This window comes from bacterium (assembly GCA_035505375.1).
In the GTDB taxonomy this organism is placed as follows: Bacteria; Hydrothermota; Tepidihabitantia; order Tepidihabitantales; family Tepidihabitantaceae; genus UBA2258.
This window is the reverse complement of record DATJQV010000081.1, coordinates 1-115343: the sequence shown is the minus strand read 5'-3', so window position 1 is coordinate 115343 and position 115343 is coordinate 1. Positions and strand designations below refer to the sequence as shown.

General features: G+C 61.5%; 100 protein-coding genes, 1 tRNA gene, 1 rRNA gene and 3 pseudogenes (1 of these 105 running past the window's edge). 45 read left to right on the top strand and 60 right to left on the bottom strand.

The features are described from left to right. The 4 genes from VMH22_13575 to VMH22_13560 all read right to left on the bottom strand — a co-directional run. A protein-coding gene (locus VMH22_13575; protein ID HTW92717.1) for a GDP-mannose 4,6-dehydratase crosses the window boundary here: on the bottom strand, positions 1-185 show its start. Its footprint begins 745 nt before the window's first position; 185 of the gene's 930 nt are visible here — the first part of the coding sequence; its start codon is at positions 183-185; the stop codon falls past the left edge of the window. Positions 186-299: 114 nt separating this feature from the next. After that, the gene (locus VMH22_13570) at positions 300-1250 is read right to left on the bottom strand and encodes a GDP-mannose 4,6-dehydratase (protein ID HTW92716.1); all 951 of its coding nucleotides are present in this window, start codon (positions 1248-1250) and stop codon (positions 300-302) included. A gap of 46 nt (positions 1251-1296) precedes the next feature. Then, entirely contained in the window at positions 1297-1485 is a 189-nt protein-coding gene (gene rpmB, locus VMH22_13565; protein ID HTW92715.1) for a 50S ribosomal protein L28, read from the bottom strand. A gap of 190 nt (positions 1486-1675) precedes the next feature. After that, positions 1676-3238, bottom strand: a complete 1563-nt coding sequence (locus tag VMH22_13560; protein HTW92714.1) for a T9SS type A sorting domain-containing protein — start codon at positions 3236-3238, stop codon at positions 1676-1678. A gap of 203 nt (positions 3239-3441) precedes the next feature. On the opposite strand from VMH22_13560, the gene VMH22_13555 reads away from it, so the two are divergent. From VMH22_13555 to serS, 4 genes are all read left to right on the top strand, one after another. Then, positions 3442-3735, top strand: a complete 294-nt coding sequence (locus tag VMH22_13555; protein ID HTW92713.1) for an acylphosphatase — start codon at positions 3442-3444, stop codon at positions 3733-3735. Positions 3736-3876: 141 nt separating this feature from the next. Beyond that, positions 3877-4962: a bifunctional diaminohydroxyphosphoribosylaminopyrimidine deaminase/5-amino-6-(5-phosphoribosylamino)uracil reductase RibD gene (ribD, locus tag VMH22_13550; GenBank protein ID HTW92712.1), complete on the top strand. Its 1086-nt coding sequence runs from the start codon at positions 3877-3879 to the stop codon at positions 4960-4962. Next, positions 4955-5551: a riboflavin synthase gene (locus VMH22_13545; GenBank protein ID HTW92711.1), complete on the top strand. Its 597-nt coding sequence runs from the start codon at positions 4955-4957 to the stop codon at positions 5549-5551. The genes ribD and VMH22_13545 overlap by 8 nt, the downstream gene beginning before the upstream one ends. Beyond that, positions 5536-6783: a serine--tRNA ligase gene (serS, locus tag VMH22_13540; protein HTW92710.1), complete on the top strand. Its 1248-nt coding sequence runs from the start codon at positions 5536-5538 to the stop codon at positions 6781-6783. Before VMH22_13545 ends, serS begins: the two co-directional genes overlap by 16 nt. A gap of 155 nt (positions 6784-6938) precedes the next feature. Here serS and cdd read toward each other — a convergent pair whose 3' ends face one another. The 6 genes from cdd to VMH22_13510 all read right to left on the bottom strand — a co-directional run bounded on the left by cdd (position 6939) and on the right by VMH22_13510 (position 9836). After that, entirely contained in the window at positions 6939-7361 is a 423-nt protein-coding gene (cdd, locus tag VMH22_13535; protein ID HTW92709.1) for a cytidine deaminase, read from the bottom strand. Further along, positions 7354-8526, bottom strand: a complete 1173-nt coding sequence (locus VMH22_13530) for a phosphopentomutase (protein ID HTW92708.1) — start codon at positions 8524-8526, stop codon at positions 7354-7356. Before VMH22_13530 ends, cdd begins: the two co-directional genes overlap by 8 nt. Positions 8527-8578: 52 nt before the next feature. After that, on the bottom strand, positions 8579-8959 hold the full coding sequence (locus VMH22_13525) for a GxxExxY protein (protein ID HTW92707.1): 381 nt from the start codon (positions 8957-8959) through the stop codon (positions 8579-8581). A 74-nt stretch (positions 8960-9033) separates the two neighbouring features. Continuing rightward, positions 9034-9115: transfer RNA gene (locus VMH22_13520), tRNA-Leu, on the bottom strand. Between the two features lie 146 nt (positions 9116-9261). Continuing rightward, a complete protein-coding gene (locus VMH22_13515; protein ID HTW92706.1) occupies positions 9262-9603 on the bottom strand; it encodes a type II toxin-antitoxin system PemK/MazF family toxin in 342 nt (113 codons plus the stop codon). Continuing rightward, on the bottom strand, positions 9600-9836 hold the full coding sequence (locus VMH22_13510; protein HTW92705.1) for a ribbon-helix-helix protein, CopG family: 237 nt from the start codon (positions 9834-9836) through the stop codon (positions 9600-9602). The genes VMH22_13515 and VMH22_13510 overlap by 4 nt, the downstream gene beginning before the upstream one ends. 334 nt (positions 9837-10170) lie before the next feature. Between VMH22_13510 and VMH22_13505 the strand changes: the two genes are divergently transcribed. Then, positions 10171-10398 (top strand): hypothetical protein, encoded by a 228-nt coding sequence (locus tag VMH22_13505; protein ID HTW92704.1) that lies wholly within the window; start codon positions 10171-10173, stop codon positions 10396-10398. A 122-nt stretch (positions 10399-10520) separates the two neighbouring features. Here the strand turns inward: VMH22_13505 and VMH22_13500 are convergent, their stop codons facing one another. Beyond that, positions 10521-10763: a DUF433 domain-containing protein gene (locus VMH22_13500; protein HTW92703.1), complete on the bottom strand. Its 243-nt coding sequence runs from the start codon at positions 10761-10763 to the stop codon at positions 10521-10523. 516 nt (positions 10764-11279) lie between these two features. Then, positions 11280-11444, bottom strand: a pseudogene (locus VMH22_13495) (AbrB/MazE/SpoVT family DNA-binding domain-containing protein). Positions 11445-11827: 383 nt separating this feature from the next. Between VMH22_13495 and VMH22_13490 the strand changes: the two are divergent. Continuing rightward, the gene (locus tag VMH22_13490) at positions 11828-12427 is read left to right on the top strand and encodes a hypothetical protein (GenBank protein ID HTW92702.1); all 600 of its coding nucleotides are present in this window, start codon (positions 11828-11830) and stop codon (positions 12425-12427) included. 111 nt (positions 12428-12538) lie between these two features. Beyond that, positions 12539-13372, top strand: a complete 834-nt coding sequence (locus tag VMH22_13485; protein ID HTW92701.1) for a hypothetical protein — start codon at positions 12539-12541, stop codon at positions 13370-13372. A 196-nt stretch (positions 13373-13568) separates the two neighbouring features. Here VMH22_13485 and VMH22_13480 read toward each other — a convergent pair whose 3' ends face one another. The 11 genes from VMH22_13480 to rplM all read right to left on the bottom strand — a co-directional run bounded on the left by VMH22_13480 (position 13569) and on the right by rplM (position 21614). Then, positions 13569-13940, bottom strand: coding sequence for a hypothetical protein (locus VMH22_13480; protein HTW92700.1), 372 nt, complete (start codon positions 13938-13940; stop codon positions 13569-13571). A 644-nt stretch (positions 13941-14584) separates the two neighbouring features. Then, positions 14585-15397: a pectinesterase family protein gene (locus VMH22_13475; protein ID HTW92699.1), complete on the bottom strand. Its 813-nt coding sequence runs from the start codon at positions 15395-15397 to the stop codon at positions 14585-14587. A gap of 71 nt (positions 15398-15468) precedes the next feature. Then, on the bottom strand, positions 15469-16506 hold the full coding sequence (locus tag VMH22_13470) for a hypothetical protein (GenBank protein HTW92698.1): 1038 nt from the start codon (positions 16504-16506) through the stop codon (positions 15469-15471). An 83-nt stretch (positions 16507-16589) separates the two neighbouring features. Further along, positions 16590-17390, bottom strand: coding sequence for a phosphatidate cytidylyltransferase (locus VMH22_13465; GenBank protein HTW92697.1), 801 nt, complete (start codon positions 17388-17390; stop codon positions 16590-16592). Positions 17391-17426: 36 nt separating this feature from the next. Further along, positions 17427-18119 carry a polyprenyl diphosphate synthase gene (gene uppS / locus VMH22_13460; GenBank protein ID HTW92696.1) on the bottom strand — a complete coding sequence of 231 codons (693 nt, stop codon included), beginning with the start codon at positions 18117-18119 and terminating at the stop codon, positions 17427-17429. Between the two features lie 91 nt (positions 18120-18210). After that, on the bottom strand, positions 18211-18768 hold the full coding sequence (gene frr / locus VMH22_13455; protein HTW92695.1) for a ribosome recycling factor: 558 nt from the start codon (positions 18766-18768) through the stop codon (positions 18211-18213). Continuing rightward, a complete protein-coding gene (locus tag VMH22_13450) occupies positions 18762-19445 on the bottom strand; it encodes a uridine monophosphate kinase (GenBank protein ID HTW92694.1) in 684 nt (227 codons plus the stop codon). Before VMH22_13450 ends, frr begins: the two co-directional genes overlap by 7 nt. After that, positions 19438-20031 (bottom strand): translation elongation factor Ts, encoded by a 594-nt coding sequence (gene tsf / locus VMH22_13445; GenBank protein ID HTW92693.1) that lies wholly within the window; start codon positions 20029-20031, stop codon positions 19438-19440. Before tsf ends, VMH22_13450 begins: the two co-directional genes overlap by 8 nt. Next, positions 20028-20735 (bottom strand): 30S ribosomal protein S2, encoded by a 708-nt coding sequence (rpsB, locus tag VMH22_13440; protein ID HTW92692.1) that lies wholly within the window; start codon positions 20733-20735, stop codon positions 20028-20030. The genes tsf and rpsB overlap by 4 nt, the downstream gene beginning before the upstream one ends. Then, on the bottom strand, positions 20720-21106 hold the full coding sequence (rpsI, locus tag VMH22_13435) for a 30S ribosomal protein S9 (protein HTW92691.1): 387 nt from the start codon (positions 21104-21106) through the stop codon (positions 20720-20722). The genes rpsB and rpsI overlap by 16 nt, the downstream gene beginning before the upstream one ends. A gap of 73 nt (positions 21107-21179) precedes the next feature. Then, on the bottom strand, positions 21180-21614 hold the full coding sequence (rplM, locus tag VMH22_13430) for a 50S ribosomal protein L13 (protein ID HTW92690.1): 435 nt from the start codon (positions 21612-21614) through the stop codon (positions 21180-21182). Positions 21615-21893: 279 nt separating this feature from the next. Between rplM and VMH22_13425 the strand changes: the two genes are divergently transcribed. The 5 genes from VMH22_13425 (at position 21894) to VMH22_13405 (ending at position 26444) form a co-directional block, all read left to right on the top strand. Continuing rightward, positions 21894-23135, top strand: coding sequence for a bifunctional 3,4-dihydroxy-2-butanone-4-phosphate synthase/GTP cyclohydrolase II (locus VMH22_13425; GenBank protein HTW92689.1), 1242 nt, complete (start codon positions 21894-21896; stop codon positions 23133-23135). After that, a complete protein-coding gene (ribH, locus tag VMH22_13420; GenBank protein HTW92688.1) occupies positions 23116-23583 on the top strand; it encodes a 6,7-dimethyl-8-ribityllumazine synthase in 468 nt (155 codons plus the stop codon). Before VMH22_13425 ends, ribH begins: the two co-directional genes overlap by 20 nt. A gap of 157 nt (positions 23584-23740) precedes the next feature. Next, the gene (nusB, locus tag VMH22_13415) at positions 23741-24217 is read left to right on the top strand and encodes a transcription antitermination factor NusB (protein ID HTW92687.1); all 477 of its coding nucleotides are present in this window, start codon (positions 23741-23743) and stop codon (positions 24215-24217) included. Then, positions 24214-24942 carry a metallophosphoesterase family protein gene (locus VMH22_13410; GenBank protein HTW92686.1) on the top strand — a complete coding sequence of 243 codons (729 nt, stop codon included), beginning with the start codon at positions 24214-24216 and terminating at the stop codon, positions 24940-24942. The genes nusB and VMH22_13410 overlap by 4 nt, the downstream gene beginning before the upstream one ends. An 866-nt stretch (positions 24943-25808) precedes the next feature. Then, positions 25809-26444 carry a flavodoxin family protein gene (locus VMH22_13405; protein HTW92685.1) on the top strand — a complete coding sequence of 212 codons (636 nt, stop codon included), beginning with the start codon at positions 25809-25811 and terminating at the stop codon, positions 26442-26444. 67 nt (positions 26445-26511) lie between these two features. Here VMH22_13405 and VMH22_13400 read toward each other — a convergent pair whose 3' ends face one another. Then, positions 26512-28326, bottom strand: a complete 1815-nt coding sequence (locus tag VMH22_13400) for a T9SS type A sorting domain-containing protein (protein ID HTW92684.1) — start codon at positions 28324-28326, stop codon at positions 26512-26514. Between the two features lie 323 nt (positions 28327-28649). On the opposite strand from VMH22_13400, the gene VMH22_13395 reads away from it, so the two are divergent. Next, complete coding sequence (locus tag VMH22_13395; GenBank protein ID HTW92683.1) at positions 28650-29654, top strand: YncE family protein; 1005 nt, start codon at positions 28650-28652, stop codon at positions 29652-29654. A gap of 135 nt (positions 29655-29789) precedes the next feature. On the opposite strand, the gene VMH22_13390 is transcribed toward VMH22_13395, so the two are convergent. Beyond that, positions 29790-32504 carry a S8 family serine peptidase gene (locus VMH22_13390; protein ID HTW92682.1) on the bottom strand — a complete coding sequence of 905 codons (2715 nt, stop codon included), beginning with the start codon at positions 32502-32504 and terminating at the stop codon, positions 29790-29792. Between the two features lie 228 nt (positions 32505-32732). Between VMH22_13390 and VMH22_13385 the strand changes: the two genes are divergently transcribed. Then, a complete protein-coding gene (locus tag VMH22_13385; GenBank protein ID HTW92681.1) occupies positions 32733-33050 on the top strand; it encodes a hypothetical protein in 318 nt (105 codons plus the stop codon). A gap of 94 nt (positions 33051-33144) precedes the next feature. Here the strand turns inward: VMH22_13385 and VMH22_13380 are convergent, their stop codons facing one another. From VMH22_13380 to VMH22_13305, 16 genes are all read right to left on the bottom strand, one after another. Then, on the bottom strand, positions 33145-35553 hold the full coding sequence (locus VMH22_13380) for a YncE family protein (protein ID HTW92680.1): 2409 nt from the start codon (positions 35551-35553) through the stop codon (positions 33145-33147). 221 nt (positions 35554-35774) lie between these two features. Next, positions 35775-36548, bottom strand: coding sequence for a class I SAM-dependent methyltransferase (locus VMH22_13375; protein ID HTW92679.1), 774 nt, complete (start codon positions 36546-36548; stop codon positions 35775-35777). A gap of 5 nt (positions 36549-36553) precedes the next feature. Next, entirely contained in the window at positions 36554-37216 is a 663-nt protein-coding gene (locus VMH22_13370) for a hypothetical protein (protein HTW92678.1), read from the bottom strand. Next, positions 37206-37739 carry a hypothetical protein gene (locus VMH22_13365; GenBank protein HTW92677.1) on the bottom strand — a complete coding sequence of 178 codons (534 nt, stop codon included), beginning with the start codon at positions 37737-37739 and terminating at the stop codon, positions 37206-37208. The genes VMH22_13370 and VMH22_13365 overlap by 11 nt, the downstream gene beginning before the upstream one ends. A gap of 54 nt (positions 37740-37793) precedes the next feature. Further along, positions 37794-38756, bottom strand: a complete 963-nt coding sequence (gene nadA, locus VMH22_13360) for a quinolinate synthase NadA (protein HTW92676.1) — start codon at positions 38754-38756, stop codon at positions 37794-37796. Continuing rightward, positions 38753-39262, bottom strand: a complete 510-nt coding sequence (locus tag VMH22_13355; protein ID HTW92675.1) for a DUF488 domain-containing protein — start codon at positions 39260-39262, stop codon at positions 38753-38755. The genes nadA and VMH22_13355 overlap by 4 nt, the downstream gene beginning before the upstream one ends. A 67-nt stretch (positions 39263-39329) precedes the next feature. Further along, on the bottom strand, positions 39330-39989 hold the full coding sequence (locus VMH22_13350) for a segregation/condensation protein A (protein HTW92674.1): 660 nt from the start codon (positions 39987-39989) through the stop codon (positions 39330-39332). 158 nt (positions 39990-40147) lie between these two features. Further along, on the bottom strand, positions 40148-41185 hold the full coding sequence (locus VMH22_13345) for a DUF362 domain-containing protein (protein HTW92673.1): 1038 nt from the start codon (positions 41183-41185) through the stop codon (positions 40148-40150). Then, on the bottom strand, positions 41176-42399 hold the full coding sequence (gene amrS, locus VMH22_13340) for an AmmeMemoRadiSam system radical SAM enzyme (GenBank protein ID HTW92672.1): 1224 nt from the start codon (positions 42397-42399) through the stop codon (positions 41176-41178). Before amrS ends, VMH22_13345 begins: the two co-directional genes overlap by 10 nt. A gap of 28 nt (positions 42400-42427) precedes the next feature. After that, entirely contained in the window at positions 42428-42874 is a 447-nt protein-coding gene (locus VMH22_13335) for a PEGA domain-containing protein (GenBank protein ID HTW92671.1), read from the bottom strand. Between the two features lie 255 nt (positions 42875-43129). Next, the gene (locus VMH22_13330) at positions 43130-44533 is read right to left on the bottom strand and encodes an alpha/beta fold hydrolase (GenBank protein ID HTW92670.1); all 1404 of its coding nucleotides are present in this window, start codon (positions 44531-44533) and stop codon (positions 43130-43132) included. A gap of 123 nt (positions 44534-44656) precedes the next feature. Next, a complete protein-coding gene (locus VMH22_13325; GenBank protein HTW92669.1) occupies positions 44657-46987 on the bottom strand; it encodes an ATP-dependent Clp protease ATP-binding subunit in 2331 nt (776 codons plus the stop codon). A 97-nt stretch (positions 46988-47084) separates the two neighbouring features. Beyond that, the gene (locus VMH22_13320) at positions 47085-49394 is read right to left on the bottom strand and encodes a tetratricopeptide repeat protein (GenBank protein HTW92668.1); all 2310 of its coding nucleotides are present in this window, start codon (positions 49392-49394) and stop codon (positions 47085-47087) included. A 119-nt stretch (positions 49395-49513) separates the two neighbouring features. After that, a complete protein-coding gene (locus tag VMH22_13315; GenBank protein ID HTW92667.1) occupies positions 49514-50308 on the bottom strand; it encodes a hypothetical protein in 795 nt (264 codons plus the stop codon). 200 nt (positions 50309-50508) lie between these two features. Beyond that, positions 50509-51711 carry an ATP-binding protein gene (locus VMH22_13310; protein ID HTW92666.1) on the bottom strand — a complete coding sequence of 401 codons (1203 nt, stop codon included), beginning with the start codon at positions 51709-51711 and terminating at the stop codon, positions 50509-50511. Then, complete coding sequence (locus tag VMH22_13305) at positions 51708-51938, bottom strand: hypothetical protein (protein ID HTW92665.1); 231 nt, start codon at positions 51936-51938, stop codon at positions 51708-51710. The genes VMH22_13310 and VMH22_13305 overlap by 4 nt, the downstream gene beginning before the upstream one ends. A 392-nt stretch (positions 51939-52330) precedes the next feature. Between VMH22_13305 and VMH22_13300 the strand changes: the two genes are divergently transcribed. The 5 genes from VMH22_13300 to VMH22_13280 all read left to right on the top strand — a co-directional run bounded on the left by VMH22_13300 (position 52331) and on the right by VMH22_13280 (position 56603). Continuing rightward, positions 52331-52486: a hypothetical protein gene (locus VMH22_13300; GenBank protein HTW92664.1), complete on the top strand. Its 156-nt coding sequence runs from the start codon at positions 52331-52333 to the stop codon at positions 52484-52486. 955 nt (positions 52487-53441) lie between these two features. Next, complete coding sequence (locus VMH22_13295; protein HTW92663.1) at positions 53442-53654, top strand: 2-oxoisovalerate dehydrogenase; 213 nt, start codon at positions 53442-53444, stop codon at positions 53652-53654. Next, positions 53651-53899 (top strand): type II toxin-antitoxin system HicA family toxin, encoded by a 249-nt coding sequence (locus VMH22_13290; GenBank protein ID HTW92662.1) that lies wholly within the window; start codon positions 53651-53653, stop codon positions 53897-53899. Before VMH22_13295 ends, VMH22_13290 begins: the two co-directional genes overlap by 4 nt. Before the next feature lie 374 nt (positions 53900-54273). Further along, positions 54274-55638 (top strand): MATE family efflux transporter, encoded by a 1365-nt coding sequence (locus VMH22_13285; GenBank protein ID HTW92661.1) that lies wholly within the window; start codon positions 54274-54276, stop codon positions 55636-55638. A gap of 140 nt (positions 55639-55778) precedes the next feature. Continuing rightward, positions 55779-56603 (top strand): GNAT family N-acetyltransferase, encoded by an 825-nt coding sequence (locus VMH22_13280; GenBank protein HTW92660.1) that lies wholly within the window; start codon positions 55779-55781, stop codon positions 56601-56603. Positions 56604-56781: 178 nt separating this feature from the next. Here VMH22_13280 and VMH22_13275 read toward each other — a convergent pair whose 3' ends face one another. The 10 genes and pseudogenes from VMH22_13275 to VMH22_13230 form a co-directional block, all read right to left on the bottom strand. Then, positions 56782-57360, bottom strand: a complete 579-nt coding sequence (locus VMH22_13275) for a hypothetical protein (protein ID HTW92659.1) — start codon at positions 57358-57360, stop codon at positions 56782-56784. Positions 57361-57683: 323 nt separating this feature from the next. Further along, positions 57684-59054, bottom strand: a complete 1371-nt coding sequence (radA, locus tag VMH22_13270; GenBank protein HTW92658.1) for a DNA repair protein RadA — start codon at positions 59052-59054, stop codon at positions 57684-57686. 100 nt (positions 59055-59154) lie between these two features. Further along, a complete protein-coding gene (dnaB, locus tag VMH22_13265) occupies positions 59155-60576 on the bottom strand; it encodes a replicative DNA helicase (protein HTW92657.1) in 1422 nt (473 codons plus the stop codon). Further along, the gene (gene coaBC / locus VMH22_13260) at positions 60573-61865 is read right to left on the bottom strand and encodes a bifunctional phosphopantothenoylcysteine decarboxylase/phosphopantothenate--cysteine ligase CoaBC (protein HTW92656.1); all 1293 of its coding nucleotides are present in this window, start codon (positions 61863-61865) and stop codon (positions 60573-60575) included. The genes dnaB and coaBC overlap by 4 nt, the downstream gene beginning before the upstream one ends. A gap of 21 nt (positions 61866-61886) precedes the next feature. Next, positions 61887-62165: a hypothetical protein gene (locus tag VMH22_13255; GenBank protein HTW92655.1), complete on the bottom strand. Its 279-nt coding sequence runs from the start codon at positions 62163-62165 to the stop codon at positions 61887-61889. After that, positions 62162-62782, bottom strand: a complete 621-nt coding sequence (gmk, locus tag VMH22_13250; GenBank protein ID HTW92654.1) for a guanylate kinase — start codon at positions 62780-62782, stop codon at positions 62162-62164. The genes VMH22_13255 and gmk overlap by 4 nt, the downstream gene beginning before the upstream one ends. Before the next feature lie 85 nt (positions 62783-62867). Further along, positions 62868-63743, bottom strand: coding sequence for a YicC/YloC family endoribonuclease (locus tag VMH22_13245; GenBank protein HTW92653.1), 876 nt, complete (start codon positions 63741-63743; stop codon positions 62868-62870). 112 nt (positions 63744-63855) lie between these two features. After that, positions 63856-64287 (bottom strand): annotated as a pseudogene (gene dtd / locus VMH22_13240) (D-aminoacyl-tRNA deacylase). Position 64288: 1 nt separating this feature from the next. Next, positions 64289-64921 (bottom strand): DJ-1/PfpI family protein, encoded by a 633-nt coding sequence (locus tag VMH22_13235; protein HTW92652.1) that lies wholly within the window; start codon positions 64919-64921, stop codon positions 64289-64291. Positions 64922-65367: 446 nt separating this feature from the next. Continuing rightward, positions 65368-65562 (bottom strand): hypothetical protein, encoded by a 195-nt coding sequence (locus tag VMH22_13230; GenBank protein ID HTW92651.1) that lies wholly within the window; start codon positions 65560-65562, stop codon positions 65368-65370. A gap of 919 nt (positions 65563-66481) precedes the next feature. Between VMH22_13230 and VMH22_13225 the strand changes: the two genes are divergently transcribed. Continuing rightward, the gene (locus tag VMH22_13225; GenBank protein ID HTW92650.1) at positions 66482-68983 is read left to right on the top strand and encodes a FlgD immunoglobulin-like domain containing protein; all 2502 of its coding nucleotides are present in this window, start codon (positions 66482-66484) and stop codon (positions 68981-68983) included. 130 nt (positions 68984-69113) lie between these two features. Here VMH22_13225 and VMH22_13220 read toward each other — a convergent pair whose 3' ends face one another. Beyond that, positions 69114-70451 (bottom strand): TlpA disulfide reductase family protein, encoded by a 1338-nt coding sequence (locus tag VMH22_13220; GenBank protein ID HTW92649.1) that lies wholly within the window; start codon positions 70449-70451, stop codon positions 69114-69116. Positions 70452-70817: 366 nt separating this feature from the next. Here VMH22_13220 and VMH22_13215 point away from each other — a divergent pair, with 366 nt between their 5' ends. The 4 genes from VMH22_13215 (at position 70818) to VMH22_13200 (ending at position 76327) form a co-directional block, all read left to right on the top strand. After that, on the top strand, positions 70818-72362 hold the full coding sequence (locus VMH22_13215) for an RtcB family protein (protein ID HTW92648.1): 1545 nt from the start codon (positions 70818-70820) through the stop codon (positions 72360-72362). Between the two features lie 65 nt (positions 72363-72427). Then, on the top strand, positions 72428-74290 hold the full coding sequence (gene uvrC / locus VMH22_13210; GenBank protein HTW92647.1) for an excinuclease ABC subunit UvrC: 1863 nt from the start codon (positions 72428-72430) through the stop codon (positions 74288-74290). A gap of 73 nt (positions 74291-74363) precedes the next feature. Beyond that, positions 74364-75155 (top strand): 4,5-DOPA dioxygenase extradiol, encoded by a 792-nt coding sequence (gene ygiD / locus VMH22_13205; GenBank protein HTW92646.1) that lies wholly within the window; start codon positions 74364-74366, stop codon positions 75153-75155. A 98-nt stretch (positions 75156-75253) separates the two neighbouring features. Then, complete coding sequence (locus tag VMH22_13200; GenBank protein HTW92645.1) at positions 75254-76327, top strand: hypothetical protein; 1074 nt, start codon at positions 75254-75256, stop codon at positions 76325-76327. Positions 76328-76338: 11 nt separating this feature from the next. Here VMH22_13200 and VMH22_13195 read toward each other — a convergent pair whose 3' ends face one another. Beyond that, the gene (locus VMH22_13195) at positions 76339-78948 is read right to left on the bottom strand and encodes a PEP/pyruvate-binding domain-containing protein (GenBank protein ID HTW92644.1); all 2610 of its coding nucleotides are present in this window, start codon (positions 78946-78948) and stop codon (positions 76339-76341) included. A gap of 88 nt (positions 78949-79036) precedes the next feature. Here VMH22_13195 and VMH22_13190 point away from each other — a divergent pair, with 88 nt between their 5' ends. The 11 genes and pseudogenes from VMH22_13190 (at position 79037) to VMH22_13140 (ending at position 93134) form a co-directional block, all read left to right on the top strand. Further along, positions 79037-81721 (top strand): S8 family serine peptidase, encoded by a 2685-nt coding sequence (locus VMH22_13190; protein ID HTW92643.1) that lies wholly within the window; start codon positions 79037-79039, stop codon positions 81719-81721. 191 nt (positions 81722-81912) lie between these two features. Next, complete coding sequence (locus tag VMH22_13185) at positions 81913-82305, top strand: DUF192 domain-containing protein (protein HTW92642.1); 393 nt, start codon at positions 81913-81915, stop codon at positions 82303-82305. 159 nt (positions 82306-82464) lie between these two features. Beyond that, complete coding sequence (locus VMH22_13180) at positions 82465-82683, top strand: hypothetical protein (protein ID HTW92641.1); 219 nt, start codon at positions 82465-82467, stop codon at positions 82681-82683. 240 nt (positions 82684-82923) lie between these two features. Continuing rightward, positions 82924-83181: pseudogene (locus tag VMH22_13175) on the top strand (TM1266 family iron-only hydrogenase system putative regulator). A 122-nt stretch (positions 83182-83303) separates the two neighbouring features. Beyond that, positions 83304-84761, top strand: a complete 1458-nt coding sequence (gene hydG / locus VMH22_13170) for a [FeFe] hydrogenase H-cluster radical SAM maturase HydG (protein ID HTW92640.1) — start codon at positions 83304-83306, stop codon at positions 84759-84761. Beyond that, positions 84739-86265 carry an aspartate ammonia-lyase gene (locus VMH22_13165; protein HTW92639.1) on the top strand — a complete coding sequence of 509 codons (1527 nt, stop codon included), beginning with the start codon at positions 84739-84741 and terminating at the stop codon, positions 86263-86265. Before hydG ends, VMH22_13165 begins: the two co-directional genes overlap by 23 nt. Then, positions 86262-87569, top strand: a complete 1308-nt coding sequence (hydF, locus tag VMH22_13160) for a [FeFe] hydrogenase H-cluster maturation GTPase HydF (protein HTW92638.1) — start codon at positions 86262-86264, stop codon at positions 87567-87569. The genes VMH22_13165 and hydF overlap by 4 nt, the downstream gene beginning before the upstream one ends. Before the next feature lie 188 nt (positions 87570-87757). Continuing rightward, complete coding sequence (gene hydE / locus VMH22_13155) at positions 87758-88864, top strand: [FeFe] hydrogenase H-cluster radical SAM maturase HydE (GenBank protein ID HTW92637.1); 1107 nt, start codon at positions 87758-87760, stop codon at positions 88862-88864. A gap of 221 nt (positions 88865-89085) precedes the next feature. Further along, positions 89086-91056, top strand: coding sequence for a glycosyltransferase family 39 protein (locus VMH22_13150; GenBank protein ID HTW92636.1), 1971 nt, complete (start codon positions 89086-89088; stop codon positions 91054-91056). 31 nt (positions 91057-91087) lie between these two features. Continuing rightward, a complete protein-coding gene (locus tag VMH22_13145; GenBank protein ID HTW92635.1) occupies positions 91088-92116 on the top strand; it encodes an ABC transporter ATP-binding protein in 1029 nt (342 codons plus the stop codon). Between the two features lie 196 nt (positions 92117-92312). After that, positions 92313-93134, top strand: a complete 822-nt coding sequence (locus VMH22_13140) for an ABC transporter permease (protein HTW92634.1) — start codon at positions 92313-92315, stop codon at positions 93132-93134. A 107-nt stretch (positions 93135-93241) separates the two neighbouring features. On the opposite strand, the gene VMH22_13135 is transcribed toward VMH22_13140, so the two are convergent. Continuing rightward, the gene (locus tag VMH22_13135; protein ID HTW92633.1) at positions 93242-93880 is read right to left on the bottom strand and encodes a hypothetical protein; all 639 of its coding nucleotides are present in this window, start codon (positions 93878-93880) and stop codon (positions 93242-93244) included. A gap of 954 nt (positions 93881-94834) precedes the next feature. Between VMH22_13135 and VMH22_13130 the strand changes: the two genes are divergently transcribed. The 4 genes from VMH22_13130 (at position 94835) to VMH22_13115 (ending at position 100323) form a co-directional block, all read left to right on the top strand. Then, the gene (locus VMH22_13130) at positions 94835-97174 is read left to right on the top strand and encodes a hypothetical protein (protein HTW92632.1); all 2340 of its coding nucleotides are present in this window, start codon (positions 94835-94837) and stop codon (positions 97172-97174) included. Between the two features lie 215 nt (positions 97175-97389). Then, positions 97390-98649, top strand: coding sequence for a hypothetical protein (locus VMH22_13125; GenBank protein HTW92631.1), 1260 nt, complete (start codon positions 97390-97392; stop codon positions 98647-98649). 292 nt (positions 98650-98941) lie between these two features. Continuing rightward, positions 98942-99502 carry an isoprenylcysteine carboxylmethyltransferase family protein gene (locus VMH22_13120; GenBank protein ID HTW92630.1) on the top strand — a complete coding sequence of 187 codons (561 nt, stop codon included), beginning with the start codon at positions 98942-98944 and terminating at the stop codon, positions 99500-99502. 92 nt (positions 99503-99594) lie between these two features. Then, positions 99595-100323 (top strand): DUF5777 family beta-barrel protein, encoded by a 729-nt coding sequence (locus tag VMH22_13115; protein ID HTW92629.1) that lies wholly within the window; start codon positions 99595-99597, stop codon positions 100321-100323. 106 nt (positions 100324-100429) lie between these two features. Here VMH22_13115 and VMH22_13110 read toward each other — a convergent pair whose 3' ends face one another. Together VMH22_13110 and VMH22_13105 are read right to left on the bottom strand one after the other, a co-directional pair. Then, the gene (locus VMH22_13110; protein ID HTW92628.1) at positions 100430-100951 is read right to left on the bottom strand and encodes a flavodoxin domain-containing protein; all 522 of its coding nucleotides are present in this window, start codon (positions 100949-100951) and stop codon (positions 100430-100432) included. A 123-nt stretch (positions 100952-101074) separates the two neighbouring features. Next, positions 101075-102085 carry a hypothetical protein gene (locus VMH22_13105; protein HTW92627.1) on the bottom strand — a complete coding sequence of 337 codons (1011 nt, stop codon included), beginning with the start codon at positions 102083-102085 and terminating at the stop codon, positions 101075-101077. Between the two features lie 388 nt (positions 102086-102473). On the opposite strand from VMH22_13105, the gene VMH22_13100 reads away from it, so the two are divergent. Both VMH22_13100 and VMH22_13095 read left to right on the top strand, forming a co-directional pair. After that, positions 102474-104675, top strand: a complete 2202-nt coding sequence (locus VMH22_13100) for a carboxypeptidase regulatory-like domain-containing protein (GenBank protein HTW92626.1) — start codon at positions 102474-102476, stop codon at positions 104673-104675. Positions 104676-104927: 252 nt separating this feature from the next. Next, complete coding sequence (locus VMH22_13095) at positions 104928-105188, top strand: SWIB/MDM2 domain-containing protein (GenBank protein HTW92625.1); 261 nt, start codon at positions 104928-104930, stop codon at positions 105186-105188. Positions 105189-105541: 353 nt separating this feature from the next. On the opposite strand, the gene VMH22_13090 is transcribed toward VMH22_13095, so the two are convergent. The 3 genes from VMH22_13090 to VMH22_13080 all read right to left on the bottom strand — a co-directional run bounded on the left by VMH22_13090 (position 105542) and on the right by VMH22_13080 (position 109275). After that, positions 105542-107281 carry a hypothetical protein gene (locus VMH22_13090; GenBank protein HTW92624.1) on the bottom strand — a complete coding sequence of 580 codons (1740 nt, stop codon included), beginning with the start codon at positions 107279-107281 and terminating at the stop codon, positions 105542-105544. A gap of 263 nt (positions 107282-107544) precedes the next feature. Beyond that, positions 107545-108924 (bottom strand): class I SAM-dependent methyltransferase, encoded by a 1380-nt coding sequence (locus tag VMH22_13085; GenBank protein ID HTW92623.1) that lies wholly within the window; start codon positions 108922-108924, stop codon positions 107545-107547. A 126-nt stretch (positions 108925-109050) separates the two neighbouring features. Then, a complete protein-coding gene (locus VMH22_13080; protein HTW92622.1) occupies positions 109051-109275 on the bottom strand; it encodes a hypothetical protein in 225 nt (74 codons plus the stop codon). 240 nt (positions 109276-109515) lie between these two features. On the opposite strand from VMH22_13080, the gene VMH22_13075 reads away from it, so the two are divergent. The 3 genes from VMH22_13075 (at position 109516) to VMH22_13065 (ending at position 111901) form a co-directional block, all read left to right on the top strand. Further along, on the top strand, positions 109516-109992 hold the full coding sequence (locus tag VMH22_13075; GenBank protein ID HTW92621.1) for a PIN domain-containing protein: 477 nt from the start codon (positions 109516-109518) through the stop codon (positions 109990-109992). Beyond that, on the top strand, positions 109976-110185 hold the full coding sequence (locus tag VMH22_13070) for a hypothetical protein (protein HTW92620.1): 210 nt from the start codon (positions 109976-109978) through the stop codon (positions 110183-110185). Before VMH22_13075 ends, VMH22_13070 begins: the two co-directional genes overlap by 17 nt. A 291-nt stretch (positions 110186-110476) precedes the next feature. Further along, positions 110477-111901: a hypothetical protein gene (locus VMH22_13065; GenBank protein ID HTW92619.1), complete on the top strand. Its 1425-nt coding sequence runs from the start codon at positions 110477-110479 to the stop codon at positions 111899-111901. 70 nt (positions 111902-111971) lie between these two features. Here the strand turns inward: VMH22_13065 and VMH22_13060 are convergent, their stop codons facing one another. Next, positions 111972-112343, bottom strand: coding sequence for a hypothetical protein (locus VMH22_13060; GenBank protein ID HTW92618.1), 372 nt, complete (start codon positions 112341-112343; stop codon positions 111972-111974). A gap of 887 nt (positions 112344-113230) precedes the next feature. On the opposite strand from VMH22_13060, the gene VMH22_13055 reads away from it, so the two are divergent. Beyond that, positions 113231-115343, top strand: a 23S ribosomal RNA gene (locus VMH22_13055); the annotation flags it as partial.

The window sequence follows — 115343 nt, the reverse complement described above, 5'->3', positions numbered from 1 at the left end:
GTTGCCTCAAGCAGGGATCGGGTGCCGTCAAAGTCGCAGATGTCTCCGCGGTGAAGCTCAGCCGGGAGGCCGGGCTGCGTATCGGCCCAGTGGAGACCGATGACCGTGTGACCGGCTGAGGTGAGGTGACGGGCCAGGTGTCCGCCCACGAAACCTTCGATGCCGGTGACCAGTATGCGGCTCATGCAGAGGAGACAGACAAACCAGGAATCAGAATGCAGAAACTAGAATGCAGGGTTTTCGGACTTTCTGACTTCTGGTTTCTGATTTCTGACTTCTGCACTATCCGGACTTCTGGGCTAGCGGCTTCGCCAATAGTCGAGCAGGTCTTTCATGGTCTGCTCGAACTTGTACTTTGGCTCCCATCCGGTCTCTGTGCGGAGCTTGGTCGCGTCGCCGAGCAGGAGTTCGACGTCGCTCGGCCTCATTCGCTTGGGATCGGGCCGGGTCTCAATCTTGACCTTGGAGAAGCTAAGCAGGATATCGAGCATCTCGCGTATCTTGTAGCCTTTGCCGGTCGCCACGTTGTAGACGTCGCCGGGCTTGCCCTTTTCCAGTGCGAGGTAGTAACCGACTACCGTATCGCGGACATCGGTGAAGTCGCGGACCGCGTTCAGGTTGCCGACGTGAATCACCGGCTCTTGTTTGCCGCGCTCGATGTCGACAATCTGCTTGGCGAAGTTGGAAGTGACAAAGACGTCGCCGCGACGCGGGCCGGTGTGGTTGAATCCTCGCGTGCGGATAATGTGCATGCCGTAGCTCTGGTGGTACTGGTAGCCCATCAGGTCCTGGGCGACTTTGCTGACAGCGTACGGCGACAGGGGGCGAAGCGGGTTGGATTCCTTTATCGGCGTCTCTTCAGGCAGGACCAAGCCGTATTCTTCGCTGGAACAGGCAATCTGCACGCGGGTCGGGCAGCCGACCGCGCGGATCGCCTCGAAGATGTTGGTCTGGCCGATGACATTCGTGGTCATCGTTTCGGCCGGCGCCACCCAGGACATGGGCACGAAGCTCTGCGCCGCGAGGTGGTAGATCCGATCCGGCCTCACGTCGCGCACGAGTTCGTACATCGATGTCGCGTCGCGCATGTCGCAGACATGGTTCGTAATCCGGTTGCCGAGATGGACGACGTTCTCGGTCCGGGAGCGCCAGCGCATAGTGCCGTGCACTTCGCAGTCGCCCCGGGAGAGGAGATACTCAGCCAGGTGGCTGCCGGCAAAGCCGGTAATCCCGGTTATGAGACACTTCAAGAAACCTCCTCAGAAGAGGGGTTAGGGGTTGGGTGCCCCTCGTCCCTCATGCCTTTGCGACCTTGCCAGAGCGCAAGCAGCGCGTGCAGACCCAGATGCGCTTGTTTTCGTTCTCGACCTTGGCCCGTACGCGTTGCAGGTTGGGTTCCCAGGTCCGCTTGGTCACGTTATGGGCATGGCTGATGTTCGAGCCGACCATGCCGACTTTACCACAAATCTCGCAATGTCTAGCCAATTGTCCTCCTTGGCGGTGTTAGATGCGCACAGAGGATAGCAGGAATAGCCGGACAGTCAATCCGCGGCTCAGGCGAAGTGAGGTGTCAGAAGCTGGATGTCAGAAGTCAGAAGTGCCGAGCAGGAAGGTAAAGCGGAAAGTGGAAAGTCCCAATTCCGGACCTTGCCATGGCTCCTTTCCCCTCGGCTTCTCATGGTGTTTTCACGATGCGGCAGGACCGGACGTCGGGACCTGCTCCAGCCGTTACGAAGTAGACGCCAGCCGGCATTGACCGCAGGTCAAGCGCGAATGGCGAATGGCGATTGGCGATTGGCGATTCCAGGACTGCGCCGCCAGCGGCGTCGAAGACGCGCAGGACAAGCGATGAGTGATGAGCGATGAATGATGAGTCGGAGAGGCGGATGGTCACGGTTCCCCGGAACGGGTTGGGGTAGGCACCGAGCCCGAGCCGGCGCACGGTCATCGGCCTGTTCTCCGATACTCCGGAAGGCAACAGGTTGACCGGCACGCGAAGGTAGATGACGGGATTCACAGTCTGCGGGCCCTGGCCCAGTTCTGAGAACCCGGCAACCCGGTCGGCGAAGTAGATGATGTGCAGCGTGTCGTTGACGACCTCACTCAGGAAAGGGAAGCGTTTGCTGGTGCTGTCCGGTACTGTCAGACGCACGGGCGGGCCCCAGTTGTAGTCGCCCGCATTCGTGCGCGTCGCCGCGATGTCGGTGCGGGCGGCCCAGATGTCGGCGCGGCAGAGCCCGGTCAAAGGGTCAACGTTGTCCGGGTTGAACTGCTCCCACACGGCACAGAGCTCGTCCAGGGCCCGGTTCATCCCGATGCTGGGCCGGTCGGCGGCGAGTGCGTCATCGCCGATCCGAGCGCCGGGCGGACACGCGTATTCGTGGACAAGGCGCCAGGTAGGCGTGGGATACTTGGTGTAGTGCCAGATCTGCGAATGGAGGACGTCGCTGCCGTCGTACAGGTCGGCCAGTAAGTGGATATTGGTCGAGTCATACGTGCCGCATCCTGAGAGCAGGGAGCGCGACAGCGGCGAAGGGACCGAGTCGGACAGGCGCGACGGCGCGTACCAGTTCTGGCCGTTGTTCGGCGTCTCACAGAGGAAAAGCGTTCCACGGTCCGGGTCCTCGGTTTCAGCCCAGATGTAACCGTAGCGGCCGATCTGCTTCGACCCGGCCAGGTTGAACGCCGGAAACGTACCGACGTGTCCGAGAAAGAAGGGCACGACCGATAGCATGGACAGAAAGGTGAGCGAGTCATTGCTCAGGGCCGCGAACTTCGGCGTGCCGTACTGGTTCGCGCCAATCAACGGATAGTGGCAGTCGACCCGGACTTCATCTTCGCTGAAAGTCCCGGCTCCCGGCGCTGAGTCGACCAGCCTGGTCAGGACATGCACGTTGGAGTCGAGGTGACTGGCGGCAATCATGGCGGTATGCCTGACCATGTTGACGTCCATTGAGCCCAGTGTGCGCGGCTCTGCATTGACGACGATTCCGTCAGGCCAGCGCCAGCCGCCGGTGCGCGGCCGGAAGTTGTACCTGACAAGGCCATAGCTGTCTTTCCAGACCGCATGCGTCCCTGAAAGGGAGTCGAAGCAGATGTAGCGGACCGCCGGTCCATACATTTGCCGGTCTCTGATGGTGAAGCCGACAGTCTCGGCAACTACCTGGGCTCTGCCGACAGCGCATAGCACGATCCACGCTGCGACGGCGTATACCAGCGGTCGGTTCTTCAGTTTCAAGGCCACATCACTATAGACCGGGGGCAGGGCGAGTCAAGTTGTCGGCAGAATCGTCACGGCTTGTTGACCGCTTGTCCACCAGGGCCGAACCGGAAATTCACGGCCTCGCCGCACAATGCCGGCGATTTGTACCCAGGTTACAAACCACTTATCCACACGGGCAGGCTTGCTTGACATCAGGCTGCGCGCGCCTATCTTCACTCGTGGCAGACCAATCGAACCCCGCGGCGCTGCATGCGACGGTTTCCGGCATGGTCCAAGGCGTGTTCTACCGGAGGTTTGTCCTTCAAGAGGCAACTGGACTTGGCTTGTGCGGACGCGTGCGGAACCTGTTCGATGGACGGGTTGAAGTCGAGGCCGAGGGTGATAGGCAGAAGTTGGAGCAGCTTGTCAGGCGGCTGCACAAGGGTCCGCATGGTGCGCAGGTAACCGAAGTGGCGACAGAGTGGAGTGAGCATCGGGGCGAACACAGAGATTTCCGGGTAGACTACAGCTAGCCGCGTGGGGTCAGGAATCCAGGACTCAAGGATTAGAGGATTCGAGTGTCCGGCACTGGACTCCGGGAATCCTCGACCCCTTGAATCCTGGCGGTGCACTCGGTTTCTTGACAACATCGGACACGCTTCTATGATAGGCGCGTGAGAGAAGCAGCGTTCATGGCCGAGGCGCTGGACCTTGCCAGGCGAGGGCGCGGCAGGGTCTCGCCCAACCCGATGGTCGGCGCCGTTCTCGTAAGGGATGGCCGGGTAGTAGGTCGCGGCTGGCACCGACGCTTCGGCGGTCCGCACGCCGAAGTCGAGGCTATTGCCGATGCCGGCAAGCGGGCCCAAGGAACGACCCTGTATGTAACAATGGAGCCGTGCTGCTTTCAGGGCAAGACCCCGGCCTGCACCAACGCAGTTCAACTGGCCGGAATCAGGCGCGTCGTTGCCGCCACCCTGGACCCGAACCCGCGGGTCAATGGCAAAGGCATGCGTTGCCTGCGTGATTGCGGCATCAGGACATCGGTCGGCCTCATGGCGAACGAGGCGCGGCGGTTGAACGAAGGCTATTTCACCTTTCTGCGTAAGCACCGGCCGTTCGTCATCTTGAAAGTCGCCGCCACATTGGACGGCATGGTCGCCGATTGCAGCGGTCGTTCGCAGTGGATTACCGGACCGCGGGCCCGCGCTTTCGGTCACGAGTTGCGGCTCGGCGCGGATGCGATAGTCGTCGGCCTCAACACCATCGTTGCGGACAACCCGCGCCTGACCTACCGCGTGAGCCCGCCCAAACAACTGGTGCGCGTGGTTCTGGACTCAAAGCTGGCCATCCCTCTGACGAGCCGGCTCTTCCGGGAGCCGGGGCCGGTTCTCGTCTTCACGTCCAGCCGTGATGCGCTGAGAGCCGAACGTTTCTGGGCGAGGGATGTCGACGTGATGCGCGTCGGCAAGGACAAGGACGGGTTGCTGAGATGGCCCGAAGTGCTGGCCGAGTTGCACCGCCGAGAATTGCAGACCGTGCTTGTTGAAGGCGGCGCTGCCGTGGCATCGTCGGCGTTGGATGCAGGTGTAGTGGACAAGATGTACTTGTTCCAGTCACCGAAGATACTGGGCCCGGGCAGATCATTCAGCCAGCGCGTTGCCCCGCGTCCACTCAAACGGGCCATCGAACTCGAGCGGGTCGAGCACCGTTGCATCGGCTCGGACTTCCTCACCGTAGGTTATGTTCACCGGGTTGGTTGAGACGGTTGGCCGGGTCGAGCAGGCCTTGGGCCATGGGAGTAACCGCGTGTTCAAGATTGAGGCCGCGTTCGCCGGCGAGCTGAAGCTGGGTGAAAGCGTGGCGGTCAACGGCTGCTGCCTGACAGTGACCAGGGCTGATAAGCAGAGCTTCGAGGTCGAGGCAGTGGCTACGACGCTCGCCGCGACCACACTGGGCAGACTGAAGACCGGAGATGAGGTGAACCTGGAACGAGCGCTGCAGGCAGGAGACAGAATCGGCGGCCACTTCGTGCAGGGGCACGTGGACGAGGTCGGGAAGGTCCGTCGCATCGAGCGGCATTCAGGCTACTGGACACTGGCCATAGAGACTGACCGTCGTGCCGCGCGTCCGCTGGTCGAGAAGGGCTCGGTCTGCCTTGATGGAATCAGCCTGACCGTTGCTTCCCTGCGGCTCGGCGAGTTTGCGGTCAACATCATCCCCCATACGTGGGAGAACACCAACCTGAAACAGCGCCGCCCCGGCGACAAGGTCAACATCGAATACGACCTGCTGGTCAAAGCCGTTCGACATAATGCAGGGACAGGGAGCAAGGAATGGACATCAGACTGATTCGCGAGAACCCGGACGAGGCGCGGCGGATCCTCGCTCTGCGTCGAAGCCCGCTCAGCATTGACCGGATACTCGAACTCGACACCGAGCGTCGCCGGTTGTCGCAGGACCGTGACGAGGCGCGACACCGGCAGAAGCAGGTCTCCGAGTCAGTGGGGCTGGCCAAGAAGGAGAAGCGCGAGTGCGCAGCCGAGATGGCAGAGGCGCGTGAATTGTCCGACCGGGTGAAGAAGCTGGACACAGACGTCGCTCGCATCGAGGCTGAGCAAACTGAGCTGGCCCGGCAGCTGCCGAATATCGTCCATCAGTCAGTCACGGCCGAAGAGGAGACCGTGGCGCAATGGGGTGAGTTGCCCAAGTTCGAGTTCAAGCCGCTTGCGCACTGGGACCTTGGCGAGGCCCTGGGTGTCATCGACCTTGAGGCGGCAACCCGGCTGGCCGGGTCCCGTTTCGTCGTTTTCAGGGGGCAGGGCGCGCTGCTCGAACGGGCGCTCATCAACTACTTCCTCGACACCAACACGAGACGGCACGGCTATCTTGAAGTCTCGCCGCCCGTGCTTGCCAATGCCGCCACGCTCGAGGCGACCGGGCAACTGCCGCACCTTGAGACTGAGATGTACAAGACCCAGGACGACCTGTACCTGGTACCGACTGCGGAGCCCCAACTCGTGAGCTACCATCGAGGGCAGACATTGCAGGAGTCGCAACTGCCCATCAAGTACGTGGCGTACACGACCAGTTTCCGGCGCGAAGCCGGCTCGTACGGCAAAGACGTGCGGGGCATGATTCGGATCCACCAGTTTGACAAGGTCGAGAACGTCAGACTGGTCCACCCTAGTGTCTGCTACGAGGCACTCGAAGAGATGCGAGGAGAGTCAGAGAGTCTGCTGCGCGACCTCGGATTACCCTATCGGGTGAAGCGGCTTGCATCATGGGATATGGCTTTCCAGTCGGCCAAAACCTATGACCTTGAAGCGTGGGCGGCAGGCCAGGAACGCTGGCTTGAGGTATCGTCGATTTCAGCCTGCGAGGACTACCAGACCAAACGTGGCGGCATCCGGGTGAAGGGCAGAGACGGCAAGACATTCTTTCCGCACGCGCTCAACGGTTCAGCACTCGCTCTGCCGCGTGTGTTCGTTGCGATACTGGAGAACAACCAGCAGGCCGACGGTACGGTTGTGGTTCCCGAGGTCTTGAGGCCGTACATGCACGGCCTCGAACGAATCAGCTAATGGCTAGGGAAGCCCCAATTACCAAGTCCCAATGACCAATCAACGAGGAAATGACCAAGCGGCATGCCGGCATTGGAGCATTCATGCATTGGCACTTGATTGGGGATTGGCGCTTGGTCATTGGTCATCATGTGCCCTGCCACTGTTGACGTCTGTCAGAGCCTGAAGACGACCGGCAGAAGTTCCCTCAATTGATACGTCTTGGTTGAGCGCCCGTTCGACAAGACGATTTCCGGATTCTCTGAGAACTCATTGATAACCTGCAGGCAGGCGCCGCAAGGAGGCGTCAACAAGGGCATTCTAGATTTGCGATTGACGATCTTAGATTGGGGAGAGGGGGCAAAGACTGCAACGGCCCGGATATCGCGCTGACCGGCGGACACGGCCTTGAAGAGGGCTACCCGTTCCGCGCAGATGGTGAGGCCGTAGGAGCTGTTCTCGATGTTGCAGCCGGAGAAGATGCGGCCATTCGCTGTCAGCACGGCAGCGCCGATCTTGAGCTTCGAGAACGGTGCGTAGGCGTTCTTCGCTGCGGCACGGGCCGCGCGCAGTAGGCGGGCTTGGGTGCTCTTAGTCATGGCGTATCTCCTTCAGACAGCTCGTGCCGTGTGCCGTCGGCTTCGCCTTCAGGAACTCGGCTGCGGTTTGGCCGAGGTCGGCGAAGGTCGGCCGCGTGCCGAGGTCGACTCCTTGCCTGAAGCCCGGTCCGAAAGCCAACAGAGGCACGTATTCGCGGGAGTGGTCGGTCGAAGACGTGGTCGGGTCGTTGCCGTGGTCCGCGGTGATGAAGAGCAGGTCGTAGCGTTTGAGGCCGTTCAGGATGTTGGGCAGGAAGTCGTCGAACTCCTTCAGCCCTGCTGCGAAGGCGACTGAGTTGTTGCGGTGTCCCCAGTCCATGTCGAACTGGACCAGGTTCGTGAAGACAAGTCCGGCCTTCGTCTTCTGCATCGCCTCGGCGGTCAATCGCAGGCAATCGGCGTTGACGACCGAGTGATGGGTTTCGGTGAATCCCCGACCGGCGAACAGGTCATCCACCTTACCAATTCCGACAACCGGCTGGCCGTCTTCCTTCACGTTGTCGAGCAAGGTCGGCTGCGGCGGCGAGCAGGAGAAGTCCTTGCGGTGGGCGGTCCGCGTGAACGAGCCCGGCTTGCCGGTGAACGGCCGGGCAATCACGCGGCCGACGCAGAATGGCCCGGCGCACAAGCCGCGGGCCTTCTTGCAGATAAGGTACAGCTCATCGGGCGGAATGACGTCCTCGTGGCAGGCTATCTGGAGGACGCTGTCGGCCGACGTATAGACAATCGGGCAGCCGGTCCGTAGATGTTCCTCGCCCAGTTCCTTGATAATTTCCGTACCCGATGCAGCCTTGTTGCCGATGGTCTTCAAGCCGATTGCCTCTTCGAGGCTGCGGATGAACTCAGGCGGGAACCCGTTCGGGAATAGTGGGAACGGGGTGCTTGTTACGAGGCCGGCGATTTCCCAATGCCCGGTGGTCGAGTCCTTTCCCACTGACTGCTCGGCCATCTTTCCGAAGCACGCCTGAGGCTTGTCCTGCGGCGGAACGCCCTGAATCGGGATGATGCTACCAAGGCCGAGCCGGGCGAGATTGGGGAGGCTGAGCCCGCCCACGGCCTTGGCGAGATTGGCAAGAGTGTTCGACCCTTGGTCGCCATAGTCAGCCGCGTCTGGGAGTTCGCCGCACCCGACACCGTCCAGCAGGAGGATAATGACCCGAGACACTAGTTAACCACGGATAAACACAGATGAACACAGATAGAACGGGCTCGGAGGGTCAAACGACGAGCCTTTCGAACTTGAGTTTGGGCCGAGCGAAGTTCAGTAGTAGACCGACTCTGATGCCAGAGATCCTAAGATAGTTGAGTAGTTGGGCCCGATGCACATCTTCCAGGGCAGAGACAGACTTCACTTCTACGACAACGCTATCGTCGACCACAAGGTCGGCGTAGTAGACTCCGACTTCCTTGTCCTTGTAGGTGACTGTGAATTCCTTCTGAGCACTGACTGCGTGTTTACGCAACGTCAGCTCCCACGCGAGCGCGTTCTCGTAGACCTTCTCGAGTAGCCCGCAGACCAACGCATTGTGGACATCGAATGCGGCTCCGATGATGTCCTGGGTTAGGTCCTCGTGGAGCACTTTCTTATCAGTGTCCATCCGTGTTCATCCGTGGTTTTGAAGTTGCTCCGGCCCCAATCTACAGTCTAGAATCTGCAATCTAAAATGGTCTATGCCGGGGACAGGATTTGAACCTGCATGCCGTTAAGCACATGGCCCTCAACCATGCGTGTCTGCCAATTCCACCACCCCGGCTCTGTCCGCTATCCGTCGCCGGCCGTTAGCTGTCAGCTGTCAGCGGCTAGCCGATACGCGGTCATTATAGAAGAGAGTGCCAGAGAGTCAAACAGAGGTCGGAAGAGAGAGACCGGGTGGTCCGGCGCTCCCGTGCGCGGTTTAGGCTATCGGCCCAGCACTATGTCAATGCCGGTCAGCACAAGCTCCAGCTTGCTCGCCGACAGTCTTCCCACGCGTTCGGTGAGCAACGTCTTATCAAGGGTCACAATCTGAGAGACGTTCGCCACCGAGTCTTTGGGCAAGCCCGTGTTTGCACCAGAAAGCAGCACGTTTCCGGGAGCATCTGCCCAGAACAAATTGCTTGTCAGCGGAACACAGACGACTGTGGCAAGGTGACTCCGGTTCAGGGCCTCGCCCTGCACGACGACGACCGGTCGTCGAAAGCCCGGGCCCGACCCCGTCGGCGGTGGAAGACTGGCCCACCAGACTTCCCCGCGCGAAATCACCACTCGGCGTGCTCCAAGACTCGGCTGCTTGCCGCAGCAACGAAAGCATCCTTCTCGTCTTTGATTCGCTCGCACACGCGGTTCATCGCCTCGGTTATCTCGTCGGGCGCGTGGCGGGCGACGTATTCCTTGAGCGCGGCGCTGTACACCTGGCTCCGAGACTTGCGCGCACGGCGAGCGAGCCGTTCGACGTCCTTGAAGATATCATCCGGAACCGAAACCGCTGTCTTCATACTCAGAGTATAACCAATGGCTCAAATCCGGTCAACAGCTCGTATTGGATCGGTCAGACTGCTCTTACCATGCGTAAGCAGAAGGCGTGGGATGTGGAGGACAGTGTTTCAGAGTCAAAAGCGGCAGGGGCAGGCCGGCGACGGATTGGCGCAGCCGATATTCCCATAAGCTCGCGGAGTTCGCGCGGCCATAGCGTCAAACGGGCGGGCAGAATCGGAGCATGGCCCGATGCCCCGGGCTAGAAATTGGGAAGAAGTGTCCCACTTTACCCCGGGACACGACGGGATCGGGAATGAGTTACGCATGCCAGCCTATTGACGCTTCCTCATCTACGTGCAATACCCAAAACCGCAGACCGCTCTGACTCGCCCGTATGACTTTGCCCAGACGACGGGCCGACGTCGCAAGCTCGGGGTGTCGCAAGACCCGGCGAACAAGACTAGCTGCTTCGTATTGTCCGACGGCCAGCACTACGATGCAATACCCGGCGTGGCACAGCCGCCGGTCATAGAACCCGAGGTCACGGGTGAAGAATGTCACGGAGCCAAGCCGGTGCAGTAGTGGGATGATGGCAACATCCTTGGCACCCGAGCGTCCGACCTCATGTCCGATTTGACGAACAGGAATGCGCCAGCTCCGCAGGAGTTGGCGCTGGTTCTCTGGTATGTTCTCGTCTAGGACGTTCACGCCGGAGCGAGTTCGGGAGCGTGTGTCACAAGAGCTTCGCGGGCGAGGCGAACTGCCTCGGCTATCGCTTCCGGTGTCACGGAGCCGCGCCACTCCTCGACTATCGCTTCCCACGCCATTCCGCTGGCAACCTGCTCCAGAACATCGGCGACCAGTATCCTCGTGCCGCGGAAGACCGGCTTGCCGTGGCAGACCTCCGGGTCAGTCACGACAAAACGGCCAACAGTCTTGACTTTCATCAGTTCAGTATAGTCAATATGCCAGACCCGTCAAACCACGCGAACTCCCCCGAACCCGATGTTGAACCGCCAAGACGCCAAGAACGCCAAGCATAGGACGAAGAGGATGAAGGCGGAGGGATGAAGGATGAATGCCCGAACGCCGATCTTTCCTGATTCAGCCTTTCCGGTTTCATCCCTTCCGCTTTATGTCTTTGTGCCTTTGCGGTAAGTTTCTATGTCGATTCAGGGATTGTCGCCCGAGGAATCTACTCGAAACAGTCGCACAATCTGACCATGTTCACTCCGAAATGAACCGGTCAGACTGCTCTTACCATGCGTGAGAAGTAAGCCAGGGGATGCGGAGGACAGTGTTTCAGAGTAAAAAGCGGCAGAGGCAGGCCGGCGACGGATTGGCGCAGCCGAGATTTCCAGAAGCTCGCGGAGGTCGCGCGGCCATACCGTCAAATGGGCGGGCAGAATCGGAGCGTGGCCCGATGCCCCGGGATAGAAATTGGGAAGAACTGTCCCGCTTTTCCTCTGGAATCCTCGTATCTCTCGGACGGGGCGTACCGGCACAAGCTCTATCCGGTTCTCGTACGCGATTGCCTGCACCTTCTGCCCCGGGCACAGCCCTAACTGCCGGCGCAGCCGCTTGAGGATAACAACCTGGTACTTCGGAGATGTTGTCACTGTTTCCATGGTCACCTCATCGACATGGTTATCGTCATACGATTAGCATATCGATATGGCGGACGTAGTTAGATGCGTTCTCCGGCCTCGAATCCGGCATTGAACCGCAGAGCGCGCAGAGGCAACTGAGAGTACGGCCCGGAAACCTGACTTCGCCACTCTGGGTTCTCTGTGGTTGGTTCCATTTCGGTTCTTGGGTTCAGTCACCACATGGCCCTCAACCAAGCGTGTCTGCCAGGTCCACCATTCAGCGGGGTGACGGAGTCCTACGTGGTCACGCCCTGGAATCGAGAGTACCCACGCGCCTTGACTTAGGAAGCGGTTGGGCATATCCTGTGGCCGTGGAAACGAACTCGACACAGCACCGGCCTGATAGAAAGGAGGAAGGTGAAATGCACACAAGATTCGTCCGCCTCGTTTGTGCCGCCCTAACAGTGAGCCTGCTCCTCGTGGTCTCCGGCTGTGTCAGCACAGCCGTCAGATTCGTCGTAGTGACGGACGTGCCACCCAGTCCGAGCTTCACCGTCGTTCCTGGGAGCACCTCCCCAGACGACGCCGCTTCCGCAGATGCGATCACAGAGGATCTCGTAGCACTTGGAGTCCGCGTCTTGGCAAGGCCGGCGCTGGTCAAGCAGCGCACGGAGTACTCTGGACAGTCATCCGGCACGGGCGTCGGCGTCACCCTCAGCGGCAATCTCGCCGTCGGCGGCACGGGTGGCGAGCAGAGTGGGAATGTCATCACCAGCGTTGACCCCATCGCTCTCATACAGGAGACGCAGGCCGACTACGTGGTGTTTACAAAAACCGGGCCGTGGTTGGACATTGTTAAACGGAAGGATGGTCAGATAGTTTTCGCGGGCAATCTGGTCGTGCCGCAGGATAATGGTGTCAACTGCTGTCTCAGTCCTGGATTCTGGGTTAGGAAGACGCCCGCAACCCAGCGCGAACGTCTCGGGGGCGTGCTACGGCAGATGGGCGTGATAGCCAAGTAGCACGGCACGCAGGAGACTAGAATCATGGCGCGACCGGGCTTGAACACCAGCCTTGACGCGCACTGCTGAGTCGGTCCTAGAGCTTAGGAACGGCGTAGATACATGGTTTCAATGAAGCCTCCTCCCGACTTCAGTCTGCGTTGCTTCGTCGTCGCGATACTCGACATCATGGGAGAGTCAGAGAGGCTCTGCGAGATAAGGGACCTCCCTGACTCAGATCTGGACATGCGGTCGTTCAGGGGGAAGGTCGACCGTGCCCTTGGACCAGTGTACAAGATGAGGGAAGCCTTCAAGACACAAGTTGCGAATCTGGTCAAGGGCATCGAGATGGCTGCTCCTGGCCTCAGTTTGGCATACGAAATGCAGACCTTTGGTGACTCAGTTGTCGTCTACCACGAGTATGACGCCGACAATTTGCCGTCGGTCGCTGTGACGCACGCCGCCCTGCTTTCGTGCGCAGTGATTGTGCTACTGTCGCTTCAGATAGACATTCCCATTCGATGTGGAATCGAACTGGGAATGGCAACCGATGAGTTGTTCGAGCATGAGATATTCGGCCCGGTTCTGGCGGAAGCACATCATATCGAGAGCCATGTGGCATCCTTCCCCCGGATTGTGGTCGGGCCCCGCCTCGTGGCTGATCTGGCCCGAGTCAGCGCTGGTCCACCAGCTCCCCGCAACCAGTTCGACAGGCTCAATCGCTTTGCTGCTTATAAGTGCGGAGAGCTTCTGAAGAAGGATGTCGATGGCCAATGGGTGGTCGACTACCTAGGCGACGTTTTCACGGCCACCGTGAAGGACGAACTCGACGTGCGCAAGGAAGGCGAGAAGGCCTACAGGCGCATGCTCGAACAAGAGGCGAAGTTCGCCGGTTCTGGTAACAGCAAGGTGGCCGGCGTCTACACAAGGCTGCGCGCGTACTTCGAGAGTAGAGGTTTCGGCTAGGCAGCGAGCGGGTTCCAGCACTTGGGGCTCACGGGAGCCCCACGCCGGCTTGAGATACCCGTTCGTGTCGGGAGGGCCGGAGCAGTCGTAAGTCACAAGACGAGGCAGTCGCCCAAAGGGCAGAGTTCTGTAGACTGAACGCAGGACGGGGGCGGGCGCGGGCCCGCCCCTTAGTGCGCAACGTGAGTCAATAGACCTACGGGGCCGGCGCGACGACGTCGAACACTTCGGTTCGGATTCGGGCGAGGACGGCAGAATCCAGGCCGCGGGCGGACCATTTGTCGAGCAGGACCTGGGCGCCCATTGCGAAGCTCTCCCCAGAGATGCCCTGCTGGCGCGAGAGTTTGTAGAGCTGCCGGGCGTAGTTGAGGTAGGCGACGTAGAAGATGGTGTGCACGCCCGCGGCGTTGAGCGTCTGTCGGGCCTTCACTTCCATCTCGCAGAGGCTTGCCACCGCGGCCTCGTAGCGCTTGAGCATGTCCGGTCGCAGGGTGTCGAGCGTTTCCTTCATCCTGGCGGTATCGGTCTTTGTCTGCCAGTTCATCTGTCGCTGATTCGGGTCAGTCATGAGAACTCCTTTCGGGTTTGCAGTCATTCAAGGGCCATCGGGCCGTGTTGGCACTTACCCTCATATAGTTATACGATAAAGAGGGCTCGATTTGCCAAAGAATTCTCATCCTATTTTGAGCCATCTTCCTAACTCGATATTTCACAGTATGTTAGCGAAACCGTCCAGCCGCAGGTGGCCGAAAGCGACGCCTCGCGAGTCGCCCTGGGAACCGTCCCGGGAACGGTTCGGGGGGTGGTTCGGAAGGTCTGTTCCGAGGCCTTTCCGGCCGGGAATTGCGGGTCGATTCCGGCCGTGACCGGTGAGGCTTCTTGCCGGCTGAGTCGGAAGGGGACCCGCAGGATGAGTCGCGCTGCGAGTCGCAGCGTGACTTGGAGGGTGAGGGGCAAGGTGATGGTGATGGTGACTCGGAAGGGGACTTCCGACGCGGTTTGCGGAGGGACTTCGGACGGGACTCTGGGCGCGATTGGCGCGATGACAGCCATGGGGCGCCAAATGGGGACAGTCCCTCGGAGCGCCTGCGTCGGACTCAGCGCGGGACAGTCCCCATTTGGGCGGGACGGTCCCCGTTTTCCGGGTCTTCCCGGGCCTGTAAGAGCAGAAGCCGGACCACGGCCCGGCTTCTGTGAAATCGATTCTTCGGTCTAGAAGCAGCCTATGTGCGAGCCGTCCGCCGCAGTGCCCAGACAAGGCGAGCCGGGTCTTAGCCGGTAGTCGCCTTTGCCCGGGTCAGTGAACTTGGGGTCTTTGACGATGTTGCCGACGGCCAGGCGCGACGTATCGGACACGGCATCGTCGCTGTGTAAGCAGGAGTTCCAGATGACCACGTTCAGACCGTCGCCATCACTGACGAGGCTGTGGTCGTCGCCGGCAAGTATGGAATTGCTGATTGTCGTTCTGTCTTGTTTGTTGGCGCAGCAGACGGACGAGGCCTTGTTGTCGACAATCGTGCAGTGGTCGATGTCGGCGCTGCCGCCGCCTTCAAGCGTGCTGATGTAGATACCGCGATCGCCGTTGCCCGTGATGAGGCAGTAGTCGACCTTCTGTCTGCCGCCGCGGATGTAGATGCCGTGCGACTCTCCGCCTTTGATGGTCAGTCCGGAAATGTGGTTGCCGTCGCTCTTGAGCGTGATTGCCGCATACTCGCCGCCGGCATCAATCACGGTCGTCGCCGGATCCTCGCCCACGATTGTGAACGGGCCCTGGTCTTTGTCGATTTCGATTGTCTCTCGATAGATTCCTGGTTTGACGAGGATGACGTCGTCGGCCTCGGCATCATCGAGCGCATGATTGATAGTTCGGTAGTCGGTCGAGCCGTCCCAAGCAACAACGAGGTTGGGTCTCGGCAGGGCTGGGCGGCCAACGATCTTGGTGTTTACGCACTGCAGTCCGGCAACCGCGAGCAGAAGAAGTGCGATCGACGAGAGTCTCTCAATAGTCCGGCTCAGCGTTTCCACCTTTCAATTCGTTCTGAGAAAAACCTCGGGACACGATCCGAAACATCGGATGTTTCGGTTACGTCCCTCGGTCAGGCGACCCACCGGTCAAAAAGCGACGGCCAGTCTTTGTCCAGCTTGCCTTCGGCGACAGCCCGTTCAAGCACCTGACGTGCGTCAGCAGCTTCAAGCGGAAACCACTTGTGCCAGCGGGTCGGACCGTAGTTCTGATAGCCTTCCAGCACGGCGCTGGTCTTGCCCGCTATCTCGGCAGCCGTGCCGAACTGCTTCTTCAATTGCCTGGCCTTGTCATAGACGAGCTTGAAGAAGGCCGGGTAGCGGTAGTCCCGGCAGAGGTGATGGTCGGCAACAAGAGTCTTGAGCCCGGGCGCGGCAAGAATCCGACACAGGTTCACGATGCTGCGGACGAGGTCGTAGTCAGTTGCGTACTGTCTGACAGGGGCCTCCGAGGCCAACTGGCCGAGGTGGTACGTAGGGTAGCCGTCGAGGACCACCGTCTGGGCTTTGGCGGAGAAGATGATGTCAGTCGTCGCGGTCTCAAGCGGGCCGCCCACGTCGGATGTAATCAGCACCTTCTCTTTGCCACGGTTGACCGCAGTCATTATCACGGTCCCGGGTTCGGCATCGCGCGCACCGTGCCAGACCGCCTGAGAGAACTCGATGGCAGTCTTCTTGAACTTGAATTTGCGGCCGTCGGCCCAGAGTTTCTCTTTGGGCAGGCCGTCGATCGTCTTGAAGAACCGGGTTGCGGTCTCGGCTTGCTTCGCGGACATGATGCCGGGGTCGCGGGCCAGCAGGGTCTTGCCGCCATACATGTCGATCTCGCGCGTCGGCTGGAGATGGTCGAGATGATAGTGTGAGATGACGATTGCCTGGGATTTGGCGCAGGACGCGCGAACTGCCTCCGCGTACTGGTCCAGCAGGGCCTGGCGCTTCTCAATCGGCAGGGGGAACGAGCCGGCCTCGACCGCGACGCCAGGGTCAATCGTGACCACAATGTCCGGGGTCTCGACCCGAACGCACATCGACTTGACGCCGAAGGAGTCGAACGCGACGTAGTCGATATTGAGCTGCGGGCCTTCGCGGATTACGGGGTCGGTGAGTCTCATCGGCTCAGAAATGAAGAGTGAATAGTGAAGGGTGAAAGCCGGATTCTGGTTTCACTATTCTCAATTTACTATTCACAATTCTCCTAGTTGAGGTAAAGGACGAGGTAGTAGAAGGCGGGGATGGTGAAGAGGAGGCTGTCGACGCGGTCGAGGAACCCGCCGTGGTCGGCCAGCGCCGACGAGGTATCCTTGACCCCGACCGCGCGTTTGAACATCGACTCGAACAGGTCTCCAATCTGCGCCATCGTGCCGAGCGCGAGTCCGACGACCGCCAGCCACCATATACGGCGTGTGGTGAAGGGCTGGAAGAAATGGAGGAATGCTGCGGAGAGGATGGCGGAGAAGACAAGGCCGGCGATGAAGCCTTCGACGGTCTTGTTCGGGCTGAGGGTTGGAGCAAGCTTGTGCCGGCCGAGCAGCTTGCCGAACACGAGTCCGGCAGTGTCGTTGACCCAGGTCAGCGCGAGCGGGAAGAAGACGACCCATGGCGACCACGTACGGTCAACGGACAGGTTCTTGAGCATCACGAGGTGGGCCGGCAGGAAGCCAAGATAGATGATTGAGAACACGCCGTAGACCGGGACGCGCGGCTTGGTTTCGCTCGTCGCAACGGCGGTCAGCATCACGACGGCAATCGGCGCCAGCAGGAATCCCGGCAGCAGGTTGAGATAAGCGGCGGCGACAATCGTCACGCTCAATGCCGAGAGCAGCCAGCGGTTGAGCCTGACGTCGGCCCTCGCGAGAAGCTGGACGAACTCGAGCGTGGCAAGGACGACCCAGGCGGCGGCGATCAGGAAGATGACCCATCGGCTGGCGAACAGGGCGGCGAAGATGGCGAGGCCGAGACCGGTGCCGATGAGCGTGCGGCGCAGCCAGCTCTTCATGTTCTCGGGGACTGTCCCCGTCTTTGGGAACAGCTTCTACTCTTCTTCAATGCGGCCGAAGCGGCGCTGTCGCTGGGCATAGTCCTCGATTGCTGCAAGCACCTGGACTTTGCGGAAGTCAGGCCAGAGCGTTTCGGTGAAATAGAGTTCCGTATAGGCGGACTGCCAGAGCAGGTAGTTGGAAATCCGCTGGTCGCCACCGGTGCGGATGAGCAGGTCCGGGTCAGGCAGCGACGGGTCGTAGAGCAATGTGCCGAACTCGGCCTCGGTCTGGGGCGCTTTGCCGGCTTCGACCGCTCGGCGGCAGGCGTCGAGAATCTCGGTACGTCCGCCGTAACTGATGGCCAGCGCAAAGGTGAGACCCGTGTTCTTCGCGGTGTCGGCGATGAGTCGGGACAATGTGTCCTGCAGGTTCTGGGGCAGGTCCGAGATGCGGCCGATGGAGCGGACCCGGATATTGTTCTTGATGAGGCCCGGTCGCTCGTCGTCCATCGTCCTGGCCATTAGCTTCATCAGCAGCTCGACCTCGGATTTGGGCCGGAACCAGTTCTCGGTGGAGAATGTGTAGGCGGTGAGATACTTGACCCCGACGCCGTCGCACGTCTCGACCATCTCGTGCAGGGACTTCACGCCTTCCTGGTGGCCGATGGCGCGGGGCAGGCCCTTCTGCTTGGCCCAGCGACCGTTGCCGTCCATGATGACGGCGATGTGGCGAGGGACTTTGCTCAACGCGCTACGCTCTACGCACGACGCCAGACGCAGGCAGTCTGGCTCGGGACACGATCCGAAATCCTGAGATTTCGGTCATGTCCCTCGCCGATCACTTCTCCATGATCTCGGCTTCCTTGCGTTTCAGGAGCTCGTCGAGTTTCTTGATGTACTCGTCGGTCATCTCCTGAACCTTCTTGGTGCCGGTCTTGGAGTCGTCCTCGGTAATCTTCTTGTCTTTTTCGAGCTTCTTGACTTCGTCGTTGGCCTCGCGGCGCAGATTGCGGACAGCGACGCGAGAATCCTCGGTCAGCTTGGCGCAGAGCTTCGCCAATTCGCGCCGACGTTCCTCGGTCAGGGCCGGAATCGGCAGGCGGATGAGATTGGCCTCGACCTTGGGTGTGAGCCCGAGTTCGGCCTTCTGGAGCGCCTTCTCGATCTCGGGCAGTGCCGACCGGTCCCAAGGCTGCACTACGATCTGGCGCGGCTCAGGGACCGAGATGCTGGCTACCTGTTTCAGCGGCGTGGGCTGGCCGTAGTAGTCGACCTTGACCCCGTCGAGGATAGCCGGGTTGGCGCGCGCGGTGCGGATGCGGGCGAACTCGGCTTCGAGCACCTCGATTGTCTTGGTCATCTTATGGCGATATTCGTTATAGACGTTGTCTAACATACAAGACTCCCGATTCGTTTGCCCTTTATGATGTCAAGGATAGCCCTTGGCCGAGTGATGTCAAACACCACTATCGGCATCTTCCTCTCCATGCAGAGGGCGAATGCGGTCAGGTCCATTACTGCCAGGTGCTCCACCAGCGCCTGCTGGTAGGAGAGCCTGGGGTAGAGTTTCGCCTTTGGGTCTTTCTCCGGGTCGGCAGAAAAGACGCCGGCCACGCGCGTGCCCTTGAGCAGCGCGTCCATACCGAGTTCGGCCGCACGGAGAGCCGCGGCCGAATCGGTCGAGAAGAAGGGGTTCCCGGTGCCGCCCGAGAGGACGAGAATCCGTCCTTCCTTGAGTGCTTCGCGCGCCTGCCAGATGTCGTAGCCGGCTGCCGTGCCCGGAACGCCGATAGCCGAGAAGTGGTGCACACGGGCGCGAACGCCAAGCAGCTCGGTCAGCTTGATGCCGTTGATGACCGTGGCGAGCATTCCCGCTTTGTCCGCTGCGGCCTGGTCCATGTCGCGGGTATCCCGGCCACGCAGGATGTTGCCGCCACCCATGACCACGGCCAGCCGCACGTCCTCGCGGTGGGCGGCGACCAACTGGTCGGCGACCCGCTTCAGCGACTCGGAGTCGCTGAAGCAGTCACCGGATATTTTGAGCAGAACTCGATTGTAGCGCCGGTTACTCACCGAGCTTGAATCGAGCGAAACGCCGGATAACGGTGTTCTCGCCGAACTTGGCGATGGTTTCCTTCAGGTAGTCGCCCACGGTCTTCTCAGGCGCCTTGACAAAAGGTTGCTCGAGCAGGCACACGTCGGCGTAGAACTTCTCGAGCTTGCCCTGCACGATCTTCTCGACGATATTGGCCGGCTTACCGGTCTGGGCAACCTGTTCCTCGTAGATGCGCTTCTCGCGCTCGATGACCTCGGGCGCGACGCCGGTCCGGTCAATCGCGACCGGGTCGGCCGCGGCGATGTGCATCGCGAGGTCGCGCACGAACCGGCGGAACTCCTGGTTGCGGGCGACAAAGTCGGTCTCGACGTCCACTTCGATGAGCACGCCGAGGCGCTCACCGGGATGGATGTAGGATTCAACTACGCCGTTGGCGGTCGGCCGCTCGGCTTTCTTTGCCGCCTTGGCGATGCCTTTGGTGCGGAGGATCTCGATTGCCTTCTCAACGTCGCCGCACGACTCTTCGAGAGCGTTCTTGCAGTCCATCATGCCCGCCCCGGTGCGGCGGCGGAGGTCGACGACTTTCTCGGTAGGCTGGCTCACTGCACCTCCTCCGTGTCGAACTGCTTCCGGCCCTCCATCACCGCATTGGCGATCAAGCCGGCGACGAGCCGGATGGAGCGGAGGGCGTCATCGTTACCCGGTATCGGGTAGTCGATGCCCTCGGGGTCACCGTTGGTATCGATGAGGGCCACGACCGGAATCCGAACCCGCTGGGCTTCGGCGACCGCGGTCGCCTCACGCACCGGGTCAATCACGAAGATGGCGCCGGGCAGGCGGTCGAGCGCCTTCAGGCCGGCGAATACCCGGAGCAGCTTCTTGTGCTCGCGCTGCAGGAGCAGGGCTTCCTTCTTAGTCGTTCGGCCGTACTGGCCTTCGTTGATCATCCGTTCCAGGTCGGAAAGCCGGGTGATGCGGGTCGAGAGAATCTCGAAGTTGGTGAGGAGGCCGCCGAGCCAGCGCTCGGTCACGTAGCAGGAGCCGCAGCGCGTGGCTTCTTCCTCGATGATCGGCCGGGCCTGTTGCTTGGTCCCCACGAAGAGGATATCCCGGCCCGACTCGGTAATATTGCGCACCGCATCGTAGGCGAGGCGCATGCGCTCGAGGCTCTTCTCCAGGTCGATGATGAAGATGCCGTGCTTCTTGCCGAAGATGAACGGCTTCATCTTTGGGTTCCAGCGCCGGGAATGGTGTCCGAAATGGACCCCGGCCTCGAGCAATTGCTTGATGGTTAACGTTTGGTCCACTGGAAGCGCTTCCTCCTCTTGGCCAGTCCGTACTTCATCCGTTCCTTCTCGCGCGGGTCGCGCTTGAGCAGCTCGGCGCCGCGCAGGGCCTTGCGCAGGTCTGGGTTGTAGGCGACAAGCGCGCGGGCAGCGCCCAGAGCGACGGCCGCCGCCTGAGCGGAGAGGCCGCCTCCCGAACATTGGCACTTGAGCCCGAAGCCGGAAGTGCCGGTGGTCTTCAGCGGCGACATCGCCGCACTGACGAGGTCGGCTCGGCCGAAGTACTTCTCAAAGGGCTGACCGTTGACGACCGTGTCGGCGCCGCCCGAAACCAGCCAGACCTTGGCCGTGGCTGACTTGCGGCTGCCGGTGGCAAAGTAGGTTTTGTCCATGTGTCTTAAAAGCAGCGAATTGTGAATAGTGAAGAGTAAAATGCAGGTTCTACCATTCTCTATTCTCCATTCACTATTCCTCCGTCTTCACCGGTGTGAGCTTCTGGGCCTGGTGACGGTGCTCGGGTCCAGCGTAGACGTGGAGCCGTGCTATCCGCTTGGCCTGAAGCTTGTTCTTGGGCAGCATCCGCTTCACGGCCAACTCCAGCGGCCGGGTAGGGAAACGCTCGATGACCTGGGCGTAGGTGAACGTCTTCAGGCCGTTCGGGTACATCGAGTGGCGATAGTAGAGCTTCTCGTCGTGCTTCTTGCCGGTCAGCTTGATGCCATCGGCGTTGACCACGACCACGTGGTCGCCGGAATCGATGTGAGGGGTGTAGATCGGCCGATGCTTGCCCATCAAGCGGACGGCAATCTGCGTGGCGAGGCGGCCCAGGGTCTGGCCGCCGGCGTCGAACAGATACCATTCGCTCTTTATGTCGTCTTTCTTGGCGACGTAAGTCTTCATCGTAGCTATCCTTATGCCAAATTCATCACTACTGTCAATGTTAAACGGGCTTCTAGGAAAGACCGTTGGTCGCTGCGGAGACTCGAACCCGATGTCCCGCGAACGAATTCGGGCCTCTCGCAGAGGATGGCTATGATACCGATTTTCCGAGACAAATCAATAGCTGAGTTCGACCCCAGTCGGCCACGCGCGCGCCCGCATTTGCTTGACTTGGCCGGACGAGCTATTATCTTGACTGCTTATGTTTAGCGGAGTCGGGCCGAGGATAAGGCAATTAATATGAAACGAGCATTTGCCCCGGTTGCTGAAGCACTGCGCGACCTGCGGGCCGGGCGCTTCGTGATAGTCGTCGACGATGAAGGGCGCGAGAACGAGGGCGACCTGGTCTGTGCCGCCGCCAAGATCACCGCGGACAAAGTGAACTTCATGGCCCGGTATGGTCGCGGACTCATCTGCGTTCCCCTGACCATGAGCCGGTGTCAGGAACTCGGCCTTCCTCTGCAGACCGAGGGCAGCACTGCCCTGCACGGCACCGCCTTTACCGTCTCGGTGGATGCGGCCAAAGGCACGTCGACCGGTATCTCAGCGCATGACCGGGCCGTGACCGTTCGCGCGCTGGTGAACCCCACGACGAAGCCTCTGGACCTGGCGCGTCCCGGGCACATCTTCCCGCTGATTGCCCAGGACGGCGGAGTACTGGTGCGGGCCGGGCACACCGAGGCGACCGTGGACCTGGCGCGGCTGGCCGGTCTGGAATCGGCCGGCGTACTTTGCGAGATAATGGCCGACGACGGCACGATGGCGCGGTTACCCGCACTGAAGAGACTGGCGAAGCGATTCCGGTTGAAGATTGTCACCATCAAGGACCTCATCGCTTATCGCCGGCAACAGGAGAAGCTGGTGCGCAAGGTCGTTGAGACCGTGCTGCCGACCGAGTTTGGCGACTTCAAGGCTATCGTCTACGAGGACGTGGTCGAGCCCTATGCCCACATCGCTCTGGTCAAGGGCGACGTCCGCGGCAAGGAGCGGGTGCTGGTCCGCGTCCACTCCCAGTGCCTGACCGGCGACGTGTTCCATTCACTCCGCTGCGACTGCGGAACCCAGTTGGCACAGGCGATGAAGCGGGTCGCCCGCGAGGGCCGGGGCGTGGTGCTCTACATGCGGCAGGAGGGGAGAGGCATCGGCATCGAGAACAAGCTGCGGGCGTACGCCCTGCAGGACCAGGGGCTCGACACGGTTCAGGCCAATATCGCGCTTGGGTTCGAGCCTGACCTGCGCGACTACGGCATTGGCGCGCAGATACTCTCCGACCTCGGCCTGACGAGCATCCGGCTGCTGACCAACAATCCCCGGAAGATAATCGGCCTGCGTGGATTCGGGCTCGACATCGTGGAGCGTGTCCCCATCGTTGTCCGGCCCGGCCGCAAGAACATACGCTATTTGGTCACCAAGCGGGACCGGCTCGGTCACCTGCTCGGTGACATTGAGAAAGGAGTCAAGAATGGAAACCAGGGAGTTTAAGGGCAAGCTCGACGCGACCGGCCGTAAGTTCGCGCTCGTCGTGTCGCGGTTCAACGAGCTGGTGGGAAAGCAGTTGCTGTCCGGGGCGCTCGATTGCCTGGAACGGCACAATGCCAAGGCGGTTGACATTTTCTGGGTATCGGGCGCGTTCGAGATTCCGGCGGTCGCGCTGCGCGTCGCGTCTATGAAGAAGTGCGACGCCGTGGTCGCGCTGGGTGCGGTCATTCGCGGGGACACGCCGCATGCCGAGTACATCTCCTCGGAGGTGGCGAAGGGCATCGCGCACGTGTACCTCGAAACCGGCGTGCCGGTGGCCTTCGGCGTCATCACGGCCGACACGCTTGAACAGGCGCTGGAACGAGCCGGCGCCAAGTCCGGCAACAAAGGCTGGACTGCGGCTCTGTCGGCTATCGAGATGGCCGACCTTGAGAAGCAGAAGCTCACCTAGGCAGACGACTCAAGTGGGAAGGGGATCGACGATTCAAATCGGGTCAGCGTGAGCTTGGCGTCGCGCAGGGGAGACAGCACGACGGCTGATTCCAGCACAAGCACGCTGGAATCCGCCACCGTTAAGATGTATCCGTGTTTGGCATATAAATTGCACTGTGCTCAAGAAGCCCTGGTGCAAGATAATCCTTGAACCCTCAAATCCATTCGCGATGACCCATCGACGACTTGCCCGGGAGTGTGCACTGGAAGTGCTGTACAGGCTTGACTTGGTCGGCGACGAACCGGAGCACACGATTGCCGAGATCCTCCTGCGCAAGAATCCGTCGGAAGAGGCCGAGACCTATCTGCGCCGTTTGGTAGACGCTGAGCAGGGCAACCAGCAGGAGCTGGACCAGGTGCTGCGTAAGCACCTCAAGCGCTGGCGCTTAGAACGGCTGACCATGCTCGACCGGGCGATTCTCCGGCTGGCGGCCGCTGAGATCCTCTACTTTGACGATGTCCCGCCGAAGGTGTCCATCAACGAGGCGGTGGAGATTGCCAAGAAGTACGGGGACGACGAGGCCGGTAAGTTCGTAAACGGGGTGCTCGACAGCGTGTTCCGAGAAACCGAGGTATCCCGAAACCAGGCGTGAAGTTCGGTATCGTTTCGGACATACACGGTAACCTGGAAGCACTTGAGGCGGTCGTACGGCTGCTTCGGGAGCACGGTGCGAGGCAATTCATATGCTGCGGGGACATTGTCGGGTACGGGCCCGACCCCAACCGCTGCGTCGAGGTCGTTCGTAACCTGGGCTGCACGTGTGTTGCCGGCAACCACGACCTGGCAGCAACCGGCAGTGTATCGACCGACCGCTTCAATTCTGCCGCGGCCAGCGCTGTGATGTGGACGCGACCGCTCCTTTCAGAGGAGAATCGGCTCTATCTCGACAGCCTTCCGCTTACTGTCCGGAACGACTCGCTGTTCATCGTCCATGCGTCGCCTTCCGCGCCTGACGTGTGGAAATACGTTCTCACCACGCGCGATGCGGCGTGCGAGATGGAATACTGCCCCGGACCGGTGTGCATCGTCGGTCATTCGCACGTGCCGATGGTGGTTGAGCGCCTGCCCGGAAAACCGGTGCGGCATGTGCGGCAGGATGAGTTTACTCTCCGGCCGGGAGCAACGTACTTCATCAACGCCGGCAGCGTGGGCCAGCCCCGCGACGGCGACCCGCGTGCATGCGGGCTGCTGTATGACAGTGATGGTCCGAGCATGACGCGATATCGCGTGACGTACGACATCGCGGCGGTCCAGGACAAGATGCACTCGGCCGGTCTACCCGAATCCCTCGCCTCCCGTCTCGAATCCGGCCGCTGACGGCCGTTCCTGATTGATATTGCACTTCTCCGCACAGTCCCGACCGCGATTCTGAAGTCTGCCCAGGTCAAGGCCCAGGGGCGACGTTCCCAGCAAGTGGACGTCGATACCGCGCAGGTTGTTATTACGGAGGCGTCCGTCAACGCAGGCGACCCCTACCCTGATCTTCGAGACACGACCTGCTGCTAGAGCAGTTGGTAGTAGGAATCCTAGGTCCGTTCTTGGTCGCGGCGAATTCGCCAGTTTCGCGCACGCGTATTCCAGCGTCGCTAACCTCGTAGCTTCTGCGTGCTGGAATCGACCGGCAGCGGCGTGCCGCAGCGCGTGGCGTCTTCAACAGTGACGCACGAGCCTGACCGCGGGCGGCCAGCCGACTCCGGGGTTCCTAGAAAGCCTGAGTTTCCCATCTCCGCTTGACTTGTGTCGACGGAGACATATCCTATTCGAGACATGGGCGCGTCCGCACCTGACGTAGTTAGACGTCCGGTCGAGTTTGCGCCTCGACCGCAAGGTCTTGCTGTCCCCTCGTAACAAGCGGGAGCAGAAGAACCAGTGACAGGTACGCCACTCGATGACCGCGACGAGACGGGGAGCGCCAACGGCTGACGGCTTGCAGCTCACGGCGACGAGACAGGATGCTGATGAAGCGTTTCGGAGCGGCAAGCTAAAGCGGATGTCGATTCCAGATTGGCAGACACAGTTGTGACGGATGGCGAGCGCGGTGGAGGCAAGGGCGCCATCGAGGCACCGTTCCATTCGAGACTGCAAAGGAGACAACCATGACAGAGAGAAGTCAACGACGTGGCAGACAGGTTATGGCGAACAAACGCGGCACCGCAGATGCCGGGCGCGACCGGGAGCCGGGAATGAAGGTACTGCTCGTGAATGGCAGCCCACACGCCAAGGGGTGCACATACACTGCCTTGGAAGAAGTAGCCCGGGCGCTAAATTCGGACGGCATCGAGACCGAGGTATTCCAGGTTGGGACCAGGCCTGTCTCGGGTTGTCTCGGCTGCTATGTCTGCCGGGAGACCGGGCGTTGCAAGATCTCTGACGGAGTCAATGAGTTTCTCGACATGGCGGAAAGCGCCGACGGGTTCGTATTCGGTTCGCCCGTGCACTTCGCGGCCGCAGGAGGTGCCATCACGTCTTTCATGGACCGCGTCTTCTTCGCCGGGATGCGCTCACGGAGCCGACCTTTCTATCTGAAGCCGGCCGCGGCGGTTGTCTCGGCCAGAAGGGCGGGAACGACAGCGACGCTCGACCAACTGAACAAGTACTTCACGATATCGCAGATGCCGGTCATCTCGTCCAGGTACTGGAACATGGTTCACGGCTTCACGCCCGAGGATGTGAAAAAAGACCTGGAGGGATTGCAGACGATGCGCGTGTTGGGAAGGAACATGGCGTGGTTCCTGAAGTGCAAGAGGGCCGGCAGCAAGGCCGGTATCCCGTTCCCTGAACGGGAGGAGCCCGTGTCCACGAACTTCATCCGCGACTGAACAAGGTCAGCAGCGGTCGGCAGCGAGGGGCGGGCATCGCTGCCCGCCCCGCGGTCGCCAATTGAACTCAGCGTGTGAGCATGAGCTTCCTGGTGGTCGACGCCTTGCCGTTGGTCAGCGTGCAGAAGTAGACGCCGGCAGCGACATTCCTCGCGTCCCACGTCGCCGTGTAGCGGCCGGCTTGGCGGTGTCCTGAAGCCAGAGTCTGGACCGGACGCCCGGCCACGTCGTAGACGACCAGCGACACGTCTCCTGTTCGTGGTAGCGAATAGGATATCCGCGTCCGGATTTCGAACGGGTTCGGCTTTGCGGCCGCATCGAGCCTTACCGGCGCTACACTCGGTTGCTCAGCGATTCCCCCGAATACAGGAATCTTTTGGACCACGACCGGGTTGTGCGACGCCGCGCCTTCGGCTGTCGACCCGGAAGCCGCCACGTAGAAGCCGGCGATGGAGTCTTCCTCATAGATGACCGCCATGGTATCCGAATTCGCGTCGCCCTTGATCGCGTAGTCGATGACCGACGGAAATCGCATCGAGTACGAACCGGCATCGGTCAGCTTGGCCGCCGGCGCCCAGGTGAGGCCGTTGTCGCTTGAGGCCGATGCGAAGATGTCGGCGCGCATGCGATTGGTTGTCGGCTCGTAGTTCAGCGAGTCGAACTGCTCCCACGTAACGAACAGGTTGCCGTGACTATCCTCGCCGATGCTGGGGCGGCAGGCCATCGCGGCGTTGTAGCCCATAGTGACGCCGGTAGGCCACGTGCTGGTGGTCGCGACGCTGATCAGGCTCCAGTGCGGGGTATTGTCCGGGCAGTAGTGCCATATCTCCGCCGGGATTACGTGAATTGTGTCGGTAGCGGGGCACGGCAGGAGGTCGGCCACTATGTGGAACCGGTCATGCCGGTCATAGTACGGGAAGATCGACGTGATATCGAAGCTCGTCCTCGCCGAGTCGGCGGCATAGGCAGAGGGGGTATCTATCTTGGTCGGGCCGCCCCAGGTCTTGCCGCCATCAGTGCTGAAGTCGACATAGCCGTCCTGGGGTCCTGACCCCACACCTAGCTCGATAACCCAGGTTAGTGCGACCTTGTTCGATACTTTCGAGGCCGCGATGTTCTGGGTCGGGAAGCCGGGATTGGGGTCAAAGCCAAACACCGGAGCGGAAAAATGCGGCCAGCTATCAGACAGGTGGGAGTGGCTGTACTCCAACACGTACGTGCTTTCGATTGGGAAGATGTGGACGGTTCCGAGGTCGGTGCCGCCTACGTCAAGCGGCGGCCACCCGATGTTCGAGCCGAAGACCACGGAGTCGCAGTAGCTGAAGATACCGAGACCCGAGCCCGCGTCCCTGGCGACCCGTGGGCTCAAGTGGGTATCGAGAGCCCTACGATGGCAACTGACAACTGCCGCCCCGGACGAATCGGCGGCTATATTGCCGTAGCCCGTGCGAAGACTGGCCGGGAACACCGGGATGCCGTCGTCAGCCATGAAGTCCTGGCCAAGCCAGTTCCAGGCATGGACGGAGTAATCGTAGAAGTTGTAGTACATGCGCCGGCTCGGGAAGGTCTGGCCGGTGTCGTCGTTGCAGTACATCCAGGTCACGTGCACTCCGTGTCCCGGCGAGTTCACGATCATTCTCCAGATCGGACCATTGGCCCACCAGTCAAAGGTCGTGCCACCGATGGTGTCAATGGTGCCGACGAGAGCCCGCGCGGGGACGTGCGCCCCGCCGTGGACAACCTGCGCCGGAGACGCCGGCGTCAGGTTTCCACCGAGAAAGGTCGGCACCCGCACGACATCCGTCGTCGGCGACAGTTGGGTCTTGCCTGCGGCCAGCGCCAGCAAGGGTGCGATCAGAACCAAGCACAGCAAGTTACGCATCTGACTCCTCCTTGGGTTTGATATCATATACTACTGCGTTGGAAGGGGCAGGCAGTCTGCAGTCCGGTCTTGACATAAGATGCCGTCGAAGCGTGGGATACCGAGGCCGCGATGGGTCAGTTGCCGGAATCGAAACCGGCCAGCGGCGACGGCCAGCCCTTGCTCCAAGACCAGCAATTCCCGACCCCTGGTTCCTCTTCCTGATTGACATCCCGCCCGCGAGTCCTAGAATCAGGCCGTGGCCGGTGCAGTCAAGAGCATGGTCGCACTATCAGTTGACGGCGGAGTCAATGATGTGCACCTTGCCACGATGAGGAGTTGAGGTGCGAACCGGTCCCTGGTTCGTGCTGGCAGTGTTGGCACTGACAGGCCCCGCGGCGTTTGTCGGCTGCCGTTCGACCGCGCCCAGCAACAGGTATCCGGATACGGTCCGCGCAACAATTCCGACGACGGACGGCCACCCCCAGAATCTCGTTTGCCCATCCAACACCGGACGGGTATACGTGACGGGCGGTTGGGATGATGCCGTCTATGTCATACGGACCTCGGACAGCGTGGTTGCGGATACGCTGCGCCTGGGGAACTGCCCCACGCACATCGGTTGCAGCCCCAACGGCAAGTACGTCTACGTCGGGAGCTTCGACGACGTCGACTCCAGCGCGCCGCGCCGTCTGTATTCGATTCGCACTTCCGACAATGCCATTGTGGACAGCGTCGACCTCATCGGTGTGCCGCACGGCATCGCCTGCCTGCCGAACGGCGCGTCCATCTATGTGTCGTTGGACGACCCGACCAACAAGGTGGCGGTCATCCGTGCCTCGGACTTGTCAGTCATCGCCAACATCCCGGTCGGCACAGAACCACGCGGCCTCGTCGCCCTGCCCAACAGCCGGTTCGTCTACGTGGCCTGCACGTATTCTGACTCCGTGTACGTCATCCGGACCGCGGACAACACGGTTGTCGGGAAGATAGGCGTCGGCAGCGCCCCTCACCGGCTGGCGGTTCTGCCGACCGGCGACTATGTCTACCTAAGCCGGTACGACTACGCGCCGGTCATGGTGATACGCACGTCGGACAATACTGTGGTGGACAGCATCGTCGTGTCCGACGGGCGTCCGTGCGGCCTCGCCGCTTTGCCCAACGGGCGCTACGTCTACGTTACAAACCGGGACGCCGATTGCGTGGACATCATCCGGACATCGGATGATTCGGTCGTCGCGACAGTGGGCGTCGGCAGCACGCCTTACGACGCGGCCAGCCTGCCTGACGGTTCCGGTGTCTACGTCGCCAATCGCGATGACAACTCGGTCACATTCGTCGGGTACTAGGCGTCGAGGCGGCGCGGCGCAGGCCGACGGCCGGCGGCTCACAGCCGGCTGAGCACTTTCCTACACGGCGAACGAACGGCTCACAAAGTGAGGGGCGGCCGGAAGGCCGCCCCTCGCAGTATTGTCCGTTCTCGGTTACTTCAGCACCGCGATCTTCTGGGCGTAGAGACCGGCCGGCGTCTTCACCTGAACAAGGTACGTGCCGGTTGGCAGCTTCGCGCCGTCGAGCGTGAAGCTCAGGCGCTGGCCCATGGTGGCATTACGAGTCTGGCTTTGGACCAGTCGCCCGTTGGTCGCGAAGGTCTTGAGCTCGATCAGACCCGAGATCGGCGCGATGAACTCGACCGTTGCCCTGCCGCGCGTTGGGCTCGGGCTGACCTTCAGAACATAAGGCTTGACCTCGGGTTGCCGTGTTTGCTGCGCTACGGCCGGCGGGATTCCCTCACCGAAGTAGAGGAGTATCCGCCGCATGAGAGTCCATTTCTGCAGGTAGCGCGACACCTGGTGGTCTATCGCTTCGAACGCGCAGGAGAAGAGGACCACCTTGTACGAACCGGAGTAGCGGATGACGGCTTGAACCGTTGTGTCCGAGTAGCCCTTGTAGGTGCCGCAACCGACGGCTCCGCCGAGCGGCCGGATGCCGTCGGCCGACGTGGAGTTGTTCGCTCCGCCGCCTCCGCCGAGCACCATTGTGTCCTGAGCGCTCGGGCCGTGGCTGGTAATCGGGTCACCCGCTTTGCCGATCACGTAGACCTGGCCGGTCGCGGGAGTCACGAATTGGGCATGGAGGTAGTTGGTGAGGAAGGAGTCGCCGGCGACGTCCTGCGCGATGTTCTGGCCGGCGAGGAGCAGGTTGCCGCCGTTGTCCAGATAGCTCTTCAGGTTTGCCTCGTCGGTTGACGTGAGGGTGCTGGTCGAATCGTTACCGCAGAACCAGACCACGACCGGATAGTGCTTCAGCGTTTCGGCCGTGGGCGAGCCCGAATTCAGGACCGAAAAGGTGTCGTAGAGCACGAAGTTGGAGTCGCAGGCGCCAGTGTAGTACGACTGGTAGCCTGCGCCCTTGTCGTCGTCGACGATGAGCACGTGCGGCTCGCCGCACTTGACGGTGAAAATAGTCAGAGGATAGGTCGGGTTCGGGGTGGCGTGCGCGGTCACGTAGAAGCCGAGTTTCTGCGGAGGAACCGAGGCCGGCACGGTAATGACAAAGGAATCGGTCGAGCAGTTGGCGCTGTCGCCGCCGGGGATATCAACGAACCGGGCCGTGTCCCTGGTGATCTTGACGTTGGTATCGGAACAGGCGAGTGTGGCGAAAACGCCGGTGGCGGTACGGTAGCCGGTGGTATTGTGGTAGGTGACGATGAGCGAAACGGTCTCGCCCGGGTCCGGCCGGCCGTTGTTGTTGCCCGAGGCATCGTTGAACCGCCACGATGTGAGCTTCAGGTCGCACCAGTAGATCGGCAGGACGAGGTTGGCCATACTCACGCGGCCGGCCCCGAGCTCGCCGGCGCGGAAGAGCGAGTCCGGCATCGTGTCGCAGGCGACGTGCATCATGTCCAGTGCCTGCTGGTTGGTCAGAGACGGGTTCCATGACTTCATCCAGGAGGCGACGCCGGCGACGAGCGGCGTGGCCATGGACGTGCCGCTCATCAGGGCGTAGCTGCCCTCGAGTCTGGGCACGGTCGAATAGATGTTCAGGCCCGGGGCCGTGATGTCAACCCACGGGCCATAGTTGGAGAAGTCCGTCTTCTTGTCGGACTGGTCGGACGCCGCCACGTTCTCGACGTGCGGATAGCAGGCCGGGTAGCCCTTTACGCGTGCGTAGTCGTTGCCCGCGGCACCGAACAGGACCGCGCCGGCGTCCCAGGCAGCCTGACAGGCGACTGACTCCGCCGCATTATAGGCCCCGGCCCCTGTGTCTCCGAAGCTCATCGATACGGCCCAGATGTTGTGTTGCGTCAGGTAGCTCAAGGCCTGGATGACGGGGGCCGTGTAGACGCCGGTGCCGTGGCCGCAGCGCACGGCGATCGTGCGGCTGTTCCAGGCGGCGCCGGCCACACCGATACCGTTGTTGGTCACGGCATTGGAAATGCCCCAGCAGTGGGTGCCGTGGTCGTCGCCGGAATCGCACTGCGGTATCGGGTCGCCGCCCATGAAGTCGTACCCGACCACATCGTCGAAGAAGTTGTCGGCATCCTGGTCAACGCCGTCAAGGTCGCCGTCCGGGGACCAGAGGGTGTCGAACTGGTGGTTGTGGTTGATGTCTTCGGAATCGTTGATCCAGAGGTTGGCTTTGATGTCCGGGTGGTCGAGATCGACGCCGTTGTCGAGCGGCGCGTTCAGCACGGTCGTTTCGCCTTTGGCGATGGTCCAGGCCCATGGCGCACCGATCTTCTGCAGGTGCCACTGGCTCGCGTAGTTCGGGTCATTGGGAGCGTCACAGAAATGCCTGACGTTGTTCGGACAGGCAAGCTCGACCTCGGCCAGAGCTTTGTAGTCCGCCATCACCGGTGCGATATCCTGGTTGGCGCCGAACTGGACAATGTACTGAAGGTCGAGGCCGTATTTCCGCTGGATGTCGGTCGGGTGGAGACTTACCAACAGCGGCTCGGCATCATCGACGTGCCACTTGCGGCTCAATTCATCGAGCGCCGGGATGCCGAAGAGCGCGACGCCGGCGGACTTGGTCAGTCTGACCAGGCCACGCTGGGACTGGCTGAGCTGGATGATAACCTGGCCGGCCACATGGTCGGCGATGTCCTTGCTCCTGACGACCGGGCGATTGTAGTCCGGCCATGCGAAAGTCATCGCTACCGCGGCGACTACGACGAAAAGTACTCTCTGACGCATTTGTTTGCCTCCGGGCAATGATATCTGCTTATGAGACTTCGGGGCAGCCACGACTTCGGCTGCTCCGGTATTTTAATGATATGACAGGGCCGTGAAGAAGTCAAACCGCAGCCGGTTTCACTGAATCCGATTTTGAACCAGAACGACACCAAGCGCACCGAGCGGAGAGAGTCGATTTCCGTCCCCGACCCCTTTGTGTCCTTGCGGGAGACAGAACCAATGTGCCTCGTGAGCTCTGAAGTCATGCTGGGAGTCGCGACGGAAACCGCGGTCCAAACCACTCCGCAGACCGCCGTCGGAATCGCCGCGGCAGTTGCGGTGAGACTCAAACGGCGAATCACCGTTCAGGTCGCCCTGGAACCGCTCCTGAGAATCAGCTCCGGAATCGGAGTGCGAACCGCGGCGTACGTGACCCCGCAAACCGGGCCGAGAATCGCCATCCAGGTTCCCTTGAGAGTCACGTTCCGAACCACCCCCCGAACCGTTCCCGGAACGGTCCCCAGGGCGATTCCCGACGTGATCTTTTCAGCCAATATTGCGGCTTAAAGCGTCGTGTTTTAATAACTTAGCTACAGATGAACGGAAAATGGGTAGCGTCCCCATTTAGAAGGGTCTACTGCGGCGATTCGAGCCTTGTCTGCTAGCGCGTCAGGACGACCTTGCGGATGGCTTGGGCTTGGACTTGAGTCTGGGTTTGGGCTGTCCTCACGAAGTACACGCCCGGCGCCAGCGCCCGCACATCATTCGGGCCCGGCCGCAGGTCCATCACCTTCCTGCCGCTGATGTCGAGCAAGCTTGCAGCGTGCGGCTTGCGGCTTGTGGCTTTCGGCAGGAGCAGCACGCCGCGGATGACGGTCGGCAACGGCTTGGAGCATGCGACCTGCGGCTTGGGGCTCTCCTCGATTCCCGGGTGCGAATTGCGCAAGACTGAGATGGTGGAGCCATAGTAGTTCGCGACATACATCCGGCTCTGGGCCGGGTTCCAGGCTAGATCAATCGGGTACCCGCCGACCCCGATGGTCACGCCAACGCCGTCGGTCGCGCCGTCTATCACGGTCACGCCGTTGCTGCCACCGTTCGCGCAGTAGACCTTGTTGATGGTCGGGTTGTAGCAGAGAGCAAGAGGGTTGCTACCTGTTATCACGGTGGCGACGACCGCATTTGTCGCGCCGTCTATCACGGTCACGTTGCCACTACTATCGTTGGCGCAGTATACCTTGTTGTTGGTCGGATTGTAGCCGAGAGCGCAAGGGTTAGTGCCTGCGGCCACGGTCGCGATGACCGTGTTGGCCGCGCCGTCAATCACGGCTACGTTGCCGCTGCCACCGTTCGCGCAGTAGACCTTGTTGTCGGTCGGGTTGTAGCAGAGGGCAAGAGGGTTGCTACCTGTCATCACGTTGGCAATGACCCCGTTGGTCGCGCCGTCAATCACGGTCACGCCGCCGCTGCCCTCGTTCGCGCAGTAGACCTTGTTGTTGGCCGGATTGTAGCAGAGGGCAAGAGGGTTGCTACCTGCAGTCACTGTGACAATGACCCCGTTCGTCGCACCGTCAATCACGGTCACGTTGTCGCTGCCCTCGTTCGCGCAGTAGACCTTGTCGTTGGCCGAGTTGTAACAGAGGGCAAGAGGGTTGCTACCTGTTATCACGGTGGCGATGACCGCGTTGGTCGCGCCGTCAATCACGGTCACGTTGCTGCTGCCCTTGTTCGCGGAGTAGACCTTGTTGTTGGCCGGGTTATGGCAGAGGGCATGAGGGTTGCTACCTGCAGTAACGGTGGTGATGATGCTGTCGGCAGCGCCGTCAATCACGGTCACGTTGGCGCTGCTATCGTTCGCGCAGTAGACCCTATTGTCGGTCGGGTTGTAGCAGAGTGCCCGAGGGAAGCGGCCTGCGGCCACGGTCGTGATAACGCCGTTGGTCGCCCCGTCAATCACGGTCACGTTGTTGCCGTACCGATTCGCGCTGTAGACCTTGTAGTTGGTTGGGTTGTAGCAGAGGGCGTACGGTCCGTTGCCTGCGGCCACGGTCGCGATGACCCCGTTAGTCACACCGTCAATCACGGTCACAGTGGTGTCGCCCAAGTTCGCGCAGTAGACATTGTTGTTGGTCGCGTCGTAGCAGAGGGCGTTCGGTCCGCTGCCTGCGCCCGTGGTCGCGATGACGCTGTCGGTCGCGCCGTCAATCACGGTCACGCTTACGCCTCCCCTATTCACGCAGTAGACCTTGTTGTTGGTCGGGTTGTAGCAGAATGCCCCTGGGAAACGGCCTGAGGCCACGGTAGCGATAACGCCGTTGGTCGCCCCGTCAATCACGGTCACGTTGTCGCTCCCCATGTTCGCGCTGTAGACCCTGTTGTTGGTCGGGTTGTAACAGAGGGCCTGAGGAAAGCTGCCTGTGGCCACGGTCGCGACGACCCCATTAGTCGCGCCGTCAATTACTGTAACGTTGCCAAGGAAATCGGAGTTCGCGCAGTAGACTCTGTTGTTCTGAGGATTGTAGCAGATAGCCCAAGGCGTGTTGCCTGCGGGCACGGTCGCGACGACACCGTTGGTCGCGCCGTCAATCACGGTCACGTTGTTGCTCCCGTTGTTCGCGCAGTAGATCTTGTTGTTGGCCGGGTTGTAACAGAGGGCAAGAGGGTTGCTGCCTGTTATCACGGTGGCGATGACCCCGTTGGTCGCGCCGTCTATCACCGTCACCGTGGAGTCCCAGCAGTTCGCGCAGTAGACCCTGTTGTTCGTCGGGTTGTAGCAGATGGCCCCCACATTCGACCCGGCTGGGATCCAGGCAATCTTCTGGTTCGTAGCCCCATCAATCGCGAGCACACAGGTGCCATCGCCGCCGACATAGATGGTGTTGTTGGCCGAGTCGTACGCCAGGCACCCCGGGTTTACCATTCCGGGTAGGTAGATGGTGGTTTCCACGGATTGTCCGCTGGCCGCCGACAGACAGCAGCAAATGGCCAACAGCACGGCCATGGGGCACGCGGCCCGGTTGTGGGCAAGGGCGCTTCGGTTGTACGGACCACGGGCGGGACGGACGTTCACGGGTCCTCCTTTGGGCGAAACCCGAGCTGTGAAGCAGACAGCAGCCGTACAATTATACACCGTCTCGGGCGCTGTCAATAACTGGCCTTCCGCGACTCATGCACGGCCGCAGGGCCCAGTGGAACGGACGACCCGAGGAGCGGAACTCGAACCCGATTACTCGGGCTTCGCGGCAGTGGTCTGGAAGGCTACGAAGTCGCGCAATTGAAACTGCGTATCGGTCAGGACGCGGGTCGGTCAGCGGCGAGTACGAGCTGCTCAGGCAGCCCTTTGAGGTTCGGGATCTCCCATTTCTGGCGGGTGTCGCCGACCTCCTCTAGTGCCGTGACGCGGAACCCGGCGGCAACGAGAGCGCCGAAGTGGTCCGATACGGTCCAACTGAAGTCGAACCGGCCAAGGCTTGCGCCGGGATCGTTCGGGTCGGGGAACAGGTCTCCCTCCTCCCGAGGACGGCGTCGGTCAAAGTAAGAACACTCGACTTGCGGGTTGCCGGGTTCCTGCTTCCAGACGCGGCGCACCGGATGGTACTCATTGACGATGAAGCGGCCGCCGGGGCAGAGGATGCGGTGGACCTCGGCATAGAACCGGTCCAGGTCTTCGATCTGGCGTGTCGCCTGGGCTGCGTACGCGAAGTCAAAGGACGTATCGTGGATGGCCGACAGGTCGCAGAAATCGGTCTGGACGAAATCCAGTTCGACACCGATGATGCGTGCCCGGATCATCACCATGTCGAGCAGGCTCCGGCTTGGGTCGACGACGGTGACCCGGGCGCCTATTGCCCCCAGCGCCAGAGGCGCCGTGCCGTCGCCGGCGCCGAGCACGCAGGTGGTCCGGCCCGCGGCCGGGCCGATCAATTCCTGTTCGACAACGTTGAGCGCCAGCGCCGGCATGCTCGCGAGTCGGCGCCAGGGCTCTTTGTCTTCCGGGTCGCGTACCCAGGTTTGCGCTACCGGCACCCAGTCACGGCGCGCCGTCATCGACTTACCGTCGGCCATACCGGCTAAGAACCGGGCTCGTAGGCGGTGAGCACCCTGGTCTCCGTGCCGGTTACCCGTTTCACCAGGCCGACGCCCGGAGCCAGCCATTCGGAGTAGACAAGCAGGGAGTCAGTGGTGTCTGAAGGTTCGACGGTCTTGATGTCGCGGTAGGTGTCGACGCGGTAGCACTGAATGAACGTCCCCGCCGGCGTCGCCACGCTGTCGATGGCCGCGACCCGGCCCGCCAGGCTGTCGTTCAGTTTTACCGTGTCCGTGCCCATGAGCACGACAGTGTCGCAGAACGATTCACTCCAGGTTGCGCCGAGGACGAACGGGAGTTCGTAGACGAGACCGTACCGTTCCTCGATCGTGTATTCTTGGCCTTCGCGGATCACGGTGAGGCGGGTGAGTTTCCTTGCCTCGGTCGCTGCCTTTGTCCAGTACTCCGGTGAGTAGTCGCGCAGCACAACGATGCAGGCCCGGTCGTCAATCGCGCTGTCGCCGGCGACCGAATCGACCGCCGCGTTGCCGGCGACGTCGTAGGTCCAGCGACTGCCTGATATCAGCGGGAAGTAGTCGGACTTCGCCCGCAGGAGGGTCATGTCGTTGCATCCGGCCAGGACTATCAATGCGACGGCGGCCGCGAGAGCGACCCGACCGGTTCGGCCCGGGGCATCAGAAGACATAGGCCACTCCTCCCTTGAGCGCGATGAGGTAGGTGAGTGAGACGGTGCGACTGCTCCCGGCCGATTGTGACTCGGAGAAAACGATATTGTCCAGCGTGAGCGAAAGACGGCTGTGTCCCTGGCGCTGAAAGACGCCGACGTCGAGATGGCCGGAGGGCGCCGCGCCGGTCTCCCGAGCCGAGCCCAGCGTGCGACTGAGCAGGCCGAAACCGGCTGCCACCGACCCTTCGAGTCCCCAATCCGATGTCGCGCCGGCCCGGCCCAGCGAGAAATCGCGGCCGTAGCCGATCGCAGGTTCGTTGATGTCGAGCCGATACGGGCTGGCCTCCTTCGCATGCAGCCCGGAGTAGCGGTATTCCAGCGTGAAGACATTCGGGCCGGTCCGGTAGCCGAAATCGACCCCGAATAGCGCGGCATCGCCGTGGTTGGTTTCGAGTCCGGACGCCGGGAACAGGACGCCGACCCGGCCCCCGAGCTCAAAACCGCCGGTCAGCAGGAGAGGCACGATCAGTAAGGAGAGCATGGTGAGACTGTAGGTCGCTTGTCCTTGAGAGTCAAGAACGGCAAGGGGCGAGGGCTACACCGCCATCATCCGATCAATGGCTTGACGCGCGCGGGCGGCAATGTCGTCGGGCAAGGTCGTCTCGGCCCTCCCGCCTTCCAGCGCGGCCCGGACGTCTTCAAGCCGGGTGAGCTTCATGTTCCGGCAGAGCGCGGTCCGGCGCAGCGGCCAGCATCTCACGTCCGGGAGGTCGCGGCGGATGCGGTCGCACATCCCGGCCTCGGTCCCGAGCACGATTTCACGGTGTTCCCGCGCCAGTCGGACCATGCCGGAGGTCGAAGCGGCCGCGTCCGCGGCGTCAATTACCTCGAGCGGGCATTCCGGGTGGACGACGATGAATGCATCGGGGTGCTCACGGCGGGCGCGCGCCACGTCGGACGCCCGGAAAGACGCATGGACGTAGCAGAAGCCCTCCCATGGAACAATGGCGAATGGCGATTGGCGAATGGCGCTTGGCGAACCGGGATCCAGCAACGGACGGCCGGTCTCGCGGGCGACGTAGGCGGCGAGGTTGCGGTCGGGCACAAAGAGGATGCGCTTGTCTCGGGGCAGCGAATTCACGACCGCGATGGCGTTGGCCGAGGTGCAGCAAATGTCGGATTCGGCCTTGACGTCGGCCGGGGTATTGACGTAGGCAACCGTGGTGACATCGCCCAGTTGGTTCTTTCTCGCGCGCAGGGCATCGGCCGTTATCATGTCCGCCATCTGGCAGCCCGCGTCCGGAGCGGCGAGGACGACCGGGGTTTCCGGGTTGACCAGCTTTGCCGTTTCGGCCATGAACCGGACCCCGCAGAAGACAATCAGCCGGGCGCTCGCCGCGCGTGCCTGGCGGGCGAGTTCCAGGGAGTCGCCGATGAAGTCGGCCACGTCGTATATCTCCGGATTCTGGTAGTTATGGGCAAGGATGACGGCGCCAACCGAGGATTTTAGATTGGAGATTGTAGATTCTAGATTGGCGGACGCGGAAGAGGAACTCATCGGCGCGGGCCGGGACGGCGCCAGCGGCCACGACCGGGTTGAGAGGGGCGAAGGTCGGGCCGGGGGGTAGGGCGCGGCGGACGAGGAGGCGGCGGAGTCCAGACCGAAGTCTCATCGATAATGTGCACGACCTCGATGCCCTGCTTCACCAGGTGCTCGGCGATGACCAGGCGGTGGCAGTTCTCCGGTGTGCGCTCGGAGCAGAGGATGCAGCAGGCCCGCCTGGCGGCCTTGCTGCGGATGATGTCGATGCCGCGCTTGAATTCGTCGCCGGCGGTCCATTGAGTGAAGCCAGCGTCCCGGGGCCCGCCCAGTTCGTTGCCCATGAAAACGTAGTCGATGCCCTGGCCGGCAGCGAGCGCCTGCAGGCCGTCGCGGCGGAAGTAGTCTTCGCGCGCCTCCGGGGTGCGGCGGACGTCGAACAGCACCTCGATCCCATATTTCACGAGCAGCCGGGCGAAATCGAAGTTCGTCCGGTGGTCGGTGCCGATGGTAAAGACTTTCATTGGCGGTGGTTGGTCAGTTGGCGGCCCTCAATCCTAGACCAGGAACCAAGACAAGTAAAGTGCGGCGCTATCCGTTGGGAACGGGGTCCGCTTCCCGCAACTCCAGTCGGATCGTGCCGAATTCGTCCGGCTGGCGGACGCGCAGCTCGCCCAGCCGGACCAGCTCGAGTACGGCGATGAACAGCACGATGACTTCGGCGATTGTGGTCCCGGTCACGACTTCCTCGAAGTCAGCCGACCGGCGTTCGCGCATGAGGCGACGCAGGTCGGCGATCTTGTCTTCCAGTCTGACCCGGGGCGGCGCAATCTGGGCGACGCGTTCCGGGGTGAGTTTAGCCAGCACCCGCTTCAGCGCGGCCGCGAGGGCAACGACGTCCTCGCTTTCGGCCTGCTTGGCGCGAGGCGACTCGCCGGCGCGCGGGTAAAGCAGCCGGCGCTCCGACTCCTTGTCGGAAAGCATGCGGGCGACCTGCTGGTAGCGGCGGAACTCGTCCATGATCTGGTCGAGGCTGACGGTAGGAGTGGTCAGGTCCTCTTCCGGGCTGCGCGGGAGCAGGGCGCGGGTCTTCATCCGGAGCAGGACCGCGGCCATGATGAGGAAGTCCGAGGCCGATTCCATGTCCAGTTTCCGGGCCTGGCGGACCGCACCGAGGAAGTCGTCAGTCAGGCGGCCCACCGGTACGTCGGACACGTCCAGTTCGCTCTTTCGGACAAGGTAGAGCAGCAATTCGACCGGGCCCTCAAACAGGTCGAGGCGGACGTCCAGGACAGGGGACGGGGGATTTTCGATTTTCGATTGTCGATTGTCGATTGAGGCCGGAGAAGTGGGATTGTCGATTGCCGATTGTCGATTGTCGACTGGGACGGGGGAAGGGGAATCCGGGGTCATAGCTCGACGAGACGGTAGCGGCGGGTTCCGAGGCCACGGGCCTCCGCGGTTTCGAGGAGCAGCTCGGGCCGGAGTTCGGGGTAGATGGTCTTGAGCTTCGGCCCGGTTCGGTCCCAGGCAGCCTGTTCGCAGGCGATCGGGTCGAGCGAGCCGAACAGCCCGACATCAGGCATTATCGGTTTCTCGGTCTGAGTGTTGCAGTCGCAGTTGCGGGTGATGTTCAGGCAGAAGTTGAGGTGGATGAGTTCGCGGTCGAGCATCACTGCCTGGGCGTACTCGACAATCTTGCGCTGGACCATCTCCGACCCGGCGTCCCAGTCGAACCTGATCGCGTTCTGCTTGCAGATGGCGAGGCAGCCACCGCAGCCGGTGCAATTAGGGCCGACGTGGGCCACGTATTGTTCGTAATTGATGGCGTCACTAGGGCAGTAGTCGACGCAGTCGCCGCAGCTGACGCATCGGTCCGAATCGACCCACGGCTTGGATTGCGAGTGCATCTCAAGCTTGCCGGCCTTGGCGGCGAGGCCCATGGCGAGGTTCTTGAATACACCACCGAAGCCCGCCACCATGTGCCCCTTGAAGTGGGCGAGGTTGATGACGTAGCGGATGCGGCGGAGCCCCTGGGCCAGGCGGGCGACGGGCACGAGCGCGGAATCGAGCGGGACCGGGTAGGATTTCTCGCCGTGCCGGCCGTCGAGGATTTCCAGCGGGGCGAGAACGTTCTTGATCGTGAAGCCATGCTCCCGGGCCAGCCTGAGGTGCTCGGTTGCCTCCTGGCGGCGTCCTCGGTACAGGGCAGTGGTCTCGATGACGACGGGCTGCAGATTGTAGTAGCTGGCAGCAACCGCCGCGGCGCGGACGAACTCCGGCCGCAGGTGGTTATGGTTGCCGTGTTCGCCGAAGTGGACCTTGATGCCGACCCGCTTCTTGGGCCGCAGACGCTTGAAGTACTCGGACGCTTCGAGTATCGCGCCGACCCCTTCCTGCGCCCTTTCGGGCGGCACCGAGTAGACGATGGCTGTCTTTACTGCCATACGCCGGGGATATGAGTTCCGCAGAACGGGCAGTTGCCGTCCTTCAGCTTGTTATCTACTATCGTGTAGCCGCTGCGCTGGATTACAGTCTTGCCGCACTTGGGGCAATAGGTGTTCTCCGATGCGTTGCCGGGCACGTTGCCGATGTAGGTGAACTTGAGGCCTTCCGACCTGGCGATGGCGATGGTCCGTTCGAGTGTGGCGATAGGCGTGGCCGGCGAGTTCTGGAGTCGGTACTGGGGATAGAACCGGGTGAAATGGACCGGGATCGTGTCGCCGAGGCTATCACGGATCCACCGGCACATCTTCCTGATTGTCGCCGTGTCGTCATTCAGGGCCGGGACCACGAGGTTCACAAGCTCCAGATGAGTCTGGGTCTGCGCAACAGTCTTGCACGCTTCGAGCACTGGCTCGAGTGTCGAACCGCAGACGCTCTGGTAGAACTCGGGAGTGAAGCCCTTCAGGTCAATCTTGATAGCATCGACCAGCGAGCAGAGCTGCTTGAGCGGCTCGGGGTTGATGTAGCCGCCGGTCACCACCGCGGTCCTGATGCCCTTGGCCCGGGCCAGGCGGGCGATGTCTATCATGTACTCGTAGAACACGGTCGGCTCGGAGTAGGTGAAGCAGATAATCGGCACTTTCTCTTCGACCGCAAGGGCGACGACGTCCGAGGGCGAAAGATTGTAGTTCTGCAGATCTTCCATGCGGGCTTGCGAGATCTCCCAGTTCTGACAGTACTTGCACGTCTGGTTGCAGCCGGCGGTGGCGAGCGTAATACGCTCGCTGCCGGGCAGGAAGTGGAAGAACGGAGCCTTCTCAATCGGCTCCTTGTTGAGTGAGCAGGGGTGGCCGTAGACTACCGAGTAGAGCTTGCCGTCGCGGTTTTCCCGGGCGCGGCAGAATCCACGTTGGCCCGGGGCGATGACACACCGGCGCGGGCAGAGGTCGCACGCGACCAGGTTATTGCCCAGCTTGCGGTAGAAGTCGGCCTCGCGAACGGCGACTGGCGATTGGCGACTCGAAAACGGGGACTGTCCCTTCGCAGGGCCCTGTGCGACTTCCAGGGACTGTCCCCCGTTTTCCGGGGCATGTCCCGACGCTCGCAAACCGGGCGCAAGCAGCAGCACGACGAGCACAAACAGGGCAGCGGTCTTGGGGAAAGAGCGGATGATGAATTGAGAGGGGTGTAGCCCGGTCTTGCTTTCTCTCTTCACTCTTCTCTCTTAGCTCTTCTTCTAGGCATCAGTGGAAGGCGAGCCAGTGGATGAGGAACCCGACTGCTGCACCGACGATGAACAGGCCGCCGACCGAGCCGAAGGCAATCCATTTGGCTTCGGTCGGCGCGTTCAGGACCTTTCCATAGTCGATAGATAGCTCGGTCACCTTGCCGGAGTCGACTTCGACCGAACTCGTCCCGGCGTTAATGGCGGCCAGAGTCCAGACCGATGAGAGCATCTTGCCAACGTTCCCCTGGCGAAGATGCCAGTAGACGTTCTCCAGGCTGTCGTCCGACACAATGGAGACCGAGTACTTGCCCGGCTTCAGCGCGTGCATCTCAACCGGTGTCCGGCCGACGTAATCGCCCTCGACGTAAATCGCGATGCCGACCGAGTTCGACCGGACCGTGAGGTAGCCGGAATCGGTCGGTGCGACGCCCGAAATCAGGAGCAGGATGGCTAGTGGGAGCACGTCAGACAACAATAGCCGATTGGTGCGGCCAAGTCAATCCGGCTTCGGAGCTTCGGAGCCAGAGTCGGGGCAGGAGTTAACCACCAAGGCACAAAGACACAAAGAAGCTCCCAGCAGCAAATGCCTCAGTACGTTCGGACCGCCCGACGACTTCCAAGTCTCGGCCAAGCATGGATCGCGTCGCCTGCATCCGACTGCCTGGACCTTGGTGTCTTGGTGTCTTTGTGGTAAGACTCCGCTTCGGTGCCGGATGGGCTACTTCTTGGTGCCCGCGTGCGCGAGGATCCAGTCGCCCATCACCTGGAGCGCTGAGGGCGAGATGGTCTCGTCGATCTTCGCGTACTCGGTCACCGCCCCGGTATTCGCCGTCTGGAACAGGTGGTTCAGACCTGGCAGTTCCTTGGTTTCGAAGTCCTTGTTGCCGCCCGCCTTGAGCGCGGTCTCGATTGCCGCGAGGTTCTCCACAGCCGCGACCTGTACGTCTTTCTCTCCGTCAATCGCCAGCACCGGCTGCCTAAGTTGAGAGAGGGCCGGACGCGGGTCGTAGCTGACGAAGAAGCGGAACCACGGACTGAGCACGGCCTTAGTCTGTGCGTCAATTGCCTGGTCGGACAAGGACTGCTTCTTGAGCAACGGGCGGAGTTTCGCGGCAGCGGCGGCAGTGTCCTTTTCAGCCTTGACGATGTCGAGGACGGCGCGTTCAGCCGTCGCTATCTGCTTCAGGGCCGAGTCGGGCGCGCCCTCGGACCTGGCCACGGCTACTGACTGCAGCATGAGAATAGAGTCGCCCGGCAATCCGGGGCCCGCCATCATCACGACGAACGCCACGTCCGGGGCTTCGTTCGCCACTATCGGCGCTATCAGACCGCCCTCGCTGTGCCCGATGAGACCGACGTGCTTCGGGTCGATATCCTTGCGCGTCTTTAGGTACTCGAACTGAGCCCTCGTGTCGGTGGCGAGGTCGGAGGTGGTCGCAGTCTTTTCGTCTCCGCCGGATTTCCCCACGCCCCGGTCGTCACAGCGGAGCACTGCGATTCCCTGCCGGGTCAGATAGTCGGCCAGAACCAGGAACGGTTTGTGACCGAATACCTCCTCGTCGCGGTTCTCGGGTCCGGAACCGGTGATGAGCACGACCGCAGGAAACGGGCCGCCGGAATCGGGCTCGGTCAACGTTCCCGCGAGCGTGATTCCCGCCGTCTTGTTCTCAACCGTGACTTCCTCTTCTCTGTACGGGTACGGCTTCTTCGGTTCCTGAGGCCGGCTTGCTTCAGCGACCTTCTCAATCCGCTTGAGTGTGAGCGGCAAAGACGCACCTGATTGTGACCATATCCCATCGATAGTGCTGTCGTTCTTCATGGTCCCATCGTACGCGCCGCCGATGCCCTTCGCGGTCAGTGACAGCTTTCCATTGGTGAACGTGCACTCATCGACCGGAATACCGGTCGCGCCCTGGTCCGGGCTGTCCATGCTGGCGCTCAGCCTGCCGTCGGCGGCCTTGTTGATGTGGAACACGACCCGCAGTTCGCCGTTCGGCACCTTGAGCGTGCCCTGCCACAGACCCTCAACGTCTTTGGTGGCACTGGCCTTGCAACTCGATGCGAACAGGAGCAGACAGGCGATAGGAAGAATGACCGGAACAAAGCGGTTTGTCTTAGACACATGGCCTCCTTATCAGAACCTGACGGTCGGCAGAATCATAGGAAGTCTAACAGCGGTGAAGGATAGTCCGGCCCGCCCGACTGTCAACTGTCCCGGCCGCGGATGCGGACCATTGCCGTCCCGCTAGTGCGCTTCTCGGACGACCGGCACAACCACGAGCCCCTGTTCGCCGCGCACGAGCTGCCAGGCGTCATGTTCCTTCAGCCTGCCGCTCAGAATCAGCCCGCTCAAAGGGGCTTGGACGAGCCGCTCCACTGTGCGCTGAAGCTCCCTGACCCCGTACTCCGGGCTAAAGCCTGCCTGCGCGAGTGCCAGCTCCGCTTCCTCGCTGACGTGCAGCGTGACGTTGTGCCGCTTGCGCAGTTCCTCTGCAATCGCGTCCAGCATCGGCCGCAGGATTCTCCTCGCGTCCTCCTCGCTCAGCGGCCGAAAGACAATCTGCTCGTCAACCCGATTGATGAACTCGGCCCGGAACCGCGCCTTGACCTCATGCTGCATCGCTGCGCTTGATTCAGCCTTATCCTGGAAACCGACATTGAACTGCTTGCCGGCCTGGATGTTGGAGGTCATGACGAAGATGGCGTTCCTTGCGTCCGCGGTTCTGCCCTTGGCATCGGTGACGCGGCCCTCATCGAAGACCTGCAGGAACAGGTCAAAGACCCTCGGGTGAGCCTTCTCCACCTCGTCCAGCAGGACAACTGAATAGGGCTTCGTCCGCAGCCTGCCGGTCAACTGCCCTTCCTCCTCATGACCAACATAGCCGGGCGGCGACCCGATGAGCTTGGCAGCGCTGTGCTCTTCCATGTACTCGGACATGTCGAGCCGTATCATGTCGGACTCGCTGCCGAAGAGAAACTCCGCCATCAGCTTCGCCAGTTGCGTCTTTCCCACGCCGGTGGGTCCGAGGAAAAGGAAGACCCCAAGCGGGCCGCGCCTTTGGGCCAGCCCGGCATGGGCCATGAGGAGCCGCCGGCACACGCGCTCCACCGCCTCATCCTGACCAATGAGCCGCTTCTTCAGGAACGAGTTGAGTTCCAGCAGCCGGGACTGCGCCATCCCTTCCAGATGGCCGGTGACGACTTCCAGCGGCACGCCAATCTTGTCGGACAACACCTGCGCCACGGTCAGCTCTGTAACCTCGCCGCCTGCCTCCCGTCGTCCGTCATCCGTCTTCCGTCTTCCGTTGCCCGGCATCATGCTAAGGACGGGAACCCGTGTTCGCGCCCCGGCCTTGTCCACGAGGTCAATCGCCTTGTCGGGCAACTGATGGTCTGGGTCAAAGCGCACGGAAAGGTTCACTGCCGCCTCAAGCGCCTTGTCGGCAATCCGTACCTTGTGGTGCTCCTCCCACTTCGGCCTCATGCCCCTGAGTATCGCCATTGTCTCATCCGCGCTCGGCTCATTCACGATGATCTTCTCAAACCGTCGCTCCAGGGCCGAGTCCGGCTGAATGTACCGGCGGTATTCGGCGATGGTCGTGGCCCCGATACAACTCAGGTTTCCCCGAGCCAGCGCCGGCTTCATGATATTGGCCGCGTCTATGCTCCCCTCGGCCCTGCCCGCACCCACGACATTGTGCAGCTCATCGATGAAGAGAATCACCTCCGGATGCGCCTGCGCTTCCTTGATGATGCGCGTGAGCCTCTCCTCAAACTCGCCCCGGTACTTGGTCCCTGCCACCAGAGAGCCGACGTTCAGCTCGATGATGCGCTTGCCGCCAAGGACTTGCGAGTCCTTGCCCTCTGCGACTCGGATAGCCAGCGCTTCCACGATTGCGGTCTTACCCACCCCGGCCTCACCCACGAGCACCGGGTTGTTCTTAGTGCGGCGGGCAAGAGTCTGGATTACTTCGAGTAGTTCCCGCCTGCGTCCGATGATCGGGCCGAGCTTCCCTTCCTTGGCCTCTTGCGTAAGGTCGCGGCCATAGCGGTCAAGGTAATGCGTGGCGGTCAAGTCCTGCTTCTGCTCGCCCGCCTGCACCCTCTCCGGCTCGTGCTCTTTCTCGTCCGCTCCTGCTACACCACCCCTCGGCGCTCTTGGCGTCCTTGGCGGTTGATTCTGTCCTTGCAGGTTGGCCAAGGTCCGTGCCCGCAGGTCTGTCGGCTTCACGCCGGCCTCTGCAAGGACGCCGCTGATGACATCACCCGGCTCTTCCAGTATGGCCGCCAGCAGATGAAGGCAGGTAGCTTGGCCCGGCTGCGCCATCTGCTCTGCCCTCGCGAAGACCCGCCTGCAATCCTCACTTCGGTGAACCACCTTCTCTGTCCGCTTGAAGCTGCCCATGCCAAGCCCTTCCCTGACCTGCCGTCGCAGTTGGGTCGAGTCAAGCTCGAAGGCCCGCAGCACGTCCTCAACGCCGTCGCACTCTGCTTGCAGCAGTTCCCGTACGTCCGGCGTGATTTCTGTGCTCTCGCCGCCGAGCACCTTCTCAAGGCTCAGAACACCAGTCATCATGTGTTCCTTCTCGATGTAGTGATGCTTCGCCGCCGCAGCCTCCGAGGCTGCAATCTGCCAAGCCAGGGAGGTGCCAGCTGAGAGTCCTTCCATTGCCTTACTTCGCTTCCAGTTCGCGGACACGCTGCCGAGCGTATGCGATTTCTTCCGCGTGCTGGGCCGGGGCGAGCGCGATGAACTGCCTGTACGACTGAACCGCCTCCTGTCTTCGGCCAAGTTTCTCCTGTGCCAGTGCCCTTGCGTACCATGCCATGCCGTACCGCGGGTCAAGTTCCAGGGTTTTGTCAAAGCAGCCTATGGCCTCCTCGGGCCTGCCTAGGTCATCAAGGCAACAGCCCTTGTTGTACCAGGTTCTTGCGTTCCGCGGGTCAAGTTCCGAGGCCTTGTCAAAGCAGCGAATCGCCTCCTCGTAGCGGCCCAGAGTATGGAGGTCGCTACCCTTGTTGTACCAGGTACTTGCGTCCCGCGGGTCGAGTTCCAAGGCCTCGTCAAAGCAGTGGATTGCCTCACCGTAGCGATTCAGGTGGTGGAGGCAGAACCCCTTGTCGTACCAGGCCGCAGCCTTCTGCGGGTCAAGCTCTAGGGCCTTGTCGATGCAGCGAATCGCCTCCTCGTAGCGGCGCAGGCCGCCGAGGCCACGGCCCTTGTTGTGCCAGGTTAGTGCATCCTGCGGGTCGAGTTCTAGGGCCTTGTCGTAGCAGCGAATCTGCTCCTCATGGCGGCCCAGTCTGCTTAAGCTGACAGCCTTGTTGTTCCAAGCCGACACCAGACGCGGGTCGAGTTCCAAGGCCTTATCAAAGCAGCGGATTGCTTCACTGTAGCGACTCAGGTGGTGGAGGCAGAACCCCTTGTCGTACCAGACCTCCGTGTTCTGCGGCTCAAGTTCCCGAGCCTTGTCAAAGCAGATAAGCGCCTCTTCGTAGCGACTCAGGTCGGCGAGTCTCTTGCCCTTGTTGCGCCATGCTTTTGCATCTCGCGGGTCGAGTTCCAGAGCCTTGTCGTAGCAGCGGATAGCCTCCTCTTGGCGGCCTAGTCTGCCCATGCTGGTACCCTTGTTTTCCCAAGCCGACGCCAGACGCGAGTCAAGTTCCAAGGCCTTGTCGTAGCAGCGAATTGCCTCTTCGTGGCGGCGCAGGCCGGAGAAGACGGTTCCCTTGTTGTACCAAGCGCTTGTGTGCTGCGGGTCAAGTTCCAGAGCCTTGTCGTAGCAGCGGATTGCCTCCTCGTGTCGGCCCAAACTGCCGAGGCTGGTTCCCTTGTTGTTCCAGACTGCTGCGTCCCGCGGGTCAAGTTCCAGGGCTTTGTCAAAGCAGCGAAGCGCCTCTTCGTGGCGGCCCAGGCTGTCGAGGCTGAAACCCTTGTTGCTCCACTCCCAAGCCTCTAGCGTTCCCAACTCGGTCGGTCTCACGGCTTCTCCGGTCAGACGTCGGAGCAATGGTTCGAGGACCCCGCGGAGTTCCTCGAAGCCCCTGTATCTCTTTCCGGGTTCCTTCTCCATACAGCGGTGGATGATGGAAAACAGCGGCGAGTTGAGCTTTGGCACGGGAGCTCTTGTGTGCAGGCGATGCATCTCCCTCCAGAACCGGGCCGATTCCGATTCTCCTATCACCTCGGGCAAAGGCGTAAGGAAGGGAAGCCGGCCGCCGCTCGCCATCTGGAACAGGACAACCCCGAAGGAGTAGATGTCGCTTCTCTCGTCACAGGAGGCAGCGTCAGTAAACTGCTCCGGAGACATGTGGGTCGGTGTGCCAAAGCCTGTCCCTTCCATTGTCTGGCCTGACAGACCGACCGTTCCCTGCTGGATGTTCAACCTGATTCCCGAGACGGCCTGAGACGGGCCGAGCACCCCCGCCAGGCCGAAGTCTGTAATCTTCACCGTCTTGTCCTGACTTATCATGATATTAGCAGGCTTGATGTCCCGATGACAACGGATGCCCTTTGAGTACGCGTATTCCATTCCGTAGCAGAACTGGATTGCCCAGCGCAGGCTCTGGGCCAGGTCAGGTGGCCTTTGTCGCAGATAGCCCTCGAGTGTATTCAGCCCGTGCTCGTCTGGAGCAATATGCTCCATGACGACAAACAACCTGCCGGCGACTTCTTCCACGTAGGAGGCCCGCACAAGATACGGGTGTCGCTCCAGGTCCACCCAGACACTTGCCTCCTTGCGAAACCGCTCTCTCGCATGAGAATCTGCGAGGTATTCATCCCGGAAGGTCTTCAGGGCGTATACATACTTGGTCTCGTGGGAATAGACCAGAAAGACGATGCCGAATCCGCCTGCTCCCAGAATGCCATAGACCTCATACTTCTGGCCAATGACATCGCCCTTCTTGTACGCGGCCCCGGACACGGAATCCCTGAGACCAGGAATGCGGGGAACGCTCGGACTCAGTGAATCGCTATTCATGCTCGTGCCCTTCTGCACGGGCGCCGTGCAACGTCGAGTATCTTGGACAGGTCGTAGCCAGGCTGACAGCGAGGTCGCGCGCGGTTGTGGACAGGAGACCCCTCATAGAAGCGCCCACGTCAGCCGTGGCTCTTCCTGGATGGATTGAAGAACTCCGTGTGTTTGGCCGCAACGAACCCGTCTTTTGTCAGAATGAGTTCCTCGGGGTCATTGGTGGTGAACAAATCTAGAGGCTTCTGATGCTTAGTGACATCGCCCACCGCGAGTCGCTGAAGCGCCCATGCGAACTGAAATAGGTGTATTTCGTACCTGAACAGGACAGTCAGTGCCTTGCCGCTTCTGGCCGTGACCTCCTCGTGGGTAGCCTTACCGTCAGCGAACTTGCGGAGCGTCGTCTCCAGGTCGTCGAGTGCGGTATGCAGCCGGAGAGACGACTCGTTGAGCGCCGTGACGGCCGGCCGCATGTCGGCCAGTAGGAACTCTTGGTCTAGAAATGTCTTGGCAATGCCCACGGTCTCCCTCGACAGCCTAATCTGGAGCCGAGCGAAGGAAATCGACTCCTCATCCTGGTAGTACGTGCCCGCCAGTTCAGGTATCACGTCGGCCCGCGCCTCACCACTCGCCACGCGCTTGGGAGGGCTTTGCGACGGCATCCAACCATGGCCAATTGTGGCAACCAGCGTACTGATGGACCCGAGGGCCGCTTGGGTCTTGTCCAGCTGACGGGACACCGCCCTGCAGGCATCATACCGCAGACGGACCCTGAGCATTCTCTTCTCGCGCCCCAAGGAGAAGATGGCCGCGAGGATCGAGGCCCCAATTGCGGCCAGCGCAGTTATCAGGGCGAGGATGGTGGCAGTAGATCCAGTCTGTCGAATTCCAACCCAGACGGTGTCTGCCGCCATCACGAGCAAATCCGTGGAACGAACCGTTTCCTGTCGCGGGTCAAGGTCCCTTCTTTCGGACTGAGGGTCGGACGCCTTCCGTCATGGGCAGGTTGCAGCGGAAACGGGCAGTCTTGTCATCTCAAGGCGTGTGCCGCCCATCATCATGCTTCCTGTCCTCTGGTCGTAGCGCGCCGACCGCCTTGTAGGTCGTAGTACCATGGCACAGATCAGACGTGACCATATTGGCTGTCCTTAATCGAGGGTGCGCGCTCGTGCCCGAATGCGTTGTATACCACGTCCGCGAACCGTTGAGCTTGTGACTCAGGTGTCTCACTCGTCGAGTACGACCACGGTTCTACGACTAGGTTGGGGACTTCCGGACATCCCCGCGGGTCGGCGTCGCGGGAGCGATGGTCGGAACCGCCGGTGAGGGCGACCGGCATGTCGCGTAGTCTCAGTCCTTCCGTCTTCGCAATGGCACCGAAGGCGAAGACTTCGCCTTCATACCCTAGCTTATGGTAGACTTGAGACGCGAGCCGGAAGAAATCGACACAGAGCGATGCGAAGCCCCCAAACTCGATCTCGTCTTCGCGAACACCGCCGATGCCCGTGATGCACCTGTTGCGGAGCTCTAGGTATCCATTCCTGTGTAACGCAAGGGACGGTTGTTGAGGCTCAGCCCGCCACAATCTGACCAAGCCTCTCAACGTGGGTCGTATCTCCTCGTGCTGGGGGTCCATCTCGGGCAACAGCGACGCGCGATTCTGCTTGCCGTGCGGCCTCGCCAGGATTTCTCTGGCCCATGCCTCGCCGGGTCCGATGGGTCGCTCGGGCTGCAATGCCGGCAGCGCGCCAAGAACCAGCCTTGGCTCGGAGATCCCTGAGTTCAGGGCTGCTCTCTTGGCACCCTCCAGGTAGTCTTCCGAGAGTTTCAGGTACTCACGTCCGAACCTGAACGACTCGCCGATGTCCGCTGTCGTCATTCTGCTCTTGTGCCTGCCGTGACGCCTCCAGAATCTGTCCTCGCCGCCAACGGTAACCATGTGCGGAGCACGGCTGCTCCGTGGAACGCTGACAATGATCACCCCTTTCGCTGGGTCGGCGAATGGGACAGCGTAGACCTTGAGTCCGGGGATTCTCGGATCAATGCCGGTCATTGCGCTCTGTTCGTAGCGAGTGCACTCCAACTTGTACTCATTGAGACCAGGGATGCTCTGCGGCCGTCCGTCCCCGTCTTCTTCGACCCCAACAATGACCTCGCCGCCGTAGGCGTTTGCGAACGAAGTGATGTCTCTCAGCAGTTCTTTCGTGTCGCTCCCATACGCGTCTCTCTTGTAGTCTAGATACTGGGACTCTTGGGCTCCGGTGGACTTCAGGGCCTCGATGTCTGTGCTGGCGACCACGTCAAGCGGCTTGCCGAAAACGCTCACGATGAGCCTCCTTTCTCACACATGTCCCAGCCAAGCCCGGTGAAGAAGGGGTTGAGGAACTCAAGGCGGAGTTGTTCTTCTTTGTAGTCGCCGGAGAGGAAGACCTCGCGGTTCTGGTCGAGTCGGTCAAGGAATTGCGGAGACGCCTGCTCATGTCGGGCGGTGTTGCGGACGGGCGAGGAAATAAGGTCGCGGGACGCGGGCCTTGCCACACTTGGGCACGACATGCTCGATTATCGGTCGAGCCCATCGTGCTGTCAAGCACCTAAAAACCCGCTAGGACGTACGGGCCGACAAGCGCCACGCGTCTCCGGGGACAACTGCTCACGGGATTTCAGGGAAACCTCACTCATTTCGGGCGGGGTTGCGGACAGGCGAGGCAATACGCTTGCGGCGGGGCGCGGGACGAGAAAAGGACTGAGGAAAGAGGACTGAAGAGTGAGGCGAGGAAGAAAGACCGAGGTCGGAGGATGGAGGATTCACGTCAGGACCTGAGGACGAAGTTCCGAGCAGCGACGGAGACGTCGGGTTTGGCCGGATTTGGCCTTGCATCAGTAGGGATGTTATTCGTGCATGGCCCGGAGTCAAGCGGACGCACGGATGCGGACGCACAGGAATAATGGGGCAGGCGCAGGGCTGGATACCGTTGCAGAAGCAGGAACGGCGGCTGTTTCGGGTGCGGGAACGTGGGCCGGAACGGACGCTGTTTCGGGGCCGGGAACAGATGCTGTTACGGGCACAGGCACGAAAGCCGTTGCGGCAGCAGGGCCGGTAGCCGTTGCGATACGAGGACCAGGTGCGGTTCAGGGCGCAGGAGCAGTGCCGGGATCAGGCGCTGTTGGGGTTCGAGTGCCGGAGGCTGGTGCGAGGGCCGAGCATGGGGCCGGAGCGGTTGCCGTTGCAGCGGCTGGAACGGCCGCTGTTTCCGGGGCTGGGCCGGCCGCAGGAACGAGGGCCGGATGGGGGACAGGAACTCCCCCAGCCGTGTAGGGGACAGAGAAGACCGGATAATTCAGAAACCAGAATTCAGAGACCAGAAACAAGAAATGCCCGAACGGGGAGGACTTAGGACACGACGGCGGGGACGAGGTCAAGAGGCAGAAGCCAAGAGCCAAAAGGCAAAACCGGAGACGTGGAACGATGAACGAGTGGACTCCGGGTTCACCGAGACGGCAAAAAGAACTGGAGGTTCAGTGACACTCGCCAACCGAGCGTAACTCAATTACTCTCGGTCGGTTAAATACTGTCGTGTCGCGGAAAATCCGCATATAGGGGTCGCCTGGGGGCTTGCCTCTTGGGGAGCTTTCGAAGAAGCGATGAAACGAGCTTTGAGATGAGCTTTGAATCGAGCTTTCAAAAGAACTCTGACGCGAGCTTTCGACGGAGCTTTGCAGCGAGCGATGTGAGAAGCAATGCGCTGAGCCTTGAGATGAGCGATGCGCGATGCGATGTGACGAGCTTTGAGCTGAGCAATGGAAGATGCTATGAAGTGAGCTTTCGAGTAAGCTTTCTAAGGTACTTTCAGGCGAACTCTGAAACGAGCTTTCTGACGAGCTTTCAGCGCAGCCTTTGGCTGCGAGTTTCCAGTTCCCAGTTACCAGTTTCCAGTGTCCGAACTTGAGCGCCAGGTGGCGGCTGACCTGCGTAATCTGCGGTTGTCCTATCTGGCGGGCTCTGTTGTGGTCGAGTATAATGGTATGTGCCTCATCAGTACCTGAAAGGCAGGATTAATGGCAACGGTTGAGTTCATGGTCGAGGAGCGGGACGGCGGGTTTGTTGCCCGGTCGTCGTGCGGGTGCATCGTGACCGAAGCCGATACGCTGGAGGAACTCTACACCAACGTGCGCGAGGCCGCGGTGTGCCACGCCGCGGAGTGCGCCAAGCCGGACGCGATCAAGCTGCGGTTCGTGCAGGTCGTGCGCGAAGAGACAATCACGCCGTGAAGCTGCCGCGCGATGTCTCGGGCCAGCACCTGGCGCACCTGCTCGGGCATTTCGGCTACCAGGTGACGCATTGCGTCGGCAGCCACATGCGCCTGACGACGCACGAGCGTGGCGAGCACCACGTCACGATACCGGCCCACGAGTCGCTTCGCGTGGGCACGCTTGAGTACATCCTGGCAAGCGTGGCGCATCATCTCGGAATCGACCGCGGCGAACTCGAACTCCGGCTCTTCGGTTCGTCCTGAGCCCGCGCTCCAGCGTTCGGGTTCTGGGGTTCAGGGGTTCTGGTTAGGAACCTGCGACATCCGTGGTAGTCCTTTCCGGGCGAGACCCTTCGACTCGTCATACTCGCTCAGGGCGACGCTGCGCGTCGTCTGCGGTTCTCGCCGTCCGCGTCTCTAGTCGGCGGAATCGGCGTAATCTGTGAACGTTCCCTCCGCGTCCTCGATTCTGATTTCTCCTCTGTCCGAATCCTGAATCTGCGACATCAGCGGTCGTCTCCTTCCGTTCGGGCTTGGGACACGATCCGAATCCTCGGCGGATTCGGTCATGTCCCCGCCCGCGTCATCTGCGTAATCTGCGGTTGCGCCCGCAGTTCTCTTCGGTAGTATCTCGCTTCATGTCTGAAGAGACACGTCTGAGCACGGTTGACCTGTCCGGCAGGCTGGGCCACGCGATATGGCAGGTTGCCTGGCCGGTGATGACCGGGCAACTGCTGTACACGATGCTGACCGTTGTCGACATGTTCTGGGTCGGCCGGCTGGGCGCGGCGACCGTGGCCGCGGTGGCGCTGGGCGGCTCGGTGCTCAGCGTGCTCTATTCGCTGGGGCAGGTGGTGATGGTCGGCGTGCTCGCGACCGCATCGCGCGCGGCCGGCGCGGACAGCAGAGCCGGTGTGCGGGAGAGCCTGCGGCACGGGCTCATGCTGGCGGTGCTCGGTTCGATTCCGCTGGCCGTGTTCGGCGTGATTCTCTCCGGCCGCATCCTGGGTTGGTTCGGAGCGGCGCCCGACGTCGTGGCCGCGGGCCGGGGTTTCCTCGCGATACTGCTGGCAGTGCTGCCCGGTTTCTTCGCCGGGATGGTGCTCTATTCCGGGTTCCAGGCGCTCGGAGACACGCGGACGCCGATGTTCATCACCCTCGCGACCAACGTCCTCAACTTCGCGCTCGACCCGTTGCTCATCTTCGGCTGGCTGGGCCTGCCGCGGCTGGGCGCAGCCGGAGCGGCGCTGGCAACCGTTCTGTCTCAATCCGGCGGGCTGGTGGCGATGGCGATACTACTGCACCGGCGCGAGCTTCTCACTCTGCGCGGGCCGGTCAGGCCCGCGGCGGTCAAGACGATTCTCAATATCGGGATTCCTGCCGGACTGCAGGCCATCACCCGGCCGCTCACCGGCATGCTATTGTTCGGCATCGTGACCCGGTTCGGCACGGCCGCAACCGCGGCATTCGGCATCGGGCTCAGACTGCTGCAGCTCATGTATATCTATCTCGGCGGTCTGGCCTCGGCCGGGCAGACGCTCGTGGGCCAGAGCCTCGGACAGCAGAAGCCGGAGCTGGCGCTGAAGGTCAGTCAGCGTGTCCTCTGGATCGCCTCTCTGCTTCAGCTTGCGGTGATGCCCGTGCTGTTTCTGTCGGCCCCCTTGCTCGTGCGTGTGTTCAACGGCGACCCGGACGTCGTGCGCTACGGCACTGCGTACCTGCGCGTGCTCGCGCCGATGCTCATCGTACTCGGTTTGTCGACCGCCTGGGACAGCGCCCAGCGTGGGGCTGGGGCAACCCGTAACCCGATGGTTGCCGCGCTCGTCTCCAACTGGGGAATCAAGATTCCGGCCGCGCTGCTCTTCGCGCGAGCGATGGGGCTCGGCGTCATCGGCGTCTGGCTGGGCATCGGTGTTTCCATCGTCGTCGAGGCAGGGATTCTCGCCGTCGGCTACTACCGGAACCGATGGGTACACAACGAAGTCGCGTGGGAGGTCGCATGAGCGGATCCAGACAATTCAGAGGTCAGAAACCAGAATCCAGAGAGCAGAATTCGCGGCGCGGCGATTCGGGATGCCATAAGCAGTCAGCGAGGGGCGCTAGGCGAGTGGCGTCCGCGACGCTCCGCGTTCGACCAATGGCCTTGGCTGACAAGCCTGCCGTGCTGCGGATTTCACGCCGTATATGGGAAGGCAACGACTACGTGCCGCTCTTCTTCGACCGCTGGGTGGAAGACGGCGGGTTCTGGGCAGCAGAGCTTCGACGGAGAATCGTCGGCTATGGCAAGGCGACGCAACTGTCACCGGGAGAGTACTGGCTGGAAGGCCTGCGGGTCGATCCGGAATGCCGCAAGCAGGGGATAGGGAAGGAGCTGTCGCGTCGGGTGCTGGACAAGACGCTTGAATCACGGCCGGTCTCGCTCCGACTCGCAACCGCCGACGTGAACCACGAGTCGCTCCACATCATCGAGACCGTGATGCGTTTCAAACCACTCGCGCAGTACCGGTTCTTTCTCGGCGAGCCCAAGAAGTCACGGCCGGGACCAGCGCTCGTCACGCCATCGGTTGCTGAGGCGCTGCACTACGTCAGGCGAAGCTCGGAGCTCGCGGCCAGCAAGGGCCTGCTGCAGTACACCTGGCTGTTCCGGACCCTCGACCGGCGATACATGGCGGAGTTGGCGCGTTCCGGTTACGCTTTCGGATATCGGTCAGGCGGAAGTCTGGCAGGGTTGCTTGTGCTGAGGCCGCACCGGTACCATGGGAACGATCTCGACATCTCCTTCGTCGCCGGCAACAGACAGGCGCTCGCGGCTTTCCGTTCCTTCATTTCCCGTGTGGCGTACGATTGCGGAGCGAAGAGCATCAGCGGGATGGCGGCGAGCGACGAGATGGCAGCGGCGTTCGCATCACTCGGCCTCAAGCCGCACCCGCGTATCGGCAAGGTGCTGGTGTACGAGTACCCGATTTAGAGGACCGGACAAGTCAGAGACCGGAATTCAGATACCAGAAATCAGAAGTTCGGACGCCTGCAATTCTGAGTCCTGACCTCCGATCTATCCGGGCCTGGCTATCTCGTTGGATTCGGCAGAACGAGCCAAGCAAGAAGCCGGACGCCAAGGCAGGCGTCCGGCTTCGATTCCGAGATGCCTACTTGACCTCGGCGAAGCGGGGCTTGGCGAACACGACCCGGCCGACGTCGGTGTCGAGCCCGCCCTGGATGACGACCTCGATTTCCTGGCCTACCGTATTGGCAGCTCCGGACACGACGACTTTGATGCCGCCTTCGAGGTAGCCGATGCCTTCGTCCGTCTCTTTGCCTTTCTTGGCGATGCGGACCTTGAGCTCGGTGCCGGGCAGGTAGGTCGGCCGGAACAGGTTGTAGATTTCGCTCGTCGTGACCGCGCTGCCGTCACCGAGGGCGGTCTTCAGGTTCGGGTCGGCTGTGACGAGCGTGGCCTTGTTCTTGCGCACCGCAGCCAGCAGTTGGTCTTTCTTCAACAGGTTCTTGTCCAGTTTGACCGTGACGCCGGGGATTGCCTTCAGTTTCTCGATGGTTTCCCAGGCACGGCGTTTGGCGTGGTCGTTTCCGCCCTTGTCCGTTGGGTGGTCCGGTTCAGGGAGCAGGAGTTTGCCCTGCATCAGGCCGAAAGCGATGAACTCGGCGATGCGAGGGTCGGTCAGTGTCTCATAGTCGATGACATACGTTTTCTTGTTGCCGAAAAGCATTACTCCTCCGCCCCGGGCAGGTACCCGGAGGCGTATGGCCCGAGAACGTACGACCGAAGTCAGAAAGCAGAAGGCAGGGTACAGAAGGTAGAGTGTTCAGGAATTCTGAATTCTGATTTCTGGTTTCTGAATTCTGGATTGTCCGTTCGGTTCTCGGGCTGCTACTGGTTATTCCGGCGCAGATGGACGAGGAATCATGGTCGAAGTCAGAAGCGAGAAGCGAGATTGCGGAGGCTTGAGCGCCCCGAACTTCTGTGTTCTGCATTCTAGCATCTAGCATCTGCACTCGTCTGGTCTTGCGCCGGTGGTCCGGCTTGGGCGGCTCAGAAATCAGGTACTTCACCGAGCGCCTCGCGGACCGTATCAACAGGCTTCAGTTGCGCCCCGGCGGTGCGCGTCTTCTTGGTGACGCTGCGCCGGGGCACTACCACATTGGTGAATCCCAGCCGTGCCGCTTCCGCGATGCGTGACTCGGTGCGGGCGACCGAGCGGACCTCGCCGCCCAGCCCGACCTCGCCGATGAACACCGCGTCCTGGGGCAACGGCTGGTTGCGAATCGAAGACGCCAGGGCCGCGATGACCGCGAGGTCGGCCGCAGGTTCCTGGATTTTCAGGCCGCCGGCGATGTTGACGAAGATGTCCTGTCCGGCGGCGCTGACTCCGGCCCGGCGCTCGAGCACACAGAGGAGCATGCTCAGTCGCCTTGCGTCGAAACCGGTGGCGACGCGCTGCGGCAGGGCAAAGGGCGTGGATGCAGCGAGGGCCTGGATTTCGACGAGCAGGGGCCGGGTGCCTTCGATGGTAGCGACGACCGCTGACCCGGACACGTCCGGATGGCGGCCGGAGAGAAAGAACTCGGACGGATTGGCGACTTCGGCGAGGCCGGATTCGGTCATCTCGAAGACGCCGATCTCATTGGTCGAGCCGTACCGGTTCTTGGCGGCACGGACGATCCGGTACTGCTGGAACCCCTCGCCCTCGAAGTACAGGACGGTATCGACCATGTGTTCGAGGGTGCGGGGGCCGGCGACGGCGCCGGACTTGGTGACGTGGCCGACGATGAACGTGGTCACGGTGCGCGACTTGGCCAGGCGGAGCATCTCGGCCGTGCACTCGCGGACCTGGCCGACGCTGCCCGGCGCACTCGTGAGACTCGAACGGAACATCGTCTGGATGGAATCGACGACGAGCAGGCCGGGCTGCACTTCATCGGCCGCGCCCAGTATCTCGTCGAGGTCAATCGCGCAGAGGATGTAGATGCTGTCAGCCTTTGCCGACAACCGTTCGGCGCGGAGGCGGACCTGTTCGGCCGATTCTTCGCCGGTGACGTAGAGCACCTTGGTGCCGGCCTTGGCGAGTTCGTTGCAGACCTGCAGCGTCAGGGTCGACTTGCCGATGCCGGGCTCGCCACCGATGAGCAGGAGCGAGCCCGGAACGAGCCCGCCGCCGAGAACGCGGTCAAGCTCGCCGATGCCGGTCGAAGTACGCTTGGCCGACCTGGAAACGACCTGGCTGAGTTTGACCGGACGGGCGCCGGTCGTCGCGACGCGCACGCGCTCGTTGACCTTGCCCGCGCGTTTCGCCACCCGCTGTTCCTCGACCAGCGTGTTCCACTGGCCGCAGGACGGACACCGGCCCAGCCAGCGCGGAGTTTCGAACCCGCAGTTCTGGCAGACGAAAGCAGAAGACTTCATGCGTAAGGATGAAGGATGAAGGATGAGGGATGAACTGCAGACCTGGAACCGGGAAACGTATCCGAGCTGCTAGCTGTTGGCTGTAGGCTGTTAGCCGTTCTCATTCCGGCAGGACGTCCTCGGCTTCTTCTTCCTCGGGCGGGCCCAGCGGTCCCTGCATCTCGCGGCCGGCGGGGTTCTCGAAGCGCATGCACTCAGGCAGGTAGGTCAGCGGAATCTCGCCGGTCGGTCCGTTGCGTTGCTTGGCAATGTCGAGATGGGCCTCGTGCTCGATGTTGGGGTCGACGTTCTCGCCTTTCTGATACATTGCCGGACGGAAGAGGAAGAGCACCACATCCGCATCCTGCTCGATTGAGCCGGACTCGCGCAGGTCGGCGAGCTGGGGCCGGCGGTCGTCACGTTTCTCGGTCGCCCGGGAAAGCTGGGAGAGCACGACAACCGGGATCTCCAGCTCCTTGGCCATGGCCTTGAGCGCGCGAGTGATTTCGGTTATTTCCTGTTGGCGATTGGCCTCACGTCGCCGGGTGGTCGCCTCCATCAGCTGCAGGTAGTCGATGATAACCATGGAGAGGGGGCCCTGGGACTTCAGTCGCCGGGCGCGGGCACGCATGTCGAGCGCAGTCAGCCCGGGCGTGTCATCCACGTGGATCGGGGCTTCGTACAGCCCGCCGAGCGTGGCCGCCAGCCGCGTACGCTGGCGCGGAGTCAGCATGCCGCGGCGCAGCGAGTGCATGCTCAGACCCGCCTCCGAGCACATCAGCCGCTGCGTCAGGGCCTCGGCCGACATCTCAAGGCTGAATATCGCGGTTGGAACCGGGCGACGGGTGTTGGCTTTTGCGGCAATGCTGAGCGCAAAGGCGGTCTTGCCCATGCCGGGGCGGCCGGCGATGATGATGAGGTCCCCGGGTTGGAACCCGCTGGTTCTTTCGTCCAGATCGGTGAAGCCGGTCTCGATGCCGGTTATCAGCTTCTTGTCGGCCATCGCTTTCTCAACCCGCTCCATCTCGACTTTCAGCAGGTCCTTCATGTTGGCGAAGCCGCGGCGGGAGCCCGCCTCGCGGATGTTGAATATCTTCTGTTCGGCTTCTTCCACCAGTTCGTTGGCCCGGCGCGATTCGTCGTAGCTGGCCTGGACGATTTCGGTCGCGGTGCTGATGAGCTGGCGCTGCACGGACTTCTCGAGTACGAGCTGGGCGTACTCCTCGCAGTTGGCGGTGGTCAGCACGCCGTCGAGCAGCGCGGACAGGAAGGACTGTCCGCCGATGGCTTCGAGCTCTTTCATCCGTTTCAGCTCGGTGGTGACGGTGACGATGTCGGTCGGCGAGTTCTGTTCGAACAGAGTGATGACGGCTTCGTAGACCCGACGGTGGGTCTGGAGATAGAAGTCATGGGGTTTCAGGTACTGGAGCACGGTGGGCACAGTGTCGGGATTGAGCAACATCGCCCCGATGACCGCCGCCTCGGCCTCGAGCGCCTGCGGGGGTTTGCGGAGCGAAGACTCAGGAGCGGTCTCGGGGCTCATTTCTTCGTCCTTCCGTGGAGCAGTTCCGCCACCTCGCCCACGAGCACGCGGGCGAAATCGGGTTTGGACATCGGCTTCAGGTTGCGCGGCCTCCCGCTGCGGGTGGCGAGCCGGGCTCTGATGGCGCCCGAGCCGGCGGTGGCGAAGGGATTGGCGACAATCAGGTCAAGGCGTTTGTCTTCAAGCTTGGTCCGCGCCCGCGCCGCAGAATCGTCCAGCGAGAAGCCGATAACGAGCGCATGATGATGGCGCCGGCTCACTTCTTTCAGGATATCCGGCGTCCGTTCGAGCCGGACCGTAATGGCGGGTTCGTGGTGCTTGCCGGGTGCGGCATGGACCGGGCGATAGTCGGCCACCGCGGCGCACATCACCAGCACGTCGGTCCGAGGAAGCCCGGCAAGAACACTCTTGAGCATCTTCTCAGTAGTCGTGGCCCGAATGACCGTGACTCCCGTCGGCAGCGGCACTGACAGCTCTCCGGCAATGAGCCGCACTTCGGCTCCGGCGTCGAGGAAAGCGCGGGCGAGTTCGACTCCCATCCGGCCGGACGAACGGTTGGTGATTACGCGCACCCGGTCGAGCGGCTCCTCGGTACGGCCGGCAGTGACGACAACCCGGGTGCCGGCGAACAGCGGAGCATGGCCGATTGGGGACGGGCTGACGCGGAGGGCCGTGCGGCACTGCTCGAAGATGACCTGGGGTTCGGCCATGCGGCCGGGGCCGGACGTGCCGCAGGCAAGTTCGCCTTCGCCCGGGGAGACGAACCGGTACCCGGCCGCGGACAACTGCCTGATATTGGCCGCGACGGCCGGGTTCTGCCACATGTTCATGTTCATCGCCGGCGCGAAGATGACCTTTCCGTCCTGCACCGTCTTCTTCGGAATCGCGAGCAGCAGCGTTGAGAGCAGGTCGTCGGCAATTCCTGAGGCGAGCTTGCCGATGATGTTGGCGGTTGCCGGCGCAACGACCACGAGGTCGGCCGAGGTCGCAAGGTCGACGTGTTCGATGCGACCTGGAGTCTGACCGGTCTGACTCGTCGGACTGGTCGGACGAGTTCGGGGAAAGAGCTCCAGCGCGACCGGGTGTCCGGTGAGGGCGCGGAACGATTCAGGGCCGACGAACTTGCGGGCCGATTCGGTCATCACTGCCTGGACATCCCAGCCGGCCTTGTGGAACAGCCGCACCAGTTCGAGCGCCTTGTAGGCGGCGATGCCGCCGGTGACGCCGAGCAATACGTGGTGCGGCCTGGGACTACGCGACCGGGCAGCGCGGCTGGTTCGCAGAACCATCGGCAGAGCGCCAGCCGGGGACTAGAGCGTCGGCGGCGGGAGGAACGGCATCCGACTGATGGGCGGCTCCTCGAAGCCTTCACGGGCCAGCGCCTCGATGTCCGCCTCAGTCATCCTTGCCCACTTGACTTCGCCCTTCAGGGTCCGTTCAAGCGCGTATTCGTACGGGCTGACCGGCAACGTGATTTCGTCCTTGTGCATTCCCTCGATGACATGCCGGGCTTCGAGAGCGGCGATATTGACCGCCAGATACTTGTTCGGATAGACCTTCTTCAGTGCTTCGGGTGAGACTATTTTCATTTCCGTGGCCTCCTTCGATCTAGGGACTGGGAGTTAGGGGTTAGGGATTGGGGTGCGGTCGGACTCATTCGCGATGTCCGCAGCCTCTCGGCCCGGATAATCGCCATCACGTCGTCGACCGCCTGCTGCAGCCGGTCGTTGACCACCAGATAATCGAACTCGGGGATTGCGGCCAGCTCCATCTCGCGGTCGGCCTCCCGCCGCTTCACGGCCTCGGTCGAATCGGTGCCGCGGTTGCGGAGCCGCCGGCCGAGCTCGGCCGAGTCGGGAGCAGTGATGAAGATGCTGACCATGCCGGGCAGCGCCTTCCGGCACGAGCGCATCCCCTGGATATCGAGGTCGGCAACCACGTCGCGGCCTTCGTGGAAATTGCGCAGGACCGGCGCCTTCGGAGTGCCATACCGGTGGTCGTAGACACTGGCACTCTCGATCATGCCACCTCTCGCTTCCAGCCGCTGGAACTGCTTCTTCGAATAGAAGAAGTAGCTGCGGCCGTGGACTTCGCCATCCCGCTTCGGCCGAGTCGTGGCCGATACCGAGTAGAAGACGTCCGGGTCGCGACGTTCCACCTCGCGGCTGATTGACGTCTTGCCCGCGCCGGACGGCGAAGAGAGCACAATCAGAAAGGGCGAATGCCGAACGCCAACCGCCGAAGATGGGGCCCCGGACTTCGGAGTTCGGCGTTCGGAGTTCGTACTTGCCCTATTCGACATTCCGCACTTGTTCCTTCAGCTTCTCGATCTCGCCCTTTATCTCGATTGCCCGGCGCGAGATGATCATGTCGCGGGCCTTGGCCGCGAGGGTGTCGGTCTCACGCAGCATCTCCTGCGCAATGAAGTCGAGCTTCTTGCCTGACGCCGCTGACGAGCTGAGCGCGCCGAGGAACAACGAGCAGTGGCTCTTCAGGCGCACGCACTCTTCGTGGATGTCGACTTTCTCGCTGATGAAGGCGACTTCTTCGAGGATGCGCTTGGAGTCGGACTCGACGTTCAAGTCCTTGAGCTGGGCGATGAGGTTAGCGCGTCGTTCTTTCAGGCGTTCCGGCACGCGCTGCTCGATGGCGCGGACCGCGCTCCGTATCTTGGTAACGCGCTTCTTCAGGTCGCTGATCAGCGCCGCGCCCTCGGTCTGCTGCATCTTCACCAGCCGGTTCAGAGCTTGGGCGATGACGGCGCGACATTTGATCCAGAGCCTGCCGTGGTCGGCGTCGGCCTTCTGCGGAGCGACGATGCCGGGATAGGCGAGCACGGTGTTGATGTCGACCTCGCCCGGAATCCGGTACTTCGTCTGCAGCTCGCGCGACAAACGGAGATAGTCGCGCACCATACGGCGGTCGAGCGCGAGGGTCGGAGCTTCGGCGCTCTCGTCGAGCGAAACCTGCAACTGAATGTAGCCGCGGCGCACGCGGCGACGGACCATGTCGCGGACCTCGCCTTCATATGCGGCAATCTGGGGCGGCAGCTTGGCCACCAGCTCCAGATACTTGTGGTTGACCGAGCGGATGTCAACGACAATCTTCGAGCCCCACGGCGGCAGAATCGCTTCGGCCCGGCCTACGCCGGTCATGCTCTTAACCACTGGCAGCGCTCCTCTCGGATAGGGTTCCAGGATTCGAGGATTCGAGGGGTCGAGTGCTCGGACTGGAATCCTGGAGTCCTTGACCCCTTGACCCCTGGCCTTGACTCGGCTCTTCGAGCATCAACGTTACCGGCCCGTCATTAACCAGCTCGACGGACATGTGGGCGCCGAACCGGCCGGTACGGGTCGGCACACCCAGGTGCGAAAGCTCGGACGCGAATCGTTCGTACAACTCCTTCGCCCGCGTCGGCTCACCCGCGTTCGTGAACGACGGTCGCAGTCCCCGGCTCGTATCGGCGTAGAGCGTGAACTGCGACACGACCAACGCCTGGCCGTGGGTGTCGAGCAGCGAGCGGTTCATCTTGCCTGCCTCGTCATCGAAAATCCTGAGCCGGGCGGCCTTCGACGCCATCCGCCGGCACGTTTCCTCGCTGTCCTCTCGGCCCACGCCGACCAGGAGCAGCATGCCGGGCCCGACCTCGCCGATGGTCTCGCCGTCGACCGTGACCTTCGCCCTCGTCACCCTCTGAATCGCCACGCGCATGTCACCTGGTCTCAAGCACCGCCGAGGCCACGGCTTTGCCGAAGGCGCGCGCCTGGTCGTCAGTGGCCGCGGTGATGATATTGCGGTCGATCACCAGGTTCTTGAAGCTGAACCTCGCACCGCCCTGCTTCAACCAGTTGATGGCGTCACGGTCGTGAAACACGGCCGCCGTGTGGCCCTTCAGCACTCCAGCGCGGGCCAGCGTCACCGGCGCGATGCCGATGGCGGCAACGACCTTGCCATTATCCGCGAACTCGCGGCACTTGGCCTGAACCAGCGAATCGTCCCAGTAGAGCGCGGCCCCGGACCCGCCGACGAGCACGAGCCCGGCATAATCCGACACGCCTGCGTCACGCAGGGTGATGTCGGTGTTCACCAGCACCTGGTCCAGGCTCGAAGCTATGCCCGTGTTCATTGCGGCAATCCGGGTCTGCAATCCGGCCCGCGTAAGCTGCGCCAGCGCCGGCTCAAACTCCTCGCCCGAGAACAACTGCTGGGGAAGGAATATCAGCACGGTACGGGCCGAAGTCCCGGTCGGCACGGGCTGCTGAGACAGGGGAATCGGCACCGGTGGAGCGAGGGCTGTTCCCGCCAGAACCAGTACAAAGATAATGTAACCGGGTGCTCTGTGCATATAATCAGACAGTGTAGGATATTCGGACAAGAGCAAAAGTCAAGCCCTCCCGGTCCCGGTCCGGGCAGTACCCGGTGATTACGCGGATGCCGCAGACGACACGAAGTGTCACCCTGAGTGGAACGAAGCGGAGTCGAAGGGTCTCTCAGAGCAACTACTGATAACACCGATGAACACAGACAGACACAAGCAGGCTCATGCCGTGGTTCCGGGCGGGGACATGACCCAATTGTCCGCAATTGGGATCGTGTCCCAAGCCCGACCGAGAGGCACAACCGCAGATTACGCAGATAACGCAGATTCTCCGGCCGGAATCTAGGAGCCGCAAGACCCGGGCTGTCGCAACCGCCAAGAGCGCCAAGGTCAGAACCGCAGACTCGGCAGAGACGCGAACACAGCACCTCACATCGCACGCCGCATCGCTCCTTCCATGGCATCGTCCATGGCTAACTGCATAGCTCATCCAACCGGAATCCCAACTGCACCTCCACGTCGACCTCAACCTGCATCTTCGCATGCTCCCGCCAGTGGACCTCGCATCGCTCAAACAACTGCTCAGAGCATTGCTCCCTGCCAAGCTCGCCCGAAAGCTCAACTCGCCGCACGCCCGGACGCACCGACAATGGCTCCTTCAGATTCATCCTGCTACGCTCCCTTGAACACAGTTCGAGGGGAATTCTCGACTTCCTCTTCGCAGACACCGCCAAGCCATACCGGTGCTGTCTGACAAACGGTTCGCCACCTCGCCGGCTTGGTCACCCCCGCTGACCAAGCCCGAAGCCTGACCGCACGCATCTAGCCAGGCCTAGTCCGGCATAGCGTTTAACTCACAGTCTCCTAGACCGCCCTACAGACAGTCATCCGTACTGCTCTGAGGTCCGTACGCAGGTTCAATCGGCAAACCGTCTGCCTGTTAATCCACAAGACCAACCCATAGTCCGCTCAGAATACCACCCAGTAGTGCAACCGTCAGTCCATCCGATAGTTAGACTACCGGTCGAATCTAACTATGGTTTACGATACCAACCACAGGTCTGACCGCTGGACCCACTACTGGACCGTCCACCAGACGGTCTACCGGACGGTCTGGTAGACGGTCTAGTAGAAGCCAGTGATGGTAGAAGAAATAGCTGCGGCTGTATACGTAAGACACGTAATCATTGAAGTTAGATTGACTAGTTAGTGTTGCATAGTAGCTCTGTAGACGTGCGTGCCTTGAAGTCCTGTTTTGCGCTAAAGCGGAGCCAAGCCATGACTACTGTGGCGCTCCTTCGCTCACTCCGCGCTCGTCTTTCAGTGTGAGTTGTGAATCTGCGCGCCGCCCCAGACCAGTACCGCGAGCGTGAACGCCGCCCACAGGGTCCGCGCCGAGGTTAGTTCCCGGCTGAGGTCTGCGATCTCGTCGGCATCCCTCTGCGTTCTGCCTCTTGGCTCTTGGCCTCTGACCCTTGACTCACGTCAGATGTGGCTCCCGCCAAGGCCTCCGGCCGTGAGCCGCTAGCTGTCAGCCGTCCGACCCGCCGATTTGACATCGCCGTCCACGAATCTTAGAATCCCGTGATGAGGATCGGCGTCTTGCCGGTGGTCAGCGTCTTGCTGTCCGCTGGCTGCCTTGCTTCGATTGCCTCTGCCCAGACGAACTGGGCGAGAACCTACGGCGGGCCAGATGACGACGAGGGCCGGTCTGTCCAGCAGTCTTCGGATGGCGGCTACATCATTGCGGGGCTGACTGCGTCCTTTGGTGCAGGGAATTATGATGTCTATCTCATCAAGACTAACGCTCAAGGCGATACGCTTTGGACCAGAACCTATGGCGGGACAGGCGATGACGAGGGCTACTCTGTCCAGCAGACTTCGGATGGCGGCTACATCATCGCGGGCTACACCAACACTTTTGGCCCGGGCGCGCCCGACTACGCCAATGTCTATCTCATCAAGACCGACGCTCATGGCGACACACTCTGGACTAGAGCTATTGGCAGGCTGGATGACGAAGTGGGCAACTCCGTCGAGCAGACTTCGGATGGCGGCTACGTCATTGCAGGCTACACCTACTCCTTCGGTCCCGGCACACCGAACAGCGCCAATGTCTATCTCATCAAGACAAATAGCTCAGGCGATACGCTCTGGACCCGAGCTTTGGGCGGGGCCAGCACCGATGTGGGGAACTCGGTTTGTCAGACTGCCGATGGCGGCTTCATCATCGCCGGCAGTACCGGCTCGTTTGGTGCAGGGGGGTATGACGTCTACCTTGTCAAGACCAACGGCCAAGGCGATACGCTCTGGACCAGAACTTATGGCGGGACAAGCGATGACGTGGGCAACTCAGTCCAACAGACTACTGACGGCGGCTATATCATCGGGGGCGGGACCTCTTCCTTCGGTCCGGGGACACCTACCAACTCTAATGTCTATCTCATCAAGACCAATGCTCAGGGCGATACTCTTTGGACCAGAGTGTATGGGAGAGCGCCCGGCGGGTACGGCTCCTCGGTCCAGCAGACTGCCGATGGTGGCTACATTATTGTCGGCGCGACCTTCTCCCAGTATTTTGTAGGACCCGGTGACGTCTATCTCGTCAAGACTGATTCTCAGGGCGACACGCTCTGGACCAGAACCTATGGCGGCAGGGGCGACAACGAAGGCTACTCGGTCCGGCAGGCCGCCGATGGCGGCTACGTCGTCGCGGGCTACACCGCCTCGGCCGGTGCAGGAAGCGATGACGTCTTTCTCATCAAGACCAACGGCGTTCTCGACGTCGGCCCGGTAGCCATTCTGTCGCCACCCGGAATCGCCGATTCAGGTAGCACGTATGTCCCGCGTGCTGTCGTCCGCAACTTCGGTCTGACTTCGGGTACACTCCCGGTGACGATGGAAATCGGCTCCGGTTATTCCCAAACTGTACAGGAGACGCTGGTCTCGGTGCCGCAGGAAACACTGGCGTTCCCTGCGTGGACTGCGGGTCCGGTCGGTTCAGTCCCGGTCACGTGTTACACGTCGCTGGCCGGTGACCAGAAACCGGCCAATGATACCTTCAGAGAGTCGATTCAGGTGAACGGCCCGCCGAGGCACGATGTCGGGGCGGTCGCGATTCTCGCGCCGCCTGGCTTGTTGCGCGCCGGCGACACCGCGATGCCGAAGGTGAGAATCAAGAACTTCGGAACCACTGCGGAGCGATTGTTCGGGGTGCAGTTCCGCATCAGTACGGGCTATAGCAGGACGGTGACTGTAACGCAGGCGCTCTCGCCTGACTCCACCATGGACCTGACGTTCTCAGAATGGGTAGCGCCGCCGGGTCAATGGGTGGTAAGTTGCTCGACGATGCTGGCGAGTGATGTGAACCGTGCCAACGACAAGGTCAGCTCTTCGGTGCAGACGTATCCGCAGTCGTTGCAGATAGGGCCGGACCAGTCGGACCAGCTCCAGGCCGGCCAAGGCAAGACCTATCGATTCTATGCTCTGGTTCAGGGAGACACTGGCGGAGTTGTCGAAGTGGCGCGGCCGTCCGCGTCGGCGGGTTGGAACGTCTGGCTCCGTGACGCGGCCGGCGCGAAGGACCTGACGGACACGGATGGTGACGGAATACCTGACCTTGGCTACGTCGCCCCAGGCGAGTCATGCTGGTTCTCGCTCGATGTGACGGCGTCTTCTGGTTTGATAGGCGATACGGCGTCGCTTGCTCAACGGACGTTCCTGATAGCCGGGCGCCTGGGCAATGACACGCTGGTTGCGGACACAGCCGTCTTGAACCTGACCCTAATGCCGGGCTTCTCCATCCACAACTTCCCGAATCCATTCAGCACTAGCACCTCGTTTGTCATCGGCCTGCCCGAAGCCGGCAAGGTGAGCCTGACCATCTACACCCGTGCCGGGGAGAGAGTACGTAGACTAATGACCAATGACCAAGTGCCAATGACCGCCGGTGTCCACATCGTACCTTGGGATGGAACCAATGACGATAGCCGTCATGTCGCGCCGGGCACCTACGAGTACGTGCTCGACTATGAGCACTCAGGCAAGACCGACCGCATCCACAAGCGACTGGTAATGTCGAGCCAGTAGGCGTTGCATCGCTGCAGTTGCGGCAGGCGACTGGGGAGCTTCAGGCCATGAGAGCAAGCCTAAGCTCAAGCACAAGCTCTGACCCGGCGGGGCCTGCCTAAGCCCCGCGCGAAACTAGAGGTCGGCGAGGTCAGTGCGCTAGGAGAGCATCGAGCTTCTTAGACAGTAACGCTGTGAGGTCCTTGTCGTACCCGACGTGGACGTCCGCGACTTTGCCCTTCTTGTCGACGATGAAGAGCGTCGGGTAGCCGGTCACGCCGTACTGCTTTGCGGTTTCCTTGCCCGCGATGAGGCTGGAGTATCCCGGCTTGACCTTCGTGACCGCGAACCGCGCGTCGTTTGTGTCCTTGTCCACGTTCATGCCCAGAATCACCACGGGCCGGTCGGCGTAGCGCCGGGCGACCTCGGTGAGTTTGGGCATGGCGAGCATGCACCACGGACAGTTCTTGTACCACCAGTCGAGCACGAGCACCTTGCCCCGATAGTCGCTGAGCGAGTGCTTCTTGCCGTCGAGGTCGGTGAGCGCCCACGCCGGAGCGGGCTTGCCGCGCCATTCCACACGAGTCTTGGTTTCGGCGAGCTGGTATGCGCTTGACTGTTGCTGCTGGTTGATGTCCCGTTTCAGCATTCCGGCCACGGTGCTGTCCTGCGTATGTTCAAGCGCGTTCTGGAGGATTGCCAGGGCGCGCTTGTCGGCCGCGCCGGTAGTGTCGTCAGGGTCGGCCTTGTCGCCTTCTGCGTCGTAGGCCTTCTTCACATCGAAGTAGGCGAGGACCGCCCGAATTTGCGGCGGCAGACTGGCGGCGTCGAACTTCGTGACGGAATCGAGCACGATTGTCCCCTGCGATTCCCGCTTGTTTGCCGTGTCCGCGCTCCTGCTCTCGCGCCGCAGCGGCAGACCGCGCCGGGTGTTGAAAGTCACGCGTGCCTTGGCAGTTTGTGGCCCGTAGATGCTGTCGAAGGGCGTGGACCGGTTCCAGTCGATGAGCCACAAGCTGTCGGACAGGCTCTTGTTGTCCAGCCGGTAGTGGTCTACCGACCCGACGAAGGTGTCGGTGTGCTGCCAGCCGGCCGCGGCAGCGCCCGAGTCGGGCGGCAGCGGCGGGAACAGCGCCGACACGTCCACGTCGATGGTCGACTGGTCGCGCAGCAACTTCCCGTCCGGAGTCATCTCGAACAGCTCCCAGCCGCTTTGCGCCGGCTGGTCGATTCGCTTGCCGGCGGTATCGGTCCTGTATGAGTTGTCCACGACGCGCATCAGCACCCGGAACGTTCCGCCGGAATCGCTGAGCATCCAGTGCTCGCGCAGTCGCGCGCTGTGGCTTGTGCCGTGCGGGTCCTTTGTGTCGGACAGGCCCGAGTACCACAGCACCATGCCCGGCTTCAGTCCGTACCGCGGCACCTGGAGCCCGGCGGCCTGAACCGAAGTCAGTCCGGCTGCAAGAAGAAGCAGAAATCGTATCATCATACAGTCCTCCTGTTGGGTAAGGCAGGGAGCTTAGCCTCCGGCAGACCTGAGTCAAGCAGCGATGACCGGACTGAGTCCGATATTGACGGCCACCAAGACACGAAGACGGAATGAAACGGGCTGGTGGCGTTCTGCACCCGTCTGTTACGGGTCTTTCGTGCCTTCGGGATTTCGGTGTCGGGATTGGAGACTTGCTGGTGAACGTTTATGGTCGAACGAAGCCAGAAGTTGGAAGCGAGATTACAGGGGTTGGAGTGTTCCGGAATTCCGCGGTCTGTGCTCTAGCTTCTAGGTTCTGACTTCGTCTTGTCCTGGGGGGCACTGGTCGCTGGTTGCGCACGGTGTCCCTCGTCTCTATACTCTCTCATGCCCACCTGGAACGGACCGTTAGAGCGGATTGACGATACCCGGCTGCGGATTCCGAAGAGCTACAATCCGAAGATGCGCGTGGACGGCATCATCTACTCGGATACCTCTCTGCTCGAGGACATCAAGCAGGACCAGGCGCCGGAGCAGGTGGCGAACGTCGCGACCCTGCCCGGGATCGTTGGGCAGTCTATGGCGATGCCTGACATCCACTGGGGCTACGGTTTTCCCATCGGCGGTGTGGCCGCGTTCGAGACGAGCGAGGGCGTCATTTCGCCCGGCGGCGTGGGCTATGACATCAATTGCGGCGTGCGGATGCTCCGGACGAAGCTGACGCGAGAGGATCTCGGGCTTGGGACACGATCCAAATCGTCGGACGATTCGGTCATGTCCCGCACCAGTCCACTACTTGAGAAGCTGGTCCGGGCGATGTACGAAAACGTGCCATCCGGCGTCGGGTCAAAGGGCAAGATCCGCATCTCGCAGACCGAGGTGGCACAGGTCCTGACCCGGGGTGCCCGCTGGGCGGTCGAAAAGGGCTACGGCACGGAGGAGGACCTCGAGTTCACCGAGGAGCACGGAGCCATGGCCGGGGCCGACCTGACCGGAGTGTCGGAGCGCGCGTTGGAACGCGGGATGCCGCAACTGGGCACGCTCGGAGCGGGCAACCATTTCCTCGAAATCCAGGAAGTGGCCGAGGTCTACGACCTCGGCGCAGCGCGAGACCTCGGGATTGCCGAAGGCCAGATAACGGTAATGATCCACACCGGCTCGCGCGGGCTCGGGTACCAGATATGCGACGACAACGTGAAGACGCTCGGCGCGGTTTCGAAGAAGTACGGCATCGAGCTGGTTGACCGGCAGCTCGCCTGCGCGCCCATCGAGTCGCCTGAGGGCAAACGCTATTTCGGGGCGATGGTCTGCGCGGCCAACTACGCCTGGGCGAACCGACAGGCGATCGCGCATTGGGTACGCGAGGCGTTCGGCCAGGTGCTCGGGCTTCCGTTCGAGCGACTGGGCATGGGCCAGGTCTACGACGTCGCCCACAACATCGCCAAGTTCGAGACCCACGCGGTCGGCAAGGATTGCGTCAGGTTGTGCGTTCACCGCAAGGGAGCCACGCGTGCGTTCGGACCGGCCAGGCCCGGTTCCGGAACCCAGTGCCATAATCAGACCGGCAGCCACGCCCTGCCGTCGCGCTACCGCCATCTCGGCCAGCCGGTGTTGATTCCCGGGGATATGGGTACATGTTCGTACCTGCTGCTGGGCACCGAGAAAGCCGAGACCGACACATTCGGCTCGGCCTGCCATGGCGCCGGCCGGGTATGGTCCCGTACCCGCGCGCTCAAGGAGACCGAGCGTCGCAACGTCGCCGAAGAGCTCAGGGCGAAGGGCATCATGGTGATGGCCGCCAGCCGCGAGGTGCTGCGTGAGGAAGTGCCGGACGCCTACAAGGATGTGGACAGGGTCGTGGACGTCTGCACACGGGCAGGCATCTGCCGCAAGGTGGCGCGCATGAAGCCGCTGGGTGTGGTCAAAGGATGACCCGCGCCTAGGGCGCGGAATGACGAATTCCGAAGTCCGAATGACGATTGAAACCCGAAACCCGAATGTCAGACCTGACCTTCGTCATTTGGTCATTCGGACATTCAATCGTCATTCGGGTTTCGAGCTTCGGGTTTGCACGTAGCACTGTGAGCTTCGCTGACAAGGTCGCCACCGCGCCCGAGGCGCCTGGCGTCTATCTACTCAAGGACAGCAAGGGCCGCGTGCTGTATGTCGGCAAGGCGAGAGTGCTTCGTGACCGACTCCAGGCCTACACTCAGCCGAAGGAAGACCCGCGGCTGCAGTCGCTCGTGAGCAAGGTCGCCGACCTCGAAACGGTCATCACCCGTTCCGAAGTCGAGGCCCTGATCCTCGAAGAGAACTTCATCAAGTTCAAGAAGCCGCGCTACAACGTGCGGCTGCGCGACGACAAGAAGTTCCCGTATCTCAAGATAACCGCATCCGAACCTTACCCGCGCATCTTCGTGACCCGGAACCTCAAGGACGACGGCAGCGTCTTCTTTGGGCCGTACACATCGGCCAGGGAGCTGCGGAAGGCGCTGAAGGCCGTGAAGCGCATATTCCGCATGCGGACGTGCAAGTACCGGCTCCCCGAAGACAGGCCGAACCGGCCATGCCTCGACTTCGAGTTGAACCGCTGCTCCGGACCGTGCGCGGACAAGGCGACAAAGGAGCAGTATGCCGGCCAGGTAAACGACGTCATTCGATTCCTCTCCGGCCGGTCGGACGAACTGGTCGAGCAGGTCGAGCAGAGGATGTGGGCCGCGTCGCAAACACAGGACTTCGAGACCGCGGCCGTGCTGCGAGACCAATTGATGGCCCTCCGCGACATCAGCAGGAACCAGCAGGCGGTAGTGCAGGACAAGACGAGCCGCGACATCATCGGGCTGGCCCGCGGGAAGAAGTCGGCGGTCGCCGCGCTGTTTCGAGTGAGAGAAGGAAAGATCGTTTCGCGTGAGGAGTATCCGCTGACCGCTGGCGAGAATGCGCCCGATTCCGAACTGCTCTCCACTCTGGTTCGTTCAATACACACTCACACCCACGATATCCCGGAAGAGATTATCCTGCCCGCGGCGATTGACGACGCTGAAGCGCTGGAGGCGTTGTTTGCCGAGAAGCGGGGACGAAAGGTGAAGATAGTCGTGCCGGAGCGGGGAGAGAAGGTGCGGCTGATGGAACTTGCGCGGGCGAATGCCGAGAAGGCGCTGGTCGAACTGAGACCGGAGGAACGAGTGCCGGCCGGTAACCGAGAGTTGGCCGACATTCTCGGACTCTCCGCGGTGCCGCGCCTGATTGAGGGCGTGGACATCTCGAATACGCAGGGCACGAACGCGGTCGGCTCGATTGTGGTGTTCCGCGATGACCGGCCGACCAAGCAGCAGTACCGCCTGTTCAAGATACGCACCGTGACCGGGTCGAACGACTTCGCGATGATGGAAGAAGTTCTGGCGCGGAGGGTGCGCGGTCTGCTGGAGAAGAACCGGCCGTTGCCCGACCTCGTGCTGGTTGACGGCGGCAAGGGGCAGTTGTCTTCAGCGGTGAAGGCCTATGGCCAGTTCGACACCGAGATACCCATTCTCGGTCTGGCCAAGCGAACCGACACGCTCTACTACGACGACGGCAGGGAAATCACGATTCCGGTGACGTCGCCCGCTCTGAAACTGCTGAAGCGCATCCGGGACGAGTCGCACCGGTTCGCGATCACCTTTCACCGCAAGCTGCGCGGCAAGAAGATGGTCGAGTCGGAGCTGGATGAGATTCCGGGGCTCGGGCCGTTTCGGAAGAAGGTCCTTATCCAACACTTCGGCTCGCTTGACAAGCTCCGGCTGGCCAGCGTTGACGAGATTGCCAAGGTCAAGGGCTTCGGTTCCGCATTGGCCCAGAAGGTTTTTGAAGGGCTTCGGTGAGGGAAAACAGGGACGTTACCGCGCTGAGTCGGACGCAAGCGCTCCGTGGGAGTGTCCCTCATTTTCCCGTCTTATGAACGGCAACAAACTAATGCCGGTGCTGTTCGTCGGACATGGAAGTCCGATGAATGCCATTGAGGACAATGCCTTTGGTCGTGGTTGGGCACGTGTAGCACGCACTCTGCCTAAGCCCAAAGCCATCCTTTGCGTTTCCGCACACTGGGAGACCGCTGGCGTGCAGGTGACCGCGATGGAACACCCGCGCACCATTCACGACTTCGGCGGGTTCCCGGAAGAGCTATACCAGGTCCAATACCCGGCGCCGGGCAGCCCGGAACTGGCGCGGCAAGTAGCCGGCTTTGTGTCCGGTGCCAAGCTCGACAAGGGCTGGGGTTTGGACCATGGGTGCTGGGTCGTGCTGTCCCGCATGTTCCCTGATGCAGATGTCCCGGTTGTGCAGTTGAGCCTGGACTACGATGCCGAACCAAAGCGACATTTCGAGATTGGAGCGCAGTTGGCTCCGCTGCGGCGGGAGGGAGTGCTGGTAGTTGCCAGCGGGAACATCGTTCACAACCTCGGCATGATGGAGTTGCGGGGCGATGACTTCAACGAGCCCTTCGGGTTCGACTGGGCGGTTGAGGCGGACCGCAAGTTCCGCGCGCTTGCCACGAAGCGCAGCTACAAGGAGCTCTTCGACTACCAGTCGCTGGGTCGTCCGGCGCAGCTCGCGGTGCCGACGCCCGAGCACTACCTGCCGATGCTCTACATCCTCGCGCTCCGCGGCGAAGATGAGCCGCTCAAGTGGTTCAACGACCAGCCGGTGGCCGGCTCTCTGACCATGACCTCATTCGTGGTCGGCGCGTAGCTCACGCACGGTCGTCAGCAGGTCGCCGGCCTGACCTGAAGGCCGGTTGACGAGCGCCGTCCCTGCGGTATAATCCCACGACCGCAAAGGAGGTGCAAATGCTGAGATTCGCGTTAGCGCTCGTGCTCGCAGTCGGGCTCTTGGCCGCTGCGCAGGTGATAACCGGCGGCTGCGTCGTCGATACTCGTGCCGCTGTCATGCCCGGCACGAATACGTGCGGGCAACACTTGGACTCGCACGAATTGCTCCTCAATCCCGGATTCGAGACCGGGTCGCTGCCGCCTTGGGTGAGCAGCAACTGGGTCGTGACCACGACCTACCCACACAGCGGTACGTACTGCGCCTGCGACTCCGGGAATTACCCAATCATGCAGTCGGTTGACACAACACCGGGGAGCGAAATCCTGAGCGTCACCTTCTGGTCGCGCCAGCCGAACGCGCAGGTGATGGCATACGACTTCCTCTATTCGGATGGGTCACAGGGAGAGTTCATCTTGAATCCGACGGTTGCCTGGCAGCAATACGACGTCACAAGCAACTTGAACCGGAGCAAGAGCCTTGTCGGTTTTCGCCTATGGGGCTACTCGGGCCCGGGGACCGAAAGCACGTACGTCGACGACGTCTCGCTCGTGAAAATCTATCACGATGTGGCGGTCACGGCGATAGCCTGTCCGCGCGACACGATTGCGCTCGATTCCACCTACAACCCGGTCTGTCGGGTGGCGAACCTGGGCAACGTCGCCGAGTCAGTCCAGACCGTGATGGCGATCCAGCACGTCGGCCTGGCCTCCTACTATACTGACACGGTCTACGTCGGTGTGCAGCCGGGAGACTCGGCGAACGTCCAGTTCAAGCCTTTCCATCCGGACTCCGCTGTGGAACACCGCGCCTCCGCCTGGACGACGCTGGCAAACGACTCGAACCACGTGAACGACACCCTGCGGCAGTTTTTCTGGGTGTCAGGCGTCGAGGCGGTCGCTGAGCAACGGCCCGCAGTCGGTAAGGCGCGACCAGGTGCGACGCTCATGACCGCGGTCTCTTTGCGTTCCCTGCTGTCCAGCCGTGCATGTTCGGTGCGAGATGCGTCTGGACGCCTGGCTGTAGAAGTGCGTCCCGGCGTCTACTTTGTGAGGACCGCAGGGCTCGTTCGAAAGGTGATTGTCAGCAGGTAGAAGCCCGGCTACTACAGGATTCGCACTCGGCCGTTATCGCCGTCCACCTGAATCATCTGCCCGGTCTTGATTAGCTTGGTGGCCGGGCCGACGTTCACCACCGCCGGGATTCCGTACTCACGCGCCACGATGCTGCCGTGGCTGAGCAGCCCGCCCTGGTCCATGACGATTCCGGCCGCGGGTATGAAGTAGGGCGTCCAGCCCGGGTCGGTGAAGGGCGCGACGAGGATTTCGCCGGGCAGAACCTGCTCGGTACCGGCGAGCAGCACCACGCGGGCCGGACCGGTCACGATTCCGGGGCTGACCGCTAGCCCCTTGAGTTCCGCTGATGCATCGACGGTGTCCGGCTTGTGCTTGTCTGGGTCGTAGCGGCCGACGATGATCGCCGGCGGTGTCAGCGCAAGGTTCCATTTGTACTCGGCCCGGCGTTCGGTAACCCTGCCCCGGACGTCAAACCCGGCCTTGCCGGAAACGACCGGCTCGATTTCCTCGAACCGAAGGAAGAAGATGTCGTCGGCTTCGGCCAGGACTCCATGCGCAGTCAGTCTGCGCCCGAGTTCGACCACAAGCTCCCGTGTGTCGGCGAAGACGCGTATGCCCGCGTCCTTCACGTTTTCGCGGATGGCGGCAGAGAGCTGGGCCTTGCGCACGACGTAGCTGAATACCCAGCGCTTGACCGGGTTACTCGTGATGGCGAGCAGCTTCGCCCGCAGGCGGTCGCGTTCTTCCGCGTGTCGCCGCTGGTCGGCTTCCGGGTCGGTCTTGCCTTCGCCCCTGATGTAGTTGCGGACCACGTCGAGCACGTAGTCTGGCTGTTCGCGCCAGCGCGGGTTGTACATGTCCATTTCGCCGCGCGCGTGGTGTCCGTGACGGTGCATGAATCGGTCCCAGCTTGCGAGGAAGTCGCGTCCTGCTGTCGTCTCTTCCAGTTGTCCACGCAGTTCGGACCACGTCATCTGGGAAAGGATGGCGGACTTCACGTCGGGGGACATGGCCGCCGTGCGAGCGAGCCGCCAGAGTTCGATGCCGGCGTTCGCGCTCTGGAGTTCGCCGGTCCCAGCCAGCAGGCGGCTTGCGTTCACGCCGGTCTCATCCTTGAACCACCTGCGGCACAGGTCGTACAGCACCGACGTGAACATCATCCCGCCGAGCGCGTAGCCCAGTGCCTCACCGCCGGCCCCGAGTTGCGCAAGCGTGGTCACGGCCTTCGCCGACAGTTCCTTGTCCGAGAATCGGGTCACGTCCGGCCGGGGCTTCTTCTCATAGGCCTCAACCGCCGCGCTGACCCACTTCCTGCCGCGGCCCGGTCCGTGTCGCGACATCCAGAGCATGAACCCCGGGAGCTTGAGCAGGGTCTTGAGCGGGCTGACCTTGATATCAGGCATGTCGCCGGCTCCGATTTCGAGCTTGGCCCGGTCTTCGGGCTTCAGGTCCTGGCCGCCGAACATCTGGGCCTGGTTCATCCGGTTCGCAAACGGCATCCGGCGCACCATCCCCATGAAGGTGTTGAGGTTCGTGTAGGCGCGGCCCGCGACCTCGCCGATGAACGGGTTCTCGCCGAACGAGATGCCAAGGCGTCCGATGACGCTTCCGAGCAGCTTGCCGACGTGCTCGCCAACCGTGGACCAGACGAGCGGCGTGAGCACACCGGGCAGGACTTCGGCGGTGTTGGAATTGGACCAGACCTGGCGGTCCTCCCATGACTTGGCCGGGGCGATAGTTGTTATCGGTCTCGACTGGAGGATGAACAGGTTGGAACCGGCCAGCGCCCATTCGATGTCCTGCGGCGTCCCGAACAAGCGTTCGACCTTGAGCGCGAGGCGGGCAATCTGCCCAGCGGCTTCGTCGGAGATTGACGGCTTATCGGACCGGCCCGGCGGCACGGGCTGCTCGGCGCTGGTCCCGGTCGGGGACAGGACGGTCTCGATGGACTTGGTCGAGATGGAGCGGTCCACGACCTGCTCCGCGTCACGCGTTATCACGAACCGGTCAGGCGTTACCTTGCCGGACACGAGCGTCTCGCCGAGTCCCCAACAGGACTCAACAGTGATGTGTTTGGGGTTGCCGGTGACCGGGTCTGCGGTGAAGATGACCCCGGCCGCGTCCGCCGCTACAAGTTTCTGCACCAGGACAGCCATGGCCGTCTTGCCGTGGTCGAATCCGTTCTCGGCGCGATAGTCGAATGCCCGTTCCGTCCAGAGCGAGGCCCAGCACCGCTTGACAAGCTCGACGCAGCCGTCAGCGTCGGTCGAGCGCAGGTAGGTGTCGTAGAGCCCGGCGAACGAATGGCCGGGAAGGTCCTCGGCGGTCCCGGAAGAACGGACCGCGACCTGCGGCGTGTGCAGTCCGGCAAACGCAGCGCGAATCTCGGCGGCGGCGTCTTTGGTCAACTCGGCAGTGGTGATGAGTTCCCGGATTTCGGCCAGGCGTTCACGTCGCATTTCTCCGAGCGGCAGTTGAGAGAGATGCGCGCGATACGCCTCGGTCGTGACGCAGAATCCGTCCGGCACCGGCAGGCCGGCCCGCATCAGCGCGGCCAGGTTCAATGCCTTGGCGCCAACCGACGCGCCTGCCTCAGGCGGCACTTGCCGAAGCAGGACGACGCTTGTGAGCGTTTCCACGTCCGTCAGTATGACGACATCGCGGTCAGAGTCAATAAGCCCCGGACGCTGTTGCCATTGGAATTAGGTGATGTACACTTCATAGGTAATGAGGAAGACCATGGCCGCAGTGCTCATCTTGGCAGCTACGACATTCGCGGCAAACCCTTTCCGCCCCGCGGGCCGCGGCAGCTTCTCGCCGCAGGCCAACCCGGGTGATTTCAAGGTCGGGTTCTGGGACAGCCGCAAGTTCGACCCCCTGACCGAGCAGCCCGAGTTGCCCCCGGCGCTTCAGATGAGCGAGTACCCGGGAGACGGAACCGGCTACTATCTCGTTCAGTTTGGAGGTCCGGTATACAGTATGCAGATAGACCAACTGCAACGCGCCGGCGGCAAGTTCCTGGGCTTCCACTCACGCTACCTCTCATTCGTGAAGATGAACCGCGCCGTCGCCGGGAAAGTGGCGGCACTGCCGTTCGTGCGCTGGGTCGGAGTGTACCAGCCCGGGTACAAACTCTGGTCGCGCACGCTTGCCAGTACCGGCTTTGGCCGGGTCTCCGTCGTGTTGTTCTACCCCGAGGACATCGAGGCGGCGAAGCGCGACCTTGCCGCGCTCGGACTCAAGTTCGTGCGCTCAGGCGTCTCGAAGAACATGAAAGTGGTCGAGGTCGACTGCTCGCGGGAGCAACTCGCCGCCATCGCTCGCCTGCCTTGGGTGTTCTCGATAGAGGAATGGCACCGGCCCGAGGCGGAGAACGACTCGTGCCAGTGGGTTGTGCAAGACTGGACCAAGAACGTGCGCAAGGTCTGGGACAATGGCGTCCGTGGAGCCGGCGAGATTCTCGGCTACAGTGACGAGGGCCTCAACGTGAACCACTGGGCCTTCTACGACGCGTCGGTTCCGATCACCGATACTGGCGAGTTCCCGACCCACCGCAAGGTCGTAGCGGTCAAACTCTATCCGGCGGACACGAGCTTCGTCTGGGACACAGCAGTCCACGGCACGCATGTCGCTGGAACCATGGCAGGAAATGACTCCGCCAATGGCGGCTCTGGCCGATATGATGGGCACGCCAAGGATGCGCGCATCGTCGTCCTGAGCCCCATCCCGTCGCCTCCCGGTAACGATTTCACAGTGCCGCTCAACGAGATCACGAACGACCTGCGCCACCCGGAACTACGTCCGCACACCATTGGCAATTCGTGGTGGACCGGGGACCTGGGACAATACACCACCGCCTCAGCGACGTTCGACATGTTCTCGTGGGAGAACCGGGACATCCAAACTATCAAGTCGGCCGGCAATCAGTACCACACTCAGCGGTACACGATTACCGAGCCCGGTAATGCCAAATCCATCATCGCGGCCACGTCGGTGCAGAACGGGACAAACGCAAACCTGCTGTCCAGCTACTCGTCGGACGGCCCGGCGCCGGACGGCCGCATCAAGCCGGATATCTCGGTGCCCGGCGAGAACATCTACTCAGCCTTTGCGAATTCCGAGAGCGGCTACGCCCAAATGAGCGGCACCTCGATGGCCTCGCCCTGCGTGAATGGCTGCATTGGATTGTGCCGTTCGTACCTGCGCAAGGGCTACTACCCGTCCGGCACCGCGACACCGGCCGACACCTGGGGCTATGTTTCAAGCGCGATGCTCAAGGCGATGATATTCGTATCAGCCGACCCTGACGTAGAGAGCTACGTAGTACCGAGTGTGTACATCGGCTGGGGCCGGATTGACCTCGACTCGGTGCTGTACTTCACCGGCGACACGCGCAAGCTGCTTGCCTACGATGATACGACCGGGCTTGCGACGGGCGACTATCGGGATTTCGACTTCCACGTGGATTCGACCATGCCGCTGCGCGTTGGCGTGGTCTGGACCGACACCGCGGCCGCGGCCGGCGCGAACCCGGCGCTTATCAACAACCTCGATTGCCTGCTGACCGCGCCCAATGCCGGCTTCTACAAAGGAGACCTTTATACCAACGGCCAGTCAACTCTGAACCCATCGGGTGCGTACAACAACCTCGACCCGGAGGAGATGTTCCGCGTGAACCAACCGGCCGCCGGTCTTTGGACGCTGCGCGTAGCAGCGCAGAACGTAGTGACGCGACGTCAGCCGTACGCGGTCGTCATCACCGGCGCGGTGACGGTGGGCAACGTCCACGATGTCGGAGTGACGAAGGTCGTCGCGCCTGCCGATACAGTTGATTCAGGCACGGTCGTGACACCGACTGCCGTAGTCCGCAACTTCGGCACCTACCAGGAGACCTTCCCCGTCAGGATGAAGATCGGGACGACCTACGCCGATTCGGCCCAGGTCACACTTGCGGCCGGGGCGCTCGATACGGTCAAGTTCACCGGCACCTGGACTGCGGACACGATTGACACCTTCGACCTGAGCTGCTTCACAAAGCTCACTGGCGACCAGTTCCCGGCGAACGACACGGTGGCGGTGAAAGTCGTAGTACGAACGCCGCCCGGCATCGAAGACCGCGGTACGCTGCCGCGAGTATTCGCGCTCGACCGTGCGCAGCCCACACCGTTCTCCGGCAAGACGACTATCCGCTTCAGCATTCCCCGCACGACCCAGACCAGCATCAACATCTATTCCGCCACCGGCGCTCTGGTCCGGGTCCTCTCCGCACCCAAGTCCCTCGTCCCTCGCACCTATTCCCTGGTGTGGGATGGCCGCGACGACCGGGGTGTGGCTGTACCGCGCGGTGTCTACTACTGCCGCATGGCCGCGGGCGAGTTCCGGGCCATCAAGAAACTCGTCAAACTCGATTGACGCCAGGGCAACAAGTATCCGCAGATTGCGCAGATTACGCAGATGGCCCAATTTCCCCTGTCGAGAGAACAGAATCTGTGGAGTCTGCAGAATCTGCTGATTGCCTGCTATCTGGATTCTGGTCTCTGAATTCTGGACTATCCGTCTTTCTCTTTTGACACGGCCGGTGTCGCGGCTATCCTGACTAACCTGTGGTAGCACCTCAGAAGCCCAACACGGCCGCCATCAACGTCACCAAGGGTGTTGCCATCGCCTCCGAATTGGAGGTCGCCAATTCATTCGCGGCACGCAGCAAGGGCCTGCTCGGACGCAGCGGATTGAAGCCCGATACTGGTTTGCTCATCGACCCGTGCTCGTCGATCCATATGTGGTTCATGCGTTTCCCGATAGACGTCGTCTTCCTCGACAAGAAGAATCGTGTCGTCGGCCTCCGTCGCAACCTGAAGCCGTGGGGCATGGCCGGGTCCTGGCGCGGGACAAAGACGATTGAGTTGCCGGTCGGTGTCATCGCGTCAACCAGAACTCAACTCGGCGACATCGTGGCCTTCCAGACTTCGGCTGCGAAGCCTGACCCCGCCGCGTAACCACGGAATCGGTCCTCTAAATAGGGACGCTACCCATTTTCCGCTCATTTGTAGCTAAGTTGTTAATCTACTATGCGTTAAGCCGCGGTATCGGCTGAAAAGGTCATGTCGGGAATCGCCTTGGGAACCGTTCCCGGAGCGGTTCGGGAGGCGGTTTCCATGGCGACTCGCAAGGGCACTCGGAAGTCGACTCTCGGCCCGGTTTCCGTGGCGGAGTGCACGGTGATTCGCCGTTTGAGTCTCGCCGCGACTGCCGCGGCGATTCTGACGGCGATTTGCAGAGCGGTTCGGACCGCGGTTTTCGTCGCGACCCCGATGGCCTTTCCGGCTCTCGATCCCTCGATCCTTCTGTCTCTTGGTTTCTTTCGCCTCGTTTGACATATAGGGCTTTTCATATTATCCTTTCTACGTCTGACGGGCAGGCTTTGCCGGCCCGGAGGAATCAGAACTGAAGCCACTTCCGAGATGAGGGCGCGCAGCGCCTGAATCCACAGGGAACGCTTCATCTGAAAAGCCCGCGCTAAGCTAGACGCATCACGCATAACGCCGGACAGAGCTTTCGGTTTCGGGCGTGGAGCGTCATGCCTAGAGCGTAGAGCTACTCTAGGAGAATTGATCATGAATGAGTCTGAAGCTATCCATGAACACCGCCTTGGCGTTGTCGCCGTCTTCGTCGAGAACCGGCTTGATACCGCGCCCAAGGTGAACCAGATATTGAGTGAGTACGGTCGGATTCTCGTCGGCCGGATGGGCATTCCCTATCGAGAGAGGAATCTGTCTGTCATCGCAGTCATAGTTGATGGCTCGAACGACGAGATTGGCGCGATGACCGGGAGGCTGGGGGCGATACCTGGCGTGAGCGTGAAGGCGGCGCTTCGCAAGAAGAACGGAGATGCAGAGTGCAAGGGGCAAGATGCAAGCTGCAAGATTGAGGACGGTAGGTCGAACGAAGCGAGAAGCCAGAAGCTAGATGCTAGAGCGCAGAACGAGGACGAGACATGAGTGAAGTCAAGGGCGAAAAGCCAAGAGCCAAGAGCCAAAACCCGGCTGGACTCAGGAGCCAGGACGACTTCATCGACGACGGCAGGATCGAGGAGACGCTGGCGGCAGCGCGGCCGGACCCGGGAAGAGTGCGCGAGGTGCTGGCAAAGTCGCTTGCCAAGAAACGGCTGGAGCCGGAGGAGACGGCGGCGTTGCTTGTCATCAAAGACCCGGCGCTGTGGCAGGAGGTGTTCGCCGCTGCCCGGAAGTTGAAGAACGACGTCTACGGTAACCGCATCGTCCTGTTCGCTCCGCTCTACGTCGGGGACAAGTGCATCAACAATTGCGCCTATTGCGGGTTCAAGTGCTCCAACCGCGACGTCGTGCGAAAGACTCTGTCCGACGATGAACTCCGGTCAGAACTGGTCGCGCTCGAAGGGCAAGGACACAAGCGGCTGATTCTCGTCTGGGGCGAGCATCCGAACTATTCGGCCGAGGAGATGGCGCGCATCGTGAAGATTGCCTACACGACCAAGGTAGGCAAGGGCGAGATTCGGCGCGTCAATATCAACGCCGCACCGCTCGACGTCGAGGGGTACCGGACGATGAAGGCGGCCGGCATCGGCACGTACCAGGTCTTTCAGGAGACTTACCATCATCCGACCTATCGAACAGTGCACCCGGCGAACACGCGCAAGGGCGACTACGTGTGGCGGCTGACATCGCACGACCGCGCGATGAAAGGCGGCGTGGACGACGTGGGCATCGGCGCCCTTTTCGGCCTCTACGACTGGCGGTTCGAGGTGATGGGGCTGCTGGCGCACACCATCCATCTCGAAGAGCGGTTCGGAGTCGGGCCTCATACTATCAGTTTTCCCCGCATCAACATTGCCTCCAACGTGGAGCTGGACCGGTCGCACTTTGTCTCGGACGAGGACTTCAAGAAGGTGATTGCGGTGCTGCGGCTGGCAGTGCCCTACACCGGCATGATTCTCACCGCCCGCGAGACGCCGGAGATGCGGCGCGAAGGGCTGCAGCTCGGGGTCTCGCAGATTGACGCAGGCTCCCGACTCGAACTCGGTTCCTACCAGGAATGTCGGGAGGGCGAGTGTCAGGAACTGAACCGCGAGCAGTTCGAGCTACATGACACGCGGCCGCTCGACGCGGTCGTGGGAGAGCTCATCCGGGACGGTTACATTCCGAGTTGGTGCACGTCCTGCTACCGGCTGGGCCGGACCGGCGAGCACTTCATGGAGTTCTCGATTCCCGGGTTCATCAAGCGCTATTGCACGCCCAATGCCTTGACTACGCTGGCCGAGTACCTGACCGATTACGCATCGGAGCAGACGAAGCGGGACGGCTTTGCCCTGATTGAGAAGGAAATGGCGCAGATACCGGATGAGAAGACGCAGGCCCAGGTGCGGGCGCGGATCGAGAAGATCAGGACAACCAATGAGCGAGACCTCTGCTTCTAGACGGGGAAATGGGGACAGTCCCCCGGAGCGCGAGGACGCGCGGTACAGTCCCCATTTCCCCGGAACCCAATTCCGCACGGAGTCCGATTCCAAGGGCGAGCGCGAGGTGCCGGCTGATGCGCTGTACGGAATCCACACGGTGCGGGCGCTAGAGAACTTCCCGCTTTCAGGCCGGCCGGTGCACGTGCTGCTGGTCCACGCGTTCGGCGCGGTGAAGCTCGCCTGCGCGCGGGCCAACCGGGCGTGTGGCACCTGGAAGAACGACGTGGCCAAGGCCGACGCCATCGAGCAGGCTTGTCGTGAGATGATGGAAGGCAGGTTCGACGGGCAGGTCTTGGTGGATGCGCTGCAGGGCGGGGCCGGTACTTCCACGAATATGAACGTGAACGAGGTACTCGCCAACCGGGCGTTGCAGATTCTCGGTGAGCCGCTGGGTAACTACGCGCGCGTCTCGCCGCACGACGACTTGAATCTCCACCAGTCTACCAACGACACATTCCCGACCGCGCTGCGAGTCGCGGCGGTGTGGTCGCTGCGCGAACTGGAGGAGGAACTGGTCGCCCTGCAGGAGGCGTTTCAGGCCAAGGAGCAGGAGTTCGCCGGTGCGGTGAAGGTCGGCAGGACCGAGATGCAGGACGCGGTACTCATCACGCTTGGTCGCGAGATGGGCGCGTATGCCGAGGCGTTTGCGCGGGACCGCTGGCGGGTGTTCAAGTGCGAGGAACGGCTGCGCACTGTGAACCTCGGCGGCACCGCGGTCGGCACCGGTTTGGGCGCGCCGCGGAGCTACATCTTTAGCGTGGTCGACCATCTGCGCGACATCACCGGCATCGGCCTGGGCCGGGCCGAGAACCTGGTCGAGGCAACGCAGAACGCGGACGCATTTGTCGAGGTGTCGGGCACGATGAAGGCCTGCGCCGCCAACCTGATTAAGGTCTCGAACGACTTGCGGCTGCTCTCTTCCGGCCCCGAGGCTGGGCTGGGCGAGATCGAACTGCCCGAGCGCCAGGCAGGTTCCACAATAATGCCGGGCAAGGTGAACCCGGTGATTCCCGAGGCAGTGGCGCAGGCGGCGATGATGGTGTTCGGGTACGACGCGGTCATCTCGCACGCTGCTTCCGCCGGGAACCTGGAGTTGAACCAGTTCATGCCGCTGATCGCGAGCGCCCTCCTCGACGAACTGGATCTGCTCCACAACGCCTGCAGGATTCTCAGGATGCACTGTGTGACCGGGATTCGGGCAAACGCTGAGCGCTGCCGTAAGTTCGTGGAGTCGACGACCGCGACCGTGACCGCGCTGGTGGAGGAGCTTGGCTACGACAAGGCCGAGGCGCTAGTGAAGGAATCGCAGGCGACCGGGAAGTCGCTGCGGCAACTGGCTGAAGAGAAGTATGGAGTCCCGGCCAAGCGTTTCGACGAACTGGTGTCTCCGGAGGCTGTAAACCGGCTGGGAAGCGTCTCCAATCGGTCGGATACGTCCGATCCGTCAGAGAGGAGACCATGAAAGCCCCCAAGAGTCTGCGGCTGCACATCGGGATATTCGGACGGCGCAACGTGGGCAAGTCATCGCTGCTAAACGCGCTCACGCGCCAGCAGGTTTCGATTGTGTCCGATGTGGCTGGTACAACCACTGACCCGGTCGAGAAGCCGATGGAGCTGCTGCCGCTGGGATCGGTGCTCTTCATCGATACGGCGGGCGTGGATGACGTCGGTGCGCTCGGCGAGATGCGGGTCGAGAAGACGCGCAAGGTGCTCGAACGGACTGATGTCGGCGTCGTCGTGGCCGAGGACGGGAAATGGGACAGCTTCGAGCAGGCGATGGTGGACGAGCTGACCAAGCGCGGCGTACCTGCCATCGTGGTTTTCAACAAGTCCGACCTGGCTGAGCGGCCGGAAAACAGGGACGCTACCGCGGCGAGTCCGACGCAGCCGCTCGGAGGAAGTGTCCCTAGTTTTCCGGACGCTACCGCAGAACTTGAGCGGAGGCTGCAAGATGCGGGTGTAAGAGTCGTGCGGACCGTAGCGCCGCAGCGCGAAGGCATACTGGCCTTGCGTGAGGCGCTTATTGCGTCCGCGCCGGAGGAGTTCGTGAACCCGCCGACCATCATTGGCGACCTGCTGCCCAGCGGGGGACTGGCGGTGCTGGTCGTGCCGATCGACAAGGAAGCGCCGCGCGGCCGGCTCATCCAGCCGCAGGTACAGACCATCCGCGACCTGCTGGACAACGACGCCTACTGCATGGTGGTGAAAGAACGGGAGCTGCGCGACGCGCTCCTGCGCCTGAACCGGAAGCCGGACATCGTTGTCACCGACTCGCAGGCGTTCCTGAAGGTTGCTGGTGACACGCCGCCGGATGTGAAGCTCACCTCTTTCTCGATCCTCTTCGCCCGGTTCAAGGGCGACCTGGTTGAGATGGTGCGGGGCGCGACCGCGATTGAACATTTGAAGCCGGGCGACCGGGTGCTCATTGCCGAGAGCTGCAGCCATCATCCCATCGGCGATGACATCGGGCGGGTGAAGATACCGCGCTGGCTGACCCAGTACGTGGGCGGGAAATTGGAGTTCGTCACGCACCAGGGGCACGACTTCCCGGAGGACGTGTCTCAGTTCAAACTGGTGATTCATTGCGGCGCGTGCATGACCAACCGGCGCGCGGTTCTGAACCGCGTGGCAAGGTGCCGCGAACAGGGCGTGCCGATTACCAACTACGGGCTGAGCATCGCCTACTCGCTCGGCATCTTTGAGCGGGCGCTGGAGCCGTTTCCGGCAGCGCTTGATGCCTATCGTGGACAGACCAACCGCAGATGACGCAGATGGCCCGGACGCAGAGAGAACATCCACAGATTAAGCCCAGGGCGGGGACATGACCGGATTGTCAGACAATGCGGATCGTGTCCCAAGCCCGGACGGATGCAGACTAGTTTTCCACGCCATAGGAAAGGTGTGCTGACATGAGCGGTTCTGAGTTCAATCCCTGGGAAGGTGGCTGACCGGGTATGCAGGCCGCGGGCGCGGTCATGAAGATGCTGCAGGGGAAAGGCGGGTCAGAGCCGGATCCGAAAGGCCTGACCCGCGACGAGGTGCTCGACTGGCTCAAGGAAGAGGAAGAGTGGAAGCTCAGTTTCCTCTGGGAAGAGGCAGACCGCGTGCGGCGCGAGCATGTGGGCGACGAGGTGCACCTGCGTGGGCTCATTGAGCTGTCGAGCTACTGCCGGCGTGACTGCCACTACTGCGGCATCCGCGGCAGCCGGAAGATCGAACGCTACCGGATGAGCGAGGCCGAGGTCGAGGAGTGCGTGCGGCTCGGCGTGCAACTCGGATACGGGACCGTGGTACTGCAGGCGGGCGAGGACCCGGGACTCTCACGCGAGCGCATCACCCGGCACATACGTTTCATCAAGGCCGAGACACCCCTGGCAGTGACATTGTCGCTCGGCGAGCGGAGTGAAGCGGATCTGGCCGAGTGGCGCGAGGCGGGCGCTGACCGCTACCTCCTGCGACATGAGACTTCGGACATGACGCTCTTCCACCGAATTCACCCGGACTGCGCAAGGGAAGCCAGCGACCGAATCGAGTTATTGCGCAAGCTGAAGCGGCTCGGATACGAGGCGGGATCAGGGGTGATGGTTGGGATCCCGGGGCAGAGCTACGAATCCCTGGCTGACGACGTCATGCTCTTCCGCGAGCTGGACCTGGAAATGGTGGGCGTGGGACCGTACCTCGCGCATCCCGACACGCCGCTCGGGCGTGATGCCGCAGCGCTATCGCTTCCTACCGGAGAGCAGGTTCCTGCGACCGACGTGATGACGACAAAGGTCATCGCCCTGACGCGGTTGACTTGTCCGGACGTGAACATTCCGGCAACGACCGCGCTTGCCACGGTCAATAACGAGAACGGCCGCGAACTCGGGCTTGAGAGGGGCGCAAATGTGTGGATGCCCAATCTGACGCCAGTGAAGTACCGCAAGCTCTACGAGATATACCCCGACAAAGCCTGCGTCGGCGACAATGCCGCAGCGTGTCAGGCGTGCCTGCTGGGGCGCATTGCCGCCATCGGTCGCGTTCCGGGGAAAGGGCCGGGAGGGCGGAAGGGAAAGGGATAGAGGGATCGAGAGATCAAGGGATCAAGCGCGAACGGGACCGGATTCGACCACAAAGACACAAAGAGGTTCCGGACTCCGAGAATCTGCGTTCATCACCGTTCATCCGTGGTTGATACCGTCAGGTCCGTCATTCTGCATTCTGGATTCTGACTTCTGAGTTGTCCGTGGCACGCGCGCCGCTTCCTTGACCGGGCGCGGCCCGGCTTCTATACTGGCCCGCCGTGCAAGAGTCCACTGAAGCGAGACCTGCCGAGCGCGAGAGCCGCCTCTGGCTCTTGGTCGCGCTTGCGCTGACGTTTGTCATCCGTCTCTGGTTTGTCCTCAGCATGCGCGGGCACCCGTTCTCGACCATCGGGCCGCAGATGCTCGACTCCTACTACTACCACCGCTGGGCAATCGACATCATCTCCGGCAAGCTCTGGGGAACGGAGGTCTTCTTCCTACGGCCGCTGTACCCGTACCTGCTGGCGCTGGTCTACGCTATCTTCGGCCAGCACATCCTCGCGGTGCAACTCATCCAGGCCGTGCTCGCCACCGTCTCCTGCTTCCTTCTCTACGACTCGACCCGCCGCATCTTCGGGGCACGGTCTGCCGCCTTCGCGTCAATCGGGTTCGCCCTGACCGGCGTCCTCGTCTTCTACACCGGTGCCTTGCTCTACGTCGAGATAACCATCCTGCTGAGCCTGCTCTTCCTCTGGCTGACGTTCGTCGCGGGCAGACGCACGTGGCTCTCGGTGCTCGGGGGCGCCTGCTTCGGGCTGCTGGTCATCTGCCGGCCCGAACTGCTCATGCTGCTTCCTGTCGTCCTCGTCTGGCTTTGGCGGAGGTCGCGCGTCTATGGTTCGCCGCACACGCTTCCGCGCTTCGGGCTGGACGCGCTGACAGTGGCAGCGCTCCTGGTAATCGCCATAGTCCCCATCCGTAACTTCATCGTCGCCCACGACCCGGTCATCTTCACCGCCCATTCGGGCGTCAACTTCTATTATGGTAACAATCCATCCGCCGACGGCACGTGGCAGCCGACCCGCGAACTTGAGAAGGGCGGAGGGTTCTCGCTCGAACGCATGGCGCAGGTTAGCCGCACCATCAACGGACACGAGGTGAAGGCTTCCGAGGCCTCTTCCTACTGGCTGCGCCAGGGGCTGGCGTTCATCGCCCACGAGCCGGGCAAGTACATCAAGCTGCTTGGCCGCAAGTTCGTGCTCTTCTTCAACAACTACGAGGTGCCAAACGACTACTACCTGGATACAGCGCGTGCCGCATCGCTGCCTCTCAAACTGGCCTTCATCAACTACGGTCTGGTGTTGGCGCTTGGCGTGCTTGGCATGGCCTGGGCATGGCCCATCGGGAAGTCCGAGGGGCGAAGTTCGAATGCCGAACGAGCGACACACCGGCGCATGCTGGCAATGCCGGCCTACTTCTTCGTTGCCGCGTATCTCATATCTTCTCTTGTCTTCTACGTGCTCTCACGGCTGCGCGCGCCAGTCATCCCGTTTCTGCTCATGTTCGCCGGATACGCTGCGAGCGAACTGGTTGAAGCCGTCAGGCAGCGCCGCTTCGTGCGGATAGCGGCCGGCGTCGTTCCCGCGGTCGCGGTTTACATCATCTCGGCCATCATCCCGGTCAACCGCAGCGTCTATTCGGCCCAGGCATGGACCCAGGAGGGCAACATCTATCTCGGGCAGCAGGACTTCGTCAAGGCCGTCAGCGCCTTCAACCGGGCCCTTGTGGCGCTGCCGTCCTACAACTACGCCCGCTACTCGCTCGTGCTGGCTTTGGCCGGCACCGGCCAGGTATCGGACGCTCAGGCCCAGATGCTCAAGATTGAACAGGCCACCGCGTACTCCACCGACCGCAACACGCTCCTCAGTCTTGCCGCGGCCCGGATTGCCATTGCCAACGCCATCAGCACCGCGGACCCGAAATGGAGGCCGGCGCGGCGTCTGGCCGACGCCTGGGTGGCAGTCGCGGATAGTCAGTACACCGCAGCCGAGTCGCTTTATCGCGCGAACATGGAACAGAACTGGGGTGATGCCGAATCCAGCTTCCTGCTCGGGGTGGTCTACATCAAGACGGACAGTTTTCCCCAGGCGCGTGAGTGGCTCGGCCGCGCAGCCACACTTGACCCGACCAACGACGCGGCGCGGAGTGCGCTGTCTCTCTTGGAGAAGGCCGCGGCGAGTAGAAAGTGAGCATGGGCGGGAAGACCGGAGACATTTCCTGATGAGTCAGGTTCCACGTGGCGGCCAGTTCCGCGAAACCGAAAACGGGGACAGTCCCCCGGAGGCTCGCGTAGAACACTCGCCGGTACAGTCCCCGTTTTCGGACGTGTCCCGTGCTGAGCCGTTGGTGGTGGCTGAGAACCTGGTGAAGCGATACGACGGGCTCGCGGCCGTGGACGGCATCAGCTTCGAGATAAAGCCGCGCGAGGTCGTCGGTTTCCTCGGCCCCAACGGCGCGGGCAAGACCACGACCATTCGCATGCTCGCCGGTGGCTCGCCGCGGACCAGCGGACGACTCGATGTGTTCGGCATGGACGTGACGCTGCATCCGCGGGAAATAAAGGCCCAACTCGGGATCGTGCCGCAGGACAACAACTACGACCCGGACCTGTCCGTCATCGAGAATCTGCTGGTGTACGCGCGGTACTACGGCATCCCGACGCGAACGGCCCGCGAGCGCTCGCGCGAACTACTCGAATTCGCCCACCTGACCGACAAGGCCAACGAGAAGGTGGACGACCTCTCCGGAGGTATGAAGCGCCGACTGATTCTCGCGCGCGGCCTCATCAATACGCCGCGTATGCTCGTACTCGACGAGCCGACGACCGGGCTCGACCCGCAGGCGCGCCGGCTCATCTGGGAACGGCTGCGCGAACTCCGACAGCGAGGCGTGACCATCCTTATTACTACCCACTATATGGATGAGGCCGAGCAGATCTGCGACCGCCTGCTGATAATGGACAACGGACACATAATTGCGACCGGCTCGCCTCGGGGCTTGATAACTGAACACGCCGGCAACGAAGTGCTGGAGGTCGTGCCCGAGGACGGCGACGGCGCTCAGGTTGAGGCGGCGCTGGGCGAGTGCCGGTTCCAGAAGCTTGGAGACAAGTTCGAGGTTTTCGCATCCGACTGCCCGGGGGCGCTCGAACGAATCCGCCAGAGCGTGCGCCTGAATTCCTACAGCGTGCGTCGGGCCACGCTTGAAGACGTCTTCATCCGGCTGACCGGAAGGGAACTCCGTGACTAACCACGGGCTGGAACATTGGGGATCGTGTCCCAAGCCCTCACATTCTTGAACTCCATGGTGAAGGACAGATTAGTAAGGACAAAGGACTAAGCAAATGCGAAAGGCACAAGTCCCAAGTCCGACTTCGGCCTTTGTGATTGACTCTTTGCTTTGTCCTTTGTACTTTGTCCTTGATACTTGAGGGCGATACTCAGGAATGACTAGTCCCCAATCCCTGACCCCTGGCCCCCAGCCCCTTGCCCGTCGTGTCCTTCCCGACCTCAGCTTCCGCCTCTGGCAGGTCTGGTTTCGCAACTTTCTCGTCTTCCGCCGGCTCTTCCTTGTCAACTTTCTGCTGCCGATGGGCGAACCGCTGCTCTACCTCGTGGCGATGGGATACGGGCTTGGGACATTCATCAAGCAGATTGACGGCATCCCCTACGCGCGGTTCATCGGGCCCGGGCTCGTCTCCGTGGCGATGATGTACGCCTCGTTCTTCGAATGCACGTACTCATCCTTTGTCCGGATGATATTCCAGCGCACGTTCGACGCCATCACCGCCACGCCGGTCAACGTCGACGAGGTCGTGGCCGGTGAGATATTCTGGGGCGCGACCCGGGCCGCGCTCAACTCGACTATGGTCTACGTTGTGGTCATCCTGTTTGGGCTCGGGCCGGTCTGGCTGCTGCCATTTGTCCCGGTCTTCGGGTTCATCTGCGGCGTGCTCTTCGCCTCGATGGGGATGATTGCGACCGCGCTCGTGCCTTCGATTGACTTCTTCAACTACCCGATATTCCTTTTCATCACGCCGATGTTCCTCTTCAGCGGCACCTTCTTCCCGCTCACAACTCTGCCCAAGGCCGTGCAGACGGTGAGTTATGCTATCCTGCCCCTGACTCACGTCGTCCGGATCAACCGGGCCTTAATTCTCGGCCATCCCGGCCTCACGCTACTCTACAGCCTCGCCTGGATTGTCACGGTCGGCACCGTCGCGTTCTTCCTCGCCATCGCGCTCATGAAGCGCAGGCTGATCAAGTAGACAGCAGACAGTAGACAGTAGACAGGGGGCAGGCGCCCTTCTCGGCAATCTACCAGTTGGACCTGCTGCGAGGATGCGGAAGCTACGTCTTGCGGGTCGACCGGGAGCTAGAACCGCACGCGCAGCAGTCTGGCATCGAGGGCAACGACGGTTCGGTGTTCAGCCCCGCATGATTGCTCCAACCTGGCCGCGAAGCTCGGCGGCTGGAGACGACTGTGACTGCTTGCGTAGCCCGGCGTCACGCCAATGTTGTAGCCAACCGTGGCCAGAATCGGCGGGCCGGCGACGAGTGTGACCAAGGCTGCGTTCCCTGCGAGATACGACGGGGCCGATCCTTTCAGGGCGTAGACAACGCCCGCGCCTATCACCACGACCGGCGGCACGAAGGCGAGTTCGTATGACAGATTTGAGTTGCCGTCGAAATACAAAGCTCGGCCGACCATACGTGCCCCGATGGCGCTGCCGGCTGAGTAGGCCGCTAGCGTTCCAAGACCGCACACCAACGCCGGCAGCACGCTGCCGTTCCCGACGCCCAGACTGGAATTCTCACCGGCCGCCAAGGATAAGAACGCGGGCAGCGCGGCGACGGCCACGCCCATCCCCACCCCGCCGAGACCTTCCAGCGTGTACGCGGCCGGCCCCGGTCTTGGCGTTTCCTCGACGGCTAGGCTAGGCTCGAGTTGCGCATGAGCCGGAAACGCTAACATCCCGATGAGAATCACGGTCACTACTGTTCTCAGGTGCATGACGTTTCTTCTATCAAGACTTCGGGTTACTCCAGCCGCATTCTATCCCTCGTGCTACGGCGGGTCAACCGTTGAACATGTTTACGGCTCCTGCGGCAGGATTCCGGAGGTTCCAGACTTCTGCCTTCTGTACCTCTGAACCCGTCTCTGCGTCTAATAAGCGAATAAGGTGGGGGGTTGGTAGAAGGTGTGAAGTGTCCACAGCCAGGACATGGGCTGACATGAAGACTGGAGTCCTTTAGAATAGGACCACTATAGCGGGAGTGCCCCTCCCGCTATTCCATCTCAGGCGAAAACAGCCGTCGGCTGTTGCGCCCGAGACGCCAAGGCGGGAATCCGACGATCCGAAAGGGCGAGAGTGTTGCCGATCGGGTGAGTTGCGAATCCGGAGCGGAGTGGAGGAATCTAGCGGCGATTCAGCCTGCTGTTGAGCATGCTACGGGCGTAGCAACTCGGGAGGCAATTCTCCGAGCAAACCGGAGAGCAACGGCCGGAGCTTACTTGGGAGCAACCCGGACAGGAACCCGCGGAATTACTCGGGCCGCAACGCTCCGACCAACCCGGAGAGGAACCGGTGGAGCAACGCGTAGACTAACCCGGAAAGCTAACCGGAGAGCAACCGGTAGACCAACCCGGCGAGTTGCGGTGGAGGTTCATCCCGGAATTGCGGTGGAGACAACCTCCCTGTCTACTGTCTACTGAATCCTGTCTACTATCTGCGGGGCAATCCCCCGGGCGAGGGAGGGGAGTTTTGGGGAGACGACCTAGCGCGTTGATAATCAACAAGTTAGGACGGATTCGCGTCGGGTCGGCGTGTATCCTACAGGTAAACTTTGCGTCCGCACGTCCGCGCTCAAGAACCGGCCGACTCGACCCTGCATTCTGACTTCCGGCCTCTGACCTCTGACCGCGTCTGCTTGACTTGCGTCGGAGGAAGCGTATCCTGTTGCCGCAATGGGAACGCCCGCGCCCCACGCCGTCAAATGGCTGGTTGACCTGTCTGCGTGCAACGCACAGGCAGACCGCTTCGGCCAAGACCGCAAGGTCTTCCTGTCCGGCCACCACAAAGAAGAACAACTCCCTCCTGCGTTTGAGTCCGGTCCGGTCAGTGGCAGACGTGTGCTCCTGAACCTTCAGACGGCATTGCTGGCCCTTCTCTTCGTCTCCCTCGCTTCGGGCCTTGAGCCCGAGTGGACCATACGCCTGCCTGACTCGCTGTCCGGACTTCCGGGTCCGCAATGCGCCGCATACAACCCCATGACAGACAAGGTTTATGTGGGAGGGTCTGGAAACTGCGTGTTGGTTATCGACTGTGCCACCAACAAGAAAGTCGCGCGGATACCGACCAAGTCGGGAACGATGGCGATATTCTGTAGCCCGGTGAATGGCAGGATATACTGCGTTGGTGAACTCCTGACGGTGATTGACGGGGTTAGAGACGTTGTCGTTGAGACGTTGCGCGTGAACCAAAGCGCCCTTTGCTACAACTCCCGACGCCAGCAACTCTATGCATACGGAGGACGTTGGACTATCGTTATCGACACGAAGAACGATTGTGTCGTGGACTCCTTGAATGTGGGCGCCTTCGCGCTCTGTTACAACCCGAACGATGACAAGGTCTACTGCAGGACCCGAAGTGGCGTGAGGATACTGAGTGGCCGCGAGGGCGCGTTTGTCGCGGACGTTCCACTGGAGAATGGGGCATGGGAGAACCACGGCGACCACGCATCCAACGTGGGGGTAGAGAGAGGGTCGCTGCTATGCTATAACCCCGCAAGCAACAAGGTCTATTGCGCGAACTACGGCAGTAAGACAGTTACCGTGATTGATGGTAGCACCAACGCGGTCGTGGCCACCGTGGCCGTCGGTCCCGGCCTGGTAGGTATCTGCTGCAACCCGCACGATAACAAGATCTACCTCGCCAATGGCGCGTATCCGCAGGGCTGGCCCTTCCACGAAATCGGCGATTCTAACGTAACAGTCGTGGACGGCGCGACGGACAAAGTCATCGCCACCGTCGCGACCCATGGCCGACCCATGGTGCTCTCCTACGATTCGGCGAGTGGCAAAGTGCTGGCTGCGTGCAGAGTCGCAACCACCCTTGCTGAGAGTTCCTCTAGGGTGCCCGTAGCCGGCAAGGGAGAAAGCAAACCAACGGTCGACATCATTGATGGCAGGTCGAATAGGCTTGCGGCGAGCGCCACCGTGCGCCACGATATTGTGGCCTTCTGCTTCGACTCGCGGAGGAGACGCGCCTATTGCCTGGATCCTGACCGCGACCAACCCGACGTGGTGGTGCTGGCGACTGCGTCTGGCGAAGTGATAGCGAAGTTGCCCACCGCGCGTCATCCGGGCGTACTCTGCTACAACCCGCGTGACAACAAGCTGTACTGCTCCATCCGGAGGGAGGGCGAGCTCGTGGTGCTGGACGGCTCGACCAACCGTTTCCTGGCCACGGTGCAGAACGGTCGAAACCCCTGGCGGATGTGCTACAACTCCAGGGAAGACAAAGCCTATTGTGATGGTGAGTACGATACCAGATGTCTCGTGTTCGACGGCAAGACCGACACGGTGATATCGAATCTGATGATAGGTTCGCCCGTATGGTACGACTCGCTGAACAACTGGGTCTACTCCTTCAAACAGATTTGGGCTAACAGCCGAGTTGTGATGACGGACGGCACCACCGACAGCACGATAGCAGAAGTCCCGTTCGAGGTCGACTGGTCTTTCTGCAGCAATCCCAAGGCCAACAAAGTCTACTGTGCCTCCGAGCAAAGAGGAAAGCTAGCGATCATCGACGGCGCGACACACGCATTGGTCACGAAGATACCAATTGGTCCTGGCGGGCACGTCCTCTGCTGCGACTACAAGGATAACAAGGTCTTCTGCGCAGAGGAGACGATGAGGGTGATAAATGGCACTACCAACGCAGTGGACACAAGCTGGTTCATGCCCGCGTACGCCATGTGCTACAATCCGTGGGACAACAAGCTCTACGTGGGCGGGAGACTCGGTCTGTCAGTCCTCGATGCCGCAACGAACAGAATCATAGCCAACTTCAGCGACTACGCGGGGACTAGAAACATCTGCTACAATACTGCTGACAATTGCGTCTACTGCGTTTGCGACAACCGGGTCGCGGTCGTTGATGGCGCCAGCAACGAGATTCTCCGCACCTACACGGTCGGACATGACTGGCATGTTCTGGCCTGCAACACTAAACAGAATCGAATCTACGTCGCGAACCAGGACGGGTACGACATTTCAGTGATCCGCGGCGGCAGTCGGTGAGAGGAACTTGGAACTGAGACGGATAACCCCTTCATTGATGGCGGTCAAGGCGAGGCATGACAAGATGGTCGGTTTGGTCGGGAGGGTGATGATGACAGCCGACAGCTTGCGGCTTGCAGCTAACCGTCCGGACAAGGACCGGACTCAGTTCGCGGAGTGTGCGGCTAACGGTTGACGGTTAGCCGAATGAGGAGAAGACAAGGAGGAGTGAAGTGGTGAACCGTAGATTAGTGCTTGTTGTGCTCGTCCTGGTCTTGGGTCAAGGCTGTTCCCGGAAGGCGCACGTCGTCTGGCAGCAGCGCTATGACTCAGGCCGGGGCGACTTCGGCAGTTCGGTCGCGGCCGACGGCCGGGACATCGTCGTCGGCGGAATCTGTCGCGATACCTCAGCCGGACCTTCCGGGACCACGTGGGAACTTCTTCGCTATGACAAGGACGGCAAGCTGCTTTGGCACCGGACGTACGACCGGGGCAGGCGCGATTCGCTTGCCGCAATCGCGGTCGCGTCCAATCACGACATCGTGGGCGTGGGTTGCTCAGCCTCGAATGCCGCTGACACGGTTCGACTGCTGCTGGCTAGGTTCTCCGCTCAGGGCGAGAAGAAGTGGGAGAAGGAGTTCGCCTTTGGCCCGGCCACCCGGGGGTCGGCTTTGTGCCTGGACAGCGCCGGCCGGATTGCGGTCTGCGGTTCGGTGAGCAGCGGCGACTCGCTCGCCGGCAGCGACATTCTGTTCGTGCGGTTTGACTCTCTTGGCAGCCTGCTCGACCGCGAGACGCTGGACTTCGGCTCGAACGAGTTCGGCCAGAGCCTGGTTCAAGACCCGGTCGGAACTTCAGCCATTGTGGCCGGCAGACGAGTGCCACGCCCGGGCGAGCTCGACTCGGTCGCAGCCAGGGACATCGTGAGCGCCGGTCTGAGCCCGGATTCGGGACTGCGCTGGCGGCGGCGATATGGCTCGGGCAATACCGACTTACGGGTATGCCTGGCATGGCCGGCCAACAGGCTCGAGAACGGACTATACGCCGCGCCCAGCCTTTTCCTGGTCGTTACCACGCAGGACACCTCAGGAACGTCTAGTCACCTCGTTGAGTACTCCCGGAACTATTACGGGACCGCGGTCTTGCACGATCTGCGCTATCCGACCGCGCCGAATGCGGTCTGCATGGCCGTTGTCACGGGACGCGACGGCGGGATTCTCGGCGTTGGCTCAGAGGATGTTGAGGGCAAGCGTCAGTGTCTGCTCTGGCGTTACTTCCGGGGGCAGTTCGCTACTTTCCTGCCCGGCAGCGGGTATCTCCCCGGAACCGATGAGCAAGCAAACGCGGTCGCTCTTGACGCAGACGGCAACGCAGTGGTTACCGGTGTATCCGGCTCGGCGGGCAAGACCGGCGTCCTGACCGTCAAGGTCGCCCTTCCCCACTACAAGCCACTCCCCAACATCGATTATCCCAGAACATGGAGCGGCGGTCATTGACCACCACGGTCGCGCTGACGATGGCAGGGCGTGGACTGCACATTGGTTCGCGGGATCGAACACCGTTCGGCGAGGTAGTATGCAGGCGGAAAGGCGGGAGCTGGAAAGGCAGAAGCATGAGCAGGAAGCCGTTCCTATCGGTCGCGCCGCTGATGATCGAGCACCGTCTCATCGATGCGACCGCAGATACGTCCACGTGCACTAAGGGAGCGTGGCCGACGAAGGGGCGAAGGAGCCAAATGTGCCGTGACCGGACGGGTACGCATACATGGCGGCGAGCAGAGGGTGGGTGATGTACCCGCATAGGCATGTCCTGATCCTCGTAGCGTTTGTGGCGGCGTACGGATTCCTTGAGGTCGCGACACTCGCTCGGACGAGAGCGAAGGTCAGAGTCGCCAGCCGCGACTGGACTTTCTACGCCGTGACGATTCCCGGAATGCTCTCCATATATGTCCCCTTGGTCGTCGCCTTCTTTTCTCGGGCGCCGGTCGCGCGGCAGTTCTTCGCGGTCGGGCTCATCTTGTTTGTATGCGGGTGCATCATCCGGATACGAGGCGTTTCGGAGCTTGCCGGCTTCTTCTCCACTGATGTGGAGAGACGGGAAGGTCATGCCCTTGTCAGCCGCGGGCTGCACGCGGTCATTCGCCATCCGGCCTACCTGGGCACAATCCTGTTATCATTCGCGGTGCCGATCGCCTTGCGTTCGCAGTTGTGGCTGTTCGTATTCCCGGTGCTTACGGTCGCGGGCGAATTGCTCAGGATCCGCAAGGAGGAGGCATTCCTCATCAAGAACCTGCCCGGATACGACGAGTACATGAAGAAGACGCGCAGGCTCATTCCCGGTGTCTACTAGCCTGCGGCCTCGTCCGCTCTACGCTTGAAGCTTGACTTTGGTCGTCGCTCCCCGATAGAATCCCACCTGGTTCTGCACGAAAGGAGTGTAGCGTGACGCTAGTTCTTCTACTGCTCGTGTTTCCCGGCCAGCGATTCGTCAACCTGCCCACCGGGACTATGCCCGAGCCGCACGTATGGCAGGTCGCGGTCTCGCACCGTTTCCTCTCGGCGCTGACCGCGCCTGGATGGGACAAAGACCCGCTGCAGGTTTTCACCGGCGCCAATGTGCGCGTGACCGTTGACAAGTCGCTCGGAGACAGGCTACTCGTTGGGTTCGCCGACGCCATCTCAAGCCGGGTGGTCGGGCTGCGCGCCGCCTGGGCCCCGCTGGACTGGCTCACGCTCTATCCCGAGCTGAACGCGCACCTCTACCATGTCACGCCCGACAGCACGTGGCTTAACGTCGGTTTCTGTTTCCATCGGGCAATCGAAGAGCGACTGGCGCTGGCCGCCATGCCCCGGTACACCACTAATTCAAAGCACCACTATGTCTCGATCGGGCTCGCGGCCAAGACCGGCCTCGGAGACGGGTACTCGGCCGCGCTCGAAGCCGAGCCGGTCCTGATCGGCCGCGACTCCACCACCCGACAGCTCGCGTTCGGCATTGCCTTCGACAAGCAGGTCGGCTGGCACGACTTCAGCATAACCCTCGGAGCCGCGCACGAGCAGACGGCCCCGGCTTTGTTCCGCAGCGCGGGCGAGCCAACGGCCTACTCGGACGTGCTCGACCTGACCAAAGGCTACTTCCGTGTCGGATTCAATCTGCTGAGGAAGATCTAGGCTGAGCGGAACGACCGCGTGAACACGAGGTGTGGAGGGCTTTCACTCTGCGTCAGCATGTGGTGCAGAGTCAGCCGCTGGCGGTTACGAGCGACGTAGTCGGTGTCTACGCCGGTCGGGCAGTAAAGAGCGGCGCGAGGCCTGCGGCCCGGGCCTCGATTTCGTCCCACTTGCGGAAGTCGCCCGGCGGGGCCTTTATCATCTTCATGATTTGCCGCGTGATGAAACCAAGCTTCTGCGGGTCGTAGGCACCCGCGAATCGTCCTTCACAGATAGGCTTCGCCTGCCGGCGTATGGGCTCGAGATAGCGCTCGGCCTGAGTCCGACCCTTTTCATCGGTCGCGGTCATCGCCAGGCAGACGACAAAGGCGGCGAAGGGCTTTGTCCCAAGGTCGGTAGCGTTACGCCTGGCGAACTGGAGTGCATCCGGGTGGAGCCTGCCGGCATGCACTGCGGTACCCAGCACTACCGCAGCATAGGATGCAGTGTCTCGGATGTCCTTCGCGCGCACGGCCTCGGCCGCGAAGCCGTTCCGGTTGAGGACCTCGGCTATCCGCTCGGCGACGCCGGCAGTGGAGCCGGCCCAGGTCGCGTAGGCAACGAGCACTCTTGGTTTTGTATCGGTCATCAGCACCTCTTCTCTGCAGCGAATGCTATTGACGGATTGCCGGCTGTCAACCTGTGCACAGGCAAGGAAGCGAGCGGCCGGTTGGTGCCGGCCGCCCGCGATGTGGCTGTAGGCGGTGTTCTGCTAGCGGTACTGATCTATGAGGTCGTCCGTATAGCTTGCCACCGCATTAGCGAGGTCATTCACCTCGTTGATGCCCGCGTCTACCATCTGGGAGGTGATGAACTTGTGACCCGGACCCCAGATGTAGGAAACCGAGATCGACGAGTTGTAGCCGGGGTTATCTTCATCCTGTTCCATCGAGATGACGTAGAGCTCAAGCTGTGCGTCTTCCTGCGAGTAGACCACGCGCAGTCCTTCGTCGCTCAGTTCCTGTCGGACCGCGTTGGCGAACTGCTGCCCGACGTTGTCGTTACCGGTATAGTTGATGTAGACCCCAACCCGGTTGTGCGGAAGCCGAATGACGTATGAAGGATAGTAAGCGGGCGCGTAGTAGAGTGTCGGGCCGAACATGAACAGGAAGCCCCAGTCGCCGTGGTAGTGATGATACCGCCATTCCTCGTGGCGGCCATGCCAGTTTAGCCCGCTGTAGTAGTGTGCGCTGCGGCCGAGATAGTAGTTGTGCCCGCCGCCGGAGCCTGGGGCGTTGCCGCCACCGCCTCCCTGGCGTGGGTTACCGCCGGGCTGCGGGACATTGATGTCGCCGCCGGCAGACTGGTGGTAGGTCCGCTGGTTGTCGCTCGGCTGAACCACCGTCTTACTCGGTTGGGGGACGACCTCGGATTGCCCGTACGTCGGAGAATTCGGTTCCCTGACCACGTCGGGCCGGGATTGAGGGGCTTGTCCGTAGTTGGGATTGGATTGGCTGGACTGCGGAGGTTGGGCCGGTTGGCTTCTGGATTGAGTCGACTGGTCCGGCTTGTCGGGTTGCGCGGCGGGTTGAGCCGTTGCGGCGGTCCCGTTGTTGTCCTTGTTCGACTGGTCGGGTTGCTGGGCTGGCTGAGCCGGGGCGACGGCGGCGCTGTTGTCCTTGTCCGACTTGGGCTTGTTTACGGCAGCGTTGTCGTCGGCCCAAGCCGTCAACACGATTGCCGTCAAAGCGAGAGCCACCAGGACTGTCTTCGATCTGTTCATGTTCACCTCTTTCGGATGGGTTGCCTGCCACCCGTTCAGGAATCTCTGCTTTCGCATCTTCAAGTTAGACGTCGAGCGAGGCAGGAGCACCGTCCTTCATCCGGGACCTCCATGACCTCGACATTCACTCTTTAATCTTAGACACATACCATAATAGCAAACCTGCTATTCCGGGCAAACCATTGCGGATTCCTGCATGCGGGCGAGAGCCGAGTCTGCACCCGGCAGCCCGGCCCCATCTGGAAAAGCTCGACACCCAAGGTGTCAGTTTCATAATACATAGGTGATTCCATGCCGGGATAGCGAATCCTGACCCATCGGCTTCTGGTTCGATCCTGGTGGCCCGAAGCAGGGCCGACGGTCAGACACTGCAAGACAAGGAGCGCGTATGAGAAGACTGATCGTTGTCATCGCCGCACTGGCACTCTGTGCGAGCGCCTACGCCACCAACGGGATTTCCGGAGTTGTCACCGACTACACGACGGGCGTCCCGATTTACCACGCATGCCTCGCCGGCAGCGGACTTCCGACTACCTACACCGACTCAAGCGGCGGGTACTTCATATACGCGAACCCAGGCCACTACACGATCTGGACCAGCGCTTCGGGCCACGAGAACGGCATCTATCCTGAGTCGATTCACGTTGTCCAGGGTCAGGTGACTGACAGCATCAACTTCGCCCTCATATCGTACGCGGGCAAGCAGGGCATCGGCGGACGCCTGACCGATGGGAGGCGCGAACTTGGCATCGGCGGCGGTATAGTCATCGCCAGCGGGCAGGGCGTCTGCGACACGGCAACGTCAGTGACCAGCGGCGGGTACGTCATCAGCGGACTCGCGGTCGGGAAGTACGAGGTCAAGGCTGAGGCGAACGGATTCCAGCCCATGACCATCGATTCAGTCCAAGTGGATTCAGCCCAGGTGAAGTGGTGCCCGTTCTATATGTATCCGGAGAGCTTACCGCCGATGGGCATCGCCGGGCGTGTCACCGACTACGAGACCGGCAATCCGATCTACCACGCGTCCCTGGCGGGCGCCGGACTGCCGACCACGTACACCGACTCCAACGGCGTGTATTACATCTCCGCCAATCCGGGCCACTACACAATCTGGGGCGGCCGCGACGGGTATGAGAACGGTATCTATCCCGAGTCCATCACGGTTGTGCAGGACCAGGTAACCGACAGCATCAACTTCGCGTTTATCAAGTGGTACGGCAAGACCGGTATTGGCGGACGACTGACCGACGTGAGCAAGATGCTCGGCATCGGCGGCGGCACGATTATCGCCAGCGGGCATGGAGGTTGTGACACGGCAACGTCGGTACCGACCGGCGGGTATGTCATCAGCGGGCTGGCGGCCGGGAAATACCAAGTCAGCGCTGAGGCCGAAGGCTTCCAGCCTATGGTCTATCCGGACTCGGTCACAGTCGTAAGTAACCAGGTTACCTGGACTCCGTTCTACATGGAACCAGAGAGCACCATGTATGGTTGCATGGGCGGAAACGTAACCAACAGAGGTAACGGCGCGAGCGTGTTCGGAGCCTTGATCACTGCGACCAGCATAGGAAGGGATTACGCCAATACCGGAACGCAGGGGAGCTACACGGTCAGCAATCTCCCACCCGGCAAGTACCTGGTCACGGCCAGCGCCGCGGGGTTCGATGCTTCGGTGTGCGATACCGTTGACGTAACGGCCGGCCATACTGTGAGTGGAGTCAACTTCAGCCTCCAGTCGTCCAGCAGCGGAAGCGGCGGCATGGCGGGCGGCGTAGCCGATTCGGCCACGCTGAAACCGATCGCCCATGCTCGAGTATTCGTGTGGGGCAGCAAGGGCCAGAGCTACGCCTACTCGGACTCGATCCATGGCTACAGCGTCAACGGCCTTGCCGACGGCTGGTACAGAGTGCGTGCCGACGTCCGGGGCTACTTCCCAACCTGCTTCCCGGAGAGTGTCGAGGTCGCCGGCGGCCAGATTACGGGCAACATCGACCTGCGGCTGCGGGCAGCCGGTTCTAACACCGGCATCGCCGGATTCGTCTACGACGGCTTCCGGCAGGTTGAGATTCCGGGCGCGCACGTGAGGGTAGTCGGCCCGAGCTTCCTGGAGACCAACGCCGGCGGATTCGGTGACTACCTGCTCACCGGCATGCCAGCCGGCGACTACATCGTCGAGGCTGAGGCTTCGGGTTACAAGCCCGGAAATTGCCCGGACCAGATCACCGTCGTGAGCGGCGGAATCGCTTCCTTCGCCAGCCCCGCGCTCTACCCGGCAACGGCCGTGGCTGAGCCGCGCGTCCCCATCAGCGTCCTGACTCCGACTCTCGTGGCTTCCCCCAACCCTGCCCGCGGAGCGGTGCGGGTGCAGTGGGAGGTGGCGCGACCGGGCCTCGTCAAGCTCCGTGTGTTCGACAACACGGGCCGTATTGTGCGCACGATTCAGAACGCGTACCAGGCGGCCGGGCATTACTCGGCGAACTGGAACGGAGTCGGCGATAACGGCCGGCACGTCGCCAATGGTATCTTCTTCTACCGTCTTGATGCCCCCGGAATCCACAATGTCGTCAAGGTCGCGATAGTAGGCAGATAGCGCGGTAACGTCTGTTAAGAGAGGCGCGGCCCCGGCCGCGCCTCTCTTGTTCCCGGCAGCCGGCGCAGCCGCGAGGCACGAGCGTCCGACTGCCGCCTCTAACCGCCTGTAAGAAATGCTTGACAGGGAAGAAGCTAGGCCGAGAATGAGGCATAAATGGCCGACCAAAGGCGGCCGTCAGGGGTTCGCAGGCACGAAGAATTGCCCTGGAAGGGCAGAAAGGACTCGTCTATGCCGAGAGGACAGGCCCTCATGAAGAGGACCGTGAAACTGACCGATGAGATGCAGCCGGTGTTCGGCCCGGGCAAGGTCATCAAGGTAAGCGACCTGAACAAGAAGCTCTGGGCCTACATCAAGAAGAACAAGCTGATGACCGGTGAAGGCCCGCTGATGAAGCGCTCCATCAAGGTCACCGACGACATGAAGCCGGTGTTCGGCGCCAAGGCGACGATCAAGATCGGCGAGATGATGAAGCTGCTCTGGGTCTATATCAAGAAGAACAAGCTGTTCTAGTCCTTCCGTGACCGGGCCTCCGGGCTCGTGCGGCGAAGACCCGCGCGGGTCCGGAGCCGTTTCAGCGGGCAAGTCCGAAGCCCCAAGTCAGAATGACGATTGAATGCGGGCAAGACTCGAAGTCCGGACGTGCGCAACGACAGATGAACCCAGATGAACACAGATACCGGGCAGAGGCAAACTGCAATCGGACGAAGTCAGAATTCAGTATGCAGAAGGACGGAGTGGAGTCATACCACCAGGACGCCAAGGCACAAAGAGGCATTCGGGTGACGTCAGAAACCGGAATGTAGAATGCAGGAGGCTGAAGGGATAGGGGACTTGGGCTGCAGCTTGCGTTTGAGCCGAGTATGTCAGCGGTTGGCGTTGAGCGTGTCCACGAAGAAGAGGGCGACCACCGGTTTGTGGTTCGGGCCCGGACCTGAGTAGCTGTCGGGTTCCTGTCCGAGGTCGGGCAGGTCTCTGGCTTTGACGGCGCTCTTGTAGGCTGCGAGGGCGGCCGGTACGGACAAGGAGTCTGGCGGCAGACAGCGAAGATAGGCGCCGGCCACGCGCCGGTCTCCGGAATAGTATCGAATGCGGACGAGTTTCCGGGCGTAGACATCCGTGTCAGCGGGCGCAGTACTACCCTTGGCAGCATACACCAGCACCGCCAGCGGCGCATTCCGGAGGCGGCGGGCGCGCTCGTAGGCCTCGGGGTGGTCAACGTCGTAGAACCGGTAGGGCTGCATGATGGTTGAGAACCAGCTCCGGTCGGGCAGAAGCGGCAGGCTTTCACCGAACACGCGGTCGAGGATGAGCCGGAAAGTGTTGACCGGCGAGATGGAGTCATACCAGGCCGGCCCGGTTGAGTCTTTCGGAATAATGTAAGCATTCAGGATGCACATTCTTTCTCTGAGTTGCTCCGTGTCCACGTCGTCCCAACTGCGGAACGCGGCTGGGCCGTGGTCGCCCTGCACGATGATTATGGGCGGCCGGCTCGACCGGGCCAGAATGCGGTCGATCATCTGCCTCGCTTTGAATGTGACAAACTCGGACTGGTCCCGGAAGCTCTTCATGTAATCCTGACGCATCGTCTGTTTGTTGATGATCGGTGCGGCATTTTCATCGTCCAGCGTGTAGACCTCGGACGGGTTGAGCTTTTCGCCATGCGGGCCGAAAACAAAGGGCGGATGGGGACAGACGATGTGGGCGAAAGCGAATATCGGGGGCCGCATCTCGGCGACATCCGGGAGGCGCTCGATCGCGTAGAGGATGAGCTGCCGCTGCGCGTCCCACTGAGAACGCCGCGCGACGAGTTTCAGCATGGCCGGCAGCGCGGTCGTGCTGATCAAAACGTTCTGGAATTCACTCAGGGCCCACCGCGGTGCGTAGTGGACGTCGGCGTCTTTGAACTCCGTACCGTTGTAGCCGGAGGCGAACGATACCATTCTGTAGCCGTGCTGCTGCAGGAAGTTTCTTACCCGGTTATGGGCAATCATCTCAAGCAAAGGGGAGTGGTCGTCCGATGCGGTGCCTGCTCGCCGGGCAACGGAATCGAGGTAGGTCAGGTTGAGAGAAGAGGCCAGCGAAAGGTAGGTCTGCGCGTAGTTGGAGCGGCTGTGCGACCCGACGAGGAAGCCCTTACTGCGGAGATAGTCTATGAAGCCCGAGTTGTCATAGCCGTAGGGCTGCTTCAGCACGTCCCCCCGGGTATAGGTGTCGAATATGATGTAGTAGATGTCGGGCAGATTCGTTGTCTTTGACTCCGCCGTAACGGCCGTACTCACCCTGGGCGTCCACCAACGGACGAGCGACGGAACCCCGGTGACGAGATTCATGAGGACAAGGGCGAGGGAAGCGAGGTTGAGGAAGATCGTGAGCCCGCTGAACTCCCGGCGCGGCCGGGCGAAGTACAGAATACCTGGAAGAAGGATGATAGCAGCAGATACCGGCAGCAGCGCTGGTTTCGCTTCGGAGCCGATGATGCCCTGTGCCCTTCCATATAGGAAGAAGAGGATCAGGAAGAGAGAGACGACCAGCGCCGCCCTGCGGCTGCTTCGCATCAGGGCCCATAGCAGAAGCCACAGCCCGAGTGCGACGGAGAAGGACATCGCAAGGGGAAGCAGGAGCTCGGCCGGTGCGATAGGCAGTTTCGCGGCGTTGTGTGAGTAGAGGAACAGGACAGGGGCGAGGGCTAAGAGGAGGTGATGGACCGGGAAGGGCCGGGGACCGGAAGACGGGGGCACGGTCAGCCCAGGAACCGAGATAGGGACTTACCACAAAGACACAGAGACACAAAGAGGGTCCGGACAGAAGTGCCCGGTGTACGTTTGGTGTTCTTGGTGTCTTGGTGGTTCAATGTCGGATTCGGGGGTCAGGGCTGGCGGAGTTCCATCAGGTAGATGGTGCGTTCGGAATCCTTGACCGGGGACGAGGCAAGGGTGGCGAAGCGGAGAGAGAATACCTGCTCGAAAACCTCCTTGGTGTAACCCGGGAAGATGTCATCGCGGGTGGCGAGCAGACGCTGGACCTGCGAGTCCGACTTAGGCACGAATTCGATGATGAGTGTCCGGCAGATGCCGGCAAGGAAATCGGCGATGCGGTCAAAGGGCAGGTTGTTGCCGATAGCGAGGTGGTGGACGAGGGCCAGGGCCAGGGCCGTATCGCACGGCCCGCGTTCGATGAGCGACTGGCGCTCGCGGTTCTGCCAGCCGATAGCCGGGCTGGGATTGGTCAGGTCCGAGAGCAGGGGCAGCAGGTTCTTCTCGCCCCGCTTGCGGCAGTCGAGGTAGTTGAGTTCGACCGCGGCCGGGTCGATGTCGAATGCGATTGTCGGGATTCCGCGGTCGGCAGCGATGCGGCTGAACCGGCCCGTGTTCGCCCCGAGGTCCCAGACGGTCTTCGGGCTCACCTTCTCAAGGTACCCAGCTACGAGTTGCGCCTTGTGTTCGAGCGAGGAATCGGTGTAGTTGGTCGCATCGTAATAATCAGCCCACTCCGTGCCCGCAGGCTTCCACGTGAGCTTCTTCGTGGTCGATTCGAGGTTATCGATCAGACCAAGGAACGCCATGCGGCTCATCTTGCGGTCGACCGGTTTGGCCTGCTTGTCAGCGTACTTGCGCTGGGCCTGTGCGTGGAGGTGGATATGTGTTGCGAGGCCGAGACTCAGGTGGGTCTTTGAAGGCAGCAGGCGGCTCGCCAGGTCAAGCGGGATTCCATCGATGTAGACTCGCAGCAACTGGCTGAGGCGGACATCGGCATGGCTCATCAGCGCCAGCGGCGCGAGGAAGTGCTGGCAGAACTGGCGGTAGGCCACCCACGGCTCGCCTTCGCGGTACTGCTCGAACGAGAGCGTGTCAATAAGAACCGGGCGACCGGCAAGGAACTGGATGTTGTAGGCGCTCGCGTCCTTGAGCGACATCCCGTGCTCCAGCGCCTTCTTCTCGATGGACATGGTCGTCAGCGCCGCGTCCTGCAGTTGTGTGAAGCTCCACTCGTAGGGGTAGGAGATGAAGGGGATTGTCTCGGGCTGAATGACAAGGCTGCTGCCGCCGGACATTGGAGGCTCGGAGGTTTCTTCGTGTGGTATCAGTAATCCTGCCTCGGTCAGGTCGCGGTAGAGGCCGGACTCCATGAGCTTCTTGTAGTCAGCCAGATAGCTGTTGTTTATCTGGCGGTAGAGGGTGTCAGAGCGCCGGAAGAGAAAACCGTCGGGGTCGCGAAAAGAACTCGGTACCGACTCGTCAGCGGTCACTGCCGCCGCCGGTCTTCGCCCTGACCCCGAATCCGAAACAAACGGCCACGAAGACACGAAAACGGAGTGAAACGGACAACCGGCATTCTGCACCCGTCAGTTTCGTGTCTTTCGTGCTTTCGTGGCTCAATGTTGGGTCCGGGGTCTGAACAGCCGCTTGACGAAGGCAAGGACTCTCTTCCAGAAGATCCCGATGGCAAACAGCCCGCCAAGCAAGCCGCCGACGAGAAGCTGGACGATGTAGCTGCCGGTGCCCGGATCGAGATAGCCGTAGGCTAGTTGAAGCATGACAGGCGAGATTAGCAGAACTAGAACCAGCACGGGCACGACCGGACGATTGCGGCGACTCATTAACTCCAGATTGTAGCCGCCGGGCGAACAGAGTCAACGCGCGGGGCGAAGACCCGGTTCCGTGACTGGTCCCCTTGACGGATGTCAATCGGCCACGTCCGAGATATGGATTTGCTAACGACAAGCGGTCCGACCCGCGGGTCTTTGGGATTGCAGGGTGTGGCCTATGCCGTGCGCCGGCAGGTTCAGCTGGCAATCGAGCCGGCTTGCGCTCACTGAGTTCAGAGCTACAATCTAGCCGTGCGGTATCGGAGACTTCTCGTCTACGTCGACGCCTCAGTCATCGGCGGCTGTGAGGACGAGGAGTTCAAGGCAGACAGCCTCGCTCTGTGGGAGCGGTTTCGTGACGGGCAGTACGTGCTCGTTCTATCGGAACACACAATCCGTGAACTGAGAGGTGCACCCACGACCGTCCGCAATCGAATAGCCGAGATTCCCAGTGCGAATCAGGTAGTCCTGCCAGACCAACCCGAGGCAGCCACGCTGGCCGAGGCCTATGTCAGGCGCGGAGTCCTCGGCCCGGGTTCATACTCTGATGCCCTCCACATCGCTCTTGCCACGATTCACAGAGTAGACGTGCTCGTCAGTTGGAATTTCCGTCACATCGTGAACCTCGGCCGCATTCGTCTGTTCAATGCGGTCAACATCGCGGAGGGGCTGGGAATCATCGAGATCCGTACACCCAAGGAGGTGCTGGACTATGAACAAGAGCTTTGACGCCGTCGCCTTCATGCGGCGCCGACGTGAAGAGATAGACCGGGAGGACGAGGGCCTGTCCTGGGAGGAGCGCGCGCGCAAGACGAGGGAACTGCTCAAAGATGACCCGCTCTGGCTCTATCTCAAGAAACGCGAGGTCGAGCCGGCCCCACCTGAGCCGGTAGTCGTCTCCGACAAACCACGCCAGCCCTGAGTACATGAAGGTCAGCCGAAGAAACGACTCCGGCGAGCGTGATACGATGCGCCCGGAATATGACTTCTCCGAGACGGCGCGCCGCAGAACCGCCGCGCGTCTTCGGACCACTGCCGATGCGCGTCTGCCTTGACATTAGGGCAGGTTCCGATACAACTAACCCATGCTACCGGTTCTCAGATTCAAGGGACAAGGAGTTAAGTAAAGTGTCCCCGAAATCCCCGAGACGAGATTCAGTCAAGATTGGAGGTGTTTGTGAGCGCGGCAAGGATTCAAGGAGTCTGCAATTTGGTGCTCGTCTTGATGACCTTCCTGGTGGGTACGGCTGTCGCATCAGGCCCTGACACGCTTTGGGTCAGGACGATTGACGTGGGCGGCGATGCAACCGGCGAGGGAATAACTTCAAGGGGTGATGTCATCGCAGTCGCCGGCAACGCTTGGACAAGTGTGTTTAGCGATCTGGTGGCGCTGAGGCTGAACCAGAACGGCGACACCCTCTGGTTTAGACGATACAGCGCCGGCGGAAATGAGTGTGGGTCAAGCGCCTACTTGGATGCTCAGCTTAATGTCTTTGTGGCCGGGTACAGTTCCATTATCTCGGCGCACAGCGGCCGGTCACGTTTTCACACCTGTTCTCAACCTTTAGGCCTCCACTCATGTGCACTGGTCGTGAAATACGACTCTTCAGGCGCGCTCCAGTGGGTAGACTCGGTTCCGGGCGACATGGCTTTCGGAATCACGGCCGATTCTGCGGACGACTGCTACGTTTGGGGCACGCACTATGTATCCGATACAACATCTGATCTCTGGCTGGGCAAACTTGCCCCGAACGGTGAAACCCTCTGGACTAAGACATACCACGTCGCCCCTCGTGCATGCGGCATGCTCCTGGCCAGCAATTCGTCTGGAGAAATCGTCGGCTGTGCGCAAGCGGCAAGCTCAGCCAACTCTGACTGCATGACTCTGCGATTCACGCCGGACGGAGACACGATTTGGACGCGGCGCTACGATTACAGCATCAACGACCAGTGTTGGGGTGTCGCCCTTGACCCATCCGGCAATGTTGTGGTTTCAGGCAGCGTTGCGAATGATACGGCGAAAGGGTTGGTGCTGAAGTACGACTCCAGCGGGACTCTGCTTTGGTCAAAGCTCTTTGGTCTCGACATGGACGTCAAGCTGGGTGGGGCAGCATGCGACTCGGCAGGGAATATCTATGTGAGTGGCTACGCTGGCCCGGACACCAACTGTAGCTGTCTGTTGATGAAACTGGACTCAGCAGGCGGCAAACTCTGGTCGGCAACCTACCGCGGCAGTTTGGGAGTCAACTCAGCAACTGATGTTGCCTGTGATGACTCCGGCAATCCAATCATCACGGGCTGCGTGACGAACCCGCTGGGGTATGACGATTTCCTCGTTTCCAAGTACAGTAGCCTCGCCGGTATCTCGCAATCACATGTTGACGAGCCATCTCGCGCGCGGACCATGACCACCATCACTGCCTTGCCCGAGTTTGTTCTTTGGGTGCCCAACTCAGCTTTCTACAGCGTCAAACTGTGCGATGTGACGGGTCGGATGTTAAGGCAGTTGTACCGTGGCGGTCTTAGTCAGGGACCGCACCGGTTGTCTCTTGGCGGGACTCGCGCCGGAAGCTACTTTGTGAGAGTGACTTCTCCGAGTGCAGCAGTTTCCTTCCAGAGGCTGGTGTTGGTGAAATAGGGCCGCGGCCAGCAAGATAGGCGCAGAGCGCCCGAGCTAGGGCGAGAGCCGCTAGCAGCTAGCCCGCGCCCTATGGCGCGGGAACAACTGCGTCGAAGACCTCGGTTCGGATTCGGGCGAGGACGGCGGAATCAAGGCCGCGGGCGGACCATTTGTCGAGCAAGACTTGGGCGCTCAGCGCGAAGCTTTCGCCCGAGATGCCCTGCTGGCGGGAGAGTTTGTAGAGCTGTCGCGCATAGTTGAGGTAGGCTACGTAGAAGATGGTGTGCACGCCCGCGGCGTTGAGCGTCTGCCGGGCCTTGGTTTCCATCTCGCAGAGGCTGGCCACCGCGGCCTCGTAGCGCTTGAGCATGTCCGGTCGCAGGGTGTCGAGCACTTCCTTCATCCTGGCGGTATCGGTCTTTGTCTGCCAGTTCATCCGTCGCTGATTCGGGTCAGTCATGAGAACTCCTTTCAGTTTAGCGGTCATTAGGGCCAGCCGCGTTCTGCGGCTGTGGTCCCTCACTTAGTTATATGTCCGCCGGGAGCAAGATTTGCTCAAGAATCTTCGTTCTCCGGCGCAACTGGGCCGCGCTGTCGCGGACCTTCACTATGTTATACGCACCAGAAAGCCCCATTTGTTAAGGAATCTTCGTCCTCCTCGGGTCCTTCTTCGTAACTCGTTGTTTCACAGGATGTTATCAAGATAGCCTGTCTGTAATCGGCTGGAAATGACGCCTCGCGAGTCGCCCTGGGAACCGTTCCGGGAACGGTTCGGGGGGTGGTTCGGAGGGCATTTCAGGATGCGATTTGCTCGGGGATTCTGACCGGCACGGTCGGGGCCAGTTGCAGAGCGACTTGCGGATGCAGGTGCAGGGCGATTTTGGCGGCGATTCGCGGGTTGAGAAGCAGGGAGACTGGCAGAGGGATTGTCGTGGCGATTCTCAGTATGACTCTGACCGCGATTTGCAGAGGGACTGCGGCAGGGAATCTCCTTGGGACTTGGGGCACGACTGAGCCGCGAAAGCGGGGACAGTCCCTCGGAGCACGCAGACGCGCGGTACAGTCCCCGTTTTCGCGGGTGATTTGCGAGGCGACTTTCGCGACCCCTTTGAGGAGAGGAGGGAGGAGGGAGGAGAGAGGAGGGAGGAGCGGGCTCGTAAGTGCAAAGCTGGGTTGACGTTAGGTGAGACGTCGTCCTCGCGATTATTCTCTTGCGCTCGTGCAGCCAGTGTGTATAATACTCTCGACTTTCAGCGAGGGTTGTCTATCGTACAATCGTAGGTAGGAACCTCCGCACTGATGGTTCTTGTTCTTTGACAATTTGGAGAAGAGGCAGGCTGATATTCATCTCAAGCTACTAAGAGCGCATGGTGAATGCCTTGGCAGTTGGAGGCTACGAAGGGCGCAGTCAGCTGCGATAATCGCCGGTGAGCTGCAAACAAGCTTTGACCCGGCGGTACCCGAATGGGAGAACCCGTGCGGAGTCATGTCCGTACATCGCCGAGTGAATACATAGCTCGGCGAAGCCAACCCGGTGAAGTGAAACATCTCAGTAACCGGAGGAAAAGAAAGAAAACTCGATTCCCCAAGTAGTGGCGAGCGAACGGGGAACAGCCTAAACCGATCCCAGTGTCAAGCCGGCAGGCGTTGCTGGGGCGGTGTCGCGGGAGCGGCCTGGTCTACTGCCGTGAGATCAAGGAGTTACAAAGGTTGTCGGTTAGTTGAAGACCCCTGGAAAGGGACACCAAAGACGGTGATAGTCCGGTAGGCATAAACTGACAACTCTCCTGGCCGTTTCCCAAGTACCACGGGACACGAGAAACCTTGTGGGAATTTCGGACGACCACGTCCAAAGGCTAAACACTACCAACTGACCGATAGTGAACTAGTACCGTGAGGGAAAGGTGAAAAGAACCCCTGGCGGGGAGTGAAATAGAACCTGAAACCATGTGCTTACAATCAGCGGGAGCATGCCGAATCCTTTCCGCAAGGTTTGGGTGCGGCTGTGACCGCGTGCCTTTTGCATAATGATCCGGCGAGTGTGCGTATGCAGCAAGGCTAAGGTTCAATGAACTGTAACCGTAGCGAAAGCGAGTCCTAATTGGGCGTCAGTTGCATGCGCCCGGCCCGAAACCCGGTGATCTACCCATGGCCAGGTTGAACTCTCGGTAACACGAGAGGGAGGACCGAACCGGTGATCCTTGCAATAATCTCGGATGAGCTGTGGGTTGGAGTGAAAGGCTAATCAAACCGGGTGATAGCTGGTTCTCTCCGAAATGCCTTTAGGGGCAGTCTGTCGCGTTCAGTTGCGGAGGTAGAGCACTGAATGGGCGCTCTCTCACAATGTGAGAGAAAACCCGATCAAACTCCGAATACCGCAACTCCAGAGCGGCGGAAAGAGGCTATGAGCTCTAAGGTCCATGGCCGAGAGGGGAATAACCCAGACCGCCGGCTAAGGCCCCGAAGTGTATGCTAAGTCGAAAAAGAGGTGAGGCTACTCAGACAGCTGGGATGTTGGCTTAGAAGCAGCAATCATTTAAAGAGTGCGTAACAGCTCACCAGTCGAGTGGTCTTGCGCTGAAAATTTATCGGGGGTCAAGCATACCGCCGAAGCCGCGGACTCGTAGCAATACGAGTGGTAGGAGAGCGTTCTGTTGTAGGCCGAAGGCGTCGGGCGACCGGCGCTGGACGAACCAGAAGTGATGATGCCGGAACGAGTAGCGTTAAAACAGGTGAAAAACCTGTTCACCGAAAGCCCAAGGTTTTCTGGGGAAGGTTAATCCGCCCAGAGTTAGTCGGTACCTAAGTCGAGGCTGAAAAGCGTAGGCGATGGAAATCCGGTCAACATTCCGGAACCACCTTGGCGCCGTTATGAACTAAGGGGTGACGCAGAAGGAAAAGCCCGGCCCCGTGTTGGATCGGGGTCTAAGCTATGGAGTTGGGGCGTTGGCAAATCCGCGCCCATGATGCTCTGTGGCGAATGGGACGCCCTCGCAAGAGGGCGGAACCGGGCTGGCCCGACTGCCGAGAAAACCCTCTATGTCAGGCGTCCGGGTGACCGTACCGTAAACCGACACTGGTGGGTGAGGAGAATATCCATAGGTGCTCGGGTGATCTCTTGTTAAGGAACTCGGCAATCTGGCCCCGTAACTTCGGAAGAAGGGGCGCCCGGACCCGCGCAAGCGGGGATCCGGGCCGCAGTGAAGTGGCACTACCGACTGTTTAACAAAAACACAGGTCTCTGCTAAGTCGTGAAGACGATGTATAGGGACTGACACCTGCCCGGTGCCGGAAGGTTAAGGAAGGGGGTCAGCCGCAAGGCAAAGCTCTCGACCGAAGCCCCGGTAAACGGCGGCCGTAACTCTAACGGTCCTAAGGTAGCGAAATTCCTTGTCGGGTAAGTTCCGACCTGCACGAATGGTGTAACGAGTGGTGCGCTGTCTTGACAAGAAGCCCGGCG

Bases quoted from the DNA above. Each gene is read 5' to 3' on its own strand.
- coaBC (HTW92656.1), bottom strand. From the start codon at position 61,865: ATGGTTCTGCGAACCAGCCGCGCTGCCCGGTCGCGTAGTCCCAGGCCG.
- VMH22_13190 (HTW92643.1), top strand. From the start codon at position 79,037: ATGAGGAAGACCATGGCCGCAGTGCTCATCTTGGCAGCTACGACATTC.
- VMH22_13140 (HTW92634.1), top strand. From the start codon at position 92,313: ATGACTAGTCCCCAATCCCTGACCCCTGGCCCCCAGCCCCTTGCCCGT.
- VMH22_13320 (HTW92668.1), bottom strand. From the start codon at position 49,394: ATGAATAGCGATTCACTGAGTCCGAGCGTTCCCCGCATTCCTGGTCTC.
- cdd (HTW92709.1), bottom strand. From the start codon at position 7,361: ATGACTAAGAGCACCCAAGCCCGCCTACTGCGCGCGGCCCGTGCCGCA.
- ribH (HTW92688.1), top strand. From the start codon at position 23,116: ATGGAAACCAGGGAGTTTAAGGGCAAGCTCGACGCGACCGGCCGTAAG.
- VMH22_13135 (HTW92633.1), bottom strand. From the start codon at position 93,880: ATGCACCTGAGAACAGTAGTGACCGTGATTCTCATCGGGATGTTAGCG.
- VMH22_13200 (HTW92645.1), top strand. From the start codon at position 75,254: ATGCTGAGATTCGCGTTAGCGCTCGTGCTCGCAGTCGGGCTCTTGGCC.
- VMH22_13095 (HTW92625.1), top strand. From the start codon at position 104,928: ATGAAGAGGACCGTGAAACTGACCGATGAGATGCAGCCGGTGTTCGGC.
- VMH22_13275 (HTW92659.1), bottom strand. From the start codon at position 57,360: ATGCTTTTCGGCAACAAGAAAACGTATGTCATCGACTATGAGACACTG.
- VMH22_13305 (HTW92665.1), bottom strand. From the start codon at position 51,938: ATGTCGTGCCCAAGTGTGGCAAGGCCCGCGTCCCGCGACCTTATTTCC.
- hydE (HTW92637.1), top strand. From the start codon at position 87,758: ATGCAGGCCGCGGGCGCGGTCATGAAGATGCTGCAGGGGAAAGGCGGG.
- VMH22_13235 (HTW92652.1), bottom strand. From the start codon at position 64,921: ATGCACAGAGCACCCGGTTACATTATCTTTGTACTGGTTCTGGCGGGA.
- VMH22_13370 (HTW92678.1), bottom strand. From the start codon at position 37,216: ATGTCTTCTGATGCCCCGGGCCGAACCGGTCGGGTCGCTCTCGCGGCC.
- VMH22_13490 (HTW92702.1), top strand. From the start codon at position 11,828: ATGCACACAAGATTCGTCCGCCTCGTTTGTGCCGCCCTAACAGTGAGC.
- VMH22_13255 (HTW92655.1), bottom strand. From the start codon at position 62,165: ATGAAAATAGTCTCACCCGAAGCACTGAAGAAGGTCTATCCGAACAAG.
- VMH22_13470 (HTW92698.1), bottom strand. From the start codon at position 16,506: ATGAGACTCACCGACCCCGTAATCCGCGAAGGCCCGCAGCTCAATATC.
- VMH22_13230 (HTW92651.1), bottom strand. From the start codon at position 65,562: ATGAATCTGAAGGAGCCATTGTCGGTGCGTCCGGGCGTGCGGCGAGTT.
- rplM (HTW92690.1), bottom strand. From the start codon at position 21,614: ATGAAGACTTACGTCGCCAAGAAAGACGACATAAAGAGCGAATGGTAT.
- VMH22_13325 (HTW92669.1), bottom strand. From the start codon at position 46,987: ATGATGACTGGTGTTCTGAGCCTTGAGAAGGTGCTCGGCGGCGAGAGC.
- VMH22_13100 (HTW92626.1), top strand. From the start codon at position 102,474: ATGAGAAGACTGATCGTTGTCATCGCCGCACTGGCACTCTGTGCGAGC.
- VMH22_13525 (HTW92707.1), bottom strand. From the start codon at position 8,959: ATGGACACTGATAAGAAAGTGCTCCACGAGGACCTAACCCAGGACATC.
- VMH22_13285 (HTW92661.1), top strand. From the start codon at position 54,274: ATGTCTGAAGAGACACGTCTGAGCACGGTTGACCTGTCCGGCAGGCTG.
- nadA (HTW92676.1), bottom strand. From the start codon at position 38,756: ATGAGTTCCTCTTCCGCGTCCGCCAATCTAGAATCTACAATCTCCAAT.
- VMH22_13225 (HTW92650.1), top strand. From the start codon at position 66,482: ATGAGGATCGGCGTCTTGCCGGTGGTCAGCGTCTTGCTGTCCGCTGGC.
- uvrC (HTW92647.1), top strand. From the start codon at position 72,428: ATGTCAGACCTGACCTTCGTCATTTGGTCATTCGGACATTCAATCGTC.
- VMH22_13060 (HTW92618.1), bottom strand. From the start codon at position 112,343: ATGACTGACCCGAATCAGCGACGGATGAACTGGCAGACAAAGACCGAT.
- VMH22_13105 (HTW92627.1), bottom strand. From the start codon at position 102,085: ATGAACAGATCGAAGACAGTCCTGGTGGCTCTCGCTTTGACGGCAATC.
- VMH22_13220 (HTW92649.1), bottom strand. From the start codon at position 70,451: ATGATGATACGATTTCTGCTTCTTCTTGCAGCCGGACTGACTTCGGTT.
- VMH22_13120 (HTW92630.1), top strand. From the start codon at position 98,942: ATGTACCCGCATAGGCATGTCCTGATCCTCGTAGCGTTTGTGGCGGCG.
- VMH22_13355 (HTW92675.1), bottom strand. From the start codon at position 39,262: ATGAAAGTCTTTACCATCGGCACCGACCACCGGACGAACTTCGATTTC.
- VMH22_13365 (HTW92677.1), bottom strand. From the start codon at position 37,739: ATGCTCTCCTTACTGATCGTGCCTCTCCTGCTGACCGGCGGTTTTGAG.
- VMH22_13400 (HTW92684.1), bottom strand. From the start codon at position 28,326: ATGCGTAACTTGCTGTGCTTGGTTCTGATCGCACCCTTGCTGGCGCTG.
- rpsI (HTW92691.1), bottom strand. From the start codon at position 21,106: ATGGACAAAACCTACTTTGCCACCGGCAGCCGCAAGTCAGCCACGGCC.
- VMH22_13480 (HTW92700.1), bottom strand. From the start codon at position 13,940: ATGACTGACCCGAATCAGCGACAGATGAACTGGCAGACAAAGACCGAT.
- frr (HTW92695.1), bottom strand. From the start codon at position 18,768: ATGTTAGACAACGTCTATAACGAATATCGCCATAAGATGACCAAGACA.
- serS (HTW92710.1), top strand. From the start codon at position 5,536: ATGGACATCAGACTGATTCGCGAGAACCCGGACGAGGCGCGGCGGATC.
- VMH22_13130 (HTW92632.1), top strand. From the start codon at position 94,835: ATGGGAACGCCCGCGCCCCACGCCGTCAAATGGCTGGTTGACCTGTCT.
- dnaB (HTW92657.1), bottom strand. From the start codon at position 60,576: ATGAGCCCCGAGACCGCTCCTGAGTCTTCGCTCCGCAAACCCCCGCAG.
- VMH22_13510 (HTW92705.1), bottom strand. From the start codon at position 9,836: ATGAAGACAGCGGTTTCGGTTCCGGATGATATCTTCAAGGACGTCGAA.
- VMH22_13080 (HTW92622.1), bottom strand. From the start codon at position 109,275: ATGAGTCGCCGCAATCGTCCGGTCGTGCCCGTGCTGGTTCTAGTTCTG.
- VMH22_13375 (HTW92679.1), bottom strand. From the start codon at position 36,548: ATGGCCGACGGTAAGTCGATGACGGCGCGCCGTGACTGGGTGCCGGTA.
- VMH22_13070 (HTW92620.1), top strand. From the start codon at position 109,976: ATGAACAAGAGCTTTGACGCCGTCGCCTTCATGCGGCGCCGACGTGAA.
- VMH22_13090 (HTW92624.1), bottom strand. From the start codon at position 107,281: ATGTCCTTCTCCGTCGCACTCGGGCTGTGGCTTCTGCTATGGGCCCTG.
- hydF (HTW92638.1), top strand. From the start codon at position 86,262: ATGAAAGCCCCCAAGAGTCTGCGGCTGCACATCGGGATATTCGGACGG.
- VMH22_13295 (HTW92663.1), top strand. From the start codon at position 53,442: ATGGCAACGGTTGAGTTCATGGTCGAGGAGCGGGACGGCGGGTTTGTT.
- VMH22_13500 (HTW92703.1), bottom strand. From the start codon at position 10,763: ATGAAAGTCAAGACTGTTGGCCGTTTTGTCGTGACTGACCCGGAGGTC.
- VMH22_13165 (HTW92639.1), top strand. From the start codon at position 84,739: ATGAGCGAGACCTCTGCTTCTAGACGGGGAAATGGGGACAGTCCCCCG.
- VMH22_13110 (HTW92628.1), bottom strand. From the start codon at position 100,951: ATGACCGATACAAAACCAAGAGTGCTCGTTGCCTACGCGACCTGGGCC.
- VMH22_13425 (HTW92689.1), top strand. From the start codon at position 21,894: ATGAAACGAGCATTTGCCCCGGTTGCTGAAGCACTGCGCGACCTGCGG.
- radA (HTW92658.1), bottom strand. From the start codon at position 59,054: ATGAAGTCTTCTGCTTTCGTCTGCCAGAACTGCGGGTTCGAAACTCCG.
- hydG (HTW92640.1), top strand. From the start codon at position 83,304: ATGAGTGAAGTCAAGGGCGAAAAGCCAAGAGCCAAGAGCCAAAACCCG.
- ygiD (HTW92646.1), top strand. From the start codon at position 74,364: ATGAACGGCAACAAACTAATGCCGGTGCTGTTCGTCGGACATGGAAGT.
- VMH22_13145 (HTW92635.1), top strand. From the start codon at position 91,088: ATGAGTCAGGTTCCACGTGGCGGCCAGTTCCGCGAAACCGAAAACGGG.
- VMH22_13465 (HTW92697.1), bottom strand. From the start codon at position 17,390: ATGAAGAGCTGGCTGCGCCGCACGCTCATCGGCACCGGTCTCGGCCTC.
- VMH22_13180 (HTW92641.1), top strand. From the start codon at position 82,465: ATGGCGACTCGCAAGGGCACTCGGAAGTCGACTCTCGGCCCGGTTTCC.
- VMH22_13390 (HTW92682.1), bottom strand. From the start codon at position 32,504: ATGCGTCAGAGAGTACTTTTCGTCGTAGTCGCCGCGGTAGCGATGACT.
- VMH22_13215 (HTW92648.1), top strand. From the start codon at position 70,818: ATGCCCACCTGGAACGGACCGTTAGAGCGGATTGACGATACCCGGCTG.
- VMH22_13405 (HTW92685.1), top strand. From the start codon at position 25,809: ATGAAGGTACTGCTCGTGAATGGCAGCCCACACGCCAAGGGGTGCACA.
- VMH22_13485 (HTW92701.1), top strand. From the start codon at position 12,539: ATGAAGCCTCCTCCCGACTTCAGTCTGCGTTGCTTCGTCGTCGCGATA.
- VMH22_13300 (HTW92664.1), top strand. From the start codon at position 52,331: ATGGGGCAGGCGCAGGGCTGGATACCGTTGCAGAAGCAGGAACGGCGG.
- VMH22_13345 (HTW92673.1), bottom strand. From the start codon at position 41,185: ATGGCAGTAAAGACAGCCATCGTCTACTCGGTGCCGCCCGAAAGGGCG.